General features: G+C 56.2%; 100 protein-coding genes (2 of these 100 running past the window's edge). 57 read left to right on the forward strand and 43 right to left on the reverse strand.

The window, feature by feature from the left end; all coding sequences use genetic code 11:
• The 3 genes in view from ACE3MN_RS12695 to celB are tightly spaced (at most 4 nt apart) and all read right to left on the reverse strand, a layout consistent with a single transcriptional unit that may run on beyond the window.
• Positions 1–988: the 5' portion of a M17 family metallopeptidase gene (locus ACE3MN_RS12695; RefSeq protein ID WP_024358103.1), read on the reverse strand. It extends 470 nt beyond the left edge of the window; the window shows 988 of its 1458 coding nt (coding positions 1–988); its start codon is at positions 986–988; its stop codon lies beyond the left edge, outside the window.
• Between the two features lie 3 nt (positions 989–991).
• Positions 992–1945 carry a N(4)-(beta-N-acetylglucosaminyl)-L-asparaginase gene (locus ACE3MN_RS12700; RefSeq protein WP_102649776.1) on the reverse strand — a complete coding sequence of 318 codons (954 nt, stop codon included), beginning with the start codon at positions 1943–1945 and terminating at the stop codon, positions 992–994.
• A gap of 4 nt (positions 1946–1949) precedes the next feature.
• Positions 1950–3269, reverse strand: coding sequence for a PTS cellobiose transporter subunit IIC (gene celB, locus ACE3MN_RS12705; protein WP_004120071.1), 1320 nt, complete (start codon positions 3267–3269; stop codon positions 1950–1952).
• A 154-nt stretch (positions 3270–3423) separates the two neighbouring features.
• Between celB and ACE3MN_RS12710 the strand changes: the two genes are divergently transcribed.
• The gene (locus ACE3MN_RS12710) at positions 3424–4272 is read left to right on the forward strand and encodes a hypothetical protein (protein WP_024358104.1); all 849 of its coding nucleotides are present in this window, start codon (positions 3424–3426) and stop codon (positions 4270–4272) included.
• A 139-nt stretch (positions 4273–4411) separates the two neighbouring features.
• Here ACE3MN_RS12710 and ACE3MN_RS12715 read toward each other — a convergent pair whose 3' ends face one another.
• Complete coding sequence (locus ACE3MN_RS12715) at positions 4412–4741, reverse strand: NIPSNAP family protein (protein ID WP_004136323.1); 330 nt, start codon at positions 4739–4741, stop codon at positions 4412–4414.
• Between the two features lie 288 nt (positions 4742–5029).
• Here ACE3MN_RS12715 and ACE3MN_RS12720 point away from each other — a divergent pair, with 288 nt between their 5' ends.
• From ACE3MN_RS12720 to ompC, 5 genes are all read left to right on the forward strand, one after another.
• Positions 5030–5839 carry an ABC transporter ATP-binding protein gene (locus tag ACE3MN_RS12720; RefSeq protein WP_024358105.1) on the forward strand — a complete coding sequence of 270 codons (810 nt, stop codon included), beginning with the start codon at positions 5030–5032 and terminating at the stop codon, positions 5837–5839.
• Between the two features lie 24 nt (positions 5840–5863).
• Positions 5864–6820, forward strand: a complete 957-nt coding sequence (locus ACE3MN_RS12725) for an ABC transporter substrate-binding protein (RefSeq protein ID WP_024358106.1) — start codon at positions 5864–5866, stop codon at positions 6818–6820.
• Positions 6817–7824 (forward strand): iron ABC transporter permease, encoded by a 1008-nt coding sequence (locus tag ACE3MN_RS12730; RefSeq protein ID WP_024358107.1) that lies wholly within the window; start codon positions 6817–6819, stop codon positions 7822–7824. The genes ACE3MN_RS12725 and ACE3MN_RS12730 overlap by 4 nt, the downstream gene beginning before the upstream one ends.
• Positions 7825–8251: 427 nt before the next feature.
• Positions 8252–8776: a hypothetical protein gene (locus ACE3MN_RS12735; protein WP_102649777.1), complete on the forward strand. Its 525-nt coding sequence runs from the start codon at positions 8252–8254 to the stop codon at positions 8774–8776.
• An 890-nt stretch (positions 8777–9666) separates the two neighbouring features.
• Positions 9667–10752, forward strand: a complete 1086-nt coding sequence (ompC, locus tag ACE3MN_RS12740; protein WP_004136332.1) for a porin OmpC — start codon at positions 9667–9669, stop codon at positions 10750–10752.
• A gap of 120 nt (positions 10753–10872) precedes the next feature.
• Here the strand turns inward: ompC and ACE3MN_RS12745 are convergent, their stop codons facing one another.
• The 13 genes from ACE3MN_RS12745 to ACE3MN_RS12805 all read right to left on the reverse strand — a co-directional run bounded on the left by ACE3MN_RS12745 (position 10873) and on the right by ACE3MN_RS12805 (position 24831).
• On the reverse strand, positions 10873–12135 hold the full coding sequence (locus tag ACE3MN_RS12745) for a PTS galactitol transporter subunit IIC (protein ID WP_004136334.1): 1263 nt from the start codon (positions 12133–12135) through the stop codon (positions 10873–10875).
• An 87-nt stretch (positions 12136–12222) separates the two neighbouring features.
• Complete coding sequence (locus ACE3MN_RS12750; protein WP_102649778.1) at positions 12223–13218, reverse strand: 2-hydroxyacid dehydrogenase; 996 nt, start codon at positions 13216–13218, stop codon at positions 12223–12225.
• A gap of 16 nt (positions 13219–13234) precedes the next feature.
• Positions 13235–13996 (reverse strand): SDR family NAD(P)-dependent oxidoreductase, encoded by a 762-nt coding sequence (locus tag ACE3MN_RS12755; RefSeq protein ID WP_024358109.1) that lies wholly within the window; start codon positions 13994–13996, stop codon positions 13235–13237.
• An 11-nt stretch (positions 13997–14007) separates the two neighbouring features.
• On the reverse strand, positions 14008–15546 hold the full coding sequence (locus ACE3MN_RS12760; RefSeq protein ID WP_102649779.1) for an FGGY-family carbohydrate kinase: 1539 nt from the start codon (positions 15544–15546) through the stop codon (positions 14008–14010).
• Positions 15547–15566: 20 nt separating this feature from the next.
• Positions 15567–16118, reverse strand: a complete 552-nt coding sequence (locus ACE3MN_RS12765) for a glycerol-3-phosphate responsive antiterminator (RefSeq protein ID WP_004136340.1) — start codon at positions 16116–16118, stop codon at positions 15567–15569.
• A 16-nt stretch (positions 16119–16134) separates the two neighbouring features.
• Entirely contained in the window at positions 16135–16923 is a 789-nt protein-coding gene (locus tag ACE3MN_RS12770; protein WP_004136342.1) for a class I fructose-bisphosphate aldolase, read from the reverse strand.
• A gap of 313 nt (positions 16924–17236) precedes the next feature.
• Entirely contained in the window at positions 17237–17377 is a 141-nt protein-coding gene (locus ACE3MN_RS12775) for a hypothetical protein (RefSeq protein ID WP_165775014.1), read from the reverse strand.
• A gap of 219 nt (positions 17378–17596) precedes the next feature.
• Positions 17597–18541, reverse strand: a complete 945-nt coding sequence (locus tag ACE3MN_RS12780; protein ID WP_102649780.1) for a carbohydrate kinase family protein — start codon at positions 18539–18541, stop codon at positions 17597–17599.
• Entirely contained in the window at positions 18541–19908 is a 1368-nt protein-coding gene (locus ACE3MN_RS12785) for a hypothetical protein (protein WP_102649781.1), read from the reverse strand. The genes ACE3MN_RS12780 and ACE3MN_RS12785 overlap by 1 nt, the downstream gene beginning before the upstream one ends.
• A gap of 77 nt (positions 19909–19985) precedes the next feature.
• A complete protein-coding gene (locus ACE3MN_RS12790; RefSeq protein WP_004120114.1) occupies positions 19986–21005 on the reverse strand; it encodes an ABC transporter permease subunit in 1020 nt (339 codons plus the stop codon).
• Positions 20992–22524, reverse strand: a complete 1533-nt coding sequence (locus ACE3MN_RS12795) for a sugar ABC transporter ATP-binding protein (protein WP_004136348.1) — start codon at positions 22522–22524, stop codon at positions 20992–20994. The genes ACE3MN_RS12790 and ACE3MN_RS12795 overlap by 14 nt, the downstream gene beginning before the upstream one ends.
• 66 nt (positions 22525–22590) lie before the next feature.
• Positions 22591–23544, reverse strand: a complete 954-nt coding sequence (locus tag ACE3MN_RS12800; RefSeq protein WP_004136350.1) for an ABC transporter substrate-binding protein — start codon at positions 23542–23544, stop codon at positions 22591–22593.
• Positions 23545–23799: 255 nt separating this feature from the next.
• Entirely contained in the window at positions 23800–24831 is a 1032-nt protein-coding gene (locus ACE3MN_RS12805) for a LacI family DNA-binding transcriptional regulator (RefSeq protein WP_049089755.1), read from the reverse strand.
• A 366-nt stretch (positions 24832–25197) separates the two neighbouring features.
• Here ACE3MN_RS12805 and ACE3MN_RS12810 point away from each other — a divergent pair, with 366 nt between their 5' ends.
• On the forward strand, positions 25198–25824 hold the full coding sequence (locus ACE3MN_RS12810; protein ID WP_049130294.1) for a DUF1062 domain-containing protein: 627 nt from the start codon (positions 25198–25200) through the stop codon (positions 25822–25824).
• A gap of 208 nt (positions 25825–26032) precedes the next feature.
• Positions 26033–26635, forward strand: coding sequence for a DJ-1/PfpI family protein (locus tag ACE3MN_RS12815; protein ID WP_004136356.1), 603 nt, complete (start codon positions 26033–26035; stop codon positions 26633–26635).
• Positions 26636–26815: 180 nt separating this feature from the next.
• Here ACE3MN_RS12815 and ACE3MN_RS12820 read toward each other — a convergent pair whose 3' ends face one another.
• The 3 genes from ACE3MN_RS12820 to ACE3MN_RS12830 form a co-directional block, all read right to left on the reverse strand.
• Positions 26816–27208, reverse strand: a complete 393-nt coding sequence (locus ACE3MN_RS12820; protein WP_024358118.1) for a VOC family protein — start codon at positions 27206–27208, stop codon at positions 26816–26818.
• Between the two features lie 133 nt (positions 27209–27341).
• The gene (locus ACE3MN_RS12825) at positions 27342–27914 is read right to left on the reverse strand and encodes a DUF1349 domain-containing protein (protein WP_004136360.1); all 573 of its coding nucleotides are present in this window, start codon (positions 27912–27914) and stop codon (positions 27342–27344) included.
• On the reverse strand, positions 27914–28513 hold the full coding sequence (locus tag ACE3MN_RS12830; protein WP_004136362.1) for a dienelactone hydrolase family protein: 600 nt from the start codon (positions 28511–28513) through the stop codon (positions 27914–27916). The genes ACE3MN_RS12825 and ACE3MN_RS12830 overlap by 1 nt, the downstream gene beginning before the upstream one ends.
• A gap of 210 nt (positions 28514–28723) precedes the next feature.
• Between ACE3MN_RS12830 and ACE3MN_RS12835 the strand changes: the two genes are divergently transcribed.
• The 5 genes from ACE3MN_RS12835 (at position 28724) to ACE3MN_RS12855 (ending at position 32727) form a co-directional block, all read left to right on the forward strand.
• On the forward strand, positions 28724–29632 hold the full coding sequence (locus tag ACE3MN_RS12835; RefSeq protein WP_004136364.1) for a LysR family transcriptional regulator: 909 nt from the start codon (positions 28724–28726) through the stop codon (positions 29630–29632).
• 98 nt (positions 29633–29730) lie between these two features.
• Entirely contained in the window at positions 29731–30327 is a 597-nt protein-coding gene (locus ACE3MN_RS12840; protein ID WP_024358121.1) for an NAD(P)H-dependent oxidoreductase, read from the forward strand.
• Between the two features lie 21 nt (positions 30328–30348).
• On the forward strand, positions 30349–31149 hold the full coding sequence (locus ACE3MN_RS12845; RefSeq protein WP_049130296.1) for a carboxymuconolactone decarboxylase family protein: 801 nt from the start codon (positions 30349–30351) through the stop codon (positions 31147–31149).
• Positions 31150–31153: 4 nt separating this feature from the next.
• On the forward strand, positions 31154–31588 hold the full coding sequence (locus ACE3MN_RS12850) for a cyclophilin-like fold protein (protein WP_024358123.1): 435 nt from the start codon (positions 31154–31156) through the stop codon (positions 31586–31588).
• 302 nt (positions 31589–31890) lie between these two features.
• Entirely contained in the window at positions 31891–32727 is an 837-nt protein-coding gene (locus ACE3MN_RS12855) for an alpha/beta fold hydrolase (RefSeq protein ID WP_004136371.1), read from the forward strand.
• 45 nt (positions 32728–32772) lie between these two features.
• Here ACE3MN_RS12855 and ACE3MN_RS12860 read toward each other — a convergent pair whose 3' ends face one another.
• Positions 32773–32997, reverse strand: coding sequence for a YdcH family protein (locus ACE3MN_RS12860; protein WP_004136373.1), 225 nt, complete (start codon positions 32995–32997; stop codon positions 32773–32775).
• A gap of 146 nt (positions 32998–33143) precedes the next feature.
• On the opposite strand from ACE3MN_RS12860, the gene ACE3MN_RS12865 reads away from it, so the two are divergent.
• Positions 33144–34037: an oxidoreductase gene (locus tag ACE3MN_RS12865; protein WP_049100428.1), complete on the forward strand. Its 894-nt coding sequence runs from the start codon at positions 33144–33146 to the stop codon at positions 34035–34037.
• Positions 34038–34073: 36 nt separating this feature from the next.
• On the opposite strand, the gene ACE3MN_RS12870 is transcribed toward ACE3MN_RS12865, so the two are convergent.
• Positions 34074–34322, reverse strand: a complete 249-nt coding sequence (locus tag ACE3MN_RS12870; protein ID WP_004136375.1) for a hypothetical protein — start codon at positions 34320–34322, stop codon at positions 34074–34076.
• 435 nt (positions 34323–34757) lie between these two features.
• On the opposite strand from ACE3MN_RS12870, the gene ACE3MN_RS12875 reads away from it, so the two are divergent.
• From ACE3MN_RS12875 to ACE3MN_RS12905, 7 genes are read left to right on the forward strand one after another with little or no spacing between them, the layout of a single operon-like run.
• Positions 34758–35729, forward strand: a complete 972-nt coding sequence (locus ACE3MN_RS12875) for a phosphotriesterase (RefSeq protein ID WP_082237120.1) — start codon at positions 34758–34760, stop codon at positions 35727–35729.
• 9 nt (positions 35730–35738) lie between these two features.
• Positions 35739–36479: a creatininase family protein gene (locus ACE3MN_RS12880; RefSeq protein ID WP_049089759.1), complete on the forward strand. Its 741-nt coding sequence runs from the start codon at positions 35739–35741 to the stop codon at positions 36477–36479.
• A complete protein-coding gene (locus tag ACE3MN_RS12885; protein WP_004136382.1) occupies positions 36472–36915 on the forward strand; it encodes a PTS sugar transporter subunit IIA in 444 nt (147 codons plus the stop codon). Before ACE3MN_RS12880 ends, ACE3MN_RS12885 begins: the two co-directional genes overlap by 8 nt.
• A gap of 25 nt (positions 36916–36940) precedes the next feature.
• Positions 36941–37228, forward strand: coding sequence for a PTS sugar transporter subunit IIB (locus ACE3MN_RS12890; protein ID WP_004136384.1), 288 nt, complete (start codon positions 36941–36943; stop codon positions 37226–37228).
• Positions 37225–38535, forward strand: coding sequence for a PTS ascorbate transporter subunit IIC (locus ACE3MN_RS12895; RefSeq protein WP_154922919.1), 1311 nt, complete (start codon positions 37225–37227; stop codon positions 38533–38535). The genes ACE3MN_RS12890 and ACE3MN_RS12895 overlap by 4 nt, the downstream gene beginning before the upstream one ends.
• A gap of 16 nt (positions 38536–38551) precedes the next feature.
• Complete coding sequence (locus ACE3MN_RS12900; protein ID WP_004136388.1) at positions 38552–39292, forward strand: sugar isomerase domain-containing protein; 741 nt, start codon at positions 38552–38554, stop codon at positions 39290–39292.
• A gap of 14 nt (positions 39293–39306) precedes the next feature.
• A complete protein-coding gene (locus ACE3MN_RS12905) occupies positions 39307–40062 on the forward strand; it encodes a GntR family transcriptional regulator (protein WP_024358129.1) in 756 nt (251 codons plus the stop codon).
• Between the two features lie 126 nt (positions 40063–40188).
• Here ACE3MN_RS12905 and ACE3MN_RS12910 read toward each other — a convergent pair whose 3' ends face one another.
• Positions 40189–41244: an SDR family oxidoreductase gene (locus tag ACE3MN_RS12910; RefSeq protein ID WP_375364379.1), complete on the reverse strand. Its 1056-nt coding sequence runs from the start codon at positions 41242–41244 to the stop codon at positions 40189–40191.
• Positions 41245–41340: 96 nt separating this feature from the next.
• On the opposite strand from ACE3MN_RS12910, the gene ACE3MN_RS12915 reads away from it, so the two are divergent.
• Both ACE3MN_RS12915 and ACE3MN_RS12920 read left to right on the forward strand, forming a co-directional pair.
• Complete coding sequence (locus ACE3MN_RS12915) at positions 41341–42228, forward strand: LysR family transcriptional regulator (protein ID WP_049089764.1); 888 nt, start codon at positions 41341–41343, stop codon at positions 42226–42228.
• A 73-nt stretch (positions 42229–42301) separates the two neighbouring features.
• Positions 42302–42970, forward strand: a complete 669-nt coding sequence (locus tag ACE3MN_RS12920) for a class I SAM-dependent methyltransferase (protein WP_098362713.1) — start codon at positions 42302–42304, stop codon at positions 42968–42970.
• Positions 42971–43082: 112 nt separating this feature from the next.
• On the opposite strand, the gene ACE3MN_RS12925 is transcribed toward ACE3MN_RS12920, so the two are convergent.
• The gene (locus tag ACE3MN_RS12925; protein ID WP_004136398.1) at positions 43083–43319 is read right to left on the reverse strand and encodes a tautomerase family protein; all 237 of its coding nucleotides are present in this window, start codon (positions 43317–43319) and stop codon (positions 43083–43085) included.
• A 61-nt stretch (positions 43320–43380) separates the two neighbouring features.
• Here ACE3MN_RS12925 and ACE3MN_RS12930 point away from each other — a divergent pair, with 61 nt between their 5' ends.
• From ACE3MN_RS12930 to map, 3 genes are all read left to right on the forward strand, one after another.
• Positions 43381–43848 (forward strand): helix-turn-helix domain-containing protein, encoded by a 468-nt coding sequence (locus tag ACE3MN_RS12930; protein WP_024358132.1) that lies wholly within the window; start codon positions 43381–43383, stop codon positions 43846–43848.
• An 87-nt stretch (positions 43849–43935) separates the two neighbouring features.
• Positions 43936–44154, forward strand: a complete 219-nt coding sequence (locus ACE3MN_RS12935) for a ParD-like family protein (RefSeq protein WP_004102160.1) — start codon at positions 43936–43938, stop codon at positions 44152–44154.
• The gene (gene map / locus ACE3MN_RS12940) at positions 44135–44914 is read left to right on the forward strand and encodes a type I methionyl aminopeptidase (RefSeq protein WP_004136403.1); all 780 of its coding nucleotides are present in this window, start codon (positions 44135–44137) and stop codon (positions 44912–44914) included. The genes ACE3MN_RS12935 and map overlap by 20 nt, the downstream gene beginning before the upstream one ends.
• Before the next feature lie 49 nt (positions 44915–44963).
• On the opposite strand, the gene ACE3MN_RS12945 is transcribed toward map, so the two are convergent.
• Positions 44964–46286: an NAD(P)/FAD-dependent oxidoreductase gene (locus ACE3MN_RS12945; RefSeq protein ID WP_375364380.1), complete on the reverse strand. Its 1323-nt coding sequence runs from the start codon at positions 46284–46286 to the stop codon at positions 44964–44966.
• A 919-nt stretch (positions 46287–47205) separates the two neighbouring features.
• Between ACE3MN_RS12945 and ACE3MN_RS12950 the strand changes: the two genes are divergently transcribed.
• From ACE3MN_RS12950 to ACE3MN_RS13010, 13 genes are all read left to right on the forward strand, one after another.
• Positions 47206–47751, forward strand: a complete 546-nt coding sequence (locus tag ACE3MN_RS12950; RefSeq protein WP_004136407.1) for a fimbrial protein — start codon at positions 47206–47208, stop codon at positions 47749–47751.
• A 67-nt stretch (positions 47752–47818) separates the two neighbouring features.
• Positions 47819–48352, forward strand: a complete 534-nt coding sequence (locus ACE3MN_RS12955; RefSeq protein ID WP_024358135.1) for a fimbrial protein — start codon at positions 47819–47821, stop codon at positions 48350–48352.
• Between the two features lie 111 nt (positions 48353–48463).
• Positions 48464–50965: a fimbria/pilus outer membrane usher protein gene (locus ACE3MN_RS12960; RefSeq protein WP_049100421.1), complete on the forward strand. Its 2502-nt coding sequence runs from the start codon at positions 48464–48466 to the stop codon at positions 50963–50965.
• 19 nt (positions 50966–50984) lie between these two features.
• Positions 50985–51719: a fimbria/pilus periplasmic chaperone gene (locus ACE3MN_RS12965; protein WP_049086055.1), complete on the forward strand. Its 735-nt coding sequence runs from the start codon at positions 50985–50987 to the stop codon at positions 51717–51719.
• Positions 51720–51751: 32 nt separating this feature from the next.
• Positions 51752–52345 carry a fimbrial protein gene (locus ACE3MN_RS12970; RefSeq protein ID WP_049086054.1) on the forward strand — a complete coding sequence of 198 codons (594 nt, stop codon included), beginning with the start codon at positions 51752–51754 and terminating at the stop codon, positions 52343–52345.
• Positions 52345–52869 (forward strand): fimbrial protein, encoded by a 525-nt coding sequence (locus ACE3MN_RS12975; protein ID WP_049089771.1) that lies wholly within the window; start codon positions 52345–52347, stop codon positions 52867–52869. The genes ACE3MN_RS12970 and ACE3MN_RS12975 overlap by 1 nt, the downstream gene beginning before the upstream one ends.
• Positions 52870–52881: 12 nt before the next feature.
• Positions 52882–53634, forward strand: a complete 753-nt coding sequence (locus tag ACE3MN_RS12980) for a fimbria/pilus periplasmic chaperone (protein ID WP_004136419.1) — start codon at positions 52882–52884, stop codon at positions 53632–53634.
• A 13-nt stretch (positions 53635–53647) separates the two neighbouring features.
• Positions 53648–54154 carry a fimbrial protein gene (locus ACE3MN_RS12985; protein WP_148677672.1) on the forward strand — a complete coding sequence of 169 codons (507 nt, stop codon included), beginning with the start codon at positions 53648–53650 and terminating at the stop codon, positions 54152–54154.
• Positions 54155–54164: 10 nt separating this feature from the next.
• The gene (locus ACE3MN_RS12990) at positions 54165–54680 is read left to right on the forward strand and encodes a fimbrial protein (RefSeq protein WP_004136423.1); all 516 of its coding nucleotides are present in this window, start codon (positions 54165–54167) and stop codon (positions 54678–54680) included.
• Between the two features lie 44 nt (positions 54681–54724).
• A complete protein-coding gene (locus ACE3MN_RS12995) occupies positions 54725–55684 on the forward strand; it encodes a hypothetical protein (RefSeq protein WP_148676100.1) in 960 nt (319 codons plus the stop codon).
• Positions 55685–55789: 105 nt separating this feature from the next.
• Positions 55790–56212 carry a hypothetical protein gene (locus ACE3MN_RS13000; RefSeq protein WP_228732656.1) on the forward strand — a complete coding sequence of 141 codons (423 nt, stop codon included), beginning with the start codon at positions 55790–55792 and terminating at the stop codon, positions 56210–56212.
• The gene (locus ACE3MN_RS13005) at positions 56209–57495 is read left to right on the forward strand and encodes an FKBP-type peptidyl-prolyl cis-trans isomerase N-terminal domain-containing protein (protein ID WP_049130302.1); all 1287 of its coding nucleotides are present in this window, start codon (positions 56209–56211) and stop codon (positions 57493–57495) included. Before ACE3MN_RS13000 ends, ACE3MN_RS13005 begins: the two co-directional genes overlap by 4 nt.
• Positions 57496–57635: 140 nt before the next feature.
• Positions 57636–58610, forward strand: coding sequence for a helix-turn-helix transcriptional regulator (locus ACE3MN_RS13010; protein ID WP_004136428.1), 975 nt, complete (start codon positions 57636–57638; stop codon positions 58608–58610).
• Positions 58611–58924: 314 nt separating this feature from the next.
• Here ACE3MN_RS13010 and ACE3MN_RS13015 read toward each other — a convergent pair whose 3' ends face one another.
• Positions 58925–59428: a hypothetical protein gene (locus ACE3MN_RS13015; RefSeq protein WP_133116572.1), complete on the reverse strand. Its 504-nt coding sequence runs from the start codon at positions 59426–59428 to the stop codon at positions 58925–58927.
• Positions 59429–59604: 176 nt separating this feature from the next.
• Here ACE3MN_RS13015 and ttrS point away from each other — a divergent pair, with 176 nt between their 5' ends.
• The 4 genes from ttrS (at position 59605) to ACE3MN_RS13035 (ending at position 65162) form a co-directional block, all read left to right on the forward strand.
• Positions 59605–61377 (forward strand): tetrathionate respiration histidine kinase TtrS, encoded by a 1773-nt coding sequence (gene ttrS / locus ACE3MN_RS13020; RefSeq protein WP_004136430.1) that lies wholly within the window; start codon positions 59605–59607, stop codon positions 61375–61377.
• Entirely contained in the window at positions 61352–61939 is a 588-nt protein-coding gene (gene ttrR, locus ACE3MN_RS13025; RefSeq protein ID WP_024358141.1) for a tetrathionate respiration response regulator TtrR, read from the forward strand. Before ttrS ends, ttrR begins: the two co-directional genes overlap by 26 nt.
• Before the next feature lie 159 nt (positions 61940–62098).
• Complete coding sequence (locus tag ACE3MN_RS13030) at positions 62099–63157, forward strand: YncE family protein (protein ID WP_154911018.1); 1059 nt, start codon at positions 62099–62101, stop codon at positions 63155–63157.
• 40 nt (positions 63158–63197) lie between these two features.
• Positions 63198–65162: a TonB-dependent receptor domain-containing protein gene (locus tag ACE3MN_RS13035; protein WP_049089816.1), complete on the forward strand. Its 1965-nt coding sequence runs from the start codon at positions 63198–63200 to the stop codon at positions 65160–65162.
• Between the two features lie 51 nt (positions 65163–65213).
• Here the strand turns inward: ACE3MN_RS13035 and tolA are convergent, their stop codons facing one another.
• The 7 genes from tolA to ACE3MN_RS13070 form a co-directional block, all read right to left on the reverse strand.
• Positions 65214–65642, reverse strand: coding sequence for a cell envelope integrity protein TolA (tolA, locus tag ACE3MN_RS13040; RefSeq protein ID WP_024358143.1), 429 nt, complete (start codon positions 65640–65642; stop codon positions 65214–65216).
• A gap of 171 nt (positions 65643–65813) precedes the next feature.
• On the reverse strand, positions 65814–66926 hold the full coding sequence (locus tag ACE3MN_RS13045; RefSeq protein ID WP_049099541.1) for a M20 family metallopeptidase: 1113 nt from the start codon (positions 66924–66926) through the stop codon (positions 65814–65816).
• The gene (locus ACE3MN_RS13050) at positions 66926–67681 is read right to left on the reverse strand and encodes a glutamine amidotransferase (RefSeq protein WP_024358145.1); all 756 of its coding nucleotides are present in this window, start codon (positions 67679–67681) and stop codon (positions 66926–66928) included. The genes ACE3MN_RS13045 and ACE3MN_RS13050 overlap by 1 nt, the downstream gene beginning before the upstream one ends.
• 13 nt (positions 67682–67694) lie before the next feature.
• A complete protein-coding gene (locus ACE3MN_RS13055; protein WP_064342710.1) occupies positions 67695–68774 on the reverse strand; it encodes a phosphotriesterase in 1080 nt (359 codons plus the stop codon).
• A 3-nt stretch (positions 68775–68777) separates the two neighbouring features.
• Positions 68778–69779 carry an ABC transporter permease gene (locus ACE3MN_RS13060; protein WP_004136967.1) on the reverse strand — a complete coding sequence of 334 codons (1002 nt, stop codon included), beginning with the start codon at positions 69777–69779 and terminating at the stop codon, positions 68778–68780.
• A gap of 18 nt (positions 69780–69797) precedes the next feature.
• On the reverse strand, positions 69798–70544 hold the full coding sequence (locus ACE3MN_RS13065) for an ATP-binding cassette domain-containing protein (protein ID WP_024358147.1): 747 nt from the start codon (positions 70542–70544) through the stop codon (positions 69798–69800).
• 380 nt (positions 70545–70924) lie between these two features.
• Positions 70925–71947 (reverse strand): LacI family DNA-binding transcriptional regulator, encoded by a 1023-nt coding sequence (locus tag ACE3MN_RS13070; protein WP_024358148.1) that lies wholly within the window; start codon positions 71945–71947, stop codon positions 70925–70927.
• Positions 71948–72291: 344 nt separating this feature from the next.
• Here ACE3MN_RS13070 and ACE3MN_RS13075 point away from each other — a divergent pair, with 344 nt between their 5' ends.
• Entirely contained in the window at positions 72292–73245 is a 954-nt protein-coding gene (locus ACE3MN_RS13075; protein ID WP_102649793.1) for a substrate-binding domain-containing protein, read from the forward strand.
• A gap of 1 nt (position 73246) precedes the next feature.
• On the opposite strand, the gene ACE3MN_RS13080 is transcribed toward ACE3MN_RS13075, so the two are convergent.
• Positions 73247–74119, reverse strand: a complete 873-nt coding sequence (locus tag ACE3MN_RS13080; RefSeq protein WP_049130314.1) for a PfkB family carbohydrate kinase — start codon at positions 74117–74119, stop codon at positions 73247–73249.
• A gap of 26 nt (positions 74120–74145) precedes the next feature.
• On the opposite strand from ACE3MN_RS13080, the gene ACE3MN_RS13085 reads away from it, so the two are divergent.
• The 3 genes from ACE3MN_RS13085 to ACE3MN_RS13095 all read left to right on the forward strand — a co-directional run bounded on the left by ACE3MN_RS13085 (position 74146) and on the right by ACE3MN_RS13095 (position 76284).
• Entirely contained in the window at positions 74146–74991 is an 846-nt protein-coding gene (locus ACE3MN_RS13085) for a BtpA/SgcQ family protein (protein WP_024358151.1), read from the forward strand.
• Positions 74991–75635: a TenA family protein gene (locus tag ACE3MN_RS13090; protein ID WP_154946157.1), complete on the forward strand. Its 645-nt coding sequence runs from the start codon at positions 74991–74993 to the stop codon at positions 75633–75635. Before ACE3MN_RS13085 ends, ACE3MN_RS13090 begins: the two co-directional genes overlap by 1 nt.
• 88 nt (positions 75636–75723) lie before the next feature.
• A complete protein-coding gene (locus ACE3MN_RS13095; RefSeq protein ID WP_049089790.1) occupies positions 75724–76284 on the forward strand; it encodes a nucleotidyltransferase family protein in 561 nt (186 codons plus the stop codon).
• A gap of 28 nt (positions 76285–76312) precedes the next feature.
• Here ACE3MN_RS13095 and ACE3MN_RS13100 read toward each other — a convergent pair whose 3' ends face one another.
• Entirely contained in the window at positions 76313–76846 is a 534-nt protein-coding gene (locus tag ACE3MN_RS13100) for a cysteine hydrolase family protein (protein ID WP_004136989.1), read from the reverse strand.
• Between the two features lie 479 nt (positions 76847–77325).
• Here ACE3MN_RS13100 and lysM point away from each other — a divergent pair, with 479 nt between their 5' ends.
• Positions 77326–77775, forward strand: a complete 450-nt coding sequence (lysM, locus tag ACE3MN_RS13105; protein ID WP_004136991.1) for a peptidoglycan-binding protein LysM — start codon at positions 77326–77328, stop codon at positions 77773–77775.
• A gap of 165 nt (positions 77776–77940) precedes the next feature.
• Here the strand turns inward: lysM and fyuA are convergent, their stop codons facing one another.
• The 7 genes from fyuA to ybtA form a co-directional block, all read right to left on the reverse strand.
• A complete protein-coding gene (gene fyuA / locus ACE3MN_RS13110) occupies positions 77941–79962 on the reverse strand; it encodes a siderophore yersiniabactin receptor FyuA (protein ID WP_154915863.1) in 2022 nt (673 codons plus the stop codon).
• A 129-nt stretch (positions 79963–80091) separates the two neighbouring features.
• Positions 80092–81669: a yersiniabactin biosynthesis salycil-AMP ligase YbtE gene (gene ybtE, locus ACE3MN_RS13115; RefSeq protein ID WP_154915862.1), complete on the reverse strand. Its 1578-nt coding sequence runs from the start codon at positions 81667–81669 to the stop codon at positions 80092–80094.
• Between the two features lie 3 nt (positions 81670–81672).
• A complete protein-coding gene (locus tag ACE3MN_RS13120) occupies positions 81673–82476 on the reverse strand; it encodes a thioesterase II family protein (protein ID WP_049085281.1) in 804 nt (267 codons plus the stop codon).
• Positions 82473–83570: a thiazolinyl imide reductase gene (locus ACE3MN_RS13125; RefSeq protein WP_004136996.1), complete on the reverse strand. Its 1098-nt coding sequence runs from the start codon at positions 83568–83570 to the stop codon at positions 82473–82475. The genes ACE3MN_RS13120 and ACE3MN_RS13125 overlap by 4 nt, the downstream gene beginning before the upstream one ends.
• A complete protein-coding gene (gene irp1, locus ACE3MN_RS13130; protein ID WP_375364381.1) occupies positions 83567–93043 on the reverse strand; it encodes a yersiniabactin polyketide synthase HMWP1 in 9477 nt (3158 codons plus the stop codon). Before irp1 ends, ACE3MN_RS13125 begins: the two co-directional genes overlap by 4 nt.
• Positions 93044–93129: 86 nt before the next feature.
• A complete protein-coding gene (locus ACE3MN_RS13135) occupies positions 93130–99228 on the reverse strand; it encodes an amino acid adenylation domain-containing protein (RefSeq protein WP_375364382.1) in 6099 nt (2032 codons plus the stop codon).
• A 182-nt stretch (positions 99229–99410) separates the two neighbouring features.
• A complete protein-coding gene (gene ybtA, locus ACE3MN_RS13140; RefSeq protein ID WP_154975860.1) occupies positions 99411–100370 on the reverse strand; it encodes a yersiniabactin transcriptional regulator YbtA in 960 nt (319 codons plus the stop codon).
• 255 nt (positions 100371–100625) lie between these two features.
• Between ybtA and ybtP the strand changes: the two genes are divergently transcribed.
• The 4 genes from ybtP to ACE3MN_RS13160 are packed head-to-tail and all read left to right on the forward strand — an operon-like array spanning position 100626 to position 106738.
• Positions 100626–102338, forward strand: coding sequence for a yersiniabactin ABC transporter ATP-binding/permease protein YbtP (ybtP, locus tag ACE3MN_RS13145; protein ID WP_177915312.1), 1713 nt, complete (start codon positions 100626–100628; stop codon positions 102336–102338).
• Complete coding sequence (ybtQ, locus tag ACE3MN_RS13150; RefSeq protein ID WP_375364383.1) at positions 102325–104127, forward strand: yersiniabactin ABC transporter ATP-binding/permease protein YbtQ; 1803 nt, start codon at positions 102325–102327, stop codon at positions 104125–104127. The genes ybtP and ybtQ overlap by 14 nt, the downstream gene beginning before the upstream one ends.
• Positions 104120–105400: a yersiniabactin-associated zinc MFS transporter YbtX gene (gene ybtX / locus ACE3MN_RS13155; RefSeq protein WP_004137014.1), complete on the forward strand. Its 1281-nt coding sequence runs from the start codon at positions 104120–104122 to the stop codon at positions 105398–105400. The genes ybtQ and ybtX overlap by 8 nt, the downstream gene beginning before the upstream one ends.
• A gap of 27 nt (positions 105401–105427) precedes the next feature.
• Positions 105428–106738, forward strand: a complete 1311-nt coding sequence (locus tag ACE3MN_RS13160; protein WP_049085603.1) for a salicylate synthase — start codon at positions 105428–105430, stop codon at positions 106736–106738.
• A 69-nt stretch (positions 106739–106807) separates the two neighbouring features.
• Here ACE3MN_RS13160 and pgtP read toward each other — a convergent pair whose 3' ends face one another.
• On the reverse strand, positions 106808–108199 hold the full coding sequence (gene pgtP, locus ACE3MN_RS13165) for a phosphoglycerate transporter PgtP (RefSeq protein ID WP_024358154.1): 1392 nt from the start codon (positions 108197–108199) through the stop codon (positions 106808–106810).
• 394 nt (positions 108200–108593) lie between these two features.
• On the opposite strand from pgtP, the gene pgtC reads away from it, so the two are divergent.
• The 5 genes from pgtC to ACE3MN_RS13190 all read left to right on the forward strand — a co-directional run.
• On the forward strand, positions 108594–109826 hold the full coding sequence (pgtC, locus tag ACE3MN_RS13170; RefSeq protein ID WP_180971292.1) for a phosphoglycerate transport regulator PgtC: 1233 nt from the start codon (positions 108594–108596) through the stop codon (positions 109824–109826).
• Positions 109823–111832 carry a two-component system sensor histidine kinase PgtB gene (pgtB, locus tag ACE3MN_RS13175; protein WP_160183560.1) on the forward strand — a complete coding sequence of 670 codons (2010 nt, stop codon included), beginning with the start codon at positions 109823–109825 and terminating at the stop codon, positions 111830–111832. The genes pgtC and pgtB overlap by 4 nt, the downstream gene beginning before the upstream one ends.
• Entirely contained in the window at positions 111822–113072 is a 1251-nt protein-coding gene (gene pgtA, locus ACE3MN_RS13180) for a two-component system response regulator PgtA (RefSeq protein ID WP_154948142.1), read from the forward strand. The genes pgtB and pgtA overlap by 11 nt, the downstream gene beginning before the upstream one ends.
• 350 nt (positions 113073–113422) lie before the next feature.
• On the forward strand, positions 113423–114706 hold the full coding sequence (locus ACE3MN_RS13185; RefSeq protein WP_004120369.1) for an HAAAP family serine/threonine permease: 1284 nt from the start codon (positions 113423–113425) through the stop codon (positions 114704–114706).
• 62 nt (positions 114707–114768) lie between these two features.
• On the forward strand, positions 114769–115343 hold the beginning of the coding sequence (locus ACE3MN_RS13190) for an L-serine ammonia-lyase (RefSeq protein ID WP_049085481.1). Its footprint extends 793 nt past the window's final position; 575 of the gene's 1368 nt are visible here — the first part of the coding sequence; the start codon lies at positions 114769–114771; its stop codon lies off the right edge, out of view.

Below are 115343 nucleotides of genomic sequence, written 5' to 3' on the forward strand. Positions count from 1 at the left end.
TATTGATCTCTACCGTCAGACCGTTACAGGCCCGGGCGACGCTGCCCGGTTGCATAGCGTCGGGACCAATCGCGTTTTCCGCCAGCGCCAGAACGCCCATCGCTCGCACCGGTAGCGCCAGCTCGGCGATGCTCAGCATCAGGCCGAGGACGTTGGCCGCGCCGCACATATCGTACTTCATGGTGTACATCCCGGCGCCTTCCTTCAGCCACAGCCCGCCGGTATCAAAGGTGACGCCTTTACCGACGTAGCAGCGAACCGGGCCATCGCCGCCGCCATCATAATGTATCGCCAGCAGGCGCGGCGGACGCGCGGACCCTTTCCCCACCGCATGCAGCAGGCCGAGCCCCTGTTCAACAATCGCGTTTTCATCGAGTACTTCGCAGCGCAGAACAGGGATATCGATGCACAGACGCCGGGCCTCGTCCACCACGTACTGCGGGGTACACTGCTCCGAAGGCAGATCCGCCAGCCGTCGTGCGGCAATCATGCCGTGCGCGATCGCCTGCTGTTGACGCACAAGGGTTTCCAGCGTCGGCCGCTGTTCAGGCAGGGCGTAGAGGGCGAGCTGGCGCAGGCGTGGCCTGACGGCTTTCACCTGATGCAGGCCTAAGTCATCAAGCTGCCAGTCGAGGTTAAACAGTTCGCGCAGCGCTTTGGTTAGCGTGCCGTTGCTCTGTTCTAGCGAACAGTCGAGGATAAGCGCTTCGCTCAGCGGCTTTTTGCATAGCGGCCGCAGCGCCTCGGCCAGGCCGTCGTTCAGCGCATCCTGCCACAGCGGCCGCGGAATAAGGGTGATGCGCGCGAAGGGGGAGCAGCCGAAGCGGGTATCCGCCACCTCGCCGCGGGCGGCCTGTGCCACCATTTCCGCGAGCAGGGGACTTGAGTTGAGGGGGGCCTGGGTTAACAGCGTGCTGCCGGGCCAGGTCACCAGATGCGCGCCATGGCAGGCGCTATCCAGTCGGTTGATAAAGCGGTAATCCAGCATGACTTACTCCTCGATGGGGGCGCGAATACGTGCGGCGTAGGCCTGCATCCATTCGTCGTCCACCGGACGGTAGTGGGTTTTCTCCTGCACGCGCTCGGCGCAAAACACGGTGAGCGGCTGGGTCGCGCTGGCGACGACAAAGGAGAAGGTTTTGATATTGGTGGCGGCGCCGAATTCGCCGCGGCGGTTCATGCACACCACCGAAAGGTCGCCCGCGCGGCCAAAGCGCGACATCAGTTTGTCTTCCAACTCGTAGACTACCGAGTCCGCCGCCTGTTGCGGCGTCATTCCCTGGGCCATGCGCCGGACGATTTCGTAGCTGGCGCAACCCTTCATCAGATCTTCACCGACGCCGGTGGCCGTGGCGGCGCCGGTCTCGCTATCGCAGTAGAAGCCTGAGCCGATAATCGGCGAATCGCCCAGCCGCCCGCGTTTTTTCATAAACAGGCCGCTGGTGGAGGTGGCGACGCTCATGGAACCCTGTTTGTCGAGACCGATAATGCCCACGGTATCGTGGCCGTCGTAGGGGCTGAGGCCTTTATCCAGCGTTTCGCGGCAGCGTTTGCGGTAGTGCTGCATGGCCCGCTCGGTCAGCATTGATTTGGCGGCGAAGCCCTGGCTTATGGACCACTCTCGGGCGCCCTGGCCAACCAGCAGGCTGTTATAGCGCTGGCGGCTGAGGGCGTGGGCGACTTTCACCGGGTTGGCGATATCCACCAGGTTGCCGACCGCGCCGAAGGCCAGGGTATCGCCATCCATAAAGGCGGCATCCAGTTCGACCTCGCCGTTTTCCGTCGGCAAACCGCCGTAGCCTACCGATTTGTACAGCGGAAAATCTTCTACCGCCGCCACCGCATTGACCACGGCGCTGGCGGTGTCAGCGCCGGAGGCCAGCGCCGTCGCGGCTTCGGTTACGCCTTCCAGCGCCATTCGCCAGGTGGCAATCATTCCCCACATTGGTTTACTCCTGTTTAGCAAGCGTGTTGTCCGTTTCGGCTCGGGCGGTGATTTCCGCGGCGCGATACTGCTTATCGACGATGCGCATGAAGGGCAGGTACAGCATGGCGCCAATCAGCAAATTAAGGATCTGCATCACGCTGCCGCTAAGATGCCCGGTGACGATAAAACCGCTGATCACCGGCGGCAGCGTCCAGGGGATAAAGACCCCGGTGGTGACGGCCACTGCGCCGATTTTCATCGCTGCGTACTGCACGGTGACCAGCACCAGCGGCACGAGGTTAAACGGGATCAGCATGATCGGGTTCATGATCACCGGCAGGCCAAAGAGGATAGGCTCATTGATATTAAAAATGGAGGCGCCGGCGCCGAGGCGGGCGACTTCGCGCATATTTTTGCTGCGGGCGAAAATCAGCATCGCAATGACCAGCGACAGCGTTGCGCCCGCGCCCCCCATCCAGATCATGTCGAAGAACTGCTCGGTAATAATGTGCGGCGGAGTGACGCCAGCCTGAATAGCCGCGATGTTATCGGTCTGATTTTCCATCCACAGCGGACGAATAATGCCGTTAATCATCGAACCGGAGTTGATGCCGACCGACCATAGAATGGTAATGCTGAAAACGGTCATCAGCGCGCCGAAGTAGGAGGTACCGTAATGGCGTACCGGCGAGGCGACGACTTCATAAATAAACTGGTGGATGGTGGCGTAGTGGGTGTGCTCAAACCCGATACGAATCGCCAGGATCAGAATCATTACCAGCAGCGCCGGGATCAGCGCGGCGAACGACTCCTGTACCGCGGGCGGCACCCCGTCCGGCATCTTAATCACCAGCTTCTTGCGCTTAAGCCAGCAGAACAGTTCGGTCCACAGCAGCGAACCGATCATGGCGACGAATAATCCTTTGGTGCCGATCCATTCCACGGGGATCACCGTGATGCCGCCGTTTTCAGCGACTTTAATAAATGGCGTGAGGATCAGAAACCCCACCAGCGAAAGGATGCCGCAGGAGATGCGGTCATCGCCGTAATGCTCCGCCAGACGATAGGCCACCAGGAAGCTGATAAACAGCGACATCGTCGAAAAGACCGCGTTGAACGGAATTTCGATAATCGCGCTCCAGCTGGCGCCGAAGGTGCTGGCCATAAACTGCTGATAGCTCTGGTTGGGGAACGACGAGATCACCAGCAGAATAGAACCGACAATAATAAAAGGCATAAATGAAACATAGGCGCCGCGAATAGCGCCGAGGTGACGCTGTTGGGCGGTTTTCGCCGCCAGCGGCATCAGTTTGGCTTCAAGAAATCCCAGAACATTGTTCATTGTGAACTCCGTACAAGATCGACAGGGGATGAGTGTGTTATCTATGGCGGATTATGAGAGAAAGCGGTGGGCTTAAAGGTGAAGCGGTTCACATTGTGTTCTCTACAATAATATATATCTCATATGATTGGTTATATTTTCTGTCGAGGATCGTATGGAAATTAAGCTGCACGCCAACGCAACCACCACGCCAAGAACGCGCAAATATCTTCAGGAATCGACCAAAAGCGACCGCGAACTGGCGCAGGAACTGGGGATTTCTATTACTACGGTGCGCCGCTGGCGCAACCGCAGCCAGATTTCCGATAACCACACCACGCCGCATTTGATACACAAAGTATTGAGACAAGAGCAGGAGAACCTGATAAATGCCCTGCGCGATGCGCTGCGCGCGCCGCTGGATGAGCTGCTGTTTATGGTGAATGAGGGGCTGGGCATCGCCATCTCTCGGGCCACCCTGAACCGCTATCTGCGCCCGGCCCATGAGGGGCGGAAAAGCGCCGCGCCGCAGGGAAAGAAAGCGTTAAAGGCAGGGATGCGCGCCGATACCCTGACGCTGCACTACCGCCAGCTGGCGCTGTCGATGGACGACGGTGGTGAACATCATCTGCTCTGGGCGCAGGAGCCGATCAGCGGCTGGTGCTTTGGCCGCATCTATTCGGGGATCTCGCCCGCGCTGGTCGATAGCTGGCTGAGCCAGGCGCTGGACGCCTGTCCGGCGCGGATACAATGTCTTGAGATTTATGCTCATGCCGGCTTTCAGCCCGCGCGCGCGGATCTGTCGTGCGCAACGGTGGCGATGGCGGAGAGCGGGGCGGTGCAGCTTAGCGAGCGATTAGCCGACGTTATTCCGGCGCTGGACGAACCGGATGCGACGCTGCAGCGGCTGTGCGCGCTGTGGAACCAGGGACGGACGCAAAAAAAGCTCGGCAACAACACGCCGCAGGGCTTTCTTGCGTCGCTGAATCACAACTCATGGCGGAGTCAGGGGGACGCGCAGTAGCCGCATTTTTGCCGGGTTACACTGACTCATCGTAGGCCCGGTAAGGCGTCGGCCGCCAGCGGGCAACGCCTGCAACCCATGAATGTCTGCGCCAGAAAAAACGAACCGCCGCCGGCTCAGCCGTTGTTGCCCGCGCGGGTCAGCCGTTTCGCAGGCCATCAATCGCGCTGTCGCTCAGCTCCATCACCGTTTTTACGCTGACGCTGATTTTATCGATGATGGCCTGTCGCGGGCCTTCGCGCCACGCCGGGCTACGATAGAAGCGCTCCTGCGAGGTATTTAAATGCGTCAGGTCGTCATAGGCCCGTATCAGATAATAAGCGTCGTTGTCCTCGACTGAGTTGCCGAAGGCGACGATATCCATGCCGGCTGCACGGTGGCAGGGCGCGCTTTGTTCTTTCATTAGCCGGTGAAAATCGTTCCCGGAACCCGGTTTAAGGGTATAAAGCAAAAACTCTACCGTTTTCATCCTGACATTTCCTGTGCAAATCCGTTGAAGGTTGCAGCAATACACCACAGCGCCGTGCTGAGCACAACTCCCCATGTTTCGGCGCTTGGCTTTGGCCAGCCCCGAAGAGCAGTTGCAAATCATCGTTAATAATTGTTATGTTATAATATAACAATTAAAGCATTATAAAATATGTGACTATTCACCTTTCTTTTTAAATGATAATGATTATCATCTATTTTCTGAGGTGAAAATGAACAAGAGAGTGCGTTTCGCTAATCCGCGCTTAAGAGCAAGGGAGAACGGCTAATGGAGGAGAGTTTGACAAAGGGTGGTACGACCAATGTCCCGGTGCTTAGCGTCAGTATCGCATCGTTGCCGCGTCCCGGCGGCGGGGACATTCTCGCCGACATTCATTTTAGTGCCGGTAAAGGGGAGTGCCTGGCGGTCATTGGCCCGAACGGCAGCGGAAAAACCTCTTTATTGCGCGCGATAGATCATGAACTGACGGTGCGGGAGGGCGACATTCGCTTATATGGCCGCTCCGTCTCCGCATTAACCCGGCAGCAGCGGGCCCGGCAGATAGCGGTACTGGCGCAGAACGACGCCCCTGATATGCGTCTGGCGCTTGAGGATTATGTCGCTCTTGGACGTATTCCCCACGCCCGGGATATGTCACGGCGCGAACATGAAAGCATCGTAACCCGGGCGATTAACGATACGGGATTGCAGAAGCTGCGCACGCGCTCGCTCTCCGCGTTATCCGGCGGCGAGCGACAGCGGGCGGCGCTGGCGCGGGTGCTGGCCCAGTCGCCAAAACTGGTGCTGCTGGATGAACCGACCAACCACCTCGATCCGCAGGCCAGGGTGGAACTGCTGGCATTAGTGAAAAGCCTGGGGATCACGGTCGTTGCGGTACTGCACGATCTTTCCCTGATTGAGTCCTTTGCCGACCGGGTTTTGCTTTTATCGCAAGGGCGCGCCCTGGCCTGGGACGTGCCGGAGCGCGTACTGGTTTCAGAACGGCTTTACCCGGTCTTTGGCTTGACCAGCTTTACCGTACCGCATCCCGAAACGGGGAAAGCGCTGCGGATTTTCGAGGTTCCGGGCTATGCGTAATACATTATTGAAGGATAACGAAGCATGAAAAAAGGGTTTGCAGGCATGATGGCGGTTCTTTCCATTTCAGCGGCGAGCGCGGCTGATTTCCCCGTCACTATTGAGAGCTGCGGAACGCCGGTGACCTTCACCCAGGCGCCGAAAAGGGCGGTTATACACGACCTGAATATGTCTGAAATGGCTTTTGCTCTCGGGTTGCAGGACCGCATCGTGGGCTTAACCGGCATTACCGGGTGGTACAAAATGACCCCGGAATTTAAACACCAGATGGGAGCCATTCCCGAGCTGGCGCCAAAATATCCCTCTCTGGAAACGCTGCTGGCGGTGAATCCTGATTTCTTTTTCGCAGGCTGGAATTACGGCATGAAGGTCGGCGGCGAGGTCACGCCTTCCGTGCTCGATAAATACGGCATCAAAACCTTTGTGCTGAGCGAGAGCTGCGTCTTTACCGCGGAGCATAAACGTAAAGCGAGTATGGACCTGCTGTACAACGATGAGCTGACGCTGGGCAAAATTTTTGGCAAGCGGCATGAGGCCCAGACGCTGGTTGACGGCTGGAAGAAAGCGCTGAACGCGTTGCCTAAGCCGCCGCGGGGCGTACAGCCATTGAAAGTGTTTGTCTATGACTCTGGCGAAGATAAGCCCTTTACCAGCGGACGGTACGCCATGCCGACCGCGATTATTGAAGCGGCCGGTGGGAAAAACGTGATGGACGGCCTGGAGATGAGCTGGGGAACCACCTCCTGGGAGAGCGTGGCGACGGCGGAGCCTGACTTTATTATTCTTCTCGATTATCAGACCGGCAGCGGCGCTGATTCGCTGCGCCGTTTCCTCGAAAATCATCCGTTAATGAAGCAGACACCGGCGGTGAAGCAGCAGCGCTACCTGAAGCTGCAGTATGCTGAATTGACGCCCGGCCCGGCGAATATCAACGCGGCGGAAAAGCTGGCTCATGCGCTGTATCCAGCGGCTAACCAATGAGGGGCACTCAATTTCGTTACTGCTGGGCAATGTGGGGCGCGCTGCCGCTGTTAGCCGGTTTGATGCTGCTCAGCGTTGCCAAAGGGAGCGTACCGTTATCGCTGGCCCAGGTTCTTGGAGCCTTGCGGCTGCTGGATGTGCCGGTATCGGAGATGATCGGGCGTATTGTCATTGATTTACGCGTGCCGAGAACGCTGCTCTCGGTGCTGGCGGGCGCCGTGTTGGCCATCGTGGGCGGCCTTTTACAGACCACCACGCGCAACGATCTGGCCGATCCTTTTTTATTTGGTCTCTCCTCCGGCGCATCGGCGGGCGCGGTGCTGGTGATTACCCGATTCGGCGAGCGGCTTGGCGCGCTGACGCTGCCGGTATCGGCATTCGTTGGCGGACTCTGCTCGGCGGTGGCGGTGATGCTGCTGTTTCATTTTAAAAAGCAGCGCGGCGCCGAACACTTAGTGATTTGCGGGTTGGCGATCTCCTTTTTATTCGGCGCGCTGACCAGCTATCTGATTTTCTCCGGCGATCAGCGGGCCGCCAGTTCGGTACTGTTCTGGTCGTTGGGAGGGCTTGGTCTGGCGCGCTGGGATAATTTACCGTATGCCGTATTCAGTCTGCTGTTTCTCGGCGCGTTCGTACTGTTACGCTGGCGCTCGCTGGATGGCTTACTGGCCGGCGAGCAGACCGCGCAGTCGCTGGGTATTAACGTTGGCCGCCTGAGAATGGAGGTTTTTTTCTGCTGCGCGCTGGCCACCTCGCTGCTGGTGGCTTTAACCGGAGTGATTGGTTTTATCGGCCTGATGGTGCCGCATATGTGCCGCTACTTTTCCGGCGTCAAACATCTGTTGCTGCTTCCTTTATGCGGCCTGTGGGGGGCCGTGCTCCTGTGCGGCGGCGACATTGTCAGCAGGACGCTGTTGGCCCCGCAGGAGCTGCCGATTGGGATCATTACGGCCGGAATCGGCGGATTGTTTATCATTATCCTGCTTGCCAGAAACCGGGCGTAAACTTCTTCGCGCCGGGTCATCACCCGGCGCAGACTTAAACGAATGGCAAATAAACATTGGTAAAATGAATAAACGCTTTACGTTCCTTCGCGGGTAGTCTTGTTAATGTGGAATAATATTTCGATAAATATATTTATTTGATTTAATCAATCGAATTTACATAAAATATCAGTGTATTATTCTGCTTATTGCGCTTATTCCGATGTCTAATGAGAAAATTCTTAAAATAATGATTGATTGGATCGCCCTGCGCGGGGTGACGCAAAATTAATCAGCGCGGTTATTGCGGGATTTTTCTGAAAAGCGCGCGTCTGGACAATAAATATTAAACAAACTTATAATTCACCCACTTCACTCATGGGTATATCCCCATGGCGCGTATTTTCGCCTTTTTATAAGGATTATTCGGCTTTCGTGAGGGAAAGGAATGGTGACGATTGTCAGCCACAATCATTTTTTTAAAAAAGCCATGCGGCTGAAAATAAATGACGTAAAAGCGGCGAAGCAGGCGAAGCAGGCGAAGCAGGCGAATCTGGTCGATTTGTGCTTAACAAGGTACCCAACCAGCAGGCGCGCGCAGTTTCATTTTCTGATTAACAGCTTTGAAATGAAAAAGAATTTTGTTTGCTTTAAGGTCGAAGATAATATTGTTTGTTTGATAAATAAGAGGCGCACCGCGCATATCGCCAATATCATCGACAGGGTAACTGACGGGATCCCGGTGGGGGAAGATATCACTTTAACAGAGCGAGAGTTTCAGTATATTTTTGTAATGAAGTTTAACGTGCTGGCAAAGGATTATCCGGAACTGCTCGGCATTTCACCGAAGGCTTATAGCTGCAATAAAAGAAAAATAATTGAAAAGTTTGGCTTTCATTCATTTCATGCGCTACTGGCGCTGTCTAATTATTTACACGCTTTTTCGCTGATCGATAAATTCATGCCGGAGTAATTGCCGCACGTTACCGTTATCTGTGCACTTTCATTTTATTTTTCCGCCTGCGGCGCTTTTCAGGATGGACACGTTGAGCCAACGTGTCTCATATCATTACCCGGAACCGGTGAAGAGGGATAACCACTCTCCAGGGCTTCATTTGCTTATCTGACCGATGGTTTGAATCAAACTCAGCCGTTTAGCCGTCTTTTCACCTCTCTGGCGATGTCGGCTGGCGACTCCCGCCCAGCCTTCGTCCCGCCGTCATCGGCCTTAACATATTCGCCTCCATCGCGTTCCGATAGGCATAATCCTTTGGACTCTTCCAGAACTATATTTATTCATCACTTCCCCATCCCTTGAAAAAACTGTCGTGACTATCCCTTTCACAAAAAGATTAAACAAACCTTAAACCGCAGTGCTATAATTTCCATGAGTTTTGTCAAGAAATCAAAATAACGTAGAGGGTACCCATAACACCAGGTTTTATTTTAAGAAGAAAAGTCTGAATATACCTTATAAAGGAAGTTATGGAGAATGAATCTGTTTATGGATGAGAATGTTCGCATTGATATTAAAATTATAACTATATGATTTTGCTGTCATTTAACAAAATACAATCTTAAATTTATCTTATCATTAGAATTTACTTATAGAAAATCGCCTCCTTTAGTTAAATCTTCTGGTTTAACCGGTTGCAACGGATCTTATTCAGAATAATTACAGGTCAGCGGTAAGATTAATTGATCAAGGTCAATTAACAACCCCTGACGCCGTCACAATTATCGGCATTGGCATAAAAACCAGGAACTTTTAATTTTAAGTCTCTTTGCGAATTATCGCATAATAGGTTCGCTCAGAAGGCATCTGAGATTTGATATTTTATTAATAGTTAGGGACGAAATAATATGAAATTAAAATTACTTACAGTGGCCGTCTCTACACTTCTTGCTGCAGGAACCGTGCAGGCAGCAGAGGTGTATAACAAGGACGGAAACAAACTCGACCTCTACGGGAAAGTGACCGGCCTGCATTACTTCTCCAGCGATAAGTCTGAAGATGGCGATCAGACCTATGCGCGTCTGGGCTTCAAAGGTGAAACGCAGATCAATGACCAGCTGACCGGCTACGGCCAGTGGGAATATAACTTCAGCGCCAATAACGTTGAAGGCGACAATTCCGGCGACAAAACGCGTCTCGCCTTCGCTGGCCTGAAGTTCGGCGAATATGGTTCACTGGACTACGGGCGTAACTATGGTGTCGCCTATGACATCGGCGCCTGGACCGATATGCTGCCGGAGTTCGGCGGCGATACCTGGACGCAAACTGACGTCTTCGCCACCGCGCGTACCACCGGCGTTGCTACCTACCGTAACAACGGTTTCTTCGGGCTGGTTGATGGTCTGAATATCGCCGTACAGTATCAGGGTAAAGAAGAGGGCAACGGTCGCGATTTGGCGAAACAGCATGGCGATGGCTGGGGTCTGGCCTCTACCTATGAGTACGAAGGTTTTGCCGCAGGTGCAGCCTACGCGGCGTCCGATCGTACCGATGCGCAGGTTAAAGCGGGTCGCGACAATCCGAACGCATACGCCCGCGGCGAGAAAGCGGAAGTATGGGCGGCCGGTCTGAAGTATGACGCCAACAACCTCTACCTGGCGACCACCTATGCTGAAACCCGCAATATGACGAAGTTCGGTAGCGGCTATATCGCCAATACCGCGCAGAACTTTGAAGTCGTGGCCCAGTATCAGTTCGATTTTGGTCTGCGTCCGTCCATCGCCTACCTGAAATCGAAAGGCAAAGATCTGGGCCGCTACGGCGACCAGGATCTGGTTGAATACCTTGATGTCGGCGCGACTTACTACTTCAATAAAAACATGTCTACCTATGTGGACTACAAAATCAACCTGCTGGATGAGACGAAATTCACCAACGATGCCAAAATCAGTACCGACAACATCGTTGCCGTGGGTATGACCTACCAGTTCTAAGCACAGACGTCCATTGTGCCATGCCTGCCAGCTTACCCTCCTGGCAGGCATTTTTAATGACGGACGGGGCGAAAAAAGCCCGACGCCGTTTCCCGCGCCGGGTAGAGTGAGAAGGGCGATTTATGGCGCGGTACTGAAAAACTCGCCGAATTTTAGCGCCAGCCAGCCAACCGGCGTGGTTGCTCCGCCAACGATATTGGTAATTTCAGACATGCCTTCCGGTACCGGAATATGAGAGTTGACTGCGGCCTGGGTATACTCGTGCGAAATATCCGTCCCAACGTACAAAATACAACTGACCACCAGGGTGCCGGTAATGAACATGCGAAACATGTTGCGCTTGCAGAAGGGCGTCACCATTGCCAGCAGGAACATCAGTGAGGCCAGATCGACAAACGGCAGCACGCGGTTGCCTGGAAGAATAATCGCCAGCACCACCGCCATGGGGATCAACAGCAGTCCGGTCGCCAGCACCGAGGGTTCGCCTATAAGCAGCGCGGTATCCATGCCGATATAGAAGTCGCGGTCAGGAAACTTAGCCTTCAGCTTCGCTTCGGCGGCGTCGCGCACGATCAGCAGGCCCTGAACCAAAATTTCGATCATTTTCGGCAGCAGCAGCATGGCGGCGGAAACTTTAATCGCCAGCGAGACCGCAGCGGAAACGTCGTATCCCGCAAGGAAGGCCAGCAGCAGCCCCAGCACGAAGCCCAGAGTCAGCGGTTCACCAAAGACGCCGAATTTTTTATTAATACTTTCCGGGTCGAAATTAATTTTATTGATCAGCGGGATCTTATCAATAATGTAGTTACAGGCAATCCCAAAGGGGACGTAGGTTATACAGGTAAGATGGGGAAACGAAATCCCCTGGAGATTATAGTTTTTTTGTAAATAGGGAGCGGTTAAATCCGCCGCCAGCAGGGTTAAGATAAATATACCGAAGGTGATACCGACGGAGAGCCAGTAGTTACCGGTTCCGGCATACACCACCGAACCCATAATCAGGAAAATCCAGTAGTTAAATATATCAATATTTACCGTTTTGGTTAATTTCAGCAGCAGCATGGCGATATTGATAACGATAAACCCCACCACCACCGGCAGCATCAGCGGCGAACCCCAGCCGATAGTCGAGGCGGTCGGCCAGCCGGTATCCACCACCGTCAGGTGCAAACCGATACGCTCGACCATGGCCTGCGACGCCGGGCCAAGGTTGGTCAACAGCAGACCGATCACCAGACCCACCCCTTCAAAACCGATCCCCACCAGCATCCCGGCTTTAAATGCGGTGCCCACTTTTACGCCAAAGCACAGTGCGATAATAAAGAATATTACTGGCATCATTACTGATGCCCCCAGACTAATAATGCTGTTGATAATATCCATAATATTTCCTTAAAAGGCGGCCGAATTGGGCGCGAGCGAACCCGTGCCCAATGGGCCCGATAAAAGCGTAACTGGCTCTTTTAATCGTTAACCGATTTTTTTCAGCAAGATCTCAGAAAAAAGCTTCGGCGAATTGCTGAAGGCATCAATAGTACTGCCGGCGATATGCGGCGTTATCGTGACGTTATTCAGCGAATAAAACGCGCTATCGTCCGGCAGGGGTTCATCATCAAAAGTGTCGAGGGCGGCGCCCATGATTTTACCCGCCCGAAGCGCGGCAATCAGATCGGCTTCGTTAATGAGGCCGGAGCGAGCCGTGTTGACGATAATGGCGCTCTCCTTCATCAAGTCGAAATGATGCGCGTTGATCAGGTTTTCGGTTTCCGCCGTCATGCGGGCGTGCAGCGAAATCACATCCGCACGTCGAACCAGCTCATCAAGAGAATCCACCTTTTCATAGCTGTCATGGCCAGCGACGTACTTATCGTAAAAGATAATCTCGCTGCCAAAACCGCGCAGGAAGCCAGCCACCAGCTGAGCGATATGCCCCAGCCCGACCAGACCTACCACTTTGCCGCCCAGTTCAGGAATGGCCCGGTGGTTAGGGCTCTCTTTGCGCCAGAACTTATCGCGCAGCGCATCGTGCGAGCGGGCGATGTTGCGCATCTCCGCCAGAATCATGCCGACGGTAAACTCAGCCACGCTGCGGGCATTACGCCCCGGCGTGTTCATCACTTCAATCCCGCGCGCTTTGGCCTCCGCCTGATTAACGTTTTCAATGCCGCCGCGCAGCACGCCGACGTATTTAAGCTTTGGCAGCTTGTCGAATACCGCCGCGTTAACCGGGGCGAACTGGACTATCAGGATCTCCGTCTCCTCAGCGCCCTGAAGCAGGGCGACAGGCAGCGCCAGCGCCTCTGAACCTTGCTGTTCCACCAGCAAATTATCCTCCTGCAGTTTTTCAATCGACTCGTGCGACCACTCGCGCACTTCCACTGCAATACCTTTATCTTTCAGCGCGTTCAGACCCGCGTCCATCATCGCTGCATTGATAAAAAGATCGGCAATTGCCAGACATTTCATAGACATTCTCCATAAGTTAACGCATCAACATACCGCCGGTGACATCCAGAGTCGCTCCCGTCATATAGCTGGTTTTCGGAGAGACCATGAAGACGCCGATATCGGCAATTTCGTGCGGCTGGGCCACCCGGCCTACCGGAATACGGCTGACGTAATAGTCAGGATTCTGTTCAATGTTTTTACGGATCATCGCGGTATCCATAATGCCGACGGCGATGTTGTTGACATTGATTTTCTGTTTCGCCACTTCGCGCGCCAGCGAAATGGCGAATGCCACCAGGCCCGCTTTACTGGCCGCGTAATGAGCATGACCGGTGGTCGAACCGTGAAAGGCCGCCTGAGAGGTGATATTCAGAATGCTGCCGGCCCGATCTTTCGCCAGGCAGTGGTTTACAAACAGCTGGCTCAGGTGGAATACCGCCTTCAGGTTGATGTTCATCACCTTATCCCAGTCCTGTGGGGTAATTTCAGTAACGTAGCCGCTCAGCCAGATCCCGGCGTTATTGACCAGAATATCGGCATTTCCCAGGCGGTCGATACAGGTGGCGAACAGATTCTCACGGCTTTGCTCGTCGGAAAGATCGGTTTTCACCGCAACGATCTCGACGTTGGTAGTGCTTTTCACCGTTTCGACCAGCAGTTCAGGGTGCTCGTCTTCATGCATATAGGTGAAGCAGATATTGACTCCTTCTCTGGCGAGGGAAAGGACAAACTCTTTGCCGAGGCCCGTAGCGCCTCCGGTAACGATAGCCGTGCGGTGGTGTAAATTCAGATCCATACTTTCCTCGCTTAATGCGTGATGTAGTTGCTGCAGCTTTTCCACGGAGACTGCATTTCCGCTAACAGATTTTTGTAGAGCTGATACTTATCCTGATAGACCTTGTTGTTGTCGGGGTTCGGCGTGACGGTTCGCGAGACGCGCACCATTGCATTTGAGGCGTCGAAAACGTCATCAAACCAGCCAACCATCACCGCCGCGGTCATCGCGGTGCCGAGCGTGCCGTGCTCTTTCACGTCGACAATTTCCAGCGTGGACTGAAAAATGTCGGCAAATACCTGTAACCAAACCGGAGAGTGGGTGACGCCGCCTGCAATCCGAATGGTGCGGCTTAACTGTGGGTTGATGTTGCGTAAACGTTCGGTGTGATAAAGGTGGCTGAAGGCGACGCCTTCATAGATAGCGCGCAGAAAATGCGCTTTTTTATGGAAACTATTCAGGCCGATAAACCCCGCAGAAGCATCCGGGATGGTGTTAGAGCCGAAGACAAACGGAAAGAACAGCAGGTGGCTCTCAACGGGCGTCGTTGTGGAAACCAGCTCATTGCACAGATCGTAGACGGACATACCTTGCGCGGAAGCGGCCGCGCGATCGCCCTCCATAAAGTTATTGATAAACCACTCCAGATTGCTGGCGGAAGTGGGGCTGGCCTCGGTGATTAGCCATTTACCCTCAATCGGATAGATCGAGGTCATAAACAGATCCTGGTCAATAACCGGATGGTCGGTCACGTATTCGTTAATGCTCCAGGTCCCGGTAATAATAGCCAGCTTATCCAACGTATTGATCCCGGAAGCCACGGAAGAAGCCGAGATATCAAAAACGCCGCCGGAAACCGGCGTCCCGGCGCACAAACCGGTCAGCTGCGCCACCTCGTCGGTTATGTAGCCGCAGCAATCGGTGGAGCGTTTAATCGGCGGAAGCTTGTCGCGCAGATCGCCGAGCCCCCACCAGGCCAGCAGCGAGGCGTCATAGTCGCGGTCGCGAACGTTAATCAGGTTGGTTCCTGAGATATCGGTAAGTTCGAGAAAGGCTTCACCGGTCAGGTAAAAACGAATCAGATCTTTGACCATGAAAATGTAGCGCGCTTTGTTCAGCGTTTCCGGCTCGTACTCTTTTAGCCAGGCGAGGAGGGCGACGGGCTGCCCGGCCCAGATGGACTGCATGGTTTTGGGCAAAATATCGCTAACGAACGTCGGCTCGCGGTACCACTTTTCAACCCAGGCCTTAGCCCGGCTGTCGGTGGAGATAATTCCGTTGCGCACCGGGGCACCGGTTTCATCCACCATATACAGCCCGTTGCCGTGGCCGGTTACCGCCACGCCTTTGATTTGGCTGGCGTCGATACCCGACTGCGCGATGGCTTTTTTAATGACTTCAACGTTAGCCGCCCAGAGTTCGTTGATATCGCGCTCGGTATGAAATTCTTTTGGCGTCAGCATTTGCGTTGACTGCGACGCGATAGCGACCACGTTGCCGCTTCGATCGTAAATCGCCGCTTTTGTAACGGTTCCGCCATTATCAATGCCCATGACATAGTGTTCTTTCATTCGCGTGGACTCCTTATGAGTTACCATAATCCGGGTTCGCTGCTGGTAATTCCTTTAAATCCGGCATGGAATATTTTATCTACAAGGTATTTCCGCTTAACAAAGCCTCCGGCGATGAATATCACGTCAAAGCCTTTTAAATTCCGGCTAATCAATTCCAGACACTGGCAGGCATATTCAGCAGGTAAGATCTCAATGGCATCCGGCGGGTTATGCTTAACAATATCGATGGACTGATCCAGCGAACGTGAGTCGATCAGCAGTACCCGAAAGATAGTTAACAATCCCTCTTTTTTTGCATGGCGTAGGGCCGAGAGATTGGAAGAAATAACACCATCAACCTTGTAGTAATTTTTGAGCAGACTAATCCCCGCCTGGTCGGGTTTAAAACCGCCCAATAGCTCCAGGTGAATAAGTACTTTTTTGCCGCTTTGATGACATTTACCAATCAGCGACTGTAAGTTGCCGATATTCGCTTCGGATAACAGTACGTATTCTGATGAACAAGACAGCGCCTGCTCAAAATGTTTATATTTTCTGACGGAAGGAATGATGGTGTTATTTAAGTGCATATTAATACCCGTATGTTTAAACCATGTAGAGGCTGTAAGCATCTTCCGCTGTGGCATTTTCATGGATGATGGCATTCAGACCTGCTACTACTTTTTCTGGCCGTGGGTCCTGCGTAATATTGCGACCCACCGCCACGCCTTTTGCTCCCACCTGCATACAGTGATGAACAAATTTAAAATAGCCGTCGATGCCGGTTTTAGGGCCGCCGAGCGCTAGCACCGGCACTCCGGCGGCTTCGACGATGAGTCTATCGTCTTCGGTACCGGTAAAGCGGGTTTTAATGACATCCGCGCCGAGCTCAACGGCGACGCGGGCCGAGGCGGCGATGATAGCCGGATTATTGGAGTCGTCGCTGGTGACGGGATAGCCATAGGGCAGAGATTCCACTATCAGCGGCATGCTCCAGCGATCGGCCGCCTGCGCCAGCTGCATGGCCATGATATGCGTTTTCTCTTCATTGAACGCGCCGGGGAAGGTCATGCACACCACGCCATCAGCAGCCACTTTCAGCGCATCTTCGATAGAAAAAACAGGGGTGGTATCGGGAACGGTATTATCAAAAATACTCACTGTGCTATCGACGCGTAATACAACGGGAACGCTGTTGAAAATTTCGCGAAAATTTTTCAACATACCCCAGGTCACCAGCGCGCAATCCAGGCCATTTTCGACCAGTACCGGGAGCTGCTTTATCGTATTATCAATACCATTTGTGTTGCTGGAAAAATAGTAGCCATCCAGCGCCAGCGTGACTGATTTACCATCTTTTGCGAAAATTCGGGAGAGACGACGTTCTTTAGACATTGATTAACTCCTGTGAGAGAAAAAAACAAAAAGGCCCTCAGAAACTTTCGTCTCTGAGGGCCTTCGATTCACTTACCCTTTTGATAATCGTTCAGTAAGCCAAACCATTATCAATTAATTTTTCAGCCTTATGGGTAGGGTTTAAATGGCGTTTAATTTAAATCCGTTCCCTTGCTTGAATTAATTACTAGCATGCCTGAGTTCTTTCTGTCTAGCCGTTGTTGATAAACTGAGATGCTTATCACGAATTAGATTTGAGTTTAATCTTATTAGTGCTGGCGCGCTTTGACACTAAAGCCCATTTTTATTGTGCTTATACCGAGAGCAAAGACTCTACCGCCAGCTGCGCCAGCAGCAGCAGAAAGGCGATCAGCGTCAGCCATTTCGCCGGATGCAGCTTGCGCTGCGGAATGGGAGTATTACGCAAACGTACAAACCATTGATTCATTTTCATTATTGACCTCCTGTCCCTGATGTCCATTAGCGAGAAGGGCAAAAATTGAATGCCGATCTAATTGCCTGATATTAATGGATTAGTCGGCAATAACCCATGAATAAATGAAGCTGGTTTAGCTTTCATTCAATAATTGGGACCTAAATCATATCCATAAAAGCTAATGATAAGGGTCCGTCGATACGCGCGGTTGCAGACCCTCATCCGGTTTTCCGTTGTTTACAGGCCTGGTCTCTGCTGACTTCGGAGTTCATGGTCCCAGGGCGGGTTAGCTCCTGGCCTGGAAACCGTCACCGCGGCGGCGCGCATCCCCAGATCGACCGCGCGGCGAACCTGCTCACGTGACAGTGTCACTAGCTTCTCTTTTTCAAGAAGCCCGGCCTGCGAAAGGCTGGCGAGAATACCGGCATTCACCGTATCTCCCGCGCCGACAGTATCGGCCACCGCGACGCGAATCGCGGGAACGTGAAGATGAAAATCTGCGGTCCAGGCATCGGCGCCGTCGGCCCCGCGGGTAACCACAATAAGCTTTGGTCCCAGCGCCAGCCAGCGGCGGATGACCTCATGCTCTTCGCCGGGTTCGGCAAACCACGCGAGGTCTTCATCGGAAAGCTTGACGATATCCGCCAGCGCAATCATGCGCCTCATGCGCGCCAGGTGCTTCTGCCGATCCGCGATGAAAATTTCACGGATATTGGGGTCGAGGTACATCACCCGGCGCGGCGCCTCTCGCGCCATCAGCGTTTCATAAACGCTGCCGCACGGCTCCGCGATGAGGCTGATGCAGCCGAACAACACGGCGGCGACATCATCTCCGAGTTCCGGCAGGTCGCTTTCCCTCAGCATTCTGCCAGCGCTATTTTCATCGTAAAAGGTATAGCGGGCCTGACCGCCTACCAGCCTGACGAAGGCCAGCGTGGTTGGCAGCGGCGCGCGGGTTGAGGGCGAATAATCCACGCCGGATGCGTCAAGCGTGTGGCGCAGCATATCGCCCATAAAGTCATCCGATAAACCGGAAAACAGACTGACCGCCATCCCCTGACGGCCCAGGGCGACGGCGGTATTAAATGCCGCTCCGCCGACGCAGGGAGTAAAAGCGGGGTCATTTTCGCGGCTCTGGCAGGGCAGCATGTCGATGAGGGCTTCTCCGCAGCAGAGGATCATCAGTTATCTCCTTTACGTACCGTGACCACCGGCGGGGTTTCCAGCCGATCGGCGATCTGCATCCAGTTTTCGGCGAAGATCCCGCAGGCGGTCTTGATCTCGACGCCGACGGGGAGCTCCGGACACTCATTTTCGCCGTTGCTGCCCCAGTTAACCCATCCGGACTGGCGGCGCTGGACTATCTGAAACGCGCCGGAGGGGCGGGAGGTCCACCAGATCATCGCCCGGCCGCTAGCCGAATCATACTCGACGGTTTTACTGGCCGGCCCGGGGAAGATGGTTTCATCCGCGACGGCGGAAACGTTAACCGGCGAATCGGTCAACAGCCATTCCCGCTCGGTCTGATCGGCCCGAAGATGCGCTCGGGCGCGCACCTGACTCAGCCGTTCGCGAATCTCCGCTTCATCCAGCACGTGCTCCCAGCGACAGAACATCCGCCAGTAGAGATCCCAGTGGGCAGAAGCCATATCGGTGAGCTGTTCGCGGAATTCGGCAAATTTCGGGCTTTGATTTTCCGATGTGGCGACGGTATTGGCCACCATCGCCGCCAGCTCTTCGGCGTAGGGGTCGCCCGCGCGGTAGCGGGTGCCGCCGTAGGCCGCGAAGCGGTCGAACAGCAGGTTTCCCGGACCGCTCTCAAATTCGTCGCCGACGGTGATCTTGTTGGTCACCGAACGGCCGTTGATCACCGTCGAAAAGTCATCCACCCAGTAGCGCCGCTGAAACCACGGCGTGTTCCAGCTAAATTTCCAGTCGATGGCGAAGCGCTTACCGCGCAGCTCCGGTAATAACCCGTCGGGGATCGCGCCGCGCATGCGGTAGTGATGATAGACCGGACCCTGTTCAACGACCTCAATATCAACGACGGTATGCTCCGGCGGGTTAATCAGTCCGTTCTCCGGGGTAAAGAACGGACCGTAAAAACCGCCGATGGCGTTATTCCCCGAAGGAAGCAGTTCGACGCCGTCCTGCAGAGCGCGGAAATGGCGCAGCCCCCATTTTGATGAACCGACGCCCTGAGCGGTTCCCCGACACATTTCCAGATCGAAACAGCCGGTATTGAGGCGCGCAAAACAGTCGCTCTCCCGGCCGGGCAGCGTCTGGATACCGGATATGTCATCGACTTCAGCCGCCGTGAGCGGCCGGTCAAGCCGCATCTTAAGGGTACCGCTGAAGCTGACCGTCGCGATAAAAGCGGTACTGCTTACCGACGATTCATGCTCGAGGCGCTGGCAAAGGATCCGCTCGTCCTCGTCGGTAATGGCCCACCACAGAGGTTCCGCCAGCCTCTCCGGGAGGGTAAACGTAATCGGTTCGCGATCCCGGGGGCCATTCATCGGGTCCGTCAGGGTAATGTGGTATGTCATGGGCGTGTACTCCATCAGATTTTAAGCAAACGAAAACCCGCCGCCGATGCGGCGGATAAACAACGCGTCAGGGAAAGCTAGCGGGGACGGGCGATCTCTTTTTTCCGCCAGAAGGTAAACAGTTCCGGATGCTGCTTCAGTCCGTCAATCGCCACGGCGAGGATGATGACGATGCCTTTGATTAAGAGTTGGGTGAAAAAGGGCACGCTGAGCAGAATCAGACCGGTACTGAGTACGCCAAGTATTATCGAGCCAATCAGGGTGCCGATAATTCGCCCGCGGCCACCGGCGAGGCTGGTGCCTCCCAGGACAACGGCCGCAATGGCGTCCAGCTCATATCCCGTTCCGGCAGTAGGCTGGGCGGAAATCACCCTGGCGGCGAAGATAATGCCCGCCAGACCCGCGCAGACACCGGCAATCATATACACCGCCGCCAGCACGCGTTTGACCCGTACGCCGGCCAAGCGTGCGGCCTGGGCGTTGCCGCCGACGGCGTAAATGTGACGGCCAAAGCGGGTGCGTTCGAGAATGAACCACGCCAGCAGGTAAACCACCAGCATGATAATGACCGGGATGGGGATCCCAATAAGATAGCCGTTGCCCAGCTCGCGGAAGCTAAGGCTACTCGAAACAATAGGCTGCCCTTCGGTAATGGTGTAGGCCATACCGCGCAGGAAGGTCATTGTCCCGAGGGTGACGATAAACGGCGCGAGGGCGAGATAGGCGGTGAGAACGCCGTTAAGCAGACCGCAGAGCGCGCCAACGCCAACCCCGGCCAGAATCGCCAGCGGCGCGGGGATCCCGGCCATCGCCGCCACCACCGAGACCACGCCGGATACGGCGACGATCGACCCGACGGATAAATCGATACCGCTGGTTAAAATGACGAACGTCATACCCGCCGCCAGAATGGCGTTGACGGAAATCGAACGGGCGATATTCAGCAGATTATCGACGCGGTTAAAGTTTGGCGCGAAGGTCGACATGAGGATCAGCAAAACCAGCAGGACGATTAAGATCCCCACCCGGTCCCACCATTTGGCAAAATCAAACGGCGCTTTGACCGGCAGTTCCGTCACAGGTTTATTGTTGTCCATGGCATTCTCCGGATTGACTGGTAAAGGTTCCTGTTGCGTGCAGCATCACTTCTTCTTCTGTGGCTGAACATGAGGGGAGCTGGTGGACGATTCGCCCGCCGCGCATGACCAGCACGCGGTCGCTGATGCCGATGGCCTCCGGCAAATCGGAAGAGATCACCAGGATGGCTTTGCCGGCGCGAGCGAGCCTGTCTATCAGCTCGTAAATTTCCCTTTTGGCGCCAATATCTACGCCGCGGGTCGGTTCATCGAGGATAAGCAGCCTCGAATCGCGCAGCAGCCAGCGCGCCAGCGCCGCTTTCTGCTGATTTCCGCCGGACAGGGCGCTGACGGGCAGTTCAACCGCGTTTTCCCGCAGCCGCAGCCTGCGCATCTGCTCAAGGACGGCGGCGCGGATGGTTTTGCGTTTAACCACGCCGCCGGCGACAAAGTTATCCAGCGAACTGATATCAATGTTGTGCTCAACCGAATGACCGAGAAACAGTCCCTGGGTTTTACGGTCTTCGGTCACCATTCCAATACCGTCGGCAATAGCGGCGGTGGGGTCTGACGGCTGGCTCTCCCTGCCGGCAAGGCGCACGCTTCCCTGGCTGCGCGGATCGGCGCCGAAGAGCAGGCGGGCAACTTCGGTTCGCCCGGAGCCCACCAGACCGGACATGCTCACCACTTCGCCCGCGCTGACCTCAAAGGAGACCGGGCCGGTCGCACTGCCTGCCAGATCCCGCACTTCCAGCAGGACGTCGCCGGGCGTACGCGGCTCGTGCTGATAGAGATCGACGATTTGCCGGCCGACCATCATGCGCACGATATCGGTGGTTGAGACGTTGCCGAGGTTTTCCGTGCCGATCCACGTGCCGTCGCGGAACACCGTGACCCGGTTTGCCAACTGCCACACCTCTTCCATGCGGTGCGAGATGTAGACCATGCCGACGCCGTCCTGGCGCATCTGCGCGATCAGCCGGTATAGCTGGAGAGTCTCCGCCCGCGACAGGGCGGCGGTCGGCTCATCAAGCACCAGTACTTTCGCGTTTTCACTGACGGCGCGGGCGATCTCCACCATTTGCTGACGCCCGATGCTCAATGACCCGAGCGGCGCCTGCGGGTCGATATCCGCGTTAATTCGATTCAGCTTCTCTTTGGCCTCCCGGTGCATCCGTTTGCGATCGAGAATACCGGCGAAAGAGGTGGGCTCCTGGCCGAGAAACAGGTTTTCCGCCACCGTCATATCCGGCACCGTGTTCAGCTCCTGGTGGATAATGGCGATACCATATTTGCGCGCGTCCCGGGGCGTGCGAATATCAATCGCTTGTCCATCAATAAAAATAACGCCGCTATCGCGCTGCTCGTTGCCGGAGAGGATTTTCATCAGCGTGGATTTACCCGCGCCGTTTTCCCCCATCAGGGCATGGACCTCTCCGGCGAATAAATCAAAGCGTACGTTGTTCAGCGCGAGCGTCGCGCCGTAGCGTTTTGAAATCCCTTCCAGCCTGAGTAAGGGAGGTGATGATATGTCGGCCATTGTCTTTGCCCTCAGGGATGAGCCTGAGGGTCATCCCGTTTGTTGCTGCTTAGAGTGACGATGTGATTACCAGCCCGGATAGCTACCCACGTTATCGCGGGTGACCAGTACGCTCGGGATCAAAACGGTACGGGAGGCGATCGGCTTACCGTCGACCATATCCTGAGCAAGCGATATGGCCTGGCGAACCATTTCTCCCGGGTTTTGCGTCGCGGTGCCGATAAAAGGCGAGCCGCCGCGCTTGAGTTCTTCAACCGCCTCCGGGCTACCGTCGACGCCGGTCACGTTGATCGCGCCCGCTTTGCCCGCCTGTTCAACCGCCAGCACCGCGCCAAGGGCCGAAGGATCGTTCATACCGAAAATACCGGAGACGTCCGGGTTGGCCGTGAGCATATCGGTGGTGACCATCAGGCCCGATGCGCGGTCGTTGCGCGATGCCTGCTGGCCGACAATTTTGATATCCGGGTATTTTTGCGCGACGTTTTTACAGCCTTTAATGCGGTCGATAATGGTCTGAATTGGGGTCCCATCGACCAGCAGCACTTTGCCTTTGCCGCCCATCTGGCTGAACAGGTACTCGCAGGAGGTCTCCCCGGCCTGAATGGCGTTGGTCATGATCGCCGCGTCAGCGCCTTTAGCGGGGGTATCGACTGCGATAACGATAATGCCGGCGGCTTTTGCCCGCTGTATCGCCGGTTCGATCCCGGACTCATCGACGGCGGAAATAATAATGAGATCCACTTTCTGCTGAATAAAAGCGTCAATCTGCGTGTTCTGGTTTGCCAGATCGACCTGCGCATCCTGGACATTAAGGGTTGCGCCGATTTTAGCCGCAGCCTGCTTAGCGTTTCTCTCCATCGCGGAGAAGAACGGGTTGGACATGTCCTGCACCATTAATCCGATACGGGCGATTTTTTTGCTTTCCTGCGGCGCGGCGCTGGCTGCGGGAGCCAAGCCTGTCATGGTGGTGATTACCGCGGCAACCGCGATAGCCAGCCATGCTTTACGAAGTTTGGTCATATTCTGCTCCTTTCATTTTCTTGTGGTACGAGGTACGGCCAGGTGTGGGGATGCCTCAGAAATAATCCCCTGATGTTGTTTTTTAATCGCGACTGAATAATTCAGCCGTTATTTAAAACGCTAAAACGATGAAAGAGTGGCGGCAAAATTGTTTCGCTCGGGTTAGCCGCTTTTTGGCTGGAAGGACAGAACCGCAAGAGCAATGTCTGTCGGCCCGTACAATGCCGTCTGGGCAGCCATCTCAATCGTGTCTTTTTAAGTGTTATGGGCTTTTCTACAGCCGCAGGACTGGCGAATCACCAGCTCGGCGGGAACTTTAAGTTGGGTCTCTATCTCGCCTTTTCCTTCCTGATTAATTAAGCGAATCAGCATCTCTGCCGCCTGCCTGCCGATCTCTTCACTGTTTTCATTGAGCACCGTGAGCGGTGGATTTAACAGCGGTGCCCAGTCGAATTCGTCATAGGCAATAAGGGCCATATCGCCGGGAATGGCTATCTGGCGCTGCTGGAGTTGGTTGAGCGAACCCAGCAGAATAGGGTTGTTCCCGGCAATAAGCACGTCCGGCAGCGCTTCCCCGCGCGCCAGATACTGGCTCAGTTTTTCAGAGGCCGACTGCGCGTCGTTTTCCGTTTCCAGGACTTCAAGCGTGGCGCCGCACTGCTCAGCGGCTTCGCGGATCCCGCGCTCGCGTTCAAAACGCGTGGTCCAGCGGTCCGGGTAGATCAGCAGCAGCCAGTTTTTATAGCCGTGCTGCGCCAGATGGTTCCCCACCAGCAGGCTGGCATGGTAATTGTCGGTGGTGACGCTGGGAAAATTGTGCTCGCCGCGGGGAGGAGAGTCGACAAAGACCACCGGGATATCCCATTTCGCCAGCAGGCTCAGGCTCTCCGGCTGGAGCGTCACCGTCGAAATGATCCCGGCCATCCGCGATTCGATCAGGCGGTTAATCATGCGATCTTCCTGCGCCCGGTCGTAGATCCCGTTTACCGCGATATCGCCAAGCACCACGGTCCACTGCGAAGGCTGCAGCATCTGCTGAATCCCGGACATCAGGTTGAGGTAGTAAGAGTTCGACGCATGGGCCGTAATCACCGCCACCGAGTCTCTGCTCGAACGGCGTAGCGCCTGTGCCGCGCGGTTAGGGACGTAGCCGAGCTCGCGCGCCACTTTTAAAATCAGCTCCCGGCTATCATCAGCTACGCCATCGCCACCGTTAAGCGCGCGTGAGACGGTGAACATTGAAAATCCCGTCGCCTCACTCACGTCCCGCATCGTCGCTTTTCGCATTTTTCGCTCTCTGCATTTATGAAAATTACCCGTGATATAAACGGTTATTTCCTTAACCTAAACGTTTATGAGACAAAACATAAACGTTTAGGTTTGTTTGATCAGTGAGCCGCTTCTCGTTTTGTGAACAGAAGGTAAACAATGCTGTTTATGAATGAATTCTCTGTATTTATTGATTTAATGCATGCCTTTACCCTTAGCCGCTTTGTTACGCTTAGGCCCATTCATTGGCGGTCAGACAGGGTAGTCGTGTTGGAAATCTTTTTTTAACCCACTGAAAAGTATCCTCTAAATATTTTTCACATCGCAAAAATCACGGTCCGTTATCGACGGATCCGCTTTTGTATAGGTTAAAAAAGGTTCACCATGAAAGTCACATGGAACGTCAGCCCCGTGGGCTACCAGCTGATTAGCAAACGCTGCCCCGCCTGTCATGGGCAGCAGGATTTCACCCCATCCGGCGCCTTCCGGGTCAATTCACAAAAAAAGATGCTCGATGTCTGGAGTATCTATCAGTGCGTCCGCTGCGCGTATACCTGGAACATCAGCCTGTTCTCTCGTTTACCGATCAGCAAAATCAATCCGCAGCTCTACGAGCGGCTTATCGCTAACGATAAATCTGCCGTCGAGGCTTATTCTCACGATCTGCTGGTGCTGCGGCGTAATCGCGCGTCGCCGTCAGGATCGCCTGAATTCATGGTCAAGGAGCGCTGGCGAATCAGCCTTGTTCGCGCTTCTCAGGTGAGAGTGGAGGTTACCGTCGCGCGAGCCTTTCAGACCAGCCTGCTATCGGTGCTGCGAAGTCAGCTGTGCCTTAGCGGTAGCGCTGTCCGTAAGCGCCTTGCGTCGGGAGATATCGGCGGCATCACCCTGAAGGCGTTGCGATCGCCCCGGCTGAGGCCGGAGGGATATACGCTTTATATCACCAGGGAGGTTCTCCTCGCCCGCAGGCGCATTCCGTTGTCTGCAGGCCCGGATCGCAGAAGACGATAGCCAATGTCCCCGGATAGTGGTTCTATCCGGGGAGCAGGCTCGCAAAAATGAGTGCGGATTGCCATAAGGGGAAAATTAACCTTGCCTTCATTACTGTGTATTTATACAGTTTGTGGCGGCGGCACGACGAGAATATCGATCGCGACAGCGAAGGGCTTGGCGGATGCCGCGACGGCTAATTCCGTTGACCAGGGAGTGAATGAGATTTATGGATACGCGTAAAGAAGTGTTGTTTGTGCTCATCGAGGAGTATGCCGACTGGGAGTTTGCCCTGCTGGCGCCAGGGCTGCGCCGGGGGTTTGGCATATGGGAGCCGCAGTATGATGTCAGGACCGTTGCCGCGGATGCGGGGCCGGTGATGTCCATTGGCGGGGTCCGTTGCCTGCCGGATTATACCTTCGAGACGATACCCGATGATTACGCCGCGCTGGTGTTGGTGGGCGGTATGAACTGGTGGGGAGAAGAGGCCCGGCGGGTGGTGCCGCTGGTAGAGCAAGCGCAGGCCCGGCAGATCGTGGTTGGCGCGATATGCGATGCTTCGGCATTCCTCGGCGCGCACGGCTTTCTCAATGATGTCGACCACACCTCGAACGGGCTGGCCTACCTGCAGAACAGAGCGGGCTCCGCCTACAGCGGCGCTGCGCGCTACCGAAGCGTGCCTTCGGTTCGCGACGGCAATCTGGTGACCGCCAATGGGGTTGGCTTTGTGGATTTTACCTGCAATATGCTGGCGGCATTAAACGCGACGCAGGCGGGCGAAATCGAAGCGATGCGGGCGGCGTTTACGTCGGGAATGTTTACTGAAGGCTGAGTCAGAGACGACCGCTGCTGTACGGCAACGGGCTGAAACAAAATGCCTTTCTCGTGGGCGCGCCGTGAATGACCGGTGAGCGCCGAAGGTGAAACAGGCGGCACGAGCCCGGCGCGATGTTCAGCAACGCGCAGGGTTTCGCCATGCGCGAACCCTGCCTTAACCTCTCGTTCTGCGGGCTTAGCCTGCGCTTGCGTAATACACAAACGCCAGCTTATTGCCGTCCGGATCCCTGACGTAGGCGCTGTGGAAGCCCTCACCGTACTGCGGGCGGTGTCCAGGGGCGCCTTCATCAGTTCCCCCGAGGTTCAGCGCCAGCTGATGCAGCTGCTGAATATGCTCAACTGAACGAGCGTTCAGCGCTACCATCACGCCGTTACCCGTCGTCGCCTGCTGCTGGTTAAACGGTCTGCCAACGCACAGTCCGATGGTGCTGTTTCCGCTGAATGTCCCCCACGATGCGCCTTCATCGCTCCGACCGCTCTGGGGATGCCCCAGCATTGCCATCAGCGGGTCGTAAAAACGCAGCGCGCGCGGCAGATCGTTGGTGCCGAGCATGATGTAAGAAAACATGGCTCCTCCTCATAGTTGGTCTGAAGGTCGATGCCAATCTAGCAGCAAGGAGGAGGCCATGCAGGCCGGGGGGCTAAAAATCATACCTTCATCGCGATTATTCCGCGATTTTGCCCGCGCGCGAGCTGGCGACTCAGCTCAGGTCGTGCAGATCTTTCTCGTTTGGCGGCAGCAGCGCTATATCGTGGAAATTAACCCGTAGTCCGCTACGCTGCGGCGTGCAGCACATGACGCCGATCTTCACCGCTCCGCTGGGAAAAGGGCACAGCCGCAGCAGCGGCCACTGACGGCCATCCGTAGAGTACTGCAGGCGCAGCGCTTCCCCCCGACGGGTCAGACGCAGCCAGAATTCGCCGGGGTCGCCCGGGAAAACACCGGTCGCCCAGTCTGATTTCCCCTGCGTCAATACGCTGCCGATAGCGGGCGCGCCGTCATTGTACTCAATACCGGCCTTGAGCCAGCGTTGCGCGTCCTGCATAAGCAGGATCCCCGCCTGGTCATACAGGGTGCTGAAGTCGGCGCGGACCCGCACCTGAAAGGTGAAATCCGCTGCGGCCTCCGTCGCGTAGATATGGCCGGAGAAGCGCTCAAATCCGTACCAGGTTTCGCGCCAGAAGTCGGTTTGCGCATCGGTGACTACGCGGAGTACGCCGTCCTCTTCCGACCATGTCGCGGGTTCGTTAATCCAGTGAAATACCTGATGCATTAGGCCTCCTGTGTTTGCTGAATAAGCGTTAAAAAGCGCAGCGTGTCCTCGTCTGCCTGCTGAGCGAGGCGCGCGTCCCATGCCGGGCTGTCGGCATCGCAAAAACCGTGCAGCGCATTGAACATCCGGCAGGTCACGGAGGGAATTTTCTCCAGCTCGTTTTGCATGACGCGGGGATCGAACGCCGGTTCATCGCGGGCGATGATAACAAGCGTCGGGCAGGGGGGCGCAACGTCGCTGTACAGGCGGATCCGCGATCCATAATGGCACACCGCGGCGTCGCAGAGCCCGCTCCTGGCGGCCAGCCAGGCTAAAGTGGCGCCCACGCTGTAGCCGATAAGAATTAGCGTGCCGTATTTCGCTCTAAGCTCGGCCAGCAGCGACACAATGGCGGCGGTATCAAATCCGACGTTATCGGAAAAGTGGCGCCAGGCCTCGTCCTGCTGGTCATAAGCAAAAGGCGCAGAGTGGGGAAAAAGCGCGGGCGTAAAGACAGCGTAACCGCGGCTTCTCCAGGTCGCGGCGGTTCGCTGAATATGCGCGTTGAGGCCATAGATTTCATGCAGCAGGACGATGGCTTTATCGCAATCAGGTAACATAAACGCGCCTCTGGCGGACAAAATAGGGTTTATTACCGGTCGGATGGACAGTTTATCAGGGCTGAAGCCTGTAGTATAAACCTACCGCACGGCAGGTTGCTCGTGCATTAAGGTCTTTGATTTTCCTTCGCGGACGATCGCCACGATGCGGCATGACATCAAGGTACCGTTATTTTTTTAGCTTATCTTTTACCCCGTTAGCGAGGCCGTATGAATGTGAACCGTGCCGATATGGCCGACCTTATCTATTTTTGCGCCATCGCGCGCCATCATAGTTTTAGTAAGGCTGCCGTCGAACTTGGGGTGAGCGCCTCGACCCTAAGCCACGCCCTGAAGGGGTTTGAGGCGCGGCTGGGCGTACGCCTGCTGAACCGCACGAGCAAAAGCGTCACCCTGACGGCGGCAGGCGAGAGCCTGGCCAGCGCGGTAAGCGAGCCGGTCGCCTCCATCGATGCCGCGATGGAACAGCTCAACCAGTTCCGCGATTCGCCGGCGGGGCATATTCGGCTTAACGTCGCCGTTGAGGCCGCCACGCTGCTGCTGGCTCCGGTACTGCCGGTTTTTGCCGAACGTTATCCCGATATTGAGCTGGATATCGTGGCCAGCAATCGCATTGTCGACGTCACGGAACAGCGCTTCGACGCCGGGATCCGCTATGGCGGAACCGTGCCGGAAGATATGGTGGCGCAGCGCCTGTCCGCCGATGTGCGCTGGGTGGTCGCGGCGTCGCCGGAATATCTTGCCCGCTTTGGCGAACCCCGGCATCCCAACGATCTTCACCAGCACCGCTGCGTCAGCAATCGTCTGGGAAACAACCGGATTTATAAATGGGAGTTTGAACGCGGCGAAGAGCAGCTCACCGTCAAAGTGCCGCCGCTGTTAACGGTCGATCTGGCGGAGACGGGCGTAGTGGCCATTCTGCAGGGGTTCGGCCTGATGTACCTGCCGGAACCGCTGATAGCAGAGCACGTCAGCGCCGGGCGCCTGCGTCTGGTGCTGACCGACTGGGCCTCATACGGACCGGGATTCTATATCTATTACTCCAGCCGTCATCAGCTTCCCACCGGGCTGCGCCTGTTAATCTCCCTTGTGCGGGAAATGAAGCCGCTCGGTCTGTAGCCCGATTGATGAAAATAACTCACAGCCCCATTCGATAGCGAGGGCTGGCTCCTTCTTATTCCGCGCCTTAACCTGTGGCAAAAGAGAAGGAGAGCTTGATGAACTATTCGCACCGCTGTATTCCCGGTCTGTTCTGGCTTTTGGCCGTCACCGCGTTTCTGTTTAGCTTTACCCCTACCAGCCGTGCCGCCGAGGCTAACACGCTGGTTATTGTCTCCCATCCTTATCCTGAACAATCGGTCATGACCAAAGGTCTGGAGGAGGCTGCGCGAAGCGTGCCCGGCGTGACCGTACGCAATCTCGAGGCGCTTTACGGCTTTGACAGCCGAAACATCAATGCCGATGAAGAGCGACGGCTTATGCGGGAACACGCGCGCGTCGTTTTTATTTTCCCGACCCACTGGTTCAACATCACGCCGATGATGAAGGCCTGGCTGAACAATACCTGGGGTAGCGTGGGGCCGGGGATATGGCAGGGCAAAGAGATGATGATCGTGACGACGGCCGCGGGAGGTGAATCCACCTACGGCGAGTCCGGGCGGATCGGCGTCAGCCTGGCCGACGTCTTTACGCCGATGAAGGCCAGCGCGCTGCATGCGGGCATGACCTGGCTTCCCCCGCTGGCTTTTGAGAATGCCAGCCGCCGCCGGCTTCCTGAGTACCAGCGCCAGCTGGTGGAAAGGTTGACGAATTAATATGCCGATGAGGAATTTATCGTGAAAGCTTTTATTACCGCTGCCGCCATGTCGTTGATGCTGGGCGCTCCCGTCCTGGCTGAAGAAAAAAGAGGTGAAAAAATGGCTCCATTTAGCCCAACCCAGTTGTCCGTTGAAGATGTTCAATCCGTCGCGCCCGCGCTTGCCCGTTTCGGCAGCGAGGTGTTGACAGAGGACCTCTGGGCGCGAAATGAACTCTCGCGCCGCGATCGCAGCATCGTGACCGTAGCGATCCTTATCGCCCGTCACCAGCCCGCGGAGCTAAAACATTACGTTGACGTTGCCCTGGATAATGGGGTCACAGCGGCTGAAATCTCCGAGATCGTTACTCATCTGGCTTTTTATTCCGGCTGGCCTAACGCGATGTCCGCCGTTGCGGTGACGAAAGATATTTTTATCGCGCGCGGTATTGGCCGCGAGCAGCTGGCTTCGGCGTCCCCGGAGCTGCTTCCTCTTAATCAGGCGATGGAAAAGCAGCGCTCAACAACGGTAGAGCAGAACGTCGGCGCGATTTCCCCCGGGCTGGTGAAGTTCACAACGCAACCGCTGTTTCTTGACCTGTGGCAGCGCCCGGGGCTGAAGCCGCGCGACCGCAGCCTGGTGACGGTCAGCGCGCTGATTGCCGCCGGGCAAAGCGCGCAAATTGGCTACCACCTTAACCGGGCGATGGATAACGGCCTCACCGCGGAAGAGGCGGGAGAGGTCGTTGCGCATGCCGCTTTCTATGCCGGCTGGCCAAACGCCTTTTCGGCGGTAGCGGTGGTCAGTGAAGTCCTGCGCGCTCGCGGCCTGGCAGGGTGAGCGGATGTTCAACTCTCTTAGCGCCACGCTAATCATTTTTATGGCAACAACGGGCGCGGCATTCTCTGCCGGGCAGGAGAACGGAGTGAAGATTCAGTTTGCGTTTAACGCAACGACGGTAGTCGGTTTGCTGGATGAGAGCGCAGCGGCTAATGAGTTCCTGGCACAGCTGCCGATGACGGTGAAGCTTGAGGATTATGGTTCCACGGAAAAAATCGCCTGGCTGCCGGCTAAGTTGCGCCAGGCGGATCCTGGCGCATCGCTAACCCCACGGCGCGGCGACATCGCCTATTACGCGCCGTGGGGCAATCTGGCCATTTTTCGCGAGGATTTTCGCCAATCGTCCGGGCTGATAAAGCTTGGCCGGGTGGTCGAGGGGCTTAAATCGCTTGACCAGCCGGGCACAGCGACGGTGACCATCAGCCGGTATGTTGAGTAGGCATAGCGCGTTAAATAAACAGATCGTTATTTCACTTCAGCATGATGAATGAAACTGTCCAGGCTCTGGACAGTTTCATTGCGTTGCGATATCCCATTCTGCCGTAGCCATTGCCGCCCGCTGAGGATTATCTGCCAACCGCGCCTCCCGCATCGGCGAAAATCATCTACACTTTTCCAGCCAGGTCGTTTTCAAACCTAACGAGACACTATCGTCATCGGACAGAACATCCAGCCTTTACCCCCGACTAACTGCAGGCGTCAGGCCCGCAGCCTTGTTTTCTCAATAGAGGAGTTTGTAACATGGCATTTGTGACAACCAAAGACGGCGTCAATATTTTCTTTAAAGACTGGGGCCCGAAGGAGGCGCAGCCGATCGTATTTCATCACGGCTGGCCGTTGAGCGCCGATGATTGGGATAACCAGATGCTGTTTTTCCTGGCAGAAGGCTTCCGGGTGATTGCGATTGACCGACGCGGTCACGGTCGTTCCGATCAGGTAAGTGAAGGTCATGATATGGACCATTATGCCGCCGATGCTTCGGCGGTGGCGGAACATCTGGATCTGCATAACGCCGTGCATATCGGCCATTCTACCGGCGGCGGGCAGGTTGCGCGCTACGTTGCGCAGTATGGTCAGCCGCAGGGTCGTGTGGCCAAAGCGGTGCTGATCAGCGCGGTTCCGCCGCTGATGGTAAAAACGGAGAGTAATCCTGGCGGTACGCCAATCGAGGTATTTGATGGTTTTCGCAAAGCGCTGGCCGCCAACCGCTCACAGTTTTATCTCGACGTGGCGTCCGGGCCGTTCTACGGCTTTAACCGCGATGGCGCGGAGGTGTCGCAGGGCACCATTCAGAACTGGTGGCGTCAGGGAATGACCGGCAGCGCGAAGGCGCATTATGATGGGATTAAGGCGTTTTCTGAAACGGACCAGACCGAGGATTTAAAAGCCATTACGCTACCGGTGCTGGTGATGCAGGGCGATGACGATCAGGTTGTGCCTTATCAAAACGCCGCCATTCTGCAGGATAAGCTGCTGCCGAACAGCCAGCTAAAAATTTACCCCGGCTTTCCGCACGGTATGCATACCTCGCACGCCGATGTCATTAACGCCGATCTGCTGGCGTTTATCCGCGCGTAGCTGCGGGATAAGAAAGGCCGCCATCCGGCGGCCTTATCACACACTTCAGGCCTGATTCAGGCTTTCATGCTGGAGGATTTTCAGCATTTCATCCTTCAACAGAAGTTTTTCTTTCTTCATATGTACGAGCTCGAGACTGTATCCTTTGCCATCGACTCCTTCTATGCGGGAAATGTCGTGATCGAGTGCATTATGTTTTTCGAATAGCGACTGAAAGCGCGGGTGCGTGGTTTTCAATCGAGAAATTAGCTCTCTGTATTCTGGAAACATGTACCTTCCTTGTTGATGGTGATAAGTGTGTACGCTGACACACACATTCAGATTACCCATATGAATAAAATGGTAATGCGAACGAAGTCGCGTTTATGTTACATACCCATTGAATCTCAGGGGCCGGAAGCGGCCTGGAGGCATAGATGACAGTTGAAGAACCCACCATTGCGCTGGTAGGCCCGGGCGCAATCGGTACCACCATCGCCGCTGCGCTGCACGAGGTTGGCCGTACGCCTCTGGTATGCGGTCGCCGCGCGCATCCGCAGCTGTCGCTGCGTTTCGATGGCGGGAAGATTGTGGTGCCGGGGCCCGTCGTGACGGAACCGGCATCGGTCGTCGCGCCGTTCGACCTGGTCTTTGTGGCGGTAAAAGCGACGCAAATTACGGCGATTGCGCCGTGGTTGAAAGCGCTATGCCACGATCGCACGGTTGTCTGCGTGCTCCAGAACGGCGTTGAACAAAAGACGCAGTTCGCACCGTACGTAGCGGAAGCGACCGTGCTGCCATCGGTCGTCTGGTTCCCGGCGCAGCGTGAACCCGAGGCGTCAGTCTGGCTGCGGGCGAAACCGCGGCTGACGCTGCCCGATGTCCAGGGGGCTGAACGGGTGAAGCATGCGCTACGGGACACCCGCTGTGAAGTGGACGTTAGCGCTGATTTCCTCTCCGTTGCGTGGCGGAAACTGCTGCAAAATGCGGTCGCTGGTCTGATGGTGCTGACGGGGAGGCGGGCAGGGATGTTTGCCCGCGAAGATATCACGGCGCTGGCTTTAGCCTATCTGCAGGAGGGGCTGACGGTGGCGCGCGCCGCAGGCGCCAGCCTGGGCGACGGCGTGCCGCAGGAAATTCTCGCCGGTTTCCATCGCGCGCCCCCGGATTTAAGCACTTCAATACTTACGGATCGCGAGGCCGGGCTGCCGCTGGAGTGGGATATTCGCAACGGGGTCGTGCAGCGATATGGTCGTATTCACCATATCCCCACGCCGCTCAGCGATGTGATTGTGCCGCTGCTGGCCGCCGCCAGCGACGGCCCGGGCTAAAGGCGCGGGACACCGGCGTGATAACGTTTCCCGGGATCAGATTGATTCCGCCAGCCGGTCGACAACCACGTTGCCGCTATTATCAAACTGGGTGATGCGGTAATTCACGCAATAGGAACGACGGGTGGTAAATTGATTGAATAACGCCACCCGGCCTTTTTTATCGCCATTTTTATTCACAATAATCCATTCGGTGACGTCCGTTGAATTAACTTTATCGCTGCTGGCGTCCTGTTGTTCGACCAGACGATCTTCTTTTTCTACCTTCAAAAAATCACGTAACATTTATTTATCTCCGCTCATCATTGTTTTTAACAATACTCTTTTTATCGATTCATTCAATTAAACATTTTAATCAATGATGTTGATTATTAGCCTGAGATGAAGTGTGCTGATTATTTATTTAACTTATTGTTTATAATAAATAAAATGCGTCACACCCTTGTGGGGAAAGCGATTTTTTCCATAAGCAGCGGTATTCCCTTTGAAGAGTTTATATGTGACAACGTCACTTTATCGTCCCCGGCACGATCCTCTTACAGATATTATTTCTGTTGCCTGAAAGTCACCGGTGTACTGCGCCGTTATCGCGTTTTAAATATCTACCGCCCTCACAGATAGAAATTTTATATGACCGATGCGAACTTGATCACTTGACTGGTCAAGTGGGGCGGGCCTATGTTGAAAGCACCTTCTTATCCGTTCCGGGGAGTAAGTAACATGGGCATCATTCGAACGTTAAACGGGGATATTTCCGCTCATCAGCTGGGTGTCACCTACAGCCACGACCATATCTACTGTATTCCGCCCTATTGGGCCGAGCGTCAGGATGACGATCTGTTACTCGACGATCCGCAGGCATCAGAGCGTGAATTAAGCGACTTTCGTGAGGCGGGCGGCCGCGCCATCTATGACGCCACCGCGCCGGACTATGGTCGTCAGGCCGCAGCCGTCGCCGCCATGGCGCAGCGCCAGCAGCTGCACATCATCGCCACCGCCGGTTTCAACAAAGGTTTTCTCTGGAGCAGCAAGCGGCCAGGCTCAGCGCAGACTTTTGCCGAGTGGATCGAACATTCAGAGATTGATGAACTGGTTGAGCACGTCTGTCGCGAGGTCACAGAGGGAATAGAGGGCACCGCGCATCGGGCCGGCGTGGTGAAGTGCGGCACCGGCTACAACACCATTTCCCCGCTGGAAGAAAAAACCATGGAGGTTATCGTTCGCGCCCAGCAGCGCACCGGCGCGCCAATGCACAGCCATACGGAAATGGGGACGATGGGACTCGAGCAGGCGCGGATCTTCAAAAAATGGGGGCTGGATTTATCCCGCTTATGTTTTGCTCATATGGATCGCAACCCCGATCCCTGGCTGCACCGTCAGATCGCCAACACCGGGGCGTTTCTCTCTTTCGACGGTATCAGCCGCATCAAATACCACCCTGAGCATATCCGCACCCAGGCCATCCTGGCGCTGTGCCAGCGGGGTTATCAAAAACAGATTTTAATCGGCGGTGATTTTGCCCGTAAATCAATGAGCGTGCACTACGGCAAGGGGGGGCTGGGGCTGAAGTTCATCCTTAACGACTGGCGGCCAAGGTTCCTTGAAGAGGCGCGGGAAGCCGGATTTGACGGCGAAGCGTTGCTGCACGATTTTTTCGTCGACAACCCGGCTCGTTACCTCGCTTTTGCCTGAGGAGACGTCATGAAGCTGCATCATTTAAACGAACGCGAGGCCAGGCGGGCGCTACAAAAGGCGCGGATAGCCTTATTGCCGCTCGGCGCCGTCGAACCGCACGGCGACCACCTGCCGCTGGATACCGATAACCTGCTGGCCGAGCGGTTCTGCGCGCTGCTTGATGACCAGCTGGGCGAGTGCGCCCTGAGCCTGCCGGTCGTTTCCTACAGCCAGGTCTGGTCCCTGCGCGGCCACGCGGGCGCGATTGATATCGGTAATGAGCGGCTGACCTCGCTGCTGGTGTCGCTGGCGGAAAACATGGCCAGCTACGGTATCACCACCACGGCGGTGATTAACGCGCATTACGGTAATTTCGACGCCATTAAAGCCGCTTCCCGTCAGCTTAAGGAGCAGGGCATCACGCTACTTGGCTACAGCTGGGCGGGGATGGATGAGGAGGTAAAAAAGCGGCAAACCTCGGCGGTGGCTTATCCCGGTTATATGCATGCCGACGAAGTCGAGACCTCATTGATGCTGGCGCTAGCGCCGGAATTCGTCAACATGACAGAAGCTCGGCAACACTATCCTGATTTTCCGCAGAATTTTCGTTATCAGCCGATACCCTGGACCGCGTTCTCTGATTATGCGGTGCTGGGCGATCCGACTGCCGCCAGCGAAGAGAAAGGGCGCGCGTTTGTCCAGCGGGCGCTGGAGACCACGCTGGTTTCCATCCGCCAGCATTTAGCGCAAGGAGCCTCTCATGATTGAGCGTCAGGCAATAAACGTCGACTGTGCGGCCAACAGCCCGGAAGAGGCCATCCGCGAGGCGGGGAACGCGCTGTGCCGCGCGGGAGCCTGCAGCCCGCAATACGTCCAGGCAATGGTCGATAGCTACCGCGAGCTGGGCCCGTATTTTGTCATTGCCCCCGGGCTGGCCCTGCCGCATGCCCGCCCGGAACAGGGGGCGATGAAAGCGCAGATCAGCGCGATCAGGCTGCGCGAACCGCTGGCGTTTGGTCATGCGGAAAACGATCCGGTGCAGGTGGTGCTGGGCCTGTCGGCAACCAGCAGCGATGCGCATATCCGCCTTATCCAGCATATCGTCACCGTACTCAGCGATGAAAATAACCTGCATACCCTGATGCATTCTCGCGACCCAGAACAACTTTATCGGCTGTTAGCCAGCGGCTCGCAGCGTTTGTAGCGTGATTAACACGGAGTGAATAGCGATGAAAATTCTGACAGTCTGTGGTTTAGGTATGGGCTCCAGCCTGATTTTAAAAATGAACGTTGAGGCGGTGTTAAAACAGCACGGGATTCAGGCCTCCGTGGAACATATGGATGTCTCTTCCGCCGCGTCGGCCAACGCCGATGTGGTGATAACCAACGCGGAACTGGTAGATAACCTTAAGCATCTGTCCTGCCCGGTGGTGGTGGTGAACAACTATATCGACAACGCGGAAATCACCGCGGCGCTGACGCAGGCGAACATTCTGCCCGCGGGAGAGCCATCATGAGCGAGTTTCTTGGCGTACTGCGCTGGATAACCATCAATATCTTTGGTGAAGCGTCGATTTTAATTGGCCTGATTGTCTTGCTCGGCCTGGTGCTGCAAAAGAAATCGCTGGCGGATATTGTGTCCGGCACGCTGAAGGGGATCCTGGGCTTTCTGATCATCGGCGCGGGGGCCGGGATTATCGTCTCCGCGCTGTTGATATTTCAACCGATCTGGACCGAAGTCTTCGGGCTGAGCTCGATGAACCTGACCAATATTATCGGCCAGGCGCGCTTCAGCGAACGCTACGGCAGCAGCGTGACCATCGCCATTGCCGGCGGATTCGCCATTAATTTGCTGCTGGCCCGGCTGACGCGCTTTAAGTACATCTACCTGACCGGACATATGATGTTCTGGACCACGATGATCTTTGCCGGAGTGATGGTGAACACCGCGCCCGCTATTTCCGCAGTACAGCTGACGCTGATGCTGACGGTTATTATGGGCGTGTACTGGACCTTACAGCCCGCGCTGGTTCAGCCCTGGGTGCGGAAAATCACCGGTAACGACAACGTGGCCCTGGGGCATACTTCCGCCTCGGTCGCGCTGCTGGGGGCGATTTTCGGCCAGATATTTGCCCGCAACAAAATCAGCTCCGAGGATATTAAAGTTCCTAAAAAGCTCGGTTTTTTGCGCGATTCCAACGTGGTGACCGCGTTAACCATGGCGCTGTTGTTCTTTATTGGCACCTTTATTCTGCAGATAAAAGGTACGCCGAAAGCCGCGGAGATCCTGGCGCAATCGGGCGACCTGAGTTTCTACATTTATGCCCTCAAACAATCGCTGATGTTTACCGGCGGCATCGCCGTGGTGCTGCTTGGCGTACGGATGTTTATTGGCGAAATGGTGCCGGCGTTTAACGGCATCGGCTCGCGGCTGGTCCCCGGCGCAAAACCGGCGCTCGACTGCCCGATACTGTTCAACTTTGCGCCAAACGCGGTGGTGCTGGGCTTTGTCGGCGCGTTTGTTGGCTCGCTGCTGTGGCTGACCCTGATAGGCCGCTATACCGGCTACGTCTTTATTCCCAGCATGATCGTGATTTTCTTTCACGCCGGGACGGCGGGGGTCTTCGGCAATATTACCGGAGGCTATAAAGGCGCGCTGCTGGCGGGGTTTATCACCTCCACCGTGGTCGCCTGGGGGCAGTATTTCTGCGTCACCGGCTTTATCGACAGAACGATCCCGGATACCGCGCTGTGGGCGGGCGACAGTGATATGTTTGTCCTCGCGCCGGTCATTCATCTTTTAACCCGCATGCTGACGTTCTGATATCGGGAGGAAGTCTATGAGTCAGGCACTGAAACAGTACTACCGCCAGATCCGCCAGAAGCTGGCGTTGCTTGAGCAGCGCCCCGATGATCTCACCCGGGCGGCGGAAACCATGACCGCAAGCATTCTGGCCCAGCGCAACATCTTTGTCTTTGGCGCCAGCCACGCAGGAATTCTGGCGGAGGAGATGAGCTATCGGGCGGGCGGCCTGGCCATTATCAATCCGCTTTTCACGCCTGCGCTGATGCTTAACGTCAGGCCATTAACCCTCACCAGCGCGGTGGAAAACGTGGAAAATCTCGGCCGGGTACTGGTGGAGCAGTCGCCGCTAAGGGCTGACGATACGCTGCTGATCCACTCGGTTTCCGGGCGGAATGCCATTACCATTGACGTCGCGCTGGCGGCGAAAGCCTGCGGCGCAAAAGTTATCGCGATTACCAGCCTGGCGACGGCGGCGCGCGTGACCTCTCGCCACTCCAGCGGCAAACTGCTGGTGGATATTGCCGATATCACCATTGATAACCACTGCGAGTATGGCGATGCGGCGGTGAGCCTGCCGGGGATGGCGCAGAAAGCCGCGCCGCTCTCCACCATCATGGGCGCGGCTATCGCCAACAGCCTGGTATTACGTATTTGCGAAATCATGTTGGAAAATGCGCGCACGCCGCCCATTCTCGCCAGCGCAAACATAGACGGTAATCAGGCGATAAATCAGGATATACTGAGCGCTTACAGGAGCCAGATACACTACCTCTGAGTTGGAGCACAAGTATGTTTGAGTCGGATGGACTCCCTCTCTATTTAAGGATAAAAGACGTTATCCTGCAGCGGATCCTCTCTTTTACCTATGACGATAAGCTCCCGGGCGAACTGCTGCTCGCCGGGGAGTTCAAGGTCGCGCGCGGCACCATTAAACAGGCGATAGATTCGCTGGCCAGTATTGGCATGGTGTACCGCGAGCAGGGTAAAGGGACGTTTATCAACCGCGATGCGCTGCAGAAATACTACACCGACCTCCCGGACGTACTGACGAGCTTTGCTGAGCCCGGTGAGATAGCCGTAGAAGTACTGTCGCTGATTTCGACCATGGCCGACCGCCAGGTGGCGGAGCAAATGGGGCTGGATTTAGGCTGTCAGCTGATGCGTCTGGAACGGTTGTTAGTGCAGGGCGATCGGCCGGTTGGCCATGTGCTGACGTGGCTTAATGGCCGTATTTACAACGATCTCAGCCACGTGGACGGCAGCCGATCGCTATACAAGCAGCTGCGGGAAACGTTCGGCTACTCGCCGGCCAACGCCACGGAGCGCTATACGCCGGTGTGCTGCGATAGCCGCACGGCAGGATTGTTAAATATCAAACCGGGAGCGCCGCTGTTTCGCATTGAACGGGTGGCCCGCGATCTGGATGATGTGGTGCTTGAATACAGCGTCACGCATACCCTTGACGCCAGCCTGTCGCTGCAAATCGCCACCAGCCAGAGCAGCATGAGCCAGCAGTGGGCCTGCACCATCGAAAAAGGGCGTTAATCCGCCTCCCAGGCGAGAATATCGACTGGCAGATTTTTGCCAGCGTATCGAAGCGCGAGGAAGAGGCGAAAAACTGAATCGTAGGTTGCTCGCGCGACGCCGGCTGACGGTTAAAATCATGCTGTTTCAGGGGATAACGCGTGCGGCTCTCAGCTGCGCGAACAGGCGGAAAAACATGTCGTCGGTGGCCCGCATGTCCGTGAAGCCCGCCCGGCGCAGTTTGCTGCCATCGCCAAACATGTCGTAGTTCCAGCTAAAGACGAAATCGGCAAACGTACCGTCGTTCAGCCGTAAAATATCCGCCTCCACCAGATCCTGCCCGGCCAGTTCGCGCCACTGCGCGCGGTAATCGACAAACAGCTGGTGAAAGGAGAGCCTGACCGGCGGCGCGGAAGGCAGTTCAAACCAGTCCGCGATGCGCGGCCACAGCTCGCACCAGCGCCAGAGGTCGCCGTTATTGACGTTGAACGCCTGATTTTCCGCCTGCGGCGAGGTGGCGGCCCACAGCGTGGCCTCCGCCAGCAATCCGCCGTCAGTATGATCGACGATACTGCGCCAGGTTTGTTCCGAGCCGGGGAAGCGCAGCGGTAAATTCTGCGCCCGACACAGCGAGGCGTAGAGCGCGATGCTCAGCGCGAGATTCATGGCGTTGCCGGGCACCGTGCTGCCGACCACGCCCGGCCTGAGCGCACTCCAGCGCCACGTTTTTCCGTGCTGGAACTGGCTGAGCCACGTGAGCTGAGCGGCATTAAATTCGGCCCCGGGTACGCCGGGATCGCTTTCTCGCGCCGGGGTTTTGAACGGACCAAGATGCGCGCCATAAACTTTATATCCCTGCATCAGGCTTACCGTGCGCAGCGGTGAGGTTTTCTCGATGTTGCTGACCAGATTGCGCAGCATGGCGACGTTCGGTTCAACCATTTCCGTCCAGTTCGCCGCGTTCAACCATGCGCTGTAAAAAATGTGGGTGATGCCGTTGAGCGATTGCAGTTTCTGCGCGCTGTCCCGCGCATCGAGTAAATCGACGTTAATAACGGGAATGTCATCCGGGTGAGGCGAGGCATGGCGGCTGAGGCCAATGACCTCCCACCGATGGCGCAACAGCGTTTTCACTAGCTGTCTGCCTACAATGCCGCTGGCGCCGGCGACCAGCGCGATCCTGGGTTGCGGTTTCTTATTCACGTTGCTTCTCCAAAGGGGGGACAGAGGCAGTGTGATATATTATTTTTTTCACGCATATCCCATAAATTCGATGGTACTTATAAGAAGAATCATTAAATGAATAATAAGCTCAACGCCATTGCCACCTTCCTGCGCGTCGTCGAAGCGGGATCTTTTTCGGCGGCGGCCCGCCAGTGCGGGATGAAACAATCCGCAGTCAGCCAGCAGATCGCGGCGCTGGAGGAGGAGCTCGGGGTGGTCTTGCTGCATCGAACGACGCGGGCGATGGCGTTGACCGAGCAGGGGGAAAGCTACCGGCGCGATATGCAGCTTTTGCTGGAAGCGATGCGCGACGCTGAAAGGCGCTTAAACCCCAGCGAGAGTCAGCGGCAAGGCAGGGTACATGTGCAGCTACCGAGCGGCCTGGGACAGATCTTTTTGCCGCACCTGCTGGCGCTGCAGAAAATGACCCCCGGGCTGCATCTGACGCTTTCACTTGATGACCGCATTGCCGATCTGGTTACTGAAGGGGTGGATGTCGCGCTGCGGTTAAGCAGTGAACCGCCTCAAGGGCATGCGGCGCGCGTGCTGGCGCGTATTGAAACCGCGCTATTCGCCGCCCCGGGTTTTAAAGAACTGCATTGCGTGAGCGAACTGGCTGCCCATCCGCACGTACGTTTCAGCGGCATCGCGCAGGACGCGCCGCTGCGGCTGGTCTCGGGTGATAAAACGGTCGATGTGAAAGTCAATACCGTGTTTCGGGCTAACACCAGCGAAGCGCTGCTGCAGGCGCTGGAGTCCGGTATTGGTATCGGTGGCATGCAGTTGCCCCTCGCGGCCAACGCTTTACAATCCGCCAGGCTGGTGCCGGTCTTACCCGCCTGGCGATTACCCGATCGCTTCCTCTATGCGGTTTACCCTGACGCCCGCTTTATTCCGCAGCGGGTCAGAAGCATTATCAGCGTGATTGAGCAATTACTGCCCAAGATAACGGGGAGTCGCTAAAAACGGGGGGATCTCTTCTTGCGCGATAGGGAGTAGAGTGGCCTGTGTTGTTGCTGAAAAAGGCGTCTTTACGATGAATCCCTATGAAAAAATGTACCGCCAGCTGCTGGAAAATGGCGCCATCGCCTGGGCTGGCGAGGGTTACTTAAGGGCAAAGAAACAACAGGAGCGGGTGTTTAGCTGGCTTGATTTACAGCAGTACTTTCCCCAACCCGGAGCGCCAGTCCTTGAGCTGGGGTGCGGGAATGGCGCCATGGCAGCGCAGTACTTTGCTGAACGAGGCTATTCCGTGTGGGGGATGGATTTGTCCGCAACCGCGATCCGCTGGGCAGAAAATCGTTTTCAGCAAGCGGGGCTGGCGGCTCAATTTTTTGTCGGGGATGTCTGCCATATTCATCAGTGCCAGGATGCGACGTTTGAGCTCATTATCGATGGCAGCTGTACGCATTGCCTGATTGACGAAGCTCGCCACCTTTGCTTTGCCGAAGTCAGAAGATTGCTCAGGCCGGGAGGACGGTTTGTCGTCGGTTCGATGTGCGGAACCCCTCGCCGCCCGGAAGACGTGGCCGCTTACGATCCCATTCGCCATCATTTATTGAAAGAGGGTCAACCCTGGCGTACGCTGCGACCGCTCCAGGCTCTCCTGGACGAGATCCGCGATGAACATTTTGATGTGCTTGAGGTGAACGTCAATGAGAACCCATGGTGGGATCATGCGACCGTGGTATGTTGCGTAAAATAAGCCCCGGAGAGTCGGTTTATGGCCGTTTTGAGCACCAGTCGGGCGGTGTAAAAGCGGACATCAAGGTTGTCCGCAATTTCCCGCAGGTATGACGTGTTAAAACGCCATCAGGTTATGACGCCTTAGGCGACGAAAATTTTGCCGCGATCGCTTCAGCCGTGGGCTGAATACCGCCCAGACTCCACTGTTCCGGCTCATGCTCGTCAATACGCACCCAGACTGAACGCCGAAATTCAGGATCGCCTTTCCCTTCGATTTCGACAATCAGATCGGTCATGCGGCGTAAAAGTTCTTTTTTTTGCTCCGGGTTCATAATTCCTTTAATGGTTTGTACATTGACGAAGGGCATTGTATTCTCCTTAATAATCTAGGTCTAAAATTCATACTCAGATTAGAGAGCGAAAGCGGACATGTCAAAAAATAATTCAGTAACGTACTTACTACCGGAGCTGTGCGGGCTTTCTGCGGCAGCGGAAATCCTGGGAGATCAGTGGGTTTTGTTGATTTTAAGAGAGGCTTTATACGGCGTGACCCGCTTTGAAACGATCCGCTCGCATACAAAAATGCCTAAGCAGACGTTGGCAAACCGGTTAAAGAAAATGACGGAGCTGGGTTTACTGAGCAAAACGCCCTATCAGGAAGAAGGGGCGCGCGAACGTTATGAGTATATTCTTACGCCAAAAAGCCGCAGCCTGGCGCCGATCCTGTTTTCCCTGATGGCGTGGGGGCATAAAAATATCCTGCATGATGAGCCTCATATTGCCCTGGTGGATAAAGAGAGCGGGGACTTTGTCCACAACGCCTTTGTGACGACAAAAGGCACCGTTGTTGACTCTCAGAACATCCAGATAGTGACTCTTAAGGTTAGCAACCCGTAGCGCTGGCAACAAAAGCGGCAAACGTTGTCAGCTTGAGCGGGGAGGCGTAATATACGAAACATATATAAAACGTTATGGTATGTATAAATGGGTATTGTAAAAATTTCCGACCTGCTGCACGACGATATTCGTGATGCCAGCAAGGCGATGTCGCGTTCGGTCAACGCCCAGGCGGAGTACTGGATCCGTCTGGGTATGATGAGCGAACTCTATCCCGAACTTAACCATCAGCAGATCAAGCTGATGATGCTGAAGTCCGGCTCCGACCGCTTGCTGGAGGTGATCAATGCTATCAATTCCCATTAAGACCGCGGACGAACTGGCCAGACAGCGCCGCGCAGGCGAGCTGTTGGCCTCGGTTTTCGACATGCTGGATACCTTTATTCAGCCCGGTATCTCCACCATGGCCATCAACAACCGGGTGGAGGATTTTATCGTCAACGATCTGCATTCACGCCCGGCCAGCAAAGGGCAGTATGATTTCCCCTACGTGCTGAATACGTCGATCAACGAAGTGGTTTGTCACGGTATGCCAAAGGAGAGCGAGCATCTGAAATCCGGCATGATTGTGAACGTGGATATTACGCTGGAAAAAGAGGGGCTGATTGCCGATTCCAGCAAAATGTACCTGATTGGCGACGTTTCGCCGCTGGCCCGTCGGCTGGTGCTGAAAACTTACGAAGCGATGTGGAAAGGGATCAAGGTTGTCAGGCCGGGCGCGACGCTGGGCGATATCGGCCATGCGATTCAGACGTATGTCGAAGGCAACGGCTATAGCGTGGTCAGGGAGTACTGCGGCCACGGCGTAGGGAGAGAGATGCATGAAGATCCTCAGGTGCTGCATTACGGTATACCCGGCACCGGCGCCGTACTTAAGGAAGGGATGGTGTTTACCATTGAACCGATGGTGAATCAGGGCGATAGCCGGATTAAAACCAAAAAAGACGGCTGGACGGTGGTCACCCGCGATAAAAAGCTGTCCGCGCAGTGGGAGCATACCGTCGCCGTCACCGCGGAGGGATTCGAGGTTCTGACCCTGCGTAAAGATGAAGTGATTCCAGACTAGCCCCAACAACAGGTTTCACGCACGGGCAGTGAAACCTGTCAGACCGCGACTACACGGGCATCTCTTTACGGCCCATGTAGCGCTCTTTCCATAATGCCCCGGCTACGCCGATATCCAGGAACGGGGAAGGCGGCATAAAGTTTGCCTGGCCGAGCGACTGCATGGCGGCGATCAGCGGGTTGTCCTGTCCCATCGCCAGATCGGCAAGTAGCGTCCCGGCGATGGTTTGTTTGGATACCCCGGCGCCGTTACAGCCTCCGGCTGTCCATACCTTCGGCGCAAGCTCTCCCCAGACCGGCGCGCCGTTGCGGGTGACGCTGATGGTCCCGGACCAGGTTCGCTCCAGCGTGACATCCCGTAGCTGCGGATAGGCCGTGTGGAACAGCGCCAGATGCTGGCGCGCGGCGGTGGCGGTCTGCCCGGCGGTAATCACGCCGCGCAATGCCGGATCGACATGCTGGCGAACCAGGAAACGATGATCGTGGGTATAGCGTAGCGTGGCCCCGGCGATAGCATTGACCGGCGTTAACCCCCAACTTTCCATTTCTGGCAGGCGCTGACGCTGCTCCGCCGTGAGCGGGGCGGTAATGCTGGCGTAGGTCGCCATTGACGCCTGACGGCTCACGGTCGGCGAGAGTTCGCGGGAGAGGGCATTGGTCGCCAGCATGACCTGGGCGGCGCGGATTGTACCCTGCAGCGTCGTCACCCTGACGCCGCCGTTTTCCTGGCGCATAGCCAGCGCCGGGGTCTGATGGTAAACGGTGACGTTTTCCGGCAGATGACGCGCGAGGCCCGCGATCAGTTTTGCCGGGTTGACCAGAATACAGCCGGGAGTATAGATCCCTTTACTGTAGAGGCGGGTTCCCAGCTTCTGGTACAGCGCTTCGCCGTCCAGCAGGCTGTAGGGCTCCTGCATCAGCTGCAGGTTATCCACGTACTCCTTCATAATGGCTTCGCTGGACGGATCTATCTGGCAGTGGTATTTGCCGACGTTTTCCCATTCGCAGGCGATCTGGTGCTCGGTCACCGTTTCATCGAGCAGGCGGATCCCTTCCTGCAACAGGGCGCGGTAATCCTGCGCTTTTTTCAGCTCGGCGGTAGAGCTGCCGATATTGTGCGGCAGGCCGATAATAAAGCCGGAATTTCGCGCTGAGGAGCTGGTCGCGGCGCATTCAGCGTCGATGAGCACGATATTCAGCTGCGGATTGAGGCTAGCCAGCCGGCGGGCAAAGCTGACGCCGGCATAGCCGGAACCGACTATCACCCAGTCGGCCTGGATGTCGCCGCTCAGCTGCGGTTGTCTGTGATGGTCAATGTCGTTGAGCGGCCATCCCACCTGATTCTGATTGAAAGGAACTGATGCAAATCTCACGATAATTCTCCCTGTAGAAAAAAACACCTGCGCGTCAGGTGTGAATAAGCTCGCCGTTCTTCCTTTTATTGGTTTCAATATTGAGCTGGCAAGAATAGCGCCGTGGCCAGGAGAGTTTCTGCAGCAGCGTAATGCTGAATGATAATCACCTGGACAACAATTCAGCAGAATAACAAGGAACGGGCAAAATAACACCTCTTGATGTACGGGTTTAACTTTATCTTTTGCTTGCGATTTAACCTGGAGCGGTTAGTCGGTTCTATCAGCTGCCGCGATAGTGCAACAATTCATATCTTGTCGCTTCCTGTACGAAATTCTGTAGAAATTTTTGCTGTGGATCATGATCGTCCTGGCCACATATCTATAATGTAGCCTCGTCTATAAGGCGTATTTTTGACCAGGTGGTAAAAATATCGCTCCTTCTCGCTCTTCTCTATATAGAACGCCCATCCATTTCATAGGATTTTTCGTCTTTTGAACCCCCTTTTTTGCATTATGTATTAGGAATTTTCTCATGGAAAAATCCTAATGTTATTAAATTCATGGGCATTTGTCCAAGCGACTGAAAAATAACAGTTTTTATTTTTGTGTAACTATGCGTGCGATCTTTTTAAATTATACAAATAGTTTATTTTAAATTATTAGTAATATTTTCACATGCGTTGTCGTATTACCTTACACGCACGGGATTTTATCCTGTTGGATATTTTTTTATAAAATTATTAGCTCGTAATGATCGTTTCAGCAGGTGCATATATTTGATTGTAAGATTTTTCGCGTTAGTATGAATTCGCTGTCAGGAATAAGCGTAACTCGAGAAGAAATATAGAGGTTTTTATCCCTCTATCTGCGTTCAGTCTCTTTGAGGGTTATTTTTCAGGATGGTTATCCAGTAACTTTTAATATAACGGAATGTATTATGAAAATTAGCAAAATTGCATCTGCTGTTGTTCTCACTATGGGTGTTGCCTCTTTCGCAGCTCAGGCCGATCAGGGAAGCGGCAAGGTCACCTTCTGGGGTTCGATTATTGATGCTCCATGCTCAATTAAAAATGGCTACGGCGATCAGCGTATCGAACTGGGTCAGATTTCCAATACGCATTTGGATAACGGCGGTATCTCTACTCCTCGTCCGTTCGACATTGAGCTGGAAAACTGCTCCTTCGCGAAGGATTCAAACGGCGACCCGATGTTTAACACCGTCACTGTCACCTTCAATGGCGGCAACGTTCCTAATGACATGACCATGCTGGCTATTACCGGTCAGGCTGCGGGCGCTGGCGTTCGTATCCAGGATTACTCAGGCACGATGGTGACTTTAGATAAGCCTACTGCCGGGCGCGTTCTTGGCATTGGCGACAACACTCTGAGCTTTAGCGCTTACCTGGAAAAAATCGCGTCAGTGACTAACGTCACTCCGGGTGATTTTGAGGCGGTGACTAACTTTACCCTGGCTTATCAATAAGTCTTAGCCTGTTCTCAAGTAGTTTTATTCGGGCTGCGTCTGCAGCCCGATATTCAGGAGCACAGTCATGGTAAAAATTACGCGTTGCCTGACGTTGAGTCTTTTATTGGCAATATCTTCTGGCGCTGTGGCATCCGATCAGGGCAGAGGGCTTGTCACAATGAATGGTCAAATTCAGGAATCAGCTTGCTCTATTCATACTGATGATATCTGGCAGGAAATACCCTTTGGGGTGATTTCTTATAATGACCTCGACGAGGAAGGCAAAGCGATTATTAAACCCTTCGCTGTTCGTCTGGTGAACTGTTCACTGGAAAGAAGTCATGGCGATTTATGGCAAAGCGTGAACATCACTTTTAGTGGGGAAACGGAGGTATTTCGTCGCGATATATTTAAAGTTTATGGCAATGCTCAGGGGCTTGGGCTACGTATTCACAGCCAGATCGGCGATGTGGCGCAAGACGGCATTCCGATGCCAGCCGTCATGTTACAAAATGACAATAATGAATTGCGTTATTTATTATCGCTGGTGCGCGGCGGAAAATCGTTGTCGGAAGGTGACTGGTACGGAATTATTCGCTTTATGGTAACTTATCAGTAAGTTAAAGCGGTATTAAATGGCTGGGAATCTTTATTCCTCCTCATCCATTTTTCCCGTAATAGATACTTTCCCACTGGTGAATTCTGGTAGGCAATAAATGGATTTAAAAAAATGAAAAAAAGCAGACCACCAGCTTATTACCTGCGGCGTCTGGGTATTTACATTGCTATTGCCATTTTTGGTTCTACATCACCCGTTGTGGCGGTAGAATTTAATGTGGATATTCTGGATTCTGAGGACCGCGAGAATATTGATTTATCCCGCTTTTCTCGGGCCGGATATATTATGCCCGGGACCTACACGCTGAGTATGCGACTTAACGATCGCGGGATTTCCGATCAGGATATTACTTTCGTTGAAAGAACACGCGAGGATCAACTGGTTGTCGAAGCCTGCCTGACGCCTGAACAAGTCGATTTACTTGGGCTGCGTGAAGACGCGCTCAAAATGATTCAGTGGCTTGACGGCGGTCGTTGCGCCGATTTCAGCGCGCTTGAAGGTATTGTCTTACGCGGCGACCTGGCCGAATCCTCCTTGCAGGTTGCCATGCCTCAGGCATGGCTGGAGTACCAGGATGCTTCCTGGCTGCCTGTTTCCCGCTGGGAAGAGGGTATTCCTGGCCTGCTATTTGATTACAACCTCAACACTAACGTCACCTTCCCACGGCGCGGGAATCAGAGCCAGAGTGCCAGCGTCAGCGGCACCACCGGGGTGAACCTGGGTCCATGGCGCTTAAGAGGGGATTATCAGGGAAGTTATTACAACACCACTGGACGGCCGAACAGTACCAACCGTGATTTTGACTGGAGCCGATTCTACGCCTATCGCGCGCTGCCTGGCATTATGTCAAAGCTTACCGTTGGTGAAGATTATCTCACTTCCGATCTTTTTGATTCGTGGCGCTACACCGGGTTATCGCTGGTCAGCGATGAAAGCCAGCTGCCGCCGAAACTGCGCGGTTATGCCCCTGAAGTTTCGGGTATCGCGCGGACGAACGCGAAGGTTACGGTCACCCAGCAAGGGCGAGTGATCTATGAAAGTACCGTTGCGGCGGGGCCGTTCCGTATTCAGGAACTGAGCAGCGCCCTGACCGGCAGGCTGGATGTGCGGGTTGAAGAACAGGATGGCTCGGTGCAGACCTTTGCCGTGGATACGGCTCAGGTTCCTTATCTGACGCGTCCCGGCCAGCTTCGTTACAAGCTGACCACCGGTCGGCCAAGGGACTATCGCCACAGTACACAGGGACCTTATTTTGCGACCGGTGAGCTCTCCTGGGGCCTGACGAATGCCTGGTCGGTGTATGGCGGCGGTATTTTCTCGCAGGACTACAACAGCGTGGCACTCGGGGCAGGTCGTGATATGAGCGTCTACGGCACCTTGTCCGCTGACGTTACCCATGCCAGCGCCCGCTTCCCGGGCGATAAAAACCGTCACGGAAGATCCTGGCGGCTCAGCTATTCCAAACGCTTTGATGAACTCAGTAGTGAAGTCACGTTTGCCGGCTACCGATTCTCCGAGCGCAACTATCTCACCATGGGTGAGTATTTAGATATTCGCTACCGGGAAGGTTATATCGGTAACAGTAAAGAGCTGTATACCCTCCAGGCGACCAAGAATTTCGAGGACCTGCGCCTCTCCACCAGTATTAACTGGTCGCATCAGACTTACTGGAACCGCCCGGCGACCGATCGCTACAGCGTTTCTCTTAACAAGTATTTTGATCTGGGCGACTGGAGACATCTTTCGTTATCGCTCAACGCGGCGCGCAGCGAGTTTAACGGACGTAAGGACGACACGGCCTATATTTCGCTCACCATGCCATTTGGTTCAGGCACGGTAGGGTACAACGGAAGCATTAACCGCGACCGCTATACGCAAAACGCCAGCTGGAGCGATCGTCTGGAAAATAATGATTATTACCGCATTAACGCCGGTAACAGCATAGGCGGCGGGCAGGGAACGCGCAGTCAGATGAGCGGCTATTACTCGCACCCTGGCAGTATGGCCGATGTTACTACCAACTTTAACTGGGCACAAAGCCAGTATACCTCTTTTGGTATCTCAGCCAGCGGCGGTATGACCGCAACGGCTGAAGGCGTGGCGCTGCACTCAGGTGGGGTACAGGGGGGGACCCGGCTGATGGTCAGCACCGATGGGGTGAGCGGAGTGCCTGTGGGGTATCAGAGTTACACCAACGCCTTTGGTATCGCGGTGATCCCTGGCGTGCCGAACTATTTCCGCACCAGTGCCGAAATTGACGTTAACCGCTTACCAGACGACGTTGAGACTTCAGGCTCGCCAATTGCTGAGCTGGCGCTTACCGAAGGCGCCATCGGGTTCCGCCGTTTCGATGTGTTAAAGGGCGCGAAAGTCGTCGCCATCCTCAGCCAGGAAGATGGTCGTCATCCGCCGTTTGGCGCGACGGTGCATAACGCCAAAGAGCGCGAGCTGGGAATGGTCAGCGATGGCGGACTGGCCTGGTTGACCGGCGTGAATCCGGATGAGCATTTAACCGTGCACTGGGGCGGTTCCGCCCGGTGTGAAGTCGTACTGCCGCGAGTCCTCCCTGCACAGCAGCTGTTACTGCCATGCAAACCGATATCTCGCGGCTGAGAAAGTGGATGGTGAAGGAATGAAAGTAAATAAAACGACGATGGCTATTCTGCTGGGAACGCTGACGTCAGGTCTGCTGAATGATGCACAGGCGGCGATCGCCCTGGACAGAACGCGGGCGATTTTTCCCGGTTCGCAGAAGAGCATTTCCCTGAACATTACTAACGACAGCACGTCAATGCCTTACCTGGCCCAGGGATGGATTGAAGATGAGCAGGGGAAAAAAATAAGCGGTCCGTTGGTCGTGGTCCCCCCGCTCCAGCGGCTCGAGGCAAAGGGAAAAAGCGTTTTGCGCATTAATGCAATGCCGGACGCGGCGTTATTGCCTCAGGACAGAGAGAGCCTTTTTTATTTCAACGTGCGTGAAGTACCGCCTAAGAGCGACCGACCTAATGTGATGCAGCTGGCGCTGCACACCAAAATAAAGTTGTTTTACCGGCCAAAAGCCATCCTGCCGGAGAAGTATAGCCGTTGGGATAACCAACTGGTGCTGCAGAAGGTGAACGGCGGATATCGGGTGGAGAATCCGACGCCGTATTACATGACGGTGATTGGCATTACCCCCGCGCCGAACATGGCCGTGGCGAAGGGGTTTCAGTCGGTCATGGTCGCGCCAAAATCGACGGCGATGGTGAGCAGTTCGCACTTTACGACGCCGCACGTCACCACGATTAACGACTTCGGCGGTAAACCCACTTTGCCGTTTAGTTGCAACGGTAATGTCTGCCGTGCGGCAGCCAAACCCGCATCCTGATGGAAGCGGGTGTTGGACACAGGAGATGCCTGATGAAACATGGATTCGGTCGTACCACCTTGATTCTGTGGCTATTAACAGCCGGGGTCGTTTCTGTGGCTAGCGCCGCAAACTGGGACACCGACGGCCTCAACGGTGGGATTCGCGCCACGGGCACGCTGGTTGCGTCTCCGTGTGTACTGCTGCCGGAATCGGCGGAGCAAGAGATCGATTTGGGCAGTACCGTCGCCTGGGGTCTGGAGCGGCCTGGTTCGGTTACGACGCCGGTAGCGATATATATCAAATTAGATCGCTGCCCCGGCGAGTATCAGTTTATGCGAGACCATCAGTTGATGCGGGGGTCGCTGATGCTTAACGGGCAATCCGCCGTAAGAATGACGATTTACGGGGAAACAGAACCTACGGATAGTCGGTTCTTCAGGGTTCATGGAGGCGTGAAAGGGGTGGCGCTGCGATTGAGCGACCCGCGGGGCGAGCTTCTGCGTCCTGGTATGTCAAGCCGGCCGCAGATCCTGACTCCCGGGCGCAACGATCTGGTGTTTCAGGCGCAGCTGTGGCGTCTTCCTGCGCCGCTGTTGGCCAATGAATGGCGCAGCGTAGTGAATGTCGGCCTGGAGTACGAATAATGAAAAGACACATAGCGCGAGCGCTAAGCCTGATGGTTTTTCCCATGCTGCTGCTGGTCAGTGTACCGGCCACGCATGCTGATACGGATGTTTACTTCACCGGTAATCTGGTGGCTGACCCGTGTGAACTGCACGTGGATTCAGAAGATCAGATCGTTGATTTTCGCAACATACCGTCGAAAACGTTTATCAAATATCACCTGAGTGAACGCGAGCGTTTCTCGATCATGCTCATCAACTGCGACCTGTCTTTGGGAAGCACGGTAAAGGTCACGTTCATGGGCACAGAAGATGTCGATCAGCCAGGACTTTTCGCGGTTACCGGGACGGCTGGCGGGATCGCCATCGCCATTGAAGATGCCGATGGTACTCCGGTGTTGCCTAACACCACAATGCGGCCGACCGCGTTGACAACGGGTGACACCAATTTAAATTTCCAGGCTTTTGTTTCCGCGCCGGTCCATAGCCGGGTGCGCGAAGGGGATTTCGAATGCGTGACAACATTTTTGCTTGAGTACGACTAGAGGTAGCTCGTTATGAAGAAAACGCTCGTTTTTGCCACGGTTGCAGTGTTATCGGCGAGTTCTTTGTTACCCGCTGAGGCGGCATTAACGGTTAGCCGTTCACGGGTGATCGTTAATGAAGGAGACAAAAGCGTCAGTATGAGCGTGACGAATCGGAATACTCAGGAACCCTATCTGGCGCAGACCTGGATAGAAGATGAAACAGAGGCTAAAGTCACGAGCCCATTGATGGTATTGCCGCCGGTGCAGCGCATTGAAGCCGGTTCCAAAAGCGCGGTGCGGGTTCAGGTTCTACCGGATATCGGCAAGCTGCCGAAAGACAGGGAGAGCGTGTTCTGGTTCAACCTGCGTGAAATTCCGCCGCGCAGCGATAAGCCAAACGTGTTAACGCTGGCGCTGCAGACCCGGCTGAAAATTTTCTGGCGTCCGGCCTCCATAAAGGTTGATGCGAAATACGATTCCTTTCCCGGCATTCAGAACGTGACGCTGGCTAAAAATGGCAATCGCTACACGCTGAATAACCCGACGCCGTACCATCTGACGTTTGTTGAAGGTCGTAGCAGCGTGAAGGGAAAGGGCAAGGAAGGATTTGAACCGATAATGGTGGCGCCAAAGGCCCAGACGGCGCTGAACGTGGGCGCAGCTGACCTGGGCGCAACGCCAGTTCTGGTTTTTGTGAATGATTACGGTAGCTTACGTTTGCTGCCATTCCAGTGTACCGGTTCCGCCTGTAAGGCGCAGCCGGTTATCACGCCTGAAAGCTGACGGGAGGCAGAAAGTGAAAACATGGAAATTAGGGCGCCTTGCCGTTCTTTGCTGCCTGATAGCCGCATCACCATACGGCCTGGCATCAGACGGTGGAACAACCACGTTGACTATCACCGGCAATATTGTCGAACCTGAATGTGAAATCAATGACAATCAACAGATTGTGGTCAATTTTGGTGAAGTACTGACCACCCGAATTGATGGTGCGAACTACGAAACGCCGATTGTCTATACGCTGAAATGCACAAACCTGCTTCGTAATACGTTAAAAATTAATCTCAAAGGTAACGGCGCGTCATTTAACGGCCAGCTGTTTACCACCGATGTAACGGGCCTTGGGATAAAAGTGTACGACGCGAGTAAAACGACTATCGCTCCCAATAGCGGAGTGCTGAGTTTTACCTATGCCGAAAATAAACCTCCGGCTCTGTATGCGGTTCCGGTCATGCAGACCAACGCCTCGCTACCAGACGGGGCATTTAACGGTTCAGCGACTATGGTGTTTAGCTATCAATGAGGATTATCTAATGCGTCAGCTAACAACAGCCGCGCTTTTACTCAACATCCTTTTCGTTGGCGTTAGTCCGGCGATGGCCGCCAATGAAGCCGACGTCATCTTTAAAGGGATGCTGGTCAATCCGCCGCCGTGCTCGATAGACAACGATAAAACCATTCACGTGCCGTTTGGCGATCGTCTGTCGATCAAAAAGGTCAGTGATGGCGTTTATCGTCAGGATGTGCCGTACAACCTGGTATGCGACAGCACTGCCGGTAGAGACTGGAAACTGATGCTTAGCGTTCGGGGAACCCTGGCGACATTTGATACTACTGACCGCGCGACGGTTGCCACATCGATGGGCAATATCGGCAATCTTGGGGTGAAGATCTTTCGTGACGGTCAGCCTTTTCAGTTTGATTCGCCGATAGAAATCAGCCTTTCGGCGATACCCAAAATCGAAGCATTGCTGGTGCAAAGGCCGAATATTGAGTTGGCTGAAGGGCCGTTCGAGGCGACGGTGACCTTGAAGGCGGAATATTTGTAACGGAGTCCCGTGGTCGGAATACTATTTAACGCGGTAGGGTGCTTATGGAAAAGAGAAACTTAAAAAGATTGATACTGACGGCGGGGATCGTACTGGGCAATGCTCTGCTATGGTCTGAAACTGCTTCGGCGGCGGATTGTAATGCCTTTGGTAATCAGGGGGGAGGATGCCCGACGGTACAGTCTCTCACGGCAAACGGGGGTTCCGTCGCGGTCAACTGGGCTACAGATTTAAATGCGCAGACTTTCGCCTCGATAGAAGCTACCAGGGCCGCAACCTGGGGGCTATATATGATTTATGGTTGGACAACGTCAATGAACGGTCACTGGTTTGGCGGGGGAACCAGGCAACCAATTATGACCGTAAGCAATACCGATCCTGTGCGTAAATCTGATGGCAGCACTACAACAGATTATTGTACTGATAATCCGTTTTATTGTACGCATCAGATGATGGCCGCGCGCTTCTATCAGAAATATGGTTTCTCCGGTACCGCCAGCGTCGCGTTGCCCTCATCGTACCCTGCTCACGCACCGCCGTGCCTGATTTTTGGAGCAATAAACCCGGGGACCGGTGATTTCTACACCGTTTATGCTCCTGGATTAGCGGAACCTTGTCAGCCAGGATTCCCTGGGACCGTTGATCCTGAACCCGATCCGGAGTGGTGTGGCATGAGCACCAGCGCGCTGTCCTTTCCATTTGACGATATGGCGCCGGCGGCCGTATCAGGGCAATCGCTGACAAGAAGCGCAACGATGGCCTGTAGCGATGCAGGGGTGACTTACAGCTTATATCTGAGTAACGTTTCTACCATCGGCAGGGACACCATTGATTTGGGACGTGGCGTTACCGCGAAGGTTACGGTTAATGGTCTGGCGCTACAAACAAACAGAGTTTCATCCGGTAAAACGAATAACTTAAATGTTACGGTAACCCTGAATGGTACGCCGACCAGTACCGGTCCAATTAGCGGAACCGGGATACTGGCTGTAAATTATTTATAATTAAAATCGCCCTGAATGTGTTTCAGGGCGGTATTGAATGGCATATTCTTCACCATCGCAACCTTCATAAATATTCATTGTCACGCTGGCGATGAAGAAATAGCGATGAATATTAATTCTGGAGTTATGAAAATAATGATTAAATCAGGCGTTGTCGCAGTTATCATTGCGGGATTTTTTTTAACCGGCTGTGTTCCTAAAAAAGCACCATCGCTGGTGACTTCCTCAGGGGAAGCGGTTGCGCCGCCGACAAATCCGGAAGGAGAAGTCGATATGGTACAGTGTGAAAAAGAGTTAAACGCATTGGGAACTGTTAATCAACTCAGATATGCCGAATTAAAGGCCCGGTTTGAGCGTGTCATGCACGGAGCTTCCGGATATACCACCGTGCGTAACTCAGTAAATCCAGAAACGCGTCATGCCATTGATGCTTTATATAAGTTCCAGGCGGTAAAACTATGTTCAGAGATCCGTGGAGAAATGCTAAATAGTCTGGCAGTCAAACCAACAGGGGATAAACTCGAATGAGTCATCGAGCAGGGAATGCAATCGTCTTCATTCTCGGTGTCACGATGATTCCATGCGTTCAGGCCGATGTTTTAAACTATGCCAGGGATTGGACCCAGCGCGAAGAAGTCAATAAAAGCAGCGTGCAATCGCAGGAAGAGAGACGTCCTGCGCCGCGGGAAAAATCAAAGACGCCGCCAAAAGCGTCTGCTAAAGAAAAGATTAACGCCAGGCCGTCCGTCGCGGTGAAAGCCACAACGGCGCCGGCAAAAATAAAAGAGAGAGATGAAAAATCTGCGAAAACTCCTGATATTCCGCCTTCTGGCGTTATCAAATATCCGGAGGTGAGGAGGGAGCAAAAAATAATAAACAAGAACGAAACAGACGTTTATCTACCTGATTCTCGTATCTTAGGCCGCTGGCTGAAATCGGTTATTCAACATATTTCCGCCTCGCCTTCAGAGCGAATGATACAAGAGCTATATCTGAAACAGAAAGACGAAATAAAAATCATGCGCGATAAGTTAGCCCAGCGTGAGGGTGAAAATGTTATTTTAAAAAATAAAGACAAAGAACGTCATTTAATTATGACAAAACTCGGCAAGCTGGAGGCGGAGAATGGGCAGTGGAAGCGTTTGACGCAGGAAATGCAAAAAAATCTGAAGCTGGCAAAGTATCCACCACTCCCTACAAGTGAACAAGATTTAGCGGATTTTGCCGCCGGTATGGCGATGGGTGTTGATATTGTTGAACTGCTTGAACAGCGAAATGAACAAGGTGTTCAGATTGATCGTAAATTATTTCTGGCGGGGATAACGGAAACGCTACGCGGAGAACGCCGCCTGTCTCAGGAGGCGTTTGAACAACATCTTGCCAGGGCTAATCAGCGCGTCAGCGATGCTATAAAGAAAACCATGAAAAACAAGGAGGTACGCGACCAGGAATGGTTGCATAACTTTATTAAACAGGAAAATACATTAGCTGCCGGTAACGAAGCCTGGTTCCGGGTCATCCATACCGGTAACGAGGTATTACCCGACAATGAGTCGGCAACCGAATTAACGCTTTCGTTTATACGTCGTCTGACTGACGGAACCTTGATTGCAGACTCCGATCTTTCTGGTCTGGTACTGCAAGAAAAAATTAGCGAGCTGCCGACCTGGCTGCGGGTGGTTGCAAAAAAAATACGCTTGAATGGTGAAGCCGAATTAGCGGTGAAAGTAAATGAATACGGCGACCCGGCAGAACGGGGAAACTATGTCGAGCATTGGAAAGTTCGAGTGGTTAAACAACGTACAATGTAAATGTAAAGGTTAAATATTTACTTTTCTTTTAATATATAATTCGTGTACTCGAGAGTCTTTGTACTAATTCAATTGTATAATTAACTTAAGCTCATATATGTAAACAGGACGAGCTGAATCAAACCGGAAGGAGGTTCATTATGGTACCTACTGCTAAACCACTACACTTGCCAGTGCATATAGCAACTGAGAATAATTATTTTTCCATGGGGCTTATATTCCTGTTGAAAGAGTTGTTTGAAGAGGAGTATCAGGGCGGAGTGATTATCTCTAAGACTAGCGAGCCTATGGCCGCGGATCTGATCGTGAAATTCCACACGCCGGGTGAAAAAGTGTTTGATTGGGTGGGGTGTCATGAGTTCCGTACACACAATGAATATAAGTTCAAAATGTTAGGTAAAAAATGGTTAAGCGTATATCCGCGTAGCGAGCATTACGATCGGAATATTAACTGTCCGGTCATCAATGCCGTTATTACCATGAGAAACTCCGTGGCCACTATTCGTAGAAAATTGTTTTCTTTATTTTTCGCTGACTCGATGAGCGGCCCTCCGGATCTGCGTAAGCCAAACTGCTCTAAATGCCCTGGGCCTTACCAACTGGTATGGCGAGAACAGTTGATGCTAGGGTATTTAAGTCAAGGCTTGGGGCATCATGAAATTTCGCAAAAAATGGGTTGTTCTATAAAAGCATTGAGCAGCTATCGCCGTTCTATTATGCGTAAACTCAATATAAAAAGGTATAGCGACTTCGTACTGTGGTTAGGCTCTCAGGCTGTTTCAAAAAAATACGCTGAAATTATCCAGCATCATGTTCCGGAATATGCTGACGATCGGCTTATCTGGAAAACAAAACTTTCTCCTGAAGGCGGTGATGAATCAGATGATAAGTACCGTACGTTACAAAGCATGAAACGCCTGACGACCAGTCGTTTACATTTAAAACAATCCGAAAGTGAAATCTGGCTGACGACACGAGAGATCGCCAACGAAATGGATATTAGTATTTACAGCATGCGCTATTTATTATGCCAGATGGAAAACTCCGGAGCCGTAATAAGCATTAAAACCGGGAGCGGGAGAAGTAATACGCTACGCTGGAAATTAGCAAGTTAAGCACAGGACAACTATACAATACGCTGTCTCGCTTGAATAAGAATATCGTTAACTCATTTTTTCATAAATGATTAAATATACTAATGCTATTATTGCGCCTTATCAGAAAAAACGGCGCGCAGTGGTGTTGAGGTTATAAAGAAGAACGTCTCATTCAGGAGGCGGGTGCTCAGGCTCTATCTCTTATCAATTTAACGCTTTATTTATCATCAGAAATACGCCAGCCGGCGGGGAGGTCCCTGGCCGGTAACCAACGCCATGCCCCCTCACGAGCGGATCCGCATGGCAAAAAAATCGGTCAGTGAGTCAGCGCGCTAAGCCGCGGCTGGCAGGTCCCGCAACCCGGAACGGTGGGCTGGGGATAGAGGGCAAAAATATAACGACACAATACCATGTGCCAGAACATCAGCATGCCGAGCGCGGAAATGGCCCGCGGTATAAATCCGCCGATCGATGACGGCGTAACGTTTAGCAGAAAATGGTGCCGTAAACGCCCGGCTGAATAACAGAGTCAATGGTGCACTCCGGGGCATCTTCGACTTCGGAGTTGAAGAGACATAAAAACACCCGGAACAGGCGGTTTGATGAAGGTCCACGCGTCTCTCGCGCAGCGGCGTCAGCTTTTTGCTCCCGCAGCGGACAGAGACAAACAGCGCCACGCCGATAAAAAAAACATACTGTAACGCCCACAAGAGCCAGCCGATCTCCTGGGAGCGAGACCGAACCTGTTCTTTTTTTGCCTGGATGTGCGGAACCCGAGAAGCGTCGGCGCTCGCAATGCCCGACTGCCCAAGAAACGGTAGTTTACTTTTGCCCATATTTTCCCCTCGCGCGGCGGCTAAGAAATATTTACAACATCATTGACTTGCTTGTGATACATAAACAGTGTTGATGATTCGTAGTGTAAAAATCTCGGCGGGGGGATCGCTATTGTGGTTAACCACATACCCGTCTAATAGTTGATTTAAATCAATATAGTGAAAGGGATGGTTGAGTGGGAGCGAAAACGATGGGGCGTTTGGCGCTGCTGATCTCTACATTACTGCTGATCTGTCCGGCACGGGCGGACTCATGGTATATCGGTCTGCTGTCGATTCGCGGCGATGCCATTGCTCGCAGCAGCTGGCAGCCGCTGGAATCATTTCTGAATCAGCAGATGCCGGATCAGCAGTTCCATATTCGTCCGCTGGATCTCCATGAGATGCAGGAAGCGGTCAAGAACGGTAGCGTGCAGTTTGTCGTGACCCACCCCGGGCAGTTTGTTCAACTAAATACTCATTTCCCCTTACGTTGGCTGGCCTCATTGCGCGCTTCTCATGGCGTGAAGAACATAATAGGAAGCGTCATCCTGGCCCGTCGCGACGGTGAAATTAAGACGCCTATGGATTTGATCGGGAAAACGGTTGGCGCCATCGATCCCCTGGCTTTTGGCGGCTACCTGTTGGGATACAAAGCGCTGAGCGATGCCGGATTGCGGCCAGACAGCGATCTCCATCTGCGCTTCACCGGATTTCCAGCCGATGCGCTTATTTATCTGCTGCGCGAAAATGCCGTGCAGGCAGCCATTGTTCCGGCGTGTCTGCTGGAAATGATGGATGAAGAGGGGCTGATTGATAAAGTTGATTTTGTCGCGCTGATAACACGCCCGGAATCCGCACCTTGCGTAACCAGTACCCGGCTTTACAGAGACTGGTCTTTTGCCGCGCTGCCCACCGTAAGCGACGAGGTGGCCGATCGCGTGACCCGCGTGTTGCTTAATGCGCCTGATAATGCGGTTTTTCGTTGGGGCGCGCCTGCCTCAACCAGCCAGGCCGAAGCGCTCATGCGCGAACTGAAACAGCATCCTCAGCAGCGACTGTTATGGATGGATGTCAGGAACTGGTTTGTTCAGAATCGCCTGCTGGTGGCGGGAGCCGGGCTGATATTGATACTACTGATACTCAATTATATCTGGGTGATGCTGCTGGTGCGACGGCGCGGCAGGCAGCTTGAACGCAGCGCCATCCGGCTGCGCGAGCAGGAGCAGGCCCTTGAAACGGCCCGTCAAATAAGCGTACTCGGCGAAATGACTTCGGGTTTCGCACATGAGTTAAATCAGCCGCTGTCGGCTATCCGGCACTATGCTCAGGGCTGTTCGATCCGCTTGCAGAAGCAGGATCCGCAGCACCCTTTACTGTCGGCGCTGGAGAACATTGATCTTCAGGCGCAGCGCGGGGCGGAGACGCTGCGTAATCTGCGGCTTTGGGTGAGCCAGGCGCAAGGAGAATCCGTTACGGCCGAAAAGTGGGAGAGCGTTCGCATTGTTCAGGCGATTGATAATGTCTGGCAGTGGCTGCACGTGCCGCGACAGTTTCCCGGACTTCGGATGATAAGCAACATAGACCACGCCCTGACCATCGTCTTACCGCCTGTTCTGCTTGAGCAGGTGCTGGCGAATCTGATCCTCAATGCGGCGCAGGCCGGAGCGAAGATGCTGTGGATTGATGCCGTTCGCGATGCCGGAAGCGTGAGGATCGTCCTGCAGGATAACGCCGGCGGTATCGATGACGCGCAGCTAGCGCAGGCATTCCAGCCGTTTAAGAGCAGCCGGCAAGAGGGAATGGGGCTGGGGCTGGTTATCTGTCAGCGGCTGGTGCGTTATGGCCGGGGAGAGATCGGCATAAGGAATCAAACGGCGCCCGATGGACGGCCCGGCGCGGTAGTGGTACTGGCATTCACGCATCAAGAAGAGCGGAGCGACAATGGCGATAATTCATCTCTTAGATGACGATCCGGCAGTGACCCGGGCATGCGCTTTTTTACTGGAGAGCCTGGGCTATGAGGCGGTGTGCTGGGAAGAGGGGGAACGGTTCCTTGCGCAGGCCGATCTGTATCAGGTCGGTGTTGTGCTGCTGGACATGCGGATGCCGGTGCTGGACGGCCAGGCGGTTCACGAGGCGCTGCGTCAGCGCGGTAGTACCCTGGCGGTGGTGTTTCTGACCGGGCATGGCGACGTGCCGATGGCGGTAGAGGAGATGAAACGCGGTGCGGTGGATTTTCTGCAAAAGCCGGTTTCGCTAAAACCGCTGCAGGCGGCGCTGGAACATGGGCTCACGGTCTCCGGCGAGCGCTTTGCACAGAAAAAAGTCGTCGATTGCTATCAGCAACTTACCCCCAAAGAGAGAGAACTTGCGCTGCTGGTGATGAAAGGGCTCATGAATCGGGAGATTGCGCAGGCGATGAGTATTGCCGTACGCACGGTGGAGGTTCATCGGGCGAGGGTGATGGAGAAAATGCAGGCGGGGAGCCTGGCGGAGTTAGTCAGCAAATTACAGCGGGTTACCCGGTGATGGGTTCTCAACATGGCGGTATGGCCGCCGGCACCTACACCGCAGCGGCGTCTATCACAACACAATAAATGGTAGGGAAGAGGGAGGAATATGTAATTGCAAACGATATTCATTTTCATTATTGTTTGCATTCCGTAAAATACTGTAAAGAAAAATTACATGTCTATCGCATCCCTGAAGAAAGCCGTGCGCGGCGCGCTGGTCATTTCGTTTTCTCTGCATGCGCTTTCTGCGTCGGCAAAAGATTTCAGCGAGCGGGAATTCCGCTCTCAGCCTCTTGGCCATGGCGTTTATGAACTGGCCTATGATCGCGGTCAGAAGGCGCTGTATGCCGCCTCCGCGCCCTCATTTGATAAAGATAAAACGGCGGGCGTCGTGTTTCGACTTGCGGCCGACTCTCTGCGGATTGATGAGAAAATCGCCACCGAACGCCGCGCCTTTGCGCTCTCTCTGGATGAAGAAAACCATATCCTGTATTTGGGCAATGCGCTGGATGGTTCGCTGACGCTGCTGGATACGCAGACCAATAGGGTGATTAAAACGCTTCAGCTCAGCGATGATTCAGATCCGGAGAAACAGGCCCACGTCCGCGAAGTGGTGCTGGATAAGCTAAACCAGCGTCTGTATGTGTCAGGGATCGGGCGCAAGGGCCAGGGCCTGCTTTGGGTGGTCGATACCCGCAAGCAGCAGCTAATTGATACGTTGAAGAACATCGACCCGGTGGGGTTTGCCGTTGCTACCGCGGGTGAGAAGGTTTATGCGGTGACCGGCAACGGGGAGTTGGTTACCCTCGATGGCAAAACGTCGAAACTGCTTTCCCGGGTGAAGGTCGACCCGGCTGAATCGGAGCATTATTTCCTCAATATCGCCCTGAACAGCGCCGCCGGAGTCGGATATATCGCCGATACCAATACCCGCGATGTGCTGGTGGTGCGGCTGGACTCCGGCAAGCTGGTCGATCGTATCGCTTCGCCAAACTCCATCGCCGTGCTCTATCACGCCGGGCGCGATGAAATCTATGTGACCCATCGTAACGATCGCTCGATAAGCGTCATCGACGCGAAAACCAACCATATCAAACACACCATCAAAACGGCGGCCATGCCCAACAGCCTGGTGCTTTCAGCGGATGGCGGAACGCTCTATGCCAGCGTCAAACAGGACGAAAAAAGCGACCAGGCTGACTACGTTCTCAAGATTGATCTAACTAAATTCTAAGGATTTTTTTGTGACGATAAAAACACGCCTGGACGTGGCGATGGCGCTCGCCTTGAATCTACCCGCGGCAGCCTTCGCCGCAGATGGCGCTTCGGTAAACGAAGAGCAGATGGTCGTCACCGCCAGCGGGTTCAGCCAGGAGCGACGCGAGGCGCCGGCGACGATCTCGGTGCTCGATGAGAAGGCGCTGAATACCCGCTCAAACCAGAACATATCCGAAGCGTTGCGCGAGATGCCGGGCGTGCTGGTGGGCAACGGTCACGGCAGCCTGGCGACCGGCGATGTTCAGATGCGCGGCATGGATTCGACCTATACCTCGTATATGGTGAACGGCATCAAGCAATCTACCCGCGAATCTCGTCCCTACGGGCATCATATTGGGACGGAAGCGGCGTTTATGCCGCCGCTGGCCGCTATTGAACGGATTGAGGTCATTCGCGGGCCGATGTCCTCGTTGTACGGCTCTGACGCTATTGGCGGCGTGGTCAACGTCATCACCAAAAAGGCGTATAACCTCGACGCATGGACGGGGGTGCTGGAGGATAATTACTTCCTGCAGGAGAAAAGCGAATACGGCAACACCAACCAGACTAACGCGTTCTTTATGGGGCCGGTAGTGCCGGGTAAACTCGGGGTCAGCGTGGGCGCGGATTATCTTGATCGTCGCGATGATGACAGCCCCACGAAAGAACGTTTTGTTAAACATCAGTCCGGAAATCTGGATGCCACGATTTCTCTGTCGCCAACCGATACCCAGCTCTGGGATCTGAACGCCACCAAAGGCAATCAGGAGAAAACCCATAACGACAAAGAGTGGTACTGGGGTTTTGACCGCGATGCGGCCTCGCTGTCACAGCATGCGTGGTACGGTGATGACCTGCTGGAGGTGAAGAACTTTATCAGCTACGAAAAGGCCCGCACGGAATATCGCGTGCCCGGCATGGACCCGCAGTTTATTAAGCAGAATAATTTTGAGGCCAATAGCGCGAACACCTTTACGCTGGCCGATCACAAGCTGACGTTAGGCGTCAACTTTACGCGCAACGAACTGAATGACACCTTCGGTATCGCGGACAAACAGGCGCCCGGCGTCACCCCGGTCAGTAAAATTACCCGCCACGGCTGGGCGGTATTCGCGGAAGACGCGTGGATGATCGTCCCGGACTTTACCCTGACGACCTCGGCGCGCCTCGATCATGATAGCTATTTCGGTTATCACGTTACGCCTAAGCTGTACGGTAACTGGGCCATTGACGAAACCTGGGCGCTGAAAGGGGGCGTGTCCGCCGGCTATAAAAAACCGGATTTACGCCAGAATAATGCCGGTTTTACCAGCGTCTACGGGGCTTATCCTTATTCTGAAATCGGTATTGGCAACGACGATCTCAAGCCGGAACAAAGCATCAATACCGAGCTGGGCGTGTACTGGCAGCGGGATGCCCTGGCGCTCGACGCCACCCTTTTTTACACCAAATTTAAAGATAAAATCAGCGACCATACCATCTGTACCTCATCGGCTACCCAGAAGTGCCAATACAACGGCTATACCGCCGATAGCGTGTCGCAATATATTAACGTCGGTGATGCGCAGATCTACGGTGTGGAGCTGAACGGCGACTGGCAGGTGACCGCAGCGCTGAAGGCGAACGCCAACTATACCTACACCCACAGCGAACAGAAAAGCGGCGAGTATAAAGGCTATGCGCTAAACGATTTCCCCAGCAGTATGGCCAACGTTTCGCTGACGTGGAACACCACTTCCGATCTGGAACTATGGACCAGGGCCAGCTGGCGCAGCAGATCGCCGGATATCGGCAAGTCCAGCGCAACGGACGCCTACGCGCTGGTGGATTTAGGCGCGCGTTACCACCTGACTAAGCGCGTCACCCTGATGAGCGGGATCTACAATCTGTTTGATGTAAATCCGGTTTACACCACCGCCTACCGGCAGACGGCGATGCTGGAAGGGCGGCGCTATAATTTCGGCGGGCGCATTGAGTTCTGACAATGAAGCAGGGGCCGAATGGCCTCTGCGAAAGGATCCCACAAAGATCTGTCAGGGCCTGAAGTCCAGAACGACATGACTGAATGTTTGATAGGTTTTTTCGTCTGGCGCAGGCGGGATTGTGGCTTGTTTCAGCGCGGACATCACCTCCGCGCATAGCGCCGGATCGCCGTTCTCGACCGTTGGATTCTCCACCGTCCCGTCACGCTGTAGCGTTAAGCGCACCGAGCATGTTTGCCCTTGCCTGGACGCCGGCTGGTCTATCTTAGCGAAGATAGCCTTCTGGATCTGGGTCAGATAGCGTGAGGCATTGGCCTGCGGTGAAGTATCTGAACCCGTTTGATAATCGCGAAGTATCTTATCCACTTCTGCCGATATTTTAGCGTCTTCGGTGCTGTCCGGCGCAGAAGCACTACCCGAGCAGGCGGAAAGGAGTAAAGCGAGGGGGCAAATGAGCAGCGGGCTGATTTTCACGAACATGGTAATGCCTCCTTGCTGGCGATGAGCTATTCCGGATGCGAGGCGGTTATCCTCTGTTATTCCGCGATTTTATTCAAACGCTAATCGCTGATTTTTCCTGCGGCGGATTGAACGCGCGGCAGCGGCATTAAGTGACGCTGTCACGTGTTTTTTGCCTTCGCCGCGGCCGATTTACGCCATCCAGTCGCGAATCAGGTTCCCGTACAGCTGTTCAGCCTCCTCCAGCCGGCTGAGCAGGCAGTACTCGTCGGTTTGATGAGCCATAGACGGCTCGCCGGGGCCGAGAATGATACAGGGCGGATTGCCCAACGCCGGCAGCAGCAGCGAGGCGTCGGTAAAGTAGGGCACCACCCGCGGCTCAAGCGGCCGATCGTGCAGCGGCTGGCAGCGCTGATAAACCTGTTTTATCCACGCGTGATCCTGTTCGCTGAGTACTGCGGGCAGATCGACCAGCGTCGACACCGTGACGCTCTCGCCAAGCAGCGTGGTCAACCGCTGGCGGATGGTGGCGTGCTGTAAATCAGGCGCGCTGCGGATATCGACATCGAAACGCGTGCGGTCCGGCACGGAATTAATATTTAGCCCGCCTTCAATACGTCCGACGTTTACCGTGGGCTGCTTCATCAGCGGATGCGGCGCGCCCGGCGAAAAATGTTGGATTTTAGCCAGCGCATCCGCCGCCAGATAGATAGCATTAATCCCCAGCTCCGGCATCGCGCCGTGGGCGGTTTTTCCCCGCGTTTCGCAGCGTAGCCAGAGCGCGCCTTTATGGCCGATAACCGGATAATTGGCGGTGGGCTCGCCGACGATCAGCGCGCCCACTTCCGGCAACGGCGCGGAGGCGATCAACGCCCGCGCGCCGTCGCAGCCCGTTTCTTCCCCGCCGGTAATCAGCAATACCGCGCCGCGCCCGGCGAGGATCGTTTCCCGCTGCTGAACGCAGGCGACGGCAAACGCCGCTATCGCCGCTTTCATATCGCTGGACCCGCGTCCATAAAGGCGCCCGTCTTCCATCTGCGAGCCGAAAGGGTCGTACCGCCACCGGGCATTTCCCAGCGGCACGGTATCCAGATGCCCGGTAAAGGCCAGCGGTTTACCAGGCGTTGCCCCGGGGAGCCTGGCGATCAGATTGCTGCGACCCTCGCCGAATGACGACAGCGAAACTGCAAAACCGTTAGCGTTAAGCCAGTCGGCAAAGTACCGCATGCAGTCCGCTTCGCTGCCCGGCGGGTTGATGGTGTTAAAGCCCAGCAGCTGCCGGGCGAGTTCAAGGGTGTTGGTCATCAGCGATGTTCCGTCAGCCAGTCAAGGCAGTTAATCCACAGCTGGCGATAGCCGGGCCATTTGGCAAACTCTTCCGGCAGCCAGTGTGCCGACATATCGCTGGTCCACACCAGCGAGCGACCCTGTTGATATTCGCGAACGGCCAGCAGCGGATGACCGGTACCGGCGACCGTCGCCAGCAGTTTGCCCTCCGGATGCATTTCGACTTCGTTATAACCCAGCAGCCACGGCCATTCGCCCGGAATATCGTTAAACAGGGCGTGGGATTCCGTCACCTCGGCATAGCAACCTTCCGGCGTTTCAATGCGATCGTCCCATGCCAGGCAGCGGACCGGCAGCACTTTCTCCACCGCGGTATTACGATAACGCGCGCCGCCGTTGATTCCCTGGAAGCTGTAATAGCCGCCGATCATCATCAGCGACCCGCCGCCGGCCACGTAGTCATGCAAAAGCGTCAGACGGTTGGCGGTTCGGCGGCTTTTCAGCCAGGTGTCCGGATGCAGCAGCAGCGTATTGGCGCCGATATCCGACAGAATAATCGCATCCCACTGCTGCAGCGCTTCTAGCGTCAGCGGAAAGTCTGTCGCCGCCGCGTGGGCGGGCATGTAGGTAATGGCGTAGGCACTGTCCGCGAGCGCCGCCAGAAAATCCGTCGCGCCGGTGTGCCAGGTGGCGGTGGCGAACTGATCGAAGCCTTTAACGTGTGTTGACGTGCTGGTCCAGGATTCACCGACCAGTAAGATTTTTTTCTGCATTATGACTTTCCTTTTATCCGCCGAAGACCCGTTGGGGATTTCCAATCATCAAGGTTTCAAGCTGTTCGCCGCTGACGCCGTGGCGCCGCAGGCGGGGAACAAAATGCTTGAGTATGTAGCCGTAACCGTGGCCGCCGTAGCGGGTGAGCATGGTTTTCAGGAAGACGTCCTGCGATAGCAAAATTTGCTGGATATAGCCGTCGTCAATTAGCTCGCGAATTGCGCGGGCGTTCTCCTCGTCGGAGGGCGACTGCGCCGACTCGTCGGCGTAGTAATAGCTCATGCCGATCATGTCGTATTCGAGAAACGCCCCGCGCTGCGCCAGCTCCCGCTGGTAGCGCTTATCGGCAAAGCTGGGATTCATATGGCACAGCACCGTATGGCGCAGATCGGCGCCTTCCTGCTCGAGAATGTCCAGTACGCGGTGACCCAGCCGTTCCCAGCCGGGCAGGTGGACCTCGATCGGCACGCCGGTCGCGGCGCTGGCCCGGCCCGCAGCGCGCAGGGATTTCTCCTCATCCGGGGTAAAGCGGCTTGAGATACCGATTTCGCCGATGAGCCCGGCGAGCACCTCCGGTTTCTCTTCCCCGCCGCCAAGATCGTAGATTAGCCGCTCGGTCAGCCGTTCAACGCTGCTGGTTCTAACCCACTCGGGGTGCGAGGGTTCCAGATAGAGGCCGGTGCCCATAATAATGTTCAGGCCGGTCAGACGGGCGATACGCGCCAGCGCTTTGGGATCGCGGCCAATGCCGATATTGGTCGGATCGACTACCGTTTCCCCGCCAAGGGCGCGATATTTCGTCAGCTCTTCAATCGCGACGTCGACGTCAAACAGCTGACAGTTATCGCGGCTCATCAGCGGGTTCAGCGACAGTTCGCCGAGGTTTTCCATTTTCACCGGCATTTCGGCAAGATGGCGATCGCTACAGCAGCAGGGCGGCACCCATTTGCCGGAGGCATCCAGCAGAATATGCTCATGCATCAGCGTCACGCCCATTTCACTTATCGGCAGCGGGCCGAGCACCGTCATCACGTAACCGCTGCTGACGCCGACCGGCAGCGGGTCGGGATGGCGAAAAATTGATCCTTTCATCTGCTATCCTTTTGCCGCGGAGCGCGCGGGGTTGAGAATGCGGGTGTTCAGCCAGATAGCCAGCAGGATAATAGTGCCGGTGGCGATCTGGGTGTAGAACGGCGAAATATGCGACAGGATCAGCCCGTTCTGAATCACCGCAATCGACAGCGCGCCCAGCAGCGTGCCGATAATGGTGCCGAAGCCGCCAAACAGGCTGGTACTGCCGAGCACCACGGCGGCGATGACCTGCAGTTCAAAACCTTCGCCCTGGTTGGAGGAGCCGCTGCCGAGGCGCGCGGTGATAATCATCCCCGCCAGCGCGGCGGCCATGCCGCTGATGATATAGACCTTCATGGTCACCGCTTTGGTGTTAATCCCGCTGCGTCGCGCGCCTTCGGCGTTGGCGCCGATAGCCGTCACGTAGCGGCCAAAACGCATATGGTTGAGAACGATGTGCCCGATAAGCAGAATCATAATGCCGATCAACGCAGGCATAGGGATTCCCACAACCCACGCGCGGCCAATAAAGGTAAACAGGCTGTCAGCCGGAACCGGGATCGAGTAGCCCTGGGTGACCAGCAGCGCGATGCCGCGAACCACAGCCAGGGTGGCGAGGGTGACGATAAACGCCGGTATGCCCTCATAGGCGATAAAGAAGCCGTTGATGGCGCCAACGATGCCGCCGAGCAACAGGCCGCCGAGCAAAACCACCGGCCACGGCAGTCCCCAGTTGTTCAGGGCGATAGCGGAAAGCGCGCCGACCAGCGCGAGGGTGGAACCCACCGACAGGTCGATGCCGCCGGTGGTAATGACCAGGGTCATTGCCGTCGCGACGATCAGCAGCGGGGCGCTTTGACGGATAATGTTGAGCCAGTTGGTGCCGGTGAGAAAGTTGCTGGTGATCAGCGAGAACACCACGCAGCAGAAGACGAAAAAGAGCGCGATGCTGACCACGCCGGAGTGGTTATGCAGCAGGCGGCGCGGCAGCGAATGCTGGATCATGCGGGAGCTGCTTAAGTTCATGATACTCATCCTGTTACCTCAATGTGCGGCCGCAGAGCGGGCGGTGAATTTTTCGCCCACAATCAGGTTAACGATATCGCTCAGGCTGGTGTCGGCCACCCGTCTGTCGGCGACGTTAGTACCTTCATACATCACCATGATCCGGTCGCAGACCAGAAACAGGTCCTGCAGGCGGTGGGTAATCAGAATCACGCTCACGCCGCGAGCGGAAACGCGGCGAATCAGCTCCAGCACCGCCTCAACTTCCGCGACGGCCAGCGCGGCGGTGGGTTCATCCATAATCAGCACTTTCGGGTCAAAGGCCGCCGCGCGGGCGATGGCAATGGCCTGACGCTGGCCGCCGGAGAGATTTCGCACCAGCAGGCGGGTATCCGGAATGGAGATCCCGAGTCCTTTAAGCATCTCCCGGGCGTCGGCGTGCATTTTGGCCTCGTCGAGAAAGGGGATACCGAGGACCGATTTCATCGGCTCGCGGCCCATAAACAGATTGCCCGCGACGTCGACCGTGTCGCACAGCGACAGATCCTGGTAGACCATCTCGATATGGCAGCGGCGCGAATCGGCCGGATTAGCGAACTGCTGCTGTTCGCCGTCGATGCGAATCGTGCCGCCGGAGGGGATCACCGCCCCCGAGAGTACTTTGGTCAGGGTGGATTTCCCCGCGCCGTTATCGCCCACCAAGCCCAGCACCTCGCCCGGAGCCAGCTCGAGATTGACTCCGCGCAATGAACGTATCGACCCGTAGGTCTTGGTGATGTTGATCATCTCCACCCTTGGCGGGGTAGTGTGTGGCTGCTGCATCTGATAACTCCCATCGCTGTTGCCGGGAAAATGTTCGCCATTCTGCGGAAAATGCCCCCTCCGACACGGTTTACATGTTAGTAAACCGGTTTACCTGCGGAGTGGAGCACTCGCCAACACAGTCAGGACAAACGCTACGTAAGATATTTGTTCGCCAGTAAGAACATTGCAGCATCCGTGCCAGGGCAGGAACAACACAGCAGCCCTGTAACTTAACCATATGTAATCAATAGAGTTTATTCATTACATTCCGGTAAACCGGTTTACTGATTATAGTGAACAGATTGTAAATCGATCGTTTTTTGCGCCAAAACTGGGCGCTTTTGCGCCATTTTGGGACGCGCTTAACAAATCTTGATTGAGTCGCGACCGATCCATTCTACCGGCAGGCGGGTTTCTGCCGGGATATCCTGGTCGTTGTTCAGCAGGCGCATCATGATATTCACCGCGGTGCGGCCCAGTTCGCGGGCGGGCTGGCGGATAGTTGAGATACGCGGCTGGGTGAAATCGGCATAGTTGGCGTCATCGAAGCCGACCAGCGACAGCGCCTCCGGCGCCTGAAGCCCGCTGGCGCGCAGCCCGTCAAGCAGACCCAGCACCAGGTAGTCGCTGGCGGCGAAGACGGCGGTCGGGCGAAGCGGCTGGCTAAACAGGTAACGCAGCGCCTGCTGGCCGAACTCGCGCTGGTAGTCGCCGTACATCACCCATTCGGGCGGCCAGCTCAGACCGGCCTGCTCCATCGCGGTGCAGAAGCCCTGATAGCGCTCGCGGACGCTCATCAGCTTGTCGGGACCGCCGACGAAGGCGATATGGCGGTGTCCGGCGGCGATCAGCTTTTCGGTGGCGATCCGCCCGCCCTGAACGTTATCGGCAAACACCTTTGGCACCGTACTGCCGGGTATATCTTCATCCAGCAGGACAATGCGTTCGTGACGCTGGACCTCTTTGCGCAGCAGGCCGTTATCAGGGCGGTTAGTGGTGAACAGCAGGCCATCGACCTGGCAGGTATCCAGCCAGCGGATGAACTGGCACTCCTTTTCCGGATTATTGCGGGTGATGCACAGCACCAGGCTATAACCGCTGGCGGAAGCGGCCTCTTCGGCGGCGTCGGCCAGCTCGGCAAAGAAGGGGTTGGTGATATCGGGCAGCACCAGGCCGAGCGTCTCGCTGCCGCCTTTGCTAAGACGGCGCGCCAGGCTATTACCGCGATAGTCCAGTTCACGAATCGCCGTTTCGATACGGTCGATGGTGTCCTGCGGCAGCACAATACTGTTGTTCATATAGCGCGACAGGGTGGCTTTCGACAGTCCCGCCAGCTTTGCGACATCGGATAACAATACGCGTTTTATACTCATTTCCTGCGCCATTTCTGCCAGAATCGGCTATCTGTAACATAGTTAAGCGCGCTGGATACAGCAATTTCTCCGCCCACAATCGCCTCAAATAAACGCTTGACAAATTTTAATCTGCGGAGAATTGTATAGGCAGTTTACCGCATCATCCGGGAAGTCATTCCCAAACCCGTTTAAGTCATTCCAGTCGCGCGCCGACACGGACCGGTTGCCGGAATGAAGTTAAACAGGTATTCGCCGAACGATCGATGATGGTTCTGGCCACATAGACGATATTTGCCCGCCAAAAAATAATCCTTCTGCGTTCGCATGCGGCGCGGAACTCTGCTGGCTATCACCTATTCCCGACGAGGATACTGATGATGTTATTTAACACCGGAAAACTGCGTTTACTTGCTGTCGCCACGACGATGCTGGCAACAATGAGTTTTATTTCGACCGCCGGCGCGGCCGCTCCGACTTATGCCCTGGTCCAAATCAATCAGCAGGCGCTGTTCTTTAATCTGATGAATAAAGGCGCGCAGGATGCGGCAAAAGCCAGCGACAAAGATTTAGTGATATTTAACTCTAACGATAATCCCGTGGCGCAAAATGACGCCATTGAAAACTATATTCAGCAAGGCGTTAAAGGCATTCTGGTTGCCGCTATCGATGTTAACGGAATTATGCCCGCGGTAAAAGAAGCCGCCGCCGCTAACATTCCGGTGATTGCGATTGACGCCGTATTACCGGCTGGACCACAGGCGGCCCAGGTCGGCGTTGATAATATTGAAGGCGGCAGAATTATTGGTCAATACTTCGTGGACTACGTGCAAAAAGAGATGGGTGGCCAGGCGCGGCTGGGGATCGTCGGCGCGCTGAACTCGGCTATTCAGAACCAGCGGCAGAAAGGGTTCGAAGAGACGCTGAAAAGCAATCCGAAGATCACCATCGCTAACGTTGTCGACGGGCAGAACGTGCAGGACAAAGCAATGACCGCGGCGGAAAACCTGATCACCGGTAACCCGGACCTGACGGCGATATATGCCACCGGCGAACCCGCGCTGCTCGGCGCGATCGCCGCCGTGGAGAACCAGGGGCGCCAGAAGGACATTAAAGTCTTTGGCTGGGATCTGACGGCGAAGGCGATTTCCGGTATTGACGGCGGCTACGTGACCGCCGTACTGCAGCAGGACCCGGAAAAGATGGGCGCCGAAGCCCTGAAGGCGCTGAACAGCATCACTTCGGGTAAAACCGTGCCGAAAACCATTCTGGTTCCGGCGACGGTGGTGACCAAAGCGAACGTCGATTCCTACCGTTCGCTGTTTAAGTAGGTCAGCGCGCGCCGCCCGTGGTTAACAGGGCGGCAAGCTCATGGCTGCCGGGAAACGCGCTGAGCGTCCCCCGGCGGCTAACGGTAATGGCGGCAGCCCGGCTGGCGTGCGCCAGCGCTAGCGCATCCGGCGCGACGTCGCGCAGCAGGGCGGAGGCCAGCATCACGGCGAGGAACGTGTCGCCCGCCCCGGTAGTATCAAGCGCCTCGGCGGGCACGGCGGGACAAAACCGGCGCTGGCCCTCCTGGAGCAGCCAGGCGCCGGCGGCGCCCTGGGTAATGACTAAGCTTTTCACCCCGTATGGCTGGAGCAGCTCGGCCTCAGATTCATTGACCACCGCGATGTCGATGAGCGGCCACAGATGGCAAAAGTCAGGATTGACGGGCGAGGGGTTGAATACCGTCGTCATACTGCGGCTTTTGGCGTACTGGAACAGCGCCCGCGTTTTGTCCAGGGAGAAATTGCCCTGCTGTAGCAGAATATCGCCGGCGACGGCATCCGCGATATGCGGAATAATGTCATCCAGGCGGAATGTATCCGCGGCGGCGGTAGTGGTAATAATGGCATTGTCGCCGTCAGCGCTATTTAAAATAATCGAGGTATCGCTATGTTGATTGAAATGACCGTCGGGTAGTAAGGTCAGTGGTTCATTTTTTATCTGCTGACGGATCCACACGCCGTTGCTGTCATTTCCCGTGGCGGCAATTAGGCGCGTTTCTATTCCGCAGCGGGCTAATATAATCGCCTGGTTCGCGCCTTTACCGCCGATATCCTGCGAAACTTTAACGCCGTGAATTGAAGCGCCTTTTTTCGGTATATCCGGAATGGACCAGGTTTCATCTACGGTAATATTACCGGTAACGTAAACACGCATAGTGTTCCCTTAACAGGATGGATAAGATGGTTGCTATCTCAGCAGAAAAAACGAATGCAATACAAGCTATTTTTTCACGCAGCAAAGCGGTTATTGGGGTTATTCATTGCGATCCTTTTCCTGGTGCACCTAAATATCGAGGGAAATCAGTCTCTGATATTATTGAGCGCGCGCTTCGCGATGCTGAAAATTATATTTCAGGCGGCGTTCACGGACTGATTATTGAAAACCACGGGGATATTCCTTTTTCCAAACCTGAGGATATCGGTCACGAAACTTCCGCGCTAATGGCGGTGATTACCGAGAAAGTGCGCGAGCGTTTTGCTGTGCCGCTGGGCATTAACGTCCTGGCGAACGCGGCGATCCCGGCGATGGCTATCGCCCTGGCGGGCGGAGCCGATTTCGTCCGCGTAAACCAGTGGGCCAACGCCTATATCGCCAACGAAGGATTTATTGAAGGGGCGGCCGCTAAGGCGCTGCGCTACCGCAGTATGCTGCGCGCTGAGCATATTCGCGTTTTTGCCGATAGCCACGTCAAGCACGGTAGCCATGCCATCGTTGCCGATCGTTCGATTCAGGAGCTGACGCGCGACGTCGATTTCTTCGAGGCTGACGCGGTGATCGCCACCGGCCAGCGTACGGGCGATAGCGCCACGATGGCGGAAATTGACGAGATCCGCGCGGCGACGGAGCTACCGCTGCTGGTGGGCTCGGGGGTGACGCCGGCCAACGTGCGCCAGATCCTCGGACGGACTCAGGGGGTTATCGTGGCCAGTACTATGAAGGTCGATGGCGTGTGGTGGAACGATGTTGAGCTGGCTCGGGTGAAGCATTTTATGTCAGTCGCGCAGGCCGCGCTGGAGGAGGCATAATGGAAGCGTTTAGCGAACGCCTGCTGCGCGAGCATCAACCGGCGTGGCTGGCGATGCAGCGGCACCGTTTTGTGACTGATATCGAAGAGGATCGTCTGCCGACAGCCGTCTTTAACCGCTATCTGGTATTTGAGGGCAACTTTGTCGCGACGGCAATCGCGATTTTTGCCCTCGGGGTCAGCAAAGCGCCGGGTATTCATCAGCAGCGCTGGCTGATTGGCGTGCTGAATGCTCTGGTTGACACCCAGATCGCGTGGTTTGAACAGGTGTTGTCAGAGCGGCGGGTCGATCCCGCTGCGTACCCGGACGATCTGCCCGGCGTGCGGCGCTTTCGCGACGGCATGCTGCGAACCGCCCGGGAGGGCAGCTACGAGCAGATCGTGACGATGATGTTCGGTGCGGAATGGATGTACTACGTCTGGTGCCGGGGGGTAAGCGAGCATCGCCAGAGCGACGCGGACGTCCGGCGCTGGGTGGAGATGCACGCCGAGGACGAATTTTATCAGCAGGCGCTCTGGCTGAAGAACGAACTCGATCGCTGCGCCATGACGCTGAGTGAAAGCGAAAAGCAGGCGCTGTCGGCGCTTTACGGCGATGTGCTGCAGTGGGAAATTGATTTCCATCACGCCGCGTACGAAGCGTAGCCGCGAGGTGAATAACAGGGGGCGCCTGAAGCGGCGCCTCCTGAACGCTGATACACTGAGCGGATCGATCGCCGTTTACAGGGAAACCATGAAATATCAGAACCTCTTGCAAAGCGTGTTGTTAAACGACCCGATGAGAATGAACGCGCTGTACGCCGTGCAGGCGCTGGAACTCAACGATGGCTGGATTGGCGCCGGCTTTGTCAGAGATGCGGTCTGGGATCATCTGCACGGCTACGGGCAAAGGCCAGTTTCGGGTGATGTGGATGTTGTCTGGTTCGACGCGAAAAGCGCGACTTCCGCCTGTGATAGCGCGCTGGAAGAGAGGCTTAGCCAGCAAAACTCCGTTTTTAACTGGTCGGTGAAAAATCAGGCCAGAATGCATCAACGCAACGGACATCAACCTTATCGTTCAACGGAGAATGCGCTGCTGTACTGGCCTGAAACCGCGACGGCTATCGCGGTAAGATTGGGAGCAACAGATCATGTTGAGGTTATCGCGCCCTACGGGCTGGACGATCTCTTTGAGCTCCGTCTGCGGCCAACGCCGGTATTTGCGCAGCATAAGCTGGCTATTTTCAGCCAGCGCGTCGCGGAAAAACGGTGGCTACAGCGTTATCCCGGCCTGCGGCTTCTCGTCCCGACATAACGCAAAGCCGCTGTTCGCCTGGTTTTCGTCAAAAGCGCCAGTCGGCTGCGGTTGAAAGCGCGACAAACGGGCCCGCCAGCGTTCGGTTGTGATGGCCAATGATGTCCTTGGCGGATAAATGAGGATTATCGATTGTGGTATGCGCATCGGAAATCAGCACGGCCGTGAATCCCAGCTCCGGCGCTGCCCGGCAGGTGGTATCGACGCAAAACTCTGTTTTCATCCCGGCAATCACCAGCTGCTTTACGCCTCTCTGCGTAAGCTGGCGCTGTAATTCGGTGTCGCGAAAGCCGCTGGGATACGTTTTGGTTAAGACGATATCCCGTTCAACGTCCACATCCAGCTCGGCTATCAGCCTGGTTAACGGGCTGCTCGCAGAGAAGGGGGAGCCGTCGGGTCCGACGTGGCGAATAAAAAAGATCGGTACCTGTGACTGCCTGGCTTTAGCGATGAGCAGAAGAATATTTGTCAGAACGGCATCAGCGGAATGAGGAGACGCCGGACCGCGGAAAAGCCCCTCCTGCATATCAATAATCACTAGCGCATGTTCAGATGAAATCATGGGGCGTGTCTCCATTCAGTATGTGATGAACGGAGAGCTGTTTGTCCCCGTCCGCTTTAACGGGGAGTGAGGTTCTGTTCTGTCAGGTTCCAGCCACAGATACGCACACGCCGCCGCAGGTTGCGGTGGTGGTGGTGGTGCGTGTCGTTGTTGAATAGGCTAGATGAATCATTTTCTGACCTTATTATTCATTGAAGATCAATAACCAGAAACGGACGGAACCGCTTAAAACTACACGCCTTATACGATGAAGGTCAACTGCTGATTTCATGTCATGTCGCCCGGCCAGAATACAGACTTTCCTGCCATTGCCGGGCAAATATCCTGCACTTTGACGCTTATTGATTATACTTTGATGGCAGGTTGTGCTGCTTCAGGCGGCCGCCGCGTTGGCGGGGTATCAAAACGTATATCCTGGAATTGACTTAGCGGCTGTTGATGAAAATGCGATCATGAAACAGTCATGGAGGTATGGAACGATGGGATTATTAAATTTTGTCAAAGAAGCGGGCGAGAAAATATGGGACGCCGTCTCCGGCGGCAGCAAGGAAGATAAGGCCGACAAGCTGAAAAAACATATTGATGGTCTTAATCTTCCCGGCGCCGAAAAGGTCAATATCGATGTTGCGGACGACGGCACCGCGACGGTTACCGGCGATGTCGGTTCGCAAGAAGATAAGGAAAAAATTCTGGTGGCGGTAGGTAACGTCACCGGCGTTGGTCAGGTTAATGACAGCGTGAAGGTGACGCAAAGCGGGGCAGAAAGTCGTTATTACACGGTCAAATCCGGCGACACCCTGAGCGCCATCTCTAAAGCGATGTATGGCTCCGCCAATGAGTATCAACGTATTTTTGAAGCCAACAAACCGATGCTGACGCATCCCGATAAAATCTATCCGGGCCAGGTGCTGATTATTCCGGCGAAGTAAGCGCTGAATTCCTTCGGCTGCAGGCCGATGGAATTATCTTCAAGGCCGGCCAGTGACAATATAGGTTTTGTTGCTGGCTGGGGTTGTCCCGGGCGTTCTCCTGACGTCAACGAGTTAAATTCGGTGATGGCAGGGATGCGATTATTGCATCCCTGTATCGTTGGATCAGAAGAAATCAATTCGCGTATTGATACCGACAGTGCGGCCCATATTAACCTGCGCGACGGCGCTGCTGCCGTTCATATATCCATAGGTACGGTAACGACGGTCGAACAGGTTATCGACATAGACGGAAATATTCATCCGTTCCGTCGCCTGCCAGCCAATGCTGCTGTCCAGGGTGGCGTAGGCGCCTTGCCGCAGCTGGTTGTCGCCATCGAAATAATGCGGCCCCACCAGATTAACCGCCAGCCGGGGCATCAGTGCGCCATAGCGCGTATCAATCACGCCATTCACGCTGCTTCCCGCGCCGTAACGCGGTACGAACGGCACCCGGTTGCCGTGGTACAGCTCGCTGTCGTTGGTGAATTCGGAACGGATCATGTTGCCATTGATATCCCATGACCAGCCAGGGGCAAACCGCCATTTCGCTTCCAGCTCAACGCCGGTGGCGTCGGCTCTCCCCGCATTGCTTAAGGTCTGCATTCCGACCGGGCCAGAGTAGAGCTGCATATCTTTGGTGTGGGTATAAAAGGTGGCGGCTTGCAGCATGACGTCAGCGGTTTCGTAACGGGTGCCAATTTCATAGTTGATGGATTTTTCCGCGTTGAACGGTTTGGCATCAAGACCTGCGGTAGGCACGATATTGTATCCGGAAGGTTTATATCCCTGGGCGACGCGGGTATATACTCGCCAGTCGTCGGTCAGCAGATAGCCTGCGGAGAGCTGTCCGAGCACCCGGTCGTCATTGCTTTTACCCTGGTCGCCAAATGGGTTTCCCAGCATGTTGCCGTGATACTGTGTGCTGGCTTTATCATGCGAGAAACGCACGCCGCCGCCGATGTCAAAACGCTCGGTTAAATGCCAAGTCAGATCGCTATAGGCGGCAAGGGTTTCAGCGGTGGTATAGCCGGTGCTGCTTAAATAGGGCATCGTCGGCATATCGTAGGCGGAGTTTAGCTTTTCGCGGGTGTTCTGCCGGTACAACCCAAATACCATATCCACGGTACGCGTATCGCCGAGGGTGGCGGCGCGTAGCTCCTGCACATCCTGGTTCCAGCGCTGGGGCATATTGACGATCAACGAGCCGGAAGGGAAGGTCCGGGAATAATTCTGCTGCTGCCAGGCGCCGATCAGATTGAAAACCCAGTCATCGGTAGCGTATTTACCGCTTAGCGTCTGGCTGTCAGTACAGCGCCGTAGGTACGGGTCCGGTGAACCCTCGCTAAGAGACAGCGTACGGCTTTTGAGATCATTCCATGCCACGTAGGCATCCTGTGTAGCGCGAGTGCATTCGCGCGAGGCGGAAAACCCCATTTCCCAGGGCTGGTCGTCCGGCGCCAGACGCAGTTTCACATTCCCGATACTGGCGCGGGTACCGCCTAAATCATCGCTACCGGTCGAGGGGTTAATCATCTCGCCGTCATCAACCTGGCGTAAAAGGGTCACGCTGCCGTATAACAGGCCATCCTGAATCGGGCCGCTCAGGTTGAGTTTGCTTCGATAACTGTCACGACTGCTGACGCCACCTTCAATATAGCCGCGCGGGGTGCTGTCCGGCTGCTGGGTGACGATGTTAATGATCCCGCCCTGGGCGCTTTTGCCATACAAGGTTCCCTGCGGTCCTCTCAGGAGCTCCACGCTCTGCACATCGGTCAGTGCCTGGATGGTGTTGGTCGAAAGCTGCGGGACGCCATCGACATACAGGGTAACGGCGGGGTTATAAAAGTCCTGGGCCGAAGAGATGCCGCGTAGCGAGATCGTTGAAAAAAGCATGTTGCCGCTATTTTCAATATTCAGCCCTGGCAACACTCTGGGGAGTTTGTCACTGGCGGTAACGCCCGCGTCGCTTAACTCCGTCGCGCTGATAACGGTAGAAGAGACATTATTGGCTGATGCCGAGCGGGAAGACTGTTTACTGGCGGTGACCACCAACGTGCTTTCGTCTTGCTGTGAGGTTTGGCTATGAGCAGCGGCCGGGAGTAAAAATCCCCCCAGAACCAGAGGATAAAACCGTGTCATTTTCATTGTTATGAATCCCTGAAAAACGGCGAGACGCCAAAATACCGATAATGGTGAATTGAAAATGATAACTATTTCTAATTGCGCTGCTACCCGAAACGGGTTTATTTCCACCTGTTTCGGGTAGCGGGGCGCTTATTGGGCTGAATGGCGATAACGCTCAATGGCGAGCGCCGTCAGGCGCTTTTTATCTACCTTGCCGACGGCGGTGAGCGGCCAGTGGGTCAGAAACTCAATTTGATCGGGAATCTTCCACGCGCTGATCCCCATTTGGACCAGCTTTTGACGCAGCTGTTGATAGTCAGAGGGAGTGCGTTGCGCGATGATAAACGCGCATATCCGCTCGCCAAGCAGCGTATCCGGCGCGGCGACCACGGCGCAATCCTTTACATCTTCCAGACGCATCAGTACCGATTCCACTTCCGCAGCGGCTATTTTCTCTCCGGCGCGGTTGATCTGCTCTTTTATGCGCCCCTCAACGTGCAGATTTCCCGCCTCATCGAGCCTGACATTGTCGCCAGTACGGTAAAATCCTTGAGCAGTAAAGGCCCGCGCATTGTGCTCGGGAGCGCGATAATAGCCCGTAATAGTATAAGGACCGCGCGTTAATAACTGTCCCGTTTCGCCAGGCGCAACGTCGTTTTCCTCTTCGTCAACGACGCGAATTTCATCCAGGGGAGACATAGGGCGCCCCTGGCTGTGAAGAACGGTGGCCAGAGGATCGTCCAACCGGGTAAAGCAGAGCAGGCCTTCCGCCATACCGAATACCTGTTGCAGGGGACAATCAAACGTCGAGATAACCTGCTCAGCAAGCGTTGGGTCAAGCCGGGCGCCGCCCACCTGAATGACGCGTAGCGAAGAGAGATCGCTGTCTTCCCACTCTCTGGCCTGCACCCAGAGCTGCGCCAGCGCCGGTACCAGGGCGACATGTGTCACGCCTTGTTCAGCGATTAAAGGCATCACCTCATCGCAGCTGGCGCTGTCGGTTAATACCACCTTTCCGCCGCAGGCAAGGGTTCCCAGAATACCGGGACAGGCCAGCGGAAAGTTATGCGCCACGGGGAGGACGGCGAGATACACGCTCTGTGGATTAAGGCCGCACAGTTCGGCAGAGGCGCTGAAGTTATAGCTATAGTCAGCGTGCCGTCGCGGGATAAGCTTTGGCGTCCCGGTGGTGCCGCCTGAGAGCAGCAGCAGCGCGGTGGCGCCAGCATCGGGCTGCGGCCACGTCTGCCGTTCGCCGCGCAGCGAGAAGAGCGGCGTAAAATCGTCGCCTTCGGTCTCACTTGCGACCAGAACTTGCCGCAGGCAGGCGTGTTTGCGCGCCATCTGGCGGGCCAGGTCCGCGTGGCTTTCTCCGTGAATCACATAAGCGGCCGGTTGCGCCAGCGCCATCAGCGCGTCGATATCCAGCGCCCGCTGCGAGGGCATCGCCAGAACAGGGATAACGCCCAGTCTTAACAGCGCGAACAGCAGGATCACAAATGCGTTGCCGTTGGGGAGCTGGATAAGCACATGTTCTCCTGGATGTAAACCCAGCGATGATAACCCCGCAGCAAGCTCATCGACCTGAAGATCGAGCGCGCTGTAGGTCAGCGAGTCTTTGGCATCAACGACAGCAATTCGCGAGGGATAGCGAGCCGCCCAGTGGCGCAGCTGTTCAGCAATGGGGAAGGGATACTGTTTTATCAGAGAATCAAAGGAAGAGTGCATGCGTCACCTTTCTGAAGTGCAGGACCGATTTTGCAAAGCGGCCGTCGCAGAAAATACGTGGGGAAAATGGTGAATAATCTGCGTAAAAAAGACCCTGGATTGTTGCAGCAGATAAAAATGGTCGCCGTCAATCACCACCTCGCCTGCGATGTGGTTCAGCCACGGACGCCAGGCCTCCATCTCCGGCCAGGAGGCTTCACGATCGCGGCTGCCGCATACCAGCAGCGCAGGCGTGCGCAGCGGCGGGAAATCGTCGAGCGAGTCGTAGTGATAGTGCTCAGTAGCGTAAAAATCAGCGCGCAGAAGAGGAAGAAATAGCGACAGTAGCTCCTTGTTTTCCTGTAGTTCAGGCGAACATCCGCCGATATCGATCAGTTCAGCGATAAAGTCGGCATCCTCGCGGTCGCTGAGCCTGCGCCGGGAATGCAGATGAGGGGCATGGCAGCCGGAAATAATCAGCCCTTGTGGGGGAAGACCCCGTTGTTCCAGAAGCCGGCAGGTTTCAAACGCCACCTGCGCGCCCATGCTGTGCCCGGCAAGTAAAAGCGGGGCGTCAGGCAATACGCTCTCTTCCAGTTCGTCCGCCAGCAGCGACGCCAGTTGCGTAATGCTGCTGAGCGGCGCCAGATGGCGCAGGCGATCGCGTCCCGGCCAGGTCACCAGGGAAAGCGCGATCTCCGCCATGGGGTGGTCTCGCCAGCGGCGAAACGCGCTACTGCTGCCGCCCGCGAAGGGGCACATCACCAGATGCGCCGTACTGGCGTTGCGGGCGGGCCATAACGGAATACACATCGCAGATTGCATCACAGGGACTCCTCATCGTGGCGGTAGAAAGCCGGTAACCGGTCGTGACGCGGCGGCGTCAGATGTCGGATCTCCGCATGGCCGGTCTTACGTAAAATCTGCTGCCATAAATGTGATAACGCGAGCTGATGAGCGGAGTGGCAGGCCGCCGGCAGATTTCCGCCCGCCAGATAGCTGCGCAGCTGTTGTAGCAACCTGCCGACCCCCTCCGGTCCGGCGGTTTCACAGCAATCACGCCAGCTCAGGGGAGCCGCGCTGCGCGTCTGACCCGGCGGGTCGCGCAGGATCTCCGGCCTGCGGTAGAGACTACGAACATTCGCCTGATGTTCTGCGACAAACAGGCTGGATGACCAGACCACGGGGCCGTAGCTTGCCTCCAGCGAAAGATGACCTTCCGGCCAGCCCAGCAGCAAACGGTGCATAATCAGGCTGTGCATATCAGGATCGTCAGGATCGAGATAGCGCTGAAGCAGCAGACAGGCTTCTCCCGCCGGCCAGAAAAGTCTCAGACAATGAAAGTCGCTAAAGCTACCGACCACTTCACAAGCCACGCTGGCGGCATCAACCTCTAGCGCCAGCAACAACAAATCCAGCGTGGAGTAGAGCAACTGTCGGCTGGTGGTGGCGTGGACAACCGACGGCGCCTGACCCAGGCTGCGACGTAAGCGCTGCGCATCCCCGAGCCAGACGCGACCCGCACGCGCGTGCGGATAAAACGTGTTGACCCAATAGCAGCGGCCCCGTTCCTGCGCCAGCGCTTGTAAAGAACGGACGTCATCCGGATGGAGGGGATGCTCCTGAATCACGTGCACGCCGCGGGTCAAAAAGTGCCGGGCAAGCTGGGTTCCGCTCCCGCCGGCGACGGTTGAGCGCACGACGATACAGGCAATATCCGGCATCTCGGCGATCTGTTCCGGCGAGGTATACAGCGGGATTCCAAACGCATAGGCCAGTTCTCTCGATCGCGCGCTTCCCTGTGACAGAAGACCAACCAGTTCCAGCCCCTCCTGGGACTGCATAAAGGCGTTGAGGTACATTTCGCCAAATTTAGCGCCCACAATCAGTACGCGTAGCTTAGGGGCGGCGGACGACATCATAACGTGTTCTCCGGTTGCGTTGAGGTTGCGCCGAGCCAGCGCTTGATATGCTGCGCACAGGTCTGAACGTGGGGGGGCTCCAGCATGATTTGCCAATGGCTGGCTTTAATCGCATGGCTGTCGGCGCGGTCTATCCAGGTTTGCCACTCGGTTTCCGCTGGCGTCCAGCGCGCGGGTCTCATCGCGGCATGCACGATGAGACAGGGGAGCGGAACGGTTTCGTCCAGCGTATGCTCGGTCAGTAAGCGCAGCAGATGCGCGATGTTGTCGATCCACGCTTCCGCCGCCTGTAGCGTCAGGTTTTGCGCCATCATTCCGGCCGTTCTGGCAAGGTCGATAAAATCGGCAAGCTGGCGGTCGGGCGTCAGCCGATCGAAATGTTCCGGCAGCGCCAGCGGCGTATCGCCTTCGGCTAACAGCCGCAGCAATGCCGTCCGGTTTGCGCAACGAAAATCCTGTCGACACACGGGATCGATTAACGCGAGCCGTACCTGCTCGCCTTTAGCATCCAGGCGCTGCGCGGCGCCCGCCGCAAGAAAAGCGCCATACGACCAACCCGCCAGCGCATAAGGGCCGTGCGGCTGCTGGCGGCGGATACTCGCAACATACTCATCGATCATTCGATCAAGCGTGGCAAAACGCTGCGGCGATTTTGCCTGCAGGCCGAAAACGGGCATATTCAGCGCGCTGGCGAGCGGCAGCCAGGCGCTGATATCGCCGTCTGAAGCATGGAAAACAAACAACGTTTCGTCGCCACCGCCCTGGCAAATGGGCACAGGATTCTCCTCTCCCGACGAACAGGCCTGCAGATGGGCGCAGAAGTCGCTGAGCGTTGAATGGGTGAACAGATCCTGAAGGCTGGCGCTGGCAATCCCTCTGCGGTTCAACTGCGCGACCATCCTTGTCGCCATCAGGCTGTCGCCGCCCAGCGCGAAAAAGTCGTGATGTCTGGCCACGGGGCGAGACAGCAGCGTTTGCCAGAGTTCAGCGACCTGTTTTTCCAGCGCCGGATCGCCTCCGGCGATCGGTGTCGATTCAGCTGGCGCAATCTGCGCGTCAGGCGGGGCCGATAGCGGAGTAAATAACGTTTCTCGCTGCCGGATCTGCAACGCGGGCAGGGTGGCGCCAAAACGCTGCTGCAGATAGCGGCTCACGGCTGCTTTAGCCGGGCGATTCACCCCAGGCGAACGTGCGACCAACAGATGCTGGCGCAGCGGCGATGATTCCTGCGCCGGCCAGGCCAGCTCGTTGGCAAAACCGGCCTGCACAAGCACTTCCTGCCACGCCGAACGGGTGAGCATAGGTTTTTCATCCCGGCGGCGGAAATCGCGGTATCCGCTTAACCCTTCGATAAAGCCGACGCTCGCCAGCTGGAATACGCTGTTTCGTTCCGTCGCTTCAACGATCAGCAAGCGTCCCCCGGCTTTCAGCAACCGCTTTAATCGGCGCAACGACTGTACGACATGGCTGGCGTCGTGAAGCACGTTGACGGCAATAATCAGGTCGTAACCCGCCTCCGGGTGGGCGGTAAAATCCAGCGGCTGGTTGATATCGAATAAGGCGTAAGACACACGCGATTCATCATGGAAACGGGTTTGGGCGTCGTTGAGGAACTGCGCGGAGACATCCGTGAAGTGGTATGACAGCCGCGTGTTTCGCGTGGCCTTCAGCACCGGTTCCGCGGTGGCCGCGGTTCCGGCGCCCACCTCGAGGATCCGTTCTGCGCCGCAAAGAGCGGCAATCTGCGCGGTATAGCGATTCAGACAAGCGCTGGCGGGGTTTTCGCGATACAGCGCGTCGGTTACGCGCAACGACTCGTTGAACAGCAGTTCCAGCGGCGAACACTGCCCGGAGAAGAGGTCGTCGTGCCGGGCGATGCAGGCGTCCAGATACTGCGCCAGCGCCTGGCTCCAGTGGGTCTGCGGGCACGCTTCGTGAGGCTCGGGAATGTCGCTGAGCGGAATGCGGCAGCGCCAGCTATCCCCCTCGCGCACTAACCATTCTCTTTCCGCCAGACACTGCAGCCACTGGCGTAGCAGGCGCCGGTGTGACGCTTGCGCGCCCAGCGCCTGTACTATTTCGCCAAATGGGTGGGCAACCTCCGGGGTGGTGAACAGACGGTGGCGATGTAGCGTGGCGGCGATCCCCTGCAGCGCACGCGCCTCCAGCCAGCGCCAGGTCGCTTCCAGCTCGTCAAGTTGCGTCTGTTCAGGCAACGGCAGCGCCAGTGAGGCGAGATCGTGCTCATCATGTAACGGCGCTGAGGGCGGTGGATCCTCGGTCACAACAATATCCAGGGTTAACGCGCCATTTTCGCTAAGTTCCGCTCTGGCCTGTTGGATGCCGGGGTATTCCTGCGCCGCTTGCTCAATATCCCGCAGATCGTAGTCCGTCTGCGCGTTCAGCGGCCAGCGGCGGCGGGGAATGTGTTCGGCAATGCCGCTGTCAATGGTCTTCAGGCCTTCAGGGTTGGCAATGGCGGCCTGCAGGATGGCGCAGTAGTCATTAAACATCGCTTCAGCCGCGCCCGGTTCCAGCACGTTGTCCATGCAATACCAGCTAAACGTCAACGCGCCATCGCTCTCCATCACCTGATGATCCAGCCAGACCTGCGGCGTTTGCGTAAAGACATAGCAGGGTTCACCGAACAGATGACTCATTGCCCGGTCGATAGCCATTCCTTCCAGCGTCATCCCCAGCATGCTGGTAAACACCACCGGCATCAGCGGTTGACGCTGGGATCCGCGCTGGCGCCCCAGCTCGCGGATCGCCTCAACGCCGTTCACTTCGCTGTGCGCCATGTTTTGCCAGAGACGCTGCTGGGTCCGTTGCATCTGCTCCTGCAGCGTTAGCGGCGTTGAGAAGTTAAAATCAACCAGCGTGACGGAGGTAAAATCCCCGATCAACTGGTTGATTTGCGGGTGGATCGGTTGGCGATTAAAGAACGTCAGGTTCAGCGTAAATGCCGTGGTACGACTCCAACGCTCAAGGGTGGCGGCAAACAGCGTGAGCAGCGCGGCGGAGGGGGTGAGGCCCTGCTGCTGCCAGCGTTGTTTCACCGCCTGCCACTCTTGCTTATCAAGCGTCGAAGTAAACGTGGTGAAGTGCGGGGTTTCCGGCGGAGTCTCCGCCACCGGCAGTTCCGGCGCTGAAGGCAGTTGCGGTAGTTTTTCCTGCCAGTAATCCCAGGCATCGTGCCATGCTGTTGTTTGTCGGCGCGCCTGTTCAGCCATCACGTAATCGCGGAAGGTGATATCGAGCGGTGGCAGCGTTTCTCCGCGCCAGACCTGGGCTAAATCGTCCATCATGACTTTGAAGCTCTGCACATCGAACTGCAGAAGATCGAGGTTCATGTGCAGGCGGTAGCGGCAATCATCGATTTCGCTGACCACCAGCTCAAAGAGCGGCCACTGGTCGGCAGGTAAAACGCGATAGCTCAGTTCATGGCGCCGTTTTTCCAGCGCCTGGCGCTGCTCTTGCGGGGAAAGCGCGCGCAGATCGTCGCGCGGGATACGATACGTCGGGGTTGTCGCCAGAACGCGCTGTTGTCCATCGGCATCCACCACCATCCGCAGCATATCGTGGCGGGCAATGAGCTGGTTCCATGCTTTCTCCAGTACGGCGAGATCGAACTCATCGTGGCGTTTATCCCATTCAAACAGCACGTGACAGGCAACGCCGCCATAGCCAATAAGATGGGTTCTGCCCAACCAGTAGGCATGCTGAATCGGCGTCAACGGGAAGGGCGCGTAACGCTCAGCGGCATCGTGCTGCAACGCTTCCGGCGGCGATACGGCAGGCGCCGTCTCTGCCTGAGAGCAGATAAGCTGCGTGAGCCCGTGCGGCGAGAGATCCTGCCACGCCCGTTCCGCGTTGATGCGTACACCCAGGTCATGTTGAATATCGCTGCTGAGTTCAAGAAAGAGCAGCGAGTCCATTCCCAGCTGTAACAGATCCTGATCTGCGTTCAGCGAAGCAGGATCGTTCAGTCTTAGCTGAACCGCAATGCGGTTTTTCAGCCATGTCATCACCGCCGCTTTATCGCTGATGCTACCGTGAAAAGCATGCTTATCAGCGGGAGGCGCGGCCGGAGTCGCGGCGTGTTCTGTTACTGCGGCGTTAAACAGAGCCTGCTGCAGCGGGGGCATTTTGTCGGTGAAAACGCGCATGGCCAGTCGCCAGGCGGCGCCGCGCATCACCGCTTGTTCAAGGTGCCAGCGCCCCTCGGCATCGCTTAACGCGCCCATGCCGCGATCGGCAAGGGTCGTCAGCATCTCCGTCGTAGCCGCCCGGCCGCTTTCTCCCCATGCGCCCCAGGCGATGGAGAGCACTTTCGGCGTATCAAGGGAGGAGAACTGCTGGGCGAGTCCGTCAAGATAACCGCTGGCCAGCGCATGGGCGCTCTGGCCAGGCGCGCCGAGGGCGGCGGCAGCGGACGAGTAGAGAATCAGATAACGGGCGTGGTGGTTGCCCAGCGTCTGTAACAGCTGGCTTGCCGCCTGCGCTTTGACCGCGAAAACGGCGGCCAGCTGGTGGTCATCGAGTTCCTGCAAGGGCCCATCAGCCAATACGCCAGCGGTATGAATCGCGCCGGCAATGCCGCCGCTGGTCGCCAGCTCATCAAGAACACGGGCCAGCTCTCCGGCATCACCCACATCACAACGGCAGACGCGAATCTCCACGTCCGCTGTGTCGCCTGGCCATGACGCATCCACGCGCGGCGCCAGTAGCGCGATGCGGCGCGCCCCTTTTTCTCTGAGCCAGTTCACGGCAAGGCGGCCCAGTCCGCCAAACGCCCCGGTCACCAGATGCCAGCGGTTATCGCCGGCAAACACCTTCGCCGGTAATTCGGCGGCGTATCCCGCATTGGGCGCCAGCGAAGGGAGCCAGAAGCCGTTATTCCGGGCGGCAAGCCAGCGTTGTGACAATGAAACAACGCTCAATCCCTGACGCAGCGTTTCCCATGGCGTGTTTTCGGCCAGATCGATGGCGGCAATCAACCGTTCCGGCTGTTCATTGGCCGCGACGCGAAGCATAGCCCACAACGCGTGATGGGCCGCTGATAGCGCCTCATTTTCCTTGATTCGCCACGCGCGGCGGGTGACGACAATCAAGCCGCCTGGGCTGGCGGTGAGCGCCTCCTTCATCTGCGTCGCTAACGCCAGCGTCTCCTCGCTCTCATCGACAATCATCAGGACAGAAGGAGCTTGCGGATCGTGAAGAATGCCGTATTGCGCCAGCGCCTCTTCGCGCGCAAGGGTACCGGCGCTGAAGCGGAATGCCAGCGGGCGGCTATTGCAGTCAATACTGAGGGACCTCCAGCGCCAATGATAATACGTCTGCGGCGCAGGAACAGGCGCGTCGGGCGCCAGCGGCAGCCACTTGCCGTCTGGATGACGGGCTTCCACGCGCATCTCGCCGCGGGAAAAGGCTGCGTTTCGCCAGCTTAAGCGCACCTCCCTCAGCCATTGCGGGGCGGTAACGAGGGGCGGTTTCATGGGGGAATCGTCGCCGTGCCGCGCGGAGAGCCGCCGCCAGGCCTCCTGCCAGCGGGCGGTAAACCGTTCCGGCTGACCTGCGCAATCGGACCAGTCGGCGAGATAATCAGGGTTATCCGGCAACGGCTGTTCCAGCGCGGGTTCTGATGACGCGGACGCCCCCTGGCCGGGCAGGGTGGCGAGAATGATATGTTCGCTCATAGCGGCGGTCGGGCTGCCGTCCTGCGGTAGCCACGCCACTTTGCTGAATCCGGCGCGGCGGCACTGCTGCTGCCACTGATGGGGGGTGAGGAAGAGCTCGCCTTCTCGGGCGTCGATATCCTGTAGCGGGAGGACCAGCGGGCCGAAAACGAAATCAAACAGACGCATTGGCTGGGTGATTTCTCGCATCAGCAGGCGCCCGCCTGGCTTGAGCAAGGGACGCAGATTATCAAGGGTTCGACCGATATGGCGCGTGGCATGGATCACGTTAGCCGCGACGATAAGATCGAAAGACTGCGCCGCAAAGCCCTGAGACTGCGCCTCTTGTTCGAGATCCAGCTCGTCGTAATGGACAAAGTCATAGTCGGCGAATTTCTGCTGCGCGCGGCGGGTGAACAGCGCGGAGATATCGGTGAAGTGGTACTCCAGCGCCGGTACGTTTTTGAGTTCCGGAAGCAGCCATGCGGTGGTGCCGCCGGTTCCGCCGCCGACTTCAAGAATGCGCAGCGGCTGATGGGGCTGACGCGCCTGGACGATACCCCGTAGTACCCCGGCGGCAATCTGGTTGAAATAGCGGCCAAAGCTGAATTCCTGATACAGCACCTCTACACCGTCGGAAGCGCCTTGTGGGAAGATAATCGCCACCGGCTCTTCCGCGCCGCTCATCATGTCGTATAACCGATCGCCGGCACGGGCGATGGTATCGGGGATAGCCTGATAACCTTCACAATAATCGGCGAGTTCCGTCAGCAGGATTTCCCGCTGCTGATGTTCAATGGGGCGGGCGCGGTAGTAGCGTCCCTCAGCGCAGCGGTAATCGCCGTCGACCACGCAGTTATTTAGCAGGCGCTGAAGCAGCTGCTGGTAGCGGGGCATCAGTCGTCCATGGCGCATAATGGTGATGGCGTCCACGCCGTTATCTATCGCATCGCCCGTACAGCGTTGTACCAGCCGATCGACATAGATGGCGTGCAGTCGCGTGGCGCACTGTTTAAGCGCCTCCAGACGGGGGAGTTCGAGCGCTGTCGCGGCGCTGCTGGCTACCTCGAGTCCAGCGGCAAACACAGCATCGGCTGGCTCGCAGGCGGAGGTGGCGGGTTCTTTCCAGTAACGCTCGGTCGCAAACGGATAGCATGGCGCGGAGATACGTTGCCCATCGCCTGCGAGAAGAGCGGCCCACGGTATGGTGACGCCGGCCGCGTAAAGCTGGAGAAGCGCCTGATTCAGGACCGCGCTCGCCTCCTGGTTACGCCGGGCGCTGGCTATCCAGTAAGCGTCATCGCGGTATTCGCGCTGTCCGGAGGCAATCAGCTGGGCGTCGGGCCCCATTTCAACAAAAACGCGGGCGCCGAGCTTGCGCGCCGCCTGAATACTCTGAATAAAACGTACCGGCTGGCGCATATGGCGGCGCCAGTAATCCGCCTGGTTGAGCGTCGCCTCGTCAATGACTTCGGCGGTAAGCGTGGAAATCAGCGGTATTTGCCCCGGCTCGGCGAGCAGACCCGCGCAGGCCTCCTGGAAGCGATCGAGTATTGGTTCAAGTAAAGCGGAGTGCGCCGCGCCGGTTACGCGCAGGCGACGATAGTCGATCTCATGTTGCGAAAGCGCGGCGCAAAACTCCGCGATACGGGCTTCCGGCCCGGAAAAGACCGTATGCTGGGTGCCGTTGTTGGCGGCGAGATCCAGCTCGAACTGACGGGCCAACGGCATCAACGCCTCTTCTTGCGCAAATACCGCCACCATCGCGCCGCTTGCGCACAGCTGCATCAGCGCGCCGCGCCGACATACCAGCGGCATGACCTGCTCAATGGTATAGTGTCCGCAGACAACGGCAGCGGCAAATTCGCCGACGGAGTGACCCATGGCGAAGTCGGCCTTCAGTCCTTCAGCGCGCCAGTGGGCCGCCATCGCGATTTCGAACGCGACAATCGCCGGCTGGGCCCAGGCCATATTGTCAAGCTGCGCTGAATCGGGATTAAACATCGCTTCCCGTAGCGAAGGCGTGAGCATGTCGCGACAGGCGCTAAAACAGCGCTCCAGCGTATCGGCAAACGCCGTTGAGTGCAGGTACAGAGACTGACCCATAGTGCGCCAGTGCGAACCCTGCCCGGTAAACAGCCACACCTGTTTGCCGCTGGCGCCGTGGCCGCTATAGACCGGCGAATCCGATTTCGCGCCAGCCCAGGCGCTGAGCGCGGCGGCGGTGTCATGATTTAATGGCGCCGCCAGGCGGAAGGGAAGATCGAGACGGCGCGCGCGTAATGCCGTGAAGGCCAGATTGTTGGCATCCGCGTTCTCCCTCAGCGCCGCGGCATAGTCCGCTGCCAGCTGCCGCAACGCGGTGTCGCTGGCAGCGCTGAGCAACAGCGCGGAACTCTTGCTGCCGTCATCCGCGGCGGGGTAGCTTATGTTGAGTTCGTCGGGCAGCGAAGCGACGATCATATGGCAGTTGGTGCCGCCAATACCGAAGGAGGAGACGCCCGCGTAGCGCACTTCGTCCTGCCACTCCTGCGCCGTCACCGGCACGGTAAAGGGGCTTTCCTCGAGCTTAAGCGCCGGGTTTGGCGTGTGAAAATTCAGCATTGGCGGAATTTTTCCGCGACTGACCGCCAGAACGGTTTTCAGCAGTCCGGCAATGCCCGCCGCGGTATCCAGGTGACCAACGTTGCTCTTCACGGAACCCAGCGCGCAGCGCTGTTGCGGCGGGCGGGGAGCGTAGACGTTGCGCAGGGCTTCTATTTCAATCGCGTCTCCCAGCGGCGTGCCGGTTCCGTGGGTTTCAATGTAGCCGATCTGCCTGTCGTCGATGGCCGCCAGCATTAACGCTTCTTCGATGACCGCTTGCTGTCCTGCCACCGACGGCGCGGTATAACCCACTTTTCTGTTTCCGTCGTTGTTGACCGCGCTGGAGAGGATCACCGCGATAATCGGATCGCCTGACAGCAGCGCGTCCTTCAGGCGACGCAGCACCACGCAGCCGAGACCGTTGCCGGCCCAGGTGCCCTCTGCCGAGGCGTCAAAAGGGCGACAGTGGCCATCGGGAGAGAAAATCATCCCGGGCTGGTAGCGGTAACCCGCCTGCTGGGGGAAGGAGAGCGCCACGCCGCCGGCTACCGCCATATCGGATTCGCCTGCGCGCAGGCTTTCGCAGGCCAGATGGACCGCAACCAGCGAACTGGAGCAGGCGGTCTGTACCGATAACGCCGGGCCGTGCAGATTGAGTTTGTAGGCCGCGCGGGTGGCTATATAGTCCTTATCATTGCCCATCAGAGACTGCAGGCCCTTGACCTGAGCGACCTCTGTCACGTTCAGGGCTTCGCGGCCGGGATAGGTGCTCATCCGCGAAGAGGCGAAAACCCCGGTCTTATGGGGGACGGCGCCCGGGGCGTAACCTGCATGCTCCAGCGCATGCCAGACCGCCTGTAAAAACAGGCGCTGCTGGGGATCTATCGACTCCGCTTCCTGCCGCGAATAGCCAAACAGGGTGGCATCGAAGCAGTCAGCGTTGTCTAAAACCGTTCCAATATTGACGTAACAAGGATCGTCAATAATGGCGGTATCCAGCCCGGCGGCCAGAAGCGCTTCGCGCGTAAAGCGTCGGCTGCATTCGCGGCCTTCCAGCAGATTTCGCCAGTAGGTTTCGCCATCCGGCGCTTCAGGAAAATGGCAGGCGTAGCCGATGACTGCGACAGGTTCGCAGTCCGGGTAGCGTTGAGCGATCGATGCATCAATGGAATCTGCTGTTGGCGCAGAAGAGAAGCGCAAGTTATCCATAATCGGTCCCGTTTCCTAAAATTGACAAAGTCAGTGGCGCGCCATGCGTTGGCGATGGCGTCCGGGAAAAGTCAGTTTGTTTCGCGTCAAATGCGCCGCTGACGACGGCGAACCGGACGCACGCGTTTGGTTTGCTCCTCCAGGGCTACGCCGGCCAGATAATTGGCCAGCGCGACAGGAGAAGGGTGAGTGAACAGGTCAAGCAGCGTCAGGGCGGCAAATTCGTGACGTTGTAACAAAACGTGCAGCTGCACCAGATTCAGCGACGTGGCGCCCGCCTCAAAAAAGTTCTCAGCGGGTGCGACAGGTTCGCCAACCACCTCGCGAAAGGCGTCGCAAATCAGGCTGACGCTGCTCTCGTCCGCCGCGATCCGCGGCTGAGCGCGCTCAGGGCGCAGCCGGTGGGCGCATTGCTCCGTGACCTTAAGCGGGGGAACCAGCTCGGCGAGCGGCAGCTGCCAGCTGCTGTCATCCTCCGCCATTCGGTTAAGCAACGCGCAATACTGTGCAAACTGGCGCTCCACCTGCCCGTCAGGAAACAGGGCGGCGACAAAATCCCAGTTAAAGCGCAGTTCGCCTTCGGATTCATAAACCTGGTGATCGAGCCAGACCTGCGGCGTCTGGGATATCCCCCACACCGATTTGAGCAGATTGCGCCGGGCAAGGAAGTTATCCTGCTCAAAGCCCAGCGCGCTGGTAAAGACGACGGGCATTGGGACAGCCGGTACGTTTTGCCGCCGCGCCAGTTGCCGCATCACGCGTATTGCCGACACATCGCGGTGGTTGAGGCTCTCGCTTAGTCGCTGCTGTAATAACCGCGCACTTTGCAGCCAGCTCTCGCCGGGATGCCAGCTCAGCAGCATCAGCGAAGTAAAGTCGCCCAGGATCTGGTTGATTTGCGGGTGCAGCGGGCGTCTGTCGAAAAGCGTAAGGTTAAGCGTGAAATCGGGCTGTGCGCTCCATGCAGCAAGAACCGTTGACCACACGGATAACAGTACGGCCGACGGGGTGAGATGAGCGTCAGCCGCCCGCTGTTTCAGGCGACGCCAGCGCGCGCTGTCCATTGCCCCACTGAGCCGGGCGAAGCGCGGCGTCTCAACGTCCTGAGGCAAGCAGCGTAGCGGTAACGCAGGCGCCGGAGGAATATCATCAAGCTGCGTTTGCCACCATGTCAGAGAGTCGGGATTGGGCGTCCGCAGCGCGGGTTGCTGCAGGTAATCCCTGAAGGTAACGGGAAGCGGCGGCGGCAGCTGCTGCGGATAGCGATAGCCGTGTTCCAGCTCCGACAACAAGATCTGCATGCTCAACCCGTCAAGCAACAGGTTATCCAGACACAGCCACAGTCGGGCGGGCATCCCGTCGATGAACCCGACCTGGAGATCGAATACCGGCCAGACTCCAGGGTTGAGAACCTGATGCGCCAGTCTGTCGCGTACCTGTAGCGCCTCTTCGGGGTTGTGCAGAATGTGCGCGGGTATCACCCATGGGGGAGTCTGTTCGAGAACCCGCTGTTGTCCATCCCGCACCACGGCGCGCAGCATATCGTGGCGGGCGATTAACCGGTTCCAGACCTTCTCCAGCCGGTGAATATCCAGATCGGCAATTTCAAATTCAACAAAGAAGTGTGAGCCTACGCCGCCAAGGGCAAAGCCCGGCTGACGCCCGACCAGGTAAGCCTGCTGCACGTCAGTCAGCGCGAAAGGCCGGTAGCGTTCTTCAGGGGAGTGGACAAAGGGTTGTTCAACAGGGAGGTCGGTTTTACGCAGCGTGGCGGCAAAATCAGCCAGCCGGGGGTGATTAAACAGGTCGCTTAATCGTGCTGCATAACCCGCCTGGTGGAGCTGTCCGATCAGCCTGGTGGCTAGCAGGCTATCACCGCCATGCTGGAAGAAGTCGGTTTCTCTGCTGACGGCGCCCATCGACAAGAGCGGCTGCCAGATGACGGCAACCTGCATCTCTATATCGCCCAGGGGTAAATCCGCTTCAGTCCGGTTTTCAGCTTCCGGGGTATGACAGCGCTTTAGCGTCTGATAGTCAATTTTGCCGTTCGCCGTCAGCGGTAAGGCGTCAAGTAAGACGATCCGTTTCGGTACCATCCACCCCGGCAGACGTTCGGCGAGAGCGGACTGTAGCTGACGAGGATCGCGGCGTACCTGGCTAACCGGGCATTGTACGAGGAAGCGCTGCAATCCCTCGACTTCATCGCCGTGCTGGCAGTTGAAAGCGGCGGCGGTAAATATCGCCCCCCAGTCAGCGCTATTGTGAAGTAAGGCTTCGGGCTGACCATCGGTTAACAGAAGCGTGCTGAGCAGGGCAGAGGGCGTTAACTGACGAAACTCCAACACATAGAGCAGCGCGCCTGGAACAGCCAGCTGCTGTAATGCCGCGAGGAGCCCGGGCTCTTCCGGCAGCAGACGATGCAGGGCGTTATTCAGCCAGATAATGTCCGCCGAATGAGCATGCGCCGCCAGCGTGTCTGCACTCCAGAGGGCCAGACGGGCGTCAGACCACGGTGCAAGCCGCTGTCGGGCGCTCAGCAGCAGCTCCTGGCTGTGCTCAAGCCCGACATACTCAATCTCGTCAGCGCTGAGCCGGGTTAGCAGGCACTCTGCGGCGCGGGCCGTGCGGACTCCCACCTCTAGCAGGCGTACCGGGCGCTGTAAACGCCGGGAAAGCTGTTGACAGATTGTCGCCAGTTCCTCGATATACAGGGCGCTGGCCGGATGGTCGAATGCCAGACTTTCCGGCGACCACCGCGCATCGTTCAGTAATGACAGTTCGTGGCGAGCACCGCGAAGGATCTGCGTTAAGGTGAGATCATGCCCGCTGAAAGAAGGAGGGTCATTCTCCGGCGCTTCCCCCGCACAAACCTGATAACCCTCAGCGGCGGGCCGCAGCCGCTGTTGGGTCACGAGAAAGGCTAACCAGCGTTCCACCACGGCCCGCCAGCGAGGCTGGATAGCGAGAGCATTCATCAGGGGAAGAGGATCGGCGCCAGGCGTGTGACCCGGTTTCAGTTTTAACAGGCGATGCTGAAGAAAATCAGCGACCTGGCCGGCGGAGATTTCTGGGGGGCAGACACAGCAGGGCAGCGTTCCGGCAAGCCCGCGCCACTCCTGGGGCAGCGCCGGGTCCCGATGATGGGTAACGCAGAAAGCCGAACCCTGAGGCACAACCCAGGCCGCCAGGGTCTTTTCTTTTTCGCCGATCGCCACAACGGTTGACTGTTTCACCCCCGCCAGCTGGCTGAGCGCGCTTTCGATTTCACCCAGCTCGATGCGATATCCCCCGACTTTGACCTGCTTATCGCGACGACCGAGGAACTCTAACGTCCCGTCCGGCCAGTAGCACCCGAGATCGCCGGTGCGATACCAGCGCGCGTTCGATTGCGTCACAAACTGCTGCTCGCTGCGTACAGGATCGTTAAAGTAGCCTTCCGCGACCCCGATACCGCCAATCCACAATTCGCCCGGTACCCAGTCCGGGCAGTCCCGGCCCAGTTCATCCACCACCCGGTAACGTTGGTTGGCCAGCGGAAAACCATAAGGGATGGCGCGCCAGTGATCAGGGACCCGGTTAATTTCACAGGCGTTAGACCAGATAGACGCCTCGGTGGCGCCGCCCATGGCGATAAACTGTCCCTGGGGGCGGAAGGCGTGATAGCGGGCAGGAAGATCGAGGCCGATCCAGTCGCCGGAAAGCATGACCGCCCGAAGTTTCTCCGGCGCGGCGTCGGCGAAACCTTCACACCAGGTCAACAGCATATCGAACAGCGCCGGGACGCTGTTCCAGAGCGTAACCTGATGACGCTGGATCAATTCGCACCATGCGTGAGGATCGCGCCGTTGATTTTCCATAACGATAACCAGCGCGCCGCCGGCGCTCAGAACGCCAAAAATGTCGTAAACCGATAAATCAAAATGCAGGGCGGAGAGGGCCAGCACTCTGTCTCCGGGACCCACCTGGTAACGGGTATTGATATCGCAGCAGGTATTCAGCGCTGCACGGTGAGAAATGACCACGCCTTTCGGCGTGCCGGTCGACCCGGAGGTATAGATAATGTAGGCCGGCTGCGTCGGCGCGCGCGCCGCCTGGTCGGCTAGCGGCTCCGCCTCAATGGCCTGCTGCCAGGTCAGGTGGGGAATATCGTCTGACCAGGCGCTGGCGTCGTGCTGGCAGGTGAGCACCAGCCGGACGTTGGCGTCGGCGTAGATTTTCCCGCGACGCGCGGCGGGCTGGTCGAGCGAAACCGGAACGTACACCGCCCCGGACAGCAGAACGGCGAGGACCGCAACCAGCTGTCCCGCGCCTTTCGACATTGTAATAGCGACATTGTCGCCGGGCTGAACCCCGCACGCGATTAACCTGCCAGCGCAGCGGCGCGCATTCTCGGTCAGCTCACGATAATTCCACTGATAATGCGCGTCCGTTACCGCCAGCGCCTGCGGCTGCCGGAGGGCGATGCGGAAAATGCCTTCATGCAGCAAGCCCTGAGGAACGGGAGCGTCGGTTGCGTTAACCCGTTGACGTATCTCCCGCTGGCTTTGGGGCATCCTGTCCGCGAACGGCTTCTTCCAGGCGCTTTCATCATCGCAGAGTTGGTTAATCAGCTGGCAGTAGGCGTTGAACAACGTCTCGACCAGCGCCGGAGGGAACAACGCGTCATTGCTATCCCATTGTAGCCAGATCTCGCCCCGATGCTCGAACGCCAGATGATCTATCCAGACCTGCGGCGTCTGCGAGATGCCCCATTCCGGTTCGCCCAGCGGCGACTCGGCGCGGCTGCTGTACAGGGAGCGCCCCAGATTGCTGGTAAATACCACCGGGGCGCCGTGGGGATGGCTTTGCTGGCGTTTGAGTTCACGAAGGAGCTCGACGCCGGACCAGTGGCGATGCTCCCAGTCCTCAGTAAACGTGAGCTGGTTTTTACGCGCCAGGTTGCTGACGGTATCGCCATCACAGGCGGTATCCAGCAGAAGAATATTGGTGAAGTCGGCAAGCATTTCGTCAACCGCCGGGTGCAGCGGCTGGCGGTCAAATAACGTGATATTGAGCAGCAGCCGCGTCAGGCCGCCCCAGCGCCCCAGAACGGCAGCAAAACAGGTCGCCAGCGCCATTGTCGGCGTCACGCCATTCTCACCGGCCCGTTGGCTAAAGGCGTTCCAGCGTGTTGTCGGGACAATCATGCGGCGTCGGGTATTACGGACTTCACGCAGCGTGGCGGGTTCGCAGGCTAGCGGTAAAACCGGCGCGGGCGGCAGCATCGATGCTTTCGCCAGCCAGTAAACGCGCGCTTTGTCGAGCAGCGGCTGATTGATCTTCTGCTGGTGCAGCAAATAAGCGCGGAAATCATAGCGGGGGTCGCCGGGCGGCAGCGACTCTCCGGCCAGCAGGGCGTTAAGTTCATCGAAAAACAGCGTAAAGCTGGAAGCATCCATAATCAGCAGGTCGATATTGACATGGAGGCGGTGGCGATTGTCCGGCAAGAGTGTCAACTGGAAATCGAAGGTTTCGCCCATTTCCACGCGTAAAAGACGGTGGCTCAGGCGCTGGCGCAATGTTTCCAGATAGGCCTGGCGGCTTGCCTCGTCGGCCTGGCGTAAATCATGAACGGTGACGCCGTTCCAGTATGGCTGCGGTAGCCAGACCTGCTGCCCGTCGGCGCGAAAGGCGATATGCAGCATCGGGTGGCGTTGCAGTAAGATCGTGATGGCCTGCTCCAGCTGTGGCGCCGTGAGATAATGGCCGGCAAACTCCTGATACAGATGACAACCGACGCCGCCCAGCGTCTGTCCGGGCATTCGGCCCGTCAGATAGGCATGCTGTACCGGCGTCAGCGGGAAGGGGGTACCCTCGCTCATGACTGGCCACGCCGCGTCCGCCGGGGAGCTTGCATCATCCGGTTTTTCACCCGAACGGCTGCGCATCAGCTGGCGCCATGCTGCCAACGTGGGGGCGGCATACAGCTCGCGAAGGGTGAGGCGGTAGCCCTTTTTACGAAACCAGTGTAACCATCTCATTAATCTTATGGAGTCCAGGCCCGCCTGGATCAGATTGCTCTCTTCTTGTAACTGCTGCGGCGCTAAATTCAGTTCCTGTATTAACAGTTCGCGTAATTGTTGATAATCAGCCGCTTCGCCGTTGTCCGATAACAGCGGATCCTGAGAGGGTGCGCCAGAAATCATTCTTCCTCCTGATGGCACGTCATACCAAAAGCATTGCGTATATGAGAATAATTATTATTAACAATTGAGCGCTACCCGAATCGGGTTTATTTGTGCCCGTTTCGGTTTCACGGTCGGCAAAAAAAGGCCCGGATGGCGAATCCGGGCCTTGTTAACGGAGGGGTTTCTGGGGTAAGTCCAGGTTAGATCACACGTTTGAAGGTCGACGGGGTGACGCCAAACTGCTTCTGAAATGCGGCGGAGAAATGGCTGGCGTTGGCATAGCCTAGATCCGCCGCCACCGTCATAACGGAAGTATTGCCATTAGCCAGCCGTCTTCTTGCCTCCTGCATGCGTTCGGCCTGAAAAAGTCCATAGACGCTGTTGTTGAACAGAACGCGAAATCCCCGCTTAATTTTAAGCACGCTTAAACCGGACTCTCTGGCGAGTTCGGTGACCCCCGGCGCCTGCGTCAAATCGGCCAGCAGCAGATCCTTTGCCCGCAGCAGTTTCTGGCGTTCCATCGGATTGAAGTGGCAGGAGGAACAGCTGGCGTCCTCGTGATGTTCATCCAGCACCAGGCTGAGCATCACCAGACTTTGTCCCTGTAGCCATAACGTCGACGGTTTTTGTTCATGAGTGAAGCCGCCGTGCATCCGCATCAGCGCGTGACGCAGGGCCTGAGCCGTTAGGTGGGTTTCGGCGTTACAACGCTGCTGCTGGCAACAGCAGTGGGAGTCGATCTTATTTTTAATGACCGAGCTAATATCCGGCACCCACAGCGCGAGTGCTTCAGGGCTGAAAGAGAGCGTAATGCTCTCGAACCGGCCGCAGTAGGAGGCGCTGCCGCGGCAGTCTGGCGTATGAGTAATGTAATGACGATCGCGCGCGAGTTCCCAGTCGGTGTGGCGGCTGAGTCCCTGGATCGCAAAGCGCGATGTGCCTTCCAGAATGCAAGAGAAGTTAATCCTGCCCAGATCGTCGTGCAGCTGCAACGTCTCGGGCTGAGCAAAGTGGCCCCGCCAGAGCAAAATATCCATACCTTCCTGCAACGAGCAGCGCAGCAGCTCACACTGGGCAGGAATAGCGCCGTCGTTGGCGGGTTTTCCAACCACTAGCTGGTGAATAGAGATGGCAGATTGCGTTTGTGGTGACTCCGTCATGACCGGGTTATCTCCCTGTGGCTTAGACCAATGCGGGTATAAATAGAACCGAATGGGGTAGATGAGTAATTGATAATGGTTATTATTCACATTAATTCCCGGAACGCCACCTTGAAATAGTGTTTTTGGCGTCCATAAAAATTCATCAGGAAAATCAGCCACTCCATGTCATCTCACTCATCCAACACTGAATCGCTGTCCCGATTTCCTCTTTGGCAGGTGATTACCCCTGTTCGCGGGAAGGTGCTCCTGGCTATGGCGCTGGCGGGGCTGGCGGCCTTCACCAGCCTGGGGGCGCTGCTTTTTCTGGCATGGTGCCTGCGCGATCTGCGCGGGGCACCTGACTTCATCCCCGTCTGGCCGCTGAGCGGCGTAGTTGGCTGCGTGATAGCGACCTTTATCCTGCGCCTGCAGGCGTTCAATACCTCTCATTATGCGGCTTTCCATCTGGAGAATATTCTGCGCAGCAGATTAGCCCACAAGACCCTACAGCTTGCGCCGGGCGCGTTACAGCAGATGGGCAGCGGATCGGTGGCGAAAGTGATGCTGGATGATGTGAAGTCGTTACATATTTTTGTTGCTGACAGTACGCCGCTTTATGCCCGCGCCATAATCATGCCGCTGGCGACTGTTGTTCTCGTATTCTGGCTGGACTGGCGACTGGCCATCGCGACGCTGGGGGTACTGGCGTTTGGTTCGGTGGTGCTGTTACTCGCCCGTCAGCGCTCGGAAAACATGGCTCAGCGTTATCATCAGGCGCGTGAACGGGTCAGCGCCGCGGTGATTGAGTTCGTACAGGCCATGCCGGTGGTGAGGACCTTTGATAGCGGCAGTACCAGCTTTTTGCGCTATCAACATGCCCTCGAAGAGTGGGTCGATGTGCTCAAAAGCTGGTATCGACAGGCCGGATTTTCAGCGCGTTTTTCATTCTCGATTCTGAACCCGCTGCCGACCTTATTCGTTCTTATCTGGTGCGGATACGGCCTGCTGCACGCTGGCAGTCTCGATTTTATCGCCTGGGTAGCCGTATTACTGATAGCCAGCGGAATGGCCGAAGCGGTAATGCCGATGATGATGCTTAATAACCTGGTCGCGCAAACGCGTTTAAGCGTGCAGCGTATCTATCAGGTTCTCGCGATGCCGGAACTTTCGCGCCCGCGAGCCGATCGACAGCCGAAAGAGGCGAGTATCACCTTTGAGCAGGTAAGCTTTCATTATCCGCAAGCGCGGACTGGCGCCGCGTTGCAGGAGGTGAGCTTTCACGTGCCTGTCGGGCAAATTGTGGCGCTGGTAGGGCCAAGCGGCGCCGGGAAAAGCACCGTGGCGCGGCTGCTGCTACGTTACGCCGATCCCGACAAAGGCCATATTCGTATTGGCGGCGTGGATCTGCGCGATATGCGGATAGAGACCCTGATGAAGCAAATCTCGTTTGTGTTTCAGGACAACTTTCTTTTTGCCGACACGATCGCCAATAACATCCGTTTGGGCGCGCCGGATACGCCGCTGGAATCCGTGATAGCGGCGGCCAGAGTGGCGCAGGCGCATGAGTTTATTAGCGCGTTGCCGGAGGGTTACAGCACGCGAGTCGGGGAACGAGGGGTATTCCTCTCCGGCGGGCAGCGGCAGCGCATCACCATCGCCCGGGCGCTTTTGCAGGATCGTCCCATTCTGGTGCTTGATGAAGCGACGGCGTTTGCCGATCCGGAAGGGGAAGCGGCGCTTATCAACGCCCTCGCGGCGGCCATGCGCGGCCGGACGGTCATCATGGTCGCGCATCGTCTCTCCATGGTGACTCAGGCCGATGTGATATTGCTGTTTTCCGACGGTCAGCTCCGGGAAATCGGGAGCCACGGGCAGCTGTTGGCGCAGGGTGGCCTGTATCAACGGCTATGGCAACGCTATCGGCAGGCGCAGCAGTGGGTGCCGGGTGGAACGAAGGAAGAGGCGGTGCAAAATGAAAGACACTAACCCGGCGGATAATCTGGCCTGGCGCGCGATCTGGCGCCAGCTTATCTCCAGCGTGGGCAGTCAGGCGGGAACGCTGCGGCGCAGTCTGGTTGCTCTGCTGCTGGCGGCATTGATGCAGGGGATCGCCTTCGCCTGCCTCTATCCGATCGTTGATGCGCTGCTACGGAATGAGGCATCGCGGCTTCTTCACTGGGCTTTGGCCTTCAGCATTGCGGCGTTGGTGACGCTGGCTCTCCGCTGGTATGGGCTGGGCTTTGAATACCGCGGTCATCTGGCGCAGGCCACCCATGAGCTGCGCCTGCGCCTGGGCGAACAATTACGCCGCGTGCCGCTGGAGAGGCTCCAGCGCGGCAGAGCGGGCGAAACGAACGCCTTGTTGCTGGGCTCCGTGGATGAAAACCTCAATTATGTGATTGCGATAGCCAATATTTTACTGCTGACCATCGTCACGCCGCTGACGGCATCGTTGGCGACATTGTGGATCGACTGGCGGCTGGGGCTGGTGATGCTGCTGATCTTCCCCTTGCTGGCGCCGTTTTATTACTGGCGCCGCCCGGCGATGCGGCGACAAATGCAGACCCTGGGCGAAGCGCACCAGCGGCTGAGCGGGGATATTGTTGAATTTGCGCAGGGGATGATGGTATTGCGTACCTGCGGTAGCGATACCGATAAAAGCCGGGCGCTGCGGGATCATTTTAACGCTCTGGAAAACTTACAGACCCGCACTCACCGCCAGAGCGCGGGCGCGACGATGCTGATCGCCGGGGTTGTGGAGCTGGGACTACAGGTGGTGGTGTTGTGCGGAATTATCTGGGTGGTCACGGGCACATTGAACCTCGCCTTTCTGATTGCCGCCGCCGCGATGATTATGCGTTTCGCTGAACCGATGGCCATGTTTATCAGCTACACCTCGGTGGTGGAACTGATTGCCAGCGCCTTACAGCGTATTGAGCAGTTTATGGCGATCGCGCCGCTTCCCGTTGCCGAACGCGGGGAGATACCGGAACGTTACGATATCCGCTTTGACAATATTCATTACCGCTATGACGACAGCGGCGATCCCGCGCTCAATGACCTCTCTTTGACCTTTCCTGCGGCCAGTATGAGCGCGCTGGTGGGCGCTTCCGGCGCAGGTAAAACCACGGTCAGCAAACTGTTAATGCGCTATGCCGATCCGCAGCAAGGGCGGATTTCTATCGGCGGCGTCGATATTCGTCGCCTGACGGCGGAGCAGCTCAACAGCCTGATTTCCGTCGTATTCCAGGATGTCTGGCTGTTTGATGACACATTGCTGGCGAATATCCTGATTGCGCGCCCGCAGGCGACCCAGCAGGAAGTAGAAGAGGCCGCCCGCGCGGCGCAGTGTCTTGAATTCATTACCCGCCTTCCTCAAGGCTGGCTGACGCCAATGGGCGAGATGGGCGGACAGCTATCGGGCGGCGAGCGCCAGCGGATTTCCATTGCCAGGGCCTTATTGAAAGATGCGCCGATCGTCATTCTTGATGAGCCGACCGCCGCGCTGGATATTGATAGCGAGCTGGCGGTACAGAAAGCTATCGATAACCTGGTTCACAACCGGACGGTGATTATTATCGCCCATCGCCTGTCTACCATCGTCGGGGCCGGAAATATCCTGGTGATGGAGGAGGGCAAAGTGGTTGAACAGGGCACCCATGCGCAGTTGCTCTCTCTTCATGGGCGTTACCAGGCGCTGTGGCACGCGCAAATGGCCGCCCGCGTCTGGCGCGCCGAAGGGGTTTCCACGTCAGAGGAGGTGGCGCATGAGTGACGTTCCGTCGAATGTGAAACCGCTGACGTTAACCACCGGGCGGGTGATTTTCGCCATTGCCGGCATCTATGTGACACAGAGTCTGGTATCGGCGCTCTCGATGCAGTCCTTGCCAGCGCTGGTGCGCGCTGCCGGCGGATCGCTTGCGCTTGCCGGGGCCACAACCCTGTTCATGCTGCCCTGGGCGCTGAAGTTTATTTGGGCGCCGTGGGTCGAGCGCTGGCGGCTACCTCCTGGCAGCCCGCAGCGCCGTTCCCGCATGCTGATCCTGCGCGGGCAGGCTGCGCTCGCGGCGATCCTGGCGATTGCCGCCGCGATTGGCGGGACAGGGCGAGAAGGCGGATTGCCCGAAACGCTAGTCGCCGCGCTATTTGCGCTGTTTATGGTGGCGGGTACGGTCGCCTCCACTATTGATATCGCCAGCGACGGTTTTTGCGTCGATCAGCTGACCCGCGCAGGGTACGGTTGGGGAAACAGCGTGCAGGTCGGCGGCAGCTATCTGGGAATGATGTGCGGCGGTGGGGTGTTTCTGATGCTGTCGGCGACCGTCGGCTGGCCTGCGGCCATGCTGATGATGGCGGCTCTGATCCTGGTCTTATCCGTACCCCTGTGGCGCATTGCCGAACCAACGCGCACGGCATCTGTTCCGCATGTTCCGGCATTGGGTTATGCGCTTAGAAGGCGACAGGCTCGTCTGGGCTTAATGTTGGTATTGATGCTGAATTCCGGCATGCGGTTTGTGCTGCCTCTACTGGCGCCGCTGCTGTTGGATCATGGTCTGAGCATGTCAGCGCTCGGCGCGCTGTTCAGCGGCGGTAATATTGCGGCGGGCATAGCCGGAACGCTGGCGGGTGGATTGCTGATGAAATACCTCTCACCCGGCAGAGCGCTGTTTGCGGCTTATGGCGCGCAGGGCATCGCGCTGCTGGCGGTAGTGATGACGCTGAAGATAGCGCCGGGTCCTCTACTGCTGCCGATTCTCCAGGTATTGATCGTTGTTCAATCTGTTTCGCTGGCCTGCGCGTTGGTCTGTCTTTACGCCACGCTGATGGCGCTTTCTTCGCCTTTGCAGGCCGGTGTCGATTTTACGCTCTTTCAATGTACTGACGCCGCCATCGCCATTCTGGCCGGCGTAGTCGGCGGCGTTGTCGCGCAGCGCTTTGGCTATGCGGCCTGCTTCCTGTTTGCCGGCGTATTCACGTTACTGGCGGCGTGGATTGTTTCTATCCGACTGCGTTCGGCAAAAGAACTGATGACAAGCTCAATTGATTGATCCGGGAATAACATAGAGAGGTAAGGGATGAAAATCAGTGAATTTTTACACCTGGCGTTACCAGAGGAGCAATGGCTGCCGATGATTTCTGGCGTCTTACGTCAGTTCGGAGATGAAGAGTGCTATGTCTATGAGCGCCAACCTTGCTGGTACATAGGTAAAGGATGCCAGGCGCAACTGCAGATTAATGCCGACGGCACCCAGGCGATATTCATTGATGATGCCGGGGAACAAAAGTGGGCGGTAGATTCAATTACCGACTGCGCGCGTCGTTTTATGACGCATCCGCGGGTGAGAGGATGCCGGGTATATGGTCAGGTTGGGTTCAACTTTGCGGCCCATGCGCGGGGAATGGCCTTTGATGCCGGCGAGTGGCCGCTGCTAACCTTAACCGCTCCCCGTGAAGAACTTATTTTTGAGAAGGGAAATGTCACCGTTTACGCGGACTCCGCCGACGGATGCCGCCGTCTGTGCGAGTGGGTAAAAGAGGTCGATACGGCGACACCATGCGGGCCAATGGTTGTGGATACCGCCCTGGACGGTGAAGCCTATAAACAGCAGGTTGCGCGCGCCGTTTCGGCGATCCACCGCGGCGATTACGTTAAAGTCATCGTCTCACGCGCGATTCCTCTGCCTGCGCGAATTGATATGCCCGCTACGCTGCTATATGGACGGCAGGCCAACACGCCCACCCGTTCGTTTATGTTTCGCCAGCAAGGACGAGAAGCGCTGGGTTTTAGTCCGGAACTGGTGATGTCGGTGACGGGAAATAAAGTGGTCACTGAACCGCTGGCGGGCACCCGCGATCGCATGGGCGATACGGCGCATAATCAGGCAAATGAGAGGGAGCTGCTGCACGACGGTAAAGAGGTGCTTGAGCATATCCTCTCGGTCAAAGAGGCCATTGCCGAACTGGAGGCGGTTTGCCAGCCCGGCAGCGTAGTGGTCGAGGATTTGATGTCGGTTCGCCAGCGCGGCAGCGTCCAGCATCTGGGGTCTGGCGTCAGCGGCCAGCTCGCGGAAGATAAGGATGCCTGGGATGCATTTACCGTGCTGTTTCCGTCAATTACCGCGTCAGGTATCCCTAAAAAAGCGGCCCTCAACGCGATCATGCAAATTGAAAAAACGCCGCGGGAGCTCTATTCAGGCGCAATCCTGCTGCTGGAAGATACGCGCTTCGATGCGGCGTTAGTGCTGCGTTCCGTGTTTCAGGATAGCCAGCGCTGCTGGATACAGGCGGGGGCGGGTATCATCGCGCAATCTACGCCGGAACGAGAACTGACGGAAACCCGGGAGAAATTAGCGAGCATTGCGCCCTATCTAAAGGTGCCCGCGTGACGGTTATCGACCCTGTTTAAGGTTAAAAGTGCCAGCAAGCTGGCACTTTGTTTTCCCGGTTTCAGGCGCTTATCGTGCGTCGGCCAGCGCCAGCTCAGCCTCTTGCTGCTGGGTGTTCTTCCGCTGTTGCTCCAGCTCCAGCGCGCCGCGATGAGAAAGGTAGCAGAACAGAATGCAGCAGACGATCCCGCCCATCAGCAGATAGAACCCGCCGTGCCAGCCCATTTTATCTACCATCACGCCAAACAGGCTGGTGCCTAAGGATGCGCCAAAGATGTAGCTCATAAATCCGCGCAGGCCAACGGCTGAACCGACGGCAAAGCTGGGCACAATTTCCATAGTCTGGACAGAGGCCAGAAACTGCGGCACGTAAATCAGGCAGCCCACTATCGCCGCGAACACCGTCACCATCAGCAGAGATTCGCTTTTCCAGTAGCCGATCAGGCAGATGAAAATCAGCGCCATACAGATCATGGCTAACGGCATTCGACGTCCTTTGAACAGCTTGTCGGAGAGCCAACCGGCCAGCAGGGTGGACGGAATCGCCGCCCATTCAAAAAACAGAAACGCGACGCTCATCTGTTCTTTGGAAAAATGTTTCACCGTCAGCAGATAGATGGGCAGCCAGCTGATCATGCCGAAACGCACCATATAGACGAACACATCCACAAAGGAGACATACCAGGCGTTTTTATTGCGCAGAACGTAGGTGCAGAAGATCTGCAATGCGCTCATGTTTTCCGGCGCTTTTACCGCGTGTTTAGCGTTAAGCACCACCTTTTCTTCCGGCATCATCTCTTCCAGCGCAGGCAGGCCTTCTTCACGCGGCGAGCCTTTACCCAGCGCCAGTACGCTCAGAGCGAACACCACCGCCACGCAGGCCGGGACGATGTAGCTGGCGCTCTGCCAGTGCTCACTGCCGAGGATAGCGAACGCGGCGCCGACGATCGGGGCGACAATCCCGCCGCCGACATTGTGGGAAATGTTCCAGAACGCCCCCACGCGACCGCGCTCCCGGCGAGGGAACCAGTTAGCGATAGTGATAAAAGAGGGGCCGACGCCCATCCCCTGAAACAGACCGTTCAGAACGACCAGCGCAGCGAAGATCCAGAACGCGGTGCTGAACCCCAGGCCAACGTTGACGATCGCGCACAGCACCAGGCCGCAGGCCATAAAGACTTTCGGACTGGCTTTATCCGCCAGGCTGCTCATGATGCCTTTGCTTATCCCATACGCAATGAGCATACAGCTGCTAAGCAAACCGATTTGCGTGGCGCTAAGATCTAACTGTTCTTTCAGATAAGGCGTGGATAACGTGAAGTTGTTGCGCACAATATAGTACGCCAGATAGCCCAGAAATACGCTTAGCAGCGCCTGAATACGGTATCGGCCATAAGTTGCCTGCACTTTTTCAGCAGGCACTTTATTCGCCGACGGCCCTTTTTTTAATATTGATAACATGTCGTCACCTGTATTTTATATTGCTATGAAGATCAGGAGTGGTCGGCATGCAGAGTGAAATAAGCGGGTATAAAATTCAAATCATCAAAATGGGTCAAAACTGACTCAAATTGATGAATTAAGGCGTTATTTTTGACACGTTGAGCATTAATGAAATTGCGGGTAATTAATTTTACGCGGATTTTATGTCAGGCTTGTGCGGATATTAACAAATTCCACATTTATTATCTGGTAATCTTTCCTGAGGTTTCCGGTTGCCAAAACAACTATTTTTCCGCTGGCGATGATTAATCCGCCAGGCGTCATAAACGGGTAAGTTTTGTCTCAACGCTATTTTTTCGGTATTTCAATATTTATGAACGGGATCACAAACAGGTTTTTTCGTCGGGGCGGGATGCTCAGCAAAACGTGGGCGCTGTGGCTGCTGGCCGCCGGGTTTAGTCCCTGTACGGCGCAAAGCGAAGAACTGGTGATGGCGACAACGTTTTCTCCCGGCGCCACCGCGTGGATTATCGCGCGCTGGCAAACGGAGCCGGGGTCGGTGATGATTCGTACGCTCAACCGCACCAGCGCCTCGCTGGAACAGCTGCTTGATACGGCCAATGCGGAAAACGTTGATCTGGTTCTGACCTCATCACCGATGCTGCTGCAGCATCTTCAGGAACATCAAAAGCTGGCGCCGTTCAACGGCGCGCCGGCAGGCAGCCAACATCTGGTGCCAGAATCCATCCGTTCAACGTCCGTTGCCGTGGCGATGTCGGGGTTCGGTTTACTGATTAACCGCTCGGCGTTGACGACGCGGCATCTGCCCGCGCCAGCGGACTGGGACGATCTCACCGACCCTCGCTATCAGGGGGCGCTGCTGATGAGCAGCCCGTCGCGCTCGGACACCAATCATCTGATGGTAGAGTCGCTGTTGCAGCAACAAGGCTGGCTTAAAGGATGGCAGACGTTGTTGGCAAGCGCGGGAAATCTGGTCACGATTTCATCGCGCAGCTTTGGCGTGGCGGATAAAATTAAAAGCGGGCTGGGAGTGGCCGGTCCGGTAATTGATAACTATGCCAATCTGCTGTTGAACGATCCGCATCTGACCTTTACCTATTTTCCGCAGTCGGCCGTTTCGCCAACCTATGTCGCGGTGCTCAAAAACAGCCAGCACGCCAGCGAAGCGCGGCGCTTTATTCGCTATCTGCTCAGCCCGGAAGGGCAGCGGATCCTCGCCGATGCCAATACCGGAAAATACCCGGTGACGCCGCTGGCGGCAGGCAATCCGCGGTGGGCGCAGCAGGCGCGGCTGATGAATCAACCGCCGTTGAACTATCGCCTGATCCTCAAGCGTCAGCGTCTGGTTCAGCGGATGTTTGATACGGCCATCAGCTTTCGTCTCGCCCAGCTGAAAGACGCCTGGCGGGCGCTGCACAGCGCGGAAGCCCGTCTTAAGCGTCCGCTGCCCGAGATACGCGCGTTGCTAACCGGTGTCCCGGTCGACCCGGCGAGCAGTGAGGATGAAGCCTGGCTGGCGCAGTTCGACAATAAGAGCTTTGCCGAGCAGCAAATGATGGAGTGGCAGCTCTGGTTTCTCAATAACCAGCGTCAGGCGATCGCAAAACTGGAAGAACTCAAATGATGGGCCGGTCCATGCTGCAACGTTTGCGACAAATCAGCATCAGCACCAGCCTGCGCGGGGCTTTTCTGATGGGCGCGCTGCTGACGCTGATTGTCAGCGGCGTCAGCCTCTATTCATGGCATGAGCAAAGCTCGCAGATACGCTATTCGCTGGACGAGTATTTTCCCCGCATCCATTCTGCTTTTCTGATTGAAGGCAATCTCAATCTGGTGGTCGATCAGCTCAATGAATTTTTGCTGGCGCCGAATACCACGGTGCGCCTGCAGCTGCGTAACCAGATTATTCAGCATCTGGATAAAATAGAGCGGCTGAGCCAGGGCTTGTCACCCGCGGAACGCCAGCAGCTGGCGGTGATTTTACAGGACAGCCGCGCGCTGCTGTCGGAGCTGGATCGCGTGCTCTACAACATGTTTCTGGTACGCGAAAAGGTGGGGGAACTCTCGGCGCGTATCGACTGGCTGCACGATGATTTTACCACTGAGCTGAATTCACTGGTGCAGGACTTTACCTGGCAGCAGGGAACGCTGCTCGATCAGATAGAAGCCCGCCAGGGCGACGCGGCGCAGTACCTGAAGCGTTCCAGAGAAGTCCAGAACGAACAGCAGCAGGTCTATACGCTGGCCCGCATTGAGAATCAAATCGTTGACGACCTGCGCGACAGGCTTAATGAACTGAAATCCGGAAATGATGACGGCATGCTGGTGGAGACGCATATCCGCTATCTCGAAAACCTGAAGAAAACGTCGGATGAAAATATTCGCGCGCTGGACGACTGGCCGAGCACGATCACGCTGCGACAAACGATTGATGAGCTGCTGGAAATCGGCATGGTGAAAAATAAGATGCCGGATACCATGCGCGACTACGTTACGGCGCAAAAAGCGTTAGTGGACGCCAGTCGCGCCAGAGAAGCCACGCTGGGGCGCTTCAGGACGCTGCTTGAAGCCCAGCTTGGCAGCAGTCATCAGCAAATGCAGATGTTTAATCAGCGTATGGGGCAGATTGTCCGCGTCAGCGGCGGATTGATCCTGGTGGCGACGCTGCTGGCGCTGCTGCTGGCATGGGTATTGAACCATTATTTTATTCGCTCGCGGCTGGTGAAACGCTTTACCGCGCTGAATCAGGCGGTGGTGCAGATTGGGTTAGGCCGGACGGATGCCACCATTCCGGTTTATGGCCGGGATGAACTGGGGCGTATTGCCGGTTTGCTTCGCCATACGCTGGGTCAGCTTAACGCGCAAAAACAGCAGCTTGAACAGGAGATCGGCGAGCGAAAAACGATCGAGTCCGATCTCCGCGCTACCCAGGACGAGCTGATCCAGACCGCTAAACTGGCGGTGGTGGGGCAGACGATGACCACCCTGGCGCATGAGATCAACCAGCCGCTGAACGCGCTGTCGATGTATCTGTTTACGGCAGGACGGGCGATTGAGCAGGGACAGACGGCGCAGGCGCGGGCGACGTTAAGTAAAGCGGAAGGGTTGATTAACCGCATTGACGCGATTATCCGCTCGCTGCGCCAGTTCACCCGCCGCGCTGAACTGGAAACGCCGCTGCATCCGGTCGATCTGCGGCAGACGTTTATGGTGGCGTGGGAACTGCTGGCGATGCGCCATAGGCCGCAGCAGGGAACGCTGGTGGTACCGGATGAAACCGTCTGGATCCGCGGCGATGAAGTGCGGGTCCATCAGGTACTGGTGAACGTGCTGTCGAATGCGCTCGATGCCTGCCCGAACGCGGCGAAAATTACGGCGAGCTGGCAAATGCACGGTGACACGCTGAGCGTGTTGATTGCCGACAACGGCCCCGGCTGGCCTGCGACCTTGCTGCCGTCACTGCTGAAGCCGTTCACTACCAGTAAAGATGTGGGGCTGGGGATTGGGCTGTCGATTTGTGTTTCTCTGATGACGCAAATGGAAGGGACGCTGCACCTGGCGTCGACGTTAACGCGCAACGCCTGCGTGGTGCTGCAATTCAATTTAACGGATGCAAAAGATGTTGAGTAATGAGTGTTCGATTCTGCTGATTGATGATGATGCCGATGTGCTGGATGCCTATACACAGCTGCTTGAGCAGGCGGGTTATCACGTCCATGCCTGCGATAATCCCTTTGCGGCGCGGGAGTGGGTGCAGAAGGACTGGCCCGGTATTGTGCTGAGCGATGTCTGCATGCCCGGCTGCTCCGGCATCGACTTGATGACGCTGTTTCATCAGGATGATGAGCAGCTGCCGATTGTGCTTATCACCGGGCATGGCGACGTGCCGATGGCGGTGGACGCGGTGAAAAAAGGGGCCTGGGATTTTTTGCAAAAGCCGGTCGATCCGGGAAAGCTGCTCTCGCTGGTGGACGCCGCGTTACGTCAGCGGCAATCGGTGATCGCGCGTCGCCAGTATGGCCAGCAGACATTGCGGGTTGAGCTGGTTGGGCGCAGTCAGTGGCTGGAACAGTATCGCCAACGCTTACAGCAGTTGGCGGAGACGGATATTGCGGTCTGGCTTTACGGCGAACCGGGAACCGGCCGTATGACCGGCGCGCGCTATCTGCACCAGTTGGGGCACAACGCCGATGGTCCGTTTATCTACTGCGAACTGACCCCGGCCAATGCCCATAAGCTTAATGAACCGATCGCGCAAGCGCAGGGCGGGACCCTGGTATTAAGTCACCCGGAGCACCTGACCCACGAGCAGCAGCATCAACTGGTGCAGTCGCAGAGTCTTGAACGGCGGCCTTTTCGCCTGATTGGCATCGGCAACGCTTCGCTGGTGGAGCTGGCGGCCAGCGGCCGGATTGTGGCGGAGCTCTATTACTGCTTCGCGATGACGCAAATTGTCTGCCTGCCGCTGTCTAAGCGGCCTGATGATATCGAGCCGCTGTTCCATCACTATTTGCAGAAAACCTGCCAGCGGCTGAATCATCCTGTCCCGGAGGTGGATAGCCATCTGTTGAAAGGAATGATGCGCCGGGTGTGGCTAAACAACGTCCGTGAGTTGGCGAACGCAGCCGAACTGTTTGCAGTGGGGGTGTTACCGCTCGCGGACACGGTGAATCCGCAGATGCACGTTGGAGAGCCCACGCCGCTCGATCGCCGGGTCGAGGACGTTGAACGGCAGATCATTACCGAAGCGCTGAATATCCATCAGGGGCGGATTAATGAAGTGGCGGAGTATCTGCTCATCCCGCGTAAAAAACTGTATCTCAGAATGAAGAAATATGGCCTGAGTAAAGAGCACTACAAGGGGTTTTAGGGGCCACAGAGGAGGAGGGGAGTCATATTCGGTTACTTCCCCAACTTTGATTTTATTAATCGTATGACAAATAATGTTTGTTATCTCCGGGTTCGCCAGATATAAATATTCAGGAGATTAACCACCCGCATTAAAATAATAACGTATTAAAAATGATACTTTAAAAAATAATGAAATTTCAGTATTAATTTTGATGCGTTAAAAGTCACTGCTATCAGTCAGGTTATGTGATCGCTGTTAGCGAATTAGCATAGTCGCATTTAATAAAATAGCCAAATAAACACAGCGTTTTTATTACCTGCATCAGAGTCAATAAATTCTGACCCTATTTTTATTACTGAGGCCATATTATGGAAACCGTTCAAAATACCCTCGTCGCTCGCGAGAGCAGCGGCTGGAGAAAGAGTGATACCGTCTGGATGCTGGGCCTGTACGGTACCGCGATTGGCGCAGGGGTGCTTTTCCTGCCGATTAACGCCGGTGTTGGCGGCTTAATTCCATTAATCATCATGGCAATTCTTGCCTTTCCAATGACCTTTTTCGCCCACCGTGGTTTGACCCGTTTTGTGTTGTCAGGAAAAAATCCGGGGGAAGATATTACCGAAGTGGTTGAAGAGCATTTCGGTACCGGGGCAGGTAAACTCATTACGCTGCTCTATTTCTTTGCTATTTATCCGATTCTGCTGGTCTATAGCGTCGCCATTACCAACACGGTCGATAGCTTTATTACTCACCAGCTGGGTCTGGTGTCTCCGCCGCGCGCCATTTTATCGCTGATTTTAATTGTCGGTATGATGGGTATTGTCCGCTTTGGCGAAAAAATGATTGTTAAGGCCATGAGCGTGCTGGTATTTCCGTTTGTGTTTGCGTTGATGATACTGGCGCTGTATTTGATACCGCAATGGAATGGCGCGGTACTGGATACCCTGTCGCTGAGCGGCGCTTCGGCTACGGGAAATGGGCTGTGGATGACCCTGTGGCTGGCTATCCCGGTAATGGTTTTCTCCTTCAACCACTCGCCGATTATCTCCTCTTTTGCGGTGGCGAAGCGTGAAGAATACGGCGAGGACGCCGAGCGCAAATGCTCCCGTATCCTGGGCTTTGCCCACATCATGATGGTCCTTACCGTGATGTTCTTCGTCTTCAGTTGCGTGCTGAGCCTCTCCCCGGAAAACCTGGCGGAAGCGAAAGCGCAGAACATCTCCATTCTCTCTTATCTGGCGAACCACTTTAACGCGCCGGTGATTGCCTGGATGGCGCCGATCATCGCGATGATCGCCATCACCAAATCTTTCCTCGGCCACTACCTTGGTGCTCGCGAAGGCTTTAACGGCATGGTGATTAAGTCTCTGCGCGGTAAAGGCAAATCGATCGAAATCAACAAACTGAACAAGATCACCGCGCTGTTCATGCTGGTGACCACCTGGATTGTCGCGACCCTGAACCCGAGCATTCTGGGCATGATTGAAACGCTGGGTGGCCCGGTCATCGCGATGATCCTGTTCCTGATGCCGATGTATGCCATCAACAAAGTACCGGCTATGCGCAAATATAGCGGTCACATCAGCAACGCGTTTGTGGTTGTGATGGGACTGATTGCCATCTCCGCCATTTTCTTCTCGCTGTTCAGCTAAGTTTCAGCGCCGCCGCTCACCGGCGGCGCATCCGTTTTGCTATGTAACCGCATGGGTGCCACATGATTAGCGTTTTCGATATTTTCAAAATCAGCATCGGTCCGTCCAGTTCCCATACCGTTGGGCCGATGAAAGCAGGAAAACATTTTGTTGATACCCTGCAGGAAAAAGGCCTGCTGCATAAAGTGACCCGTCTGGTGGTGGACGTGTATGGTTCTCTTTCATTAACGGGTAAAGGCCACCATACCGATATCGCCATTATTCTTGGGCTGTCCGGGTATTTACCGGATACCGTTGATATCGACGCCATTCCCGGCATTATTCGCGATGTCAACGCCATGCATCGTCTGTTTATTGAAGAAGGAAAGCGCGAAATTGAGTTCCCGGTGGCGGAATGCATGCGCTTTCACAATGAGTTTCTCCCCCTACATGAAAACGGCATGAGCATTACCGCGTTTTGCGACGGCAAAATCGCCCATTTCCAGACTTATTATTCGATCGGCGGCGGTTTTATCGTGACCGAGGAAAACTTTGGCAAGAGTCAGGGCGCGGATGTCGATATTCCGTTCCCGTTCTACTCCGCCCGCAACCTGCTGGCGCACTGCCAGGACAACTGCCTGTCGATTTCCGCGGTGAT

The organism is Klebsiella grimontii (assembly GCF_042137965.1).
Lineage (GTDB): Bacteria > Pseudomonadota > Gammaproteobacteria > Enterobacterales > Enterobacteriaceae > Klebsiella > Klebsiella grimontii.

What these genes read in the sequence shown, in the direction of transcription:
- ACE3MN_RS12700 (WP_102649776.1), bottom strand. Translation starts at nt 1,945, where the DNA reads ATGTGGGGAATGATTGCCACCTGGCGAATGGCGCTGGAAGGCGTAACC.
- celB (WP_004120071.1), bottom strand. Translation starts at nt 3,269, where the DNA reads ATGAACAATGTTCTGGGATTTCTTGAAGCCAAACTGATGCCGCTGGCG.
- ACE3MN_RS12710 (WP_024358104.1), top strand. Translation starts at nt 3,424, where the DNA reads ATGGAAATTAAGCTGCACGCCAACGCAACCACCACGCCAAGAACGCGC.
- ACE3MN_RS12715 (WP_004136323.1), bottom strand. Translation starts at nt 4,741, where the DNA reads ATGAAAACGGTAGAGTTTTTGCTTTATACCCTTAAACCGGGTTCCGGG.
- ACE3MN_RS12720 (WP_024358105.1), top strand. Translation starts at nt 5,030, where the DNA reads ATGGAGGAGAGTTTGACAAAGGGTGGTACGACCAATGTCCCGGTGCTT.
- ACE3MN_RS12725 (WP_024358106.1), top strand. Translation starts at nt 5,864, where the DNA reads ATGAAAAAAGGGTTTGCAGGCATGATGGCGGTTCTTTCCATTTCAGCG.
- ACE3MN_RS12730 (WP_024358107.1), top strand. Translation starts at nt 6,817, where the DNA reads ATGAGGGGCACTCAATTTCGTTACTGCTGGGCAATGTGGGGCGCGCTG.
- ACE3MN_RS12735 (WP_102649777.1), top strand. Translation starts at nt 8,252, where the DNA reads ATGGTGACGATTGTCAGCCACAATCATTTTTTTAAAAAAGCCATGCGG.
- ompC (WP_004136332.1), top strand. Translation starts at nt 9,667, where the DNA reads ATGAAATTAAAATTACTTACAGTGGCCGTCTCTACACTTCTTGCTGCA.
- ACE3MN_RS12745 (WP_004136334.1), bottom strand. Translation starts at nt 12,135, where the DNA reads ATGGATATTATCAACAGCATTATTAGTCTGGGGGCATCAGTAATGATG.
- ACE3MN_RS12750 (WP_102649778.1), bottom strand. Translation starts at nt 13,218, where the DNA reads ATGAAATGTCTGGCAATTGCCGATCTTTTTATCAATGCAGCGATGATG.
- ACE3MN_RS12755 (WP_024358109.1), bottom strand. Translation starts at nt 13,996, where the DNA reads ATGGATCTGAATTTACACCACCGCACGGCTATCGTTACCGGAGGCGCT.
- ACE3MN_RS12760 (WP_102649779.1), bottom strand. Translation starts at nt 15,546, where the DNA reads ATGAAAGAACACTATGTCATGGGCATTGATAATGGCGGAACCGTTACA.
- ACE3MN_RS12765 (WP_004136340.1), bottom strand. Translation starts at nt 16,118, where the DNA reads ATGCACTTAAATAACACCATCATTCCTTCCGTCAGAAAATATAAACAT.
- ACE3MN_RS12770 (WP_004136342.1), bottom strand. Translation starts at nt 16,923, where the DNA reads ATGTCTAAAGAACGTCGTCTCTCCCGAATTTTCGCAAAAGATGGTAAA.
- ACE3MN_RS12775 (WP_165775014.1), bottom strand. Translation starts at nt 17,377, where the DNA reads ATGAAAATGAATCAATGGTTTGTACGTTTGCGTAATACTCCCATTCCG.
- ACE3MN_RS12780 (WP_102649780.1), bottom strand. Translation starts at nt 18,541, where the DNA reads ATGATCCTCTGCTGCGGAGAAGCCCTCATCGACATGCTGCCCTGCCAG.
- ACE3MN_RS12785 (WP_102649781.1), bottom strand. Translation starts at nt 19,908, where the DNA reads ATGACATACCACATTACCCTGACGGACCCGATGAATGGCCCCCGGGAT.
- ACE3MN_RS12790 (WP_004120114.1), bottom strand. Translation starts at nt 21,005, where the DNA reads ATGGACAACAATAAACCTGTGACGGAACTGCCGGTCAAAGCGCCGTTT.
- ACE3MN_RS12795 (WP_004136348.1), bottom strand. Translation starts at nt 22,524, where the DNA reads ATGGCCGACATATCATCACCTCCCTTACTCAGGCTGGAAGGGATTTCA.
- ACE3MN_RS12800 (WP_004136350.1), bottom strand. Translation starts at nt 23,544, where the DNA reads ATGACCAAACTTCGTAAAGCATGGCTGGCTATCGCGGTTGCCGCGGTA.
- ACE3MN_RS12805 (WP_049089755.1), bottom strand. Translation starts at nt 24,831, where the DNA reads ATGCGAAAAGCGACGATGCGGGACGTGAGTGAGGCGACGGGATTTTCA.
- ACE3MN_RS12810 (WP_049130294.1), top strand. Translation starts at nt 25,198, where the DNA reads ATGAAAGTCACATGGAACGTCAGCCCCGTGGGCTACCAGCTGATTAGC.
- ACE3MN_RS12815 (WP_004136356.1), top strand. Translation starts at nt 26,033, where the DNA reads ATGGATACGCGTAAAGAAGTGTTGTTTGTGCTCATCGAGGAGTATGCC.
- ACE3MN_RS12820 (WP_024358118.1), bottom strand. Translation starts at nt 27,208, where the DNA reads ATGTTTTCTTACATCATGCTCGGCACCAACGATCTGCCGCGCGCGCTG.
- ACE3MN_RS12825 (WP_004136360.1), bottom strand. Translation starts at nt 27,914, where the DNA reads ATGCATCAGGTATTTCACTGGATTAACGAACCCGCGACATGGTCGGAA.
- ACE3MN_RS12830 (WP_004136362.1), bottom strand. Translation starts at nt 28,513, where the DNA reads ATGTTACCTGATTGCGATAAAGCCATCGTCCTGCTGCATGAAATCTAT.
- ACE3MN_RS12835 (WP_004136364.1), top strand. Translation starts at nt 28,724, where the DNA reads ATGAATGTGAACCGTGCCGATATGGCCGACCTTATCTATTTTTGCGCC.
- ACE3MN_RS12840 (WP_024358121.1), top strand. Translation starts at nt 29,731, where the DNA reads ATGAACTATTCGCACCGCTGTATTCCCGGTCTGTTCTGGCTTTTGGCC.
- ACE3MN_RS12850 (WP_024358123.1), top strand. Translation starts at nt 31,154, where the DNA reads ATGTTCAACTCTCTTAGCGCCACGCTAATCATTTTTATGGCAACAACG.
- ACE3MN_RS12855 (WP_004136371.1), top strand. Translation starts at nt 31,891, where the DNA reads ATGGCATTTGTGACAACCAAAGACGGCGTCAATATTTTCTTTAAAGAC.
- ACE3MN_RS12860 (WP_004136373.1), bottom strand. Translation starts at nt 32,997, where the DNA reads ATGTTTCCAGAATACAGAGAGCTAATTTCTCGATTGAAAACCACGCAC.
- ACE3MN_RS12865 (WP_049100428.1), top strand. Translation starts at nt 33,144, where the DNA reads ATGACAGTTGAAGAACCCACCATTGCGCTGGTAGGCCCGGGCGCAATC.
- ACE3MN_RS12870 (WP_004136375.1), bottom strand. Translation starts at nt 34,322, where the DNA reads ATGTTACGTGATTTTTTGAAGGTAGAAAAAGAAGATCGTCTGGTCGAA.
- ACE3MN_RS12875 (WP_082237120.1), top strand. Translation starts at nt 34,758, where the DNA reads ATGGGCATCATTCGAACGTTAAACGGGGATATTTCCGCTCATCAGCTG.
- ACE3MN_RS12880 (WP_049089759.1), top strand. Translation starts at nt 35,739, where the DNA reads ATGAAGCTGCATCATTTAAACGAACGCGAGGCCAGGCGGGCGCTACAA.
- ACE3MN_RS12885 (WP_004136382.1), top strand. Translation starts at nt 36,472, where the DNA reads ATGATTGAGCGTCAGGCAATAAACGTCGACTGTGCGGCCAACAGCCCG.
- ACE3MN_RS12890 (WP_004136384.1), top strand. Translation starts at nt 36,941, where the DNA reads ATGAAAATTCTGACAGTCTGTGGTTTAGGTATGGGCTCCAGCCTGATT.
- ACE3MN_RS12895 (WP_154922919.1), top strand. Translation starts at nt 37,225, where the DNA reads ATGAGCGAGTTTCTTGGCGTACTGCGCTGGATAACCATCAATATCTTT.
- ACE3MN_RS12900 (WP_004136388.1), top strand. Translation starts at nt 38,552, where the DNA reads ATGAGTCAGGCACTGAAACAGTACTACCGCCAGATCCGCCAGAAGCTG.
- ACE3MN_RS12905 (WP_024358129.1), top strand. Translation starts at nt 39,307, where the DNA reads ATGTTTGAGTCGGATGGACTCCCTCTCTATTTAAGGATAAAAGACGTT.
- ACE3MN_RS12915 (WP_049089764.1), top strand. Translation starts at nt 41,341, where the DNA reads ATGAATAATAAGCTCAACGCCATTGCCACCTTCCTGCGCGTCGTCGAA.
- ACE3MN_RS12920 (WP_098362713.1), top strand. Translation starts at nt 42,302, where the DNA reads ATGAATCCCTATGAAAAAATGTACCGCCAGCTGCTGGAAAATGGCGCC.
- ACE3MN_RS12925 (WP_004136398.1), bottom strand. Translation starts at nt 43,319, where the DNA reads ATGCCCTTCGTCAATGTACAAACCATTAAAGGAATTATGAACCCGGAG.
- ACE3MN_RS12930 (WP_024358132.1), top strand. Translation starts at nt 43,381, where the DNA reads ATGTCAAAAAATAATTCAGTAACGTACTTACTACCGGAGCTGTGCGGG.
- ACE3MN_RS12935 (WP_004102160.1), top strand. Translation starts at nt 43,936, where the DNA reads ATGGGTATTGTAAAAATTTCCGACCTGCTGCACGACGATATTCGTGAT.
- map (WP_004136403.1), top strand. Translation starts at nt 44,135, where the DNA reads ATGCTATCAATTCCCATTAAGACCGCGGACGAACTGGCCAGACAGCGC.
- ACE3MN_RS12950 (WP_004136407.1), top strand. Translation starts at nt 47,206, where the DNA reads ATGAAAATTAGCAAAATTGCATCTGCTGTTGTTCTCACTATGGGTGTT.
- ACE3MN_RS12955 (WP_024358135.1), top strand. Translation starts at nt 47,819, where the DNA reads ATGGTAAAAATTACGCGTTGCCTGACGTTGAGTCTTTTATTGGCAATA.
- ACE3MN_RS12960 (WP_049100421.1), top strand. Translation starts at nt 48,464, where the DNA reads ATGAAAAAAAGCAGACCACCAGCTTATTACCTGCGGCGTCTGGGTATT.
- ACE3MN_RS12965 (WP_049086055.1), top strand. Translation starts at nt 50,985, where the DNA reads ATGAAAGTAAATAAAACGACGATGGCTATTCTGCTGGGAACGCTGACG.
- ACE3MN_RS12970 (WP_049086054.1), top strand. Translation starts at nt 51,752, where the DNA reads ATGAAACATGGATTCGGTCGTACCACCTTGATTCTGTGGCTATTAACA.
- ACE3MN_RS12975 (WP_049089771.1), top strand. Translation starts at nt 52,345, where the DNA reads ATGAAAAGACACATAGCGCGAGCGCTAAGCCTGATGGTTTTTCCCATG.
- ACE3MN_RS12980 (WP_004136419.1), top strand. Translation starts at nt 52,882, where the DNA reads ATGAAGAAAACGCTCGTTTTTGCCACGGTTGCAGTGTTATCGGCGAGT.
- ACE3MN_RS12990 (WP_004136423.1), top strand. Translation starts at nt 54,165, where the DNA reads ATGCGTCAGCTAACAACAGCCGCGCTTTTACTCAACATCCTTTTCGTT.
- ACE3MN_RS12995 (WP_148676100.1), top strand. Translation starts at nt 54,725, where the DNA reads ATGGAAAAGAGAAACTTAAAAAGATTGATACTGACGGCGGGGATCGTA.
- ACE3MN_RS13000 (WP_228732656.1), top strand. Translation starts at nt 55,790, where the DNA reads ATGAATATTAATTCTGGAGTTATGAAAATAATGATTAAATCAGGCGTT.
- ACE3MN_RS13005 (WP_049130302.1), top strand. Translation starts at nt 56,209, where the DNA reads ATGAGTCATCGAGCAGGGAATGCAATCGTCTTCATTCTCGGTGTCACG.
- ACE3MN_RS13010 (WP_004136428.1), top strand. Translation starts at nt 57,636, where the DNA reads ATGGTACCTACTGCTAAACCACTACACTTGCCAGTGCATATAGCAACT.
- ACE3MN_RS13015 (WP_133116572.1), bottom strand. Translation starts at nt 59,428, where the DNA reads ATGGGCAAAAGTAAACTACCGTTTCTTGGGCAGTCGGGCATTGCGAGC.
- ttrR (WP_024358141.1), top strand. Translation starts at nt 61,352, where the DNA reads ATGGCGATAATTCATCTCTTAGATGACGATCCGGCAGTGACCCGGGCA.
- ACE3MN_RS13030 (WP_154911018.1), top strand. Translation starts at nt 62,099, where the DNA reads ATGTCTATCGCATCCCTGAAGAAAGCCGTGCGCGGCGCGCTGGTCATT.
- ACE3MN_RS13035 (WP_049089816.1), top strand. Translation starts at nt 63,198, where the DNA reads ATGGCGCTCGCCTTGAATCTACCCGCGGCAGCCTTCGCCGCAGATGGC.
- tolA (WP_024358143.1), bottom strand. Translation starts at nt 65,642, where the DNA reads ATGTTCGTGAAAATCAGCCCGCTGCTCATTTGCCCCCTCGCTTTACTC.
- ACE3MN_RS13045 (WP_049099541.1), bottom strand. Translation starts at nt 66,926, where the DNA reads ATGACCAACACCCTTGAACTCGCCCGGCAGCTGCTGGGCTTTAACACC.
- ACE3MN_RS13050 (WP_024358145.1), bottom strand. Translation starts at nt 67,681, where the DNA reads ATGCAGAAAAAAATCTTACTGGTCGGTGAATCCTGGACCAGCACGTCA.
- ACE3MN_RS13055 (WP_064342710.1), bottom strand. Translation starts at nt 68,774, where the DNA reads ATGAAAGGATCAATTTTTCGCCATCCCGACCCGCTGCCGGTCGGCGTC.
- ACE3MN_RS13060 (WP_004136967.1), bottom strand. Translation starts at nt 69,779, where the DNA reads ATGAACTTAAGCAGCTCCCGCATGATCCAGCATTCGCTGCCGCGCCGC.
- ACE3MN_RS13065 (WP_024358147.1), bottom strand. Translation starts at nt 70,544, where the DNA reads ATGATCAACATCACCAAGACCTACGGGTCGATACGTTCATTGCGCGGA.
- ACE3MN_RS13070 (WP_024358148.1), bottom strand. Translation starts at nt 71,947, where the DNA reads ATGGCGCAGGAAATGAGTATAAAACGCGTATTGTTATCCGATGTCGCA.
- ACE3MN_RS13075 (WP_102649793.1), top strand. Translation starts at nt 72,292, where the DNA reads ATGATGTTATTTAACACCGGAAAACTGCGTTTACTTGCTGTCGCCACG.
- ACE3MN_RS13080 (WP_049130314.1), bottom strand. Translation starts at nt 74,119, where the DNA reads ATGCGTGTTTACGTTACCGGTAATATTACCGTAGATGAAACCTGGTCC.
- ACE3MN_RS13085 (WP_024358151.1), top strand. Translation starts at nt 74,146, where the DNA reads ATGGTTGCTATCTCAGCAGAAAAAACGAATGCAATACAAGCTATTTTT.
- ACE3MN_RS13090 (WP_154946157.1), top strand. Translation starts at nt 74,991, where the DNA reads ATGGAAGCGTTTAGCGAACGCCTGCTGCGCGAGCATCAACCGGCGTGG.
- ACE3MN_RS13095 (WP_049089790.1), top strand. Translation starts at nt 75,724, where the DNA reads ATGAAATATCAGAACCTCTTGCAAAGCGTGTTGTTAAACGACCCGATG.
- ACE3MN_RS13100 (WP_004136989.1), bottom strand. Translation starts at nt 76,846, where the DNA reads ATGATTTCATCTGAACATGCGCTAGTGATTATTGATATGCAGGAGGGG.
- lysM (WP_004136991.1), top strand. Translation starts at nt 77,326, where the DNA reads ATGGGATTATTAAATTTTGTCAAAGAAGCGGGCGAGAAAATATGGGAC.
- fyuA (WP_154915863.1), bottom strand. Translation starts at nt 79,962, where the DNA reads ATGAAAATGACACGGTTTTATCCTCTGGTTCTGGGGGGATTTTTACTC.
- ybtE (WP_154915862.1), bottom strand. Translation starts at nt 81,669, where the DNA reads ATGCACTCTTCCTTTGATTCTCTGATAAAACAGTATCCCTTCCCCATT.
- ACE3MN_RS13125 (WP_004136996.1), bottom strand. Translation starts at nt 83,570, where the DNA reads ATGATGTCGTCCGCCGCCCCTAAGCTACGCGTACTGATTGTGGGCGCT.
- irp1 (WP_375364381.1), bottom strand. Translation starts at nt 93,043, where the DNA reads ATGGATAACTTGCGCTTCTCTTCTGCGCCAACAGCAGATTCCATTGAT.
- ACE3MN_RS13135 (WP_375364382.1), bottom strand. Translation starts at nt 99,228, where the DNA reads ATGATTTCTGGCGCACCCTCTCAGGATCCGCTGTTATCGGACAACGGC.
- ybtA (WP_154975860.1), bottom strand. Translation starts at nt 100,370, where the DNA reads ATGACGGAGTCACCACAAACGCAATCTGCCATCTCTATTCACCAGCTA.
- ybtP (WP_177915312.1), top strand. Translation starts at nt 100,626, where the DNA reads ATGGCGCTGGCGGGGCTGGCGGCCTTCACCAGCCTGGGGGCGCTGCTT.
- ybtQ (WP_375364383.1), top strand. Translation starts at nt 102,325, where the DNA reads ATGAAAGACACTAACCCGGCGGATAATCTGGCCTGGCGCGCGATCTGG.
- ybtX (WP_004137014.1), top strand. Translation starts at nt 104,120, where the DNA reads ATGAGTGACGTTCCGTCGAATGTGAAACCGCTGACGTTAACCACCGGG.
- ACE3MN_RS13160 (WP_049085603.1), top strand. Translation starts at nt 105,428, where the DNA reads ATGAAAATCAGTGAATTTTTACACCTGGCGTTACCAGAGGAGCAATGG.
- pgtP (WP_024358154.1), bottom strand. Translation starts at nt 108,199, where the DNA reads ATGTTATCAATATTAAAAAAAGGGCCGTCGGCGAATAAAGTGCCTGCT.
- pgtC (WP_180971292.1), top strand. Translation starts at nt 108,594, where the DNA reads ATGCTCAGCAAAACGTGGGCGCTGTGGCTGCTGGCCGCCGGGTTTAGT.
- pgtB (WP_160183560.1), top strand. Translation starts at nt 109,823, where the DNA reads ATGATGGGCCGGTCCATGCTGCAACGTTTGCGACAAATCAGCATCAGC.
- pgtA (WP_154948142.1), top strand. Translation starts at nt 111,822, where the DNA reads ATGTTGAGTAATGAGTGTTCGATTCTGCTGATTGATGATGATGCCGAT.
- ACE3MN_RS13185 (WP_004120369.1), top strand. Translation starts at nt 113,423, where the DNA reads ATGGAAACCGTTCAAAATACCCTCGTCGCTCGCGAGAGCAGCGGCTGG.